At 75.3% G+C, this 107,276-nt stretch carries 98 protein-coding genes, 7 tRNA genes and 1 pseudogene; 48 read left to right on the top strand and 58 right to left on the bottom strand.

The window, feature by feature from the left end:
- From BXA05_RS18875 to BXA05_RS18850, 6 genes are all read right to left on the bottom strand, one after another.
- The coding region (locus BXA05_RS18875; protein WP_280174316.1) for a ClpX C4-type zinc finger protein at positions 1-423 on the bottom strand (423 nt) is incomplete at its 3' end.
- 202 nt (positions 424-625) lie between these two features.
- Positions 626-1,342: an ATP-dependent Clp protease proteolytic subunit gene (locus BXA05_RS18870; protein ID WP_021482022.1), complete on the bottom strand. Its 717-nt coding sequence runs from the start codon at positions 1,340-1,342 to the stop codon at positions 626-628.
- A gap of 37 nt (positions 1,343-1,379) precedes the next feature.
- Positions 1,380-2,027, bottom strand: coding sequence for an ATP-dependent Clp protease proteolytic subunit (locus tag BXA05_RS18865; protein WP_044144211.1), 648 nt, complete (start codon positions 2,025-2,027; stop codon positions 1,380-1,382).
- A 242-nt stretch (positions 2,028-2,269) separates the two neighbouring features.
- Positions 2,270-3,679, bottom strand: a complete 1,410-nt coding sequence (gene tig / locus BXA05_RS18860) for a trigger factor (RefSeq protein WP_061269281.1) — start codon at positions 3,677-3,679, stop codon at positions 2,270-2,272.
- A 166-nt stretch (positions 3,680-3,845) separates the two neighbouring features.
- Entirely contained in the window at positions 3,846-4,802 is a 957-nt protein-coding gene (locus BXA05_RS18855; RefSeq protein WP_083712041.1) for a DMT family transporter, read from the bottom strand.
- 84 nt (positions 4,803-4,886) lie between these two features.
- Positions 4,887-4,960 (bottom strand) — tRNA-Pro (locus tag BXA05_RS18850).
- A gap of 188 nt (positions 4,961-5,148) precedes the next feature.
- Here BXA05_RS18850 and BXA05_RS18845 point away from each other — a divergent pair.
- The 4 genes from BXA05_RS18845 to BXA05_RS18830 all read left to right on the top strand — a co-directional run bounded on the left by BXA05_RS18845 (position 5,149) and on the right by BXA05_RS18830 (position 8,470).
- Positions 5,149-5,219 (top strand) — tRNA-Gly (locus BXA05_RS18845).
- 453 nt (positions 5,220-5,672) lie between these two features.
- Positions 5,673-6,608, top strand: a complete 936-nt coding sequence (cysK, locus tag BXA05_RS18840; RefSeq protein WP_021482934.1) for a cysteine synthase A — start codon at positions 5,673-5,675, stop codon at positions 6,606-6,608.
- 1 nt (position 6,609) lies between these two features.
- The gene (gene epsC, locus BXA05_RS18835) at positions 6,610-7,239 is read left to right on the top strand and encodes a serine O-acetyltransferase EpsC (RefSeq protein WP_076406715.1); all 630 of its coding nucleotides are present in this window, start codon (positions 6,610-6,612) and stop codon (positions 7,237-7,239) included.
- Between the two features lie 181 nt (positions 7,240-7,420).
- Positions 7,421-8,470, top strand: coding sequence for an LLM class F420-dependent oxidoreductase (locus BXA05_RS18830; RefSeq protein WP_061269278.1), 1,050 nt, complete (start codon positions 7,421-7,423; stop codon positions 8,468-8,470).
- Between the two features lie 19 nt (positions 8,471-8,489).
- On the opposite strand, the gene BXA05_RS18825 is transcribed toward BXA05_RS18830, so the two are convergent.
- Positions 8,490-8,879 carry an MGMT family protein gene (locus BXA05_RS18825; protein WP_083712040.1) on the bottom strand — a complete coding sequence of 130 codons (390 nt, stop codon included), beginning with the start codon at positions 8,877-8,879 and terminating at the stop codon, positions 8,490-8,492.
- A 67-nt stretch (positions 8,880-8,946) separates the two neighbouring features.
- Between BXA05_RS18825 and BXA05_RS18820 the strand changes: the two genes are divergently transcribed.
- Positions 8,947-10,287: a GNAT family N-acetyltransferase gene (locus tag BXA05_RS18820; RefSeq protein ID WP_076406714.1), complete on the top strand. Its 1,341-nt coding sequence runs from the start codon at positions 8,947-8,949 to the stop codon at positions 10,285-10,287.
- Positions 10,288-10,323: 36 nt separating this feature from the next.
- Here the strand turns inward: BXA05_RS18820 and BXA05_RS18815 are convergent, their stop codons facing one another.
- Both BXA05_RS18815 and BXA05_RS18810 read right to left on the bottom strand, forming a co-directional pair.
- Positions 10,324-11,331, bottom strand: a complete 1,008-nt coding sequence (locus tag BXA05_RS18815) for an Fpg/Nei family DNA glycosylase (protein ID WP_076406712.1) — start codon at positions 11,329-11,331, stop codon at positions 10,324-10,326.
- 1 nt (position 11,332) lies between these two features.
- Positions 11,333-11,794 carry a ribose-5-phosphate isomerase gene (locus BXA05_RS18810; RefSeq protein ID WP_021482425.1) on the bottom strand — a complete coding sequence of 154 codons (462 nt, stop codon included), beginning with the start codon at positions 11,792-11,794 and terminating at the stop codon, positions 11,333-11,335.
- A 60-nt stretch (positions 11,795-11,854) separates the two neighbouring features.
- Here BXA05_RS18810 and BXA05_RS18805 point away from each other — a divergent pair, with 60 nt between their 5' ends.
- Complete coding sequence (locus tag BXA05_RS18805; RefSeq protein ID WP_076406710.1) at positions 11,855-13,909, top strand: M13 family metallopeptidase; 2,055 nt, start codon at positions 11,855-11,857, stop codon at positions 13,907-13,909.
- Between the two features lie 69 nt (positions 13,910-13,978).
- Here the strand turns inward: BXA05_RS18805 and BXA05_RS19870 are convergent, their stop codons facing one another.
- Positions 13,979-14,923 (bottom strand): hypothetical protein, encoded by a 945-nt coding sequence (locus BXA05_RS19870; RefSeq protein WP_076406709.1) that lies wholly within the window; start codon positions 14,921-14,923, stop codon positions 13,979-13,981.
- Here BXA05_RS19870 and BXA05_RS18795 point away from each other — a divergent pair.
- Positions 14,910-15,254 (top strand): hypothetical protein, encoded by a 345-nt coding sequence (locus BXA05_RS18795; protein WP_076406707.1) that lies wholly within the window; start codon positions 14,910-14,912, stop codon positions 15,252-15,254. The two genes, BXA05_RS19870 and BXA05_RS18795, sit on opposite strands and share 14 nt — an antisense overlap.
- Before the next feature lie 108 nt (positions 15,255-15,362).
- On the opposite strand, the gene BXA05_RS18790 is transcribed toward BXA05_RS18795, so the two are convergent.
- A complete protein-coding gene (locus tag BXA05_RS18790) occupies positions 15,363-16,007 on the bottom strand; it encodes a mycothiol-dependent nitroreductase Rv2466c family protein (protein ID WP_372490699.1) in 645 nt (214 codons plus the stop codon).
- 208 nt (positions 16,008-16,215) lie between these two features.
- On the opposite strand from BXA05_RS18790, the gene pepN reads away from it, so the two are divergent.
- Positions 16,216-18,801 carry an aminopeptidase N gene (pepN, locus tag BXA05_RS18785; RefSeq protein ID WP_076406706.1) on the top strand — a complete coding sequence of 862 codons (2,586 nt, stop codon included), beginning with the start codon at positions 16,216-16,218 and terminating at the stop codon, positions 18,799-18,801.
- 167 nt (positions 18,802-18,968) lie between these two features.
- Here the strand turns inward: pepN and malQ are convergent, their stop codons facing one another.
- Positions 18,969-21,146 (bottom strand): 4-alpha-glucanotransferase, encoded by a 2,178-nt coding sequence (gene malQ, locus BXA05_RS18780; RefSeq protein ID WP_076406704.1) that lies wholly within the window; start codon positions 21,144-21,146, stop codon positions 18,969-18,971.
- A 90-nt stretch (positions 21,147-21,236) separates the two neighbouring features.
- On the opposite strand from malQ, the gene BXA05_RS18775 reads away from it, so the two are divergent.
- Positions 21,237-22,379 (top strand): mechanosensitive ion channel family protein, encoded by a 1,143-nt coding sequence (locus tag BXA05_RS18775; protein ID WP_083712045.1) that lies wholly within the window; start codon positions 21,237-21,239, stop codon positions 22,377-22,379.
- Positions 22,380-22,448: 69 nt separating this feature from the next.
- On the opposite strand, the gene BXA05_RS18770 is transcribed toward BXA05_RS18775, so the two are convergent.
- Positions 22,449-22,730, bottom strand: coding sequence for a PTS sugar transporter subunit IIB (locus tag BXA05_RS18770; RefSeq protein ID WP_255181276.1), 282 nt, complete (start codon positions 22,728-22,730; stop codon positions 22,449-22,451).
- A 207-nt stretch (positions 22,731-22,937) separates the two neighbouring features.
- Here BXA05_RS18770 and ptsP point away from each other — a divergent pair, with 207 nt between their 5' ends.
- The 5 genes from ptsP to BXA05_RS18745 all read left to right on the top strand — a co-directional run bounded on the left by ptsP (position 22,938) and on the right by BXA05_RS18745 (position 28,781).
- Entirely contained in the window at positions 22,938-24,641 is a 1,704-nt protein-coding gene (gene ptsP / locus BXA05_RS18765; RefSeq protein WP_076406701.1) for a phosphoenolpyruvate--protein phosphotransferase, read from the top strand.
- 117 nt (positions 24,642-24,758) lie between these two features.
- Positions 24,759-25,190: a globin gene (locus BXA05_RS18760; protein ID WP_044144497.1), complete on the top strand. Its 432-nt coding sequence runs from the start codon at positions 24,759-24,761 to the stop codon at positions 25,188-25,190.
- A gap of 142 nt (positions 25,191-25,332) precedes the next feature.
- Entirely contained in the window at positions 25,333-26,181 is an 849-nt protein-coding gene (locus BXA05_RS18755) for an acyl-CoA thioesterase (RefSeq protein WP_244550524.1), read from the top strand.
- A gap of 33 nt (positions 26,182-26,214) precedes the next feature.
- Positions 26,215-27,204 carry a DNA topoisomerase IB gene (locus BXA05_RS18750; RefSeq protein ID WP_061268575.1) on the top strand — a complete coding sequence of 330 codons (990 nt, stop codon included), beginning with the start codon at positions 26,215-26,217 and terminating at the stop codon, positions 27,202-27,204.
- Positions 27,201-28,781, top strand: a complete 1,581-nt coding sequence (locus BXA05_RS18745; protein ID WP_076406699.1) for an SDR family oxidoreductase — start codon at positions 27,201-27,203, stop codon at positions 28,779-28,781. Before BXA05_RS18750 ends, BXA05_RS18745 begins: the two co-directional genes overlap by 4 nt.
- A gap of 34 nt (positions 28,782-28,815) precedes the next feature.
- On the opposite strand, the gene BXA05_RS18740 is transcribed toward BXA05_RS18745, so the two are convergent.
- The 8 genes from BXA05_RS18740 to BXA05_RS18705 all read right to left on the bottom strand — a co-directional run bounded on the left by BXA05_RS18740 (position 28,816) and on the right by BXA05_RS18705 (position 40,454).
- A complete protein-coding gene (locus BXA05_RS18740; RefSeq protein ID WP_043658693.1) occupies positions 28,816-29,313 on the bottom strand; it encodes an acyl-CoA thioesterase in 498 nt (165 codons plus the stop codon).
- Positions 29,314-29,500: 187 nt separating this feature from the next.
- The gene (locus BXA05_RS18735; RefSeq protein ID WP_076406698.1) at positions 29,501-31,255 is read right to left on the bottom strand and encodes a GTPase; all 1,755 of its coding nucleotides are present in this window, start codon (positions 31,253-31,255) and stop codon (positions 29,501-29,503) included.
- Positions 31,252-33,348 carry a dynamin family protein gene (locus BXA05_RS18730; protein ID WP_083712036.1) on the bottom strand — a complete coding sequence of 699 codons (2,097 nt, stop codon included), beginning with the start codon at positions 33,346-33,348 and terminating at the stop codon, positions 31,252-31,254. Before BXA05_RS18730 ends, BXA05_RS18735 begins: the two co-directional genes overlap by 4 nt.
- Before the next feature lie 144 nt (positions 33,349-33,492).
- Positions 33,493-34,446: a phosphotransferase family protein gene (locus tag BXA05_RS18725; protein ID WP_076406696.1), complete on the bottom strand. Its 954-nt coding sequence runs from the start codon at positions 34,444-34,446 to the stop codon at positions 33,493-33,495.
- Positions 34,447-34,645: 199 nt separating this feature from the next.
- Positions 34,646-36,328, bottom strand: a complete 1,683-nt coding sequence (gene ettA, locus BXA05_RS18720; RefSeq protein WP_076406694.1) for an energy-dependent translational throttle protein EttA — start codon at positions 36,326-36,328, stop codon at positions 34,646-34,648.
- Between the two features lie 135 nt (positions 36,329-36,463).
- Positions 36,464-37,144 carry a single-stranded DNA-binding protein gene (locus BXA05_RS18715; protein ID WP_076406692.1) on the bottom strand — a complete coding sequence of 227 codons (681 nt, stop codon included), beginning with the start codon at positions 37,142-37,144 and terminating at the stop codon, positions 36,464-36,466.
- A gap of 44 nt (positions 37,145-37,188) precedes the next feature.
- The gene (locus BXA05_RS18710; RefSeq protein ID WP_076406691.1) at positions 37,189-38,775 is read right to left on the bottom strand and encodes a P-loop NTPase family protein; all 1,587 of its coding nucleotides are present in this window, start codon (positions 38,773-38,775) and stop codon (positions 37,189-37,191) included.
- A complete protein-coding gene (locus BXA05_RS18705; RefSeq protein ID WP_076406689.1) occupies positions 38,772-40,454 on the bottom strand; it encodes a GTPase in 1,683 nt (560 codons plus the stop codon). The genes BXA05_RS18710 and BXA05_RS18705 overlap by 4 nt, the downstream gene beginning before the upstream one ends.
- A gap of 132 nt (positions 40,455-40,586) precedes the next feature.
- Between BXA05_RS18705 and BXA05_RS18700 the strand changes: the two genes are divergently transcribed.
- From BXA05_RS18700 to BXA05_RS19865, 12 genes are all read left to right on the top strand, one after another.
- Positions 40,587-40,662: transfer RNA gene (locus BXA05_RS18700), tRNA-Arg, on the top strand.
- A 145-nt stretch (positions 40,663-40,807) separates the two neighbouring features.
- Positions 40,808-41,533, top strand: coding sequence for a hypothetical protein (locus BXA05_RS18695; RefSeq protein ID WP_076406687.1), 726 nt, complete (start codon positions 40,808-40,810; stop codon positions 41,531-41,533).
- Positions 41,534-41,861: 328 nt separating this feature from the next.
- The gene (locus BXA05_RS18690) at positions 41,862-43,079 is read left to right on the top strand and encodes a toxic anion resistance protein (RefSeq protein WP_021482025.1); all 1,218 of its coding nucleotides are present in this window, start codon (positions 41,862-41,864) and stop codon (positions 43,077-43,079) included.
- A gap of 53 nt (positions 43,080-43,132) precedes the next feature.
- Entirely contained in the window at positions 43,133-43,699 is a 567-nt protein-coding gene (locus BXA05_RS18685) for a hypothetical protein (protein ID WP_076406685.1), read from the top strand.
- Positions 43,696-45,375, top strand: a complete 1,680-nt coding sequence (locus BXA05_RS18680; RefSeq protein WP_076406683.1) for an AAA family ATPase — start codon at positions 43,696-43,698, stop codon at positions 45,373-45,375. Before BXA05_RS18685 ends, BXA05_RS18680 begins: the two co-directional genes overlap by 4 nt.
- The gene (locus tag BXA05_RS18675; protein ID WP_076406682.1) at positions 45,372-46,730 is read left to right on the top strand and encodes a GlnX family signal transduction membrane protein; all 1,359 of its coding nucleotides are present in this window, start codon (positions 45,372-45,374) and stop codon (positions 46,728-46,730) included. The genes BXA05_RS18680 and BXA05_RS18675 overlap by 4 nt, the downstream gene beginning before the upstream one ends.
- Positions 46,727-47,767 (top strand): glutamate ABC transporter substrate-binding protein, encoded by a 1,041-nt coding sequence (locus BXA05_RS18670; RefSeq protein ID WP_244550520.1) that lies wholly within the window; start codon positions 46,727-46,729, stop codon positions 47,765-47,767. Before BXA05_RS18675 ends, BXA05_RS18670 begins: the two co-directional genes overlap by 4 nt.
- Positions 47,764-48,870 carry a hypothetical protein gene (locus tag BXA05_RS18665; RefSeq protein WP_076406680.1) on the top strand — a complete coding sequence of 369 codons (1,107 nt, stop codon included), beginning with the start codon at positions 47,764-47,766 and terminating at the stop codon, positions 48,868-48,870. Before BXA05_RS18670 ends, BXA05_RS18665 begins: the two co-directional genes overlap by 4 nt.
- The gene (locus BXA05_RS18660) at positions 48,867-51,218 is read left to right on the top strand and encodes a serine/threonine-protein kinase (protein ID WP_076406678.1); all 2,352 of its coding nucleotides are present in this window, start codon (positions 48,867-48,869) and stop codon (positions 51,216-51,218) included. Before BXA05_RS18665 ends, BXA05_RS18660 begins: the two co-directional genes overlap by 4 nt.
- Positions 51,215-52,507 (top strand): PP2C family protein-serine/threonine phosphatase, encoded by a 1,293-nt coding sequence (locus BXA05_RS18655; protein WP_076406676.1) that lies wholly within the window; start codon positions 51,215-51,217, stop codon positions 52,505-52,507. The genes BXA05_RS18660 and BXA05_RS18655 overlap by 4 nt, the downstream gene beginning before the upstream one ends.
- Before the next feature lie 70 nt (positions 52,508-52,577).
- Positions 52,578-53,861, top strand: coding sequence for a vWA domain-containing protein (locus BXA05_RS18650; RefSeq protein ID WP_021483252.1), 1,284 nt, complete (start codon positions 52,578-52,580; stop codon positions 53,859-53,861).
- Positions 53,858-54,829, top strand: coding sequence for a double zinc ribbon and FHA domain-containing protein (locus BXA05_RS19865; RefSeq protein WP_076406674.1), 972 nt, complete (start codon positions 53,858-53,860; stop codon positions 54,827-54,829). Before BXA05_RS18650 ends, BXA05_RS19865 begins: the two co-directional genes overlap by 4 nt.
- 7 nt (positions 54,830-54,836) lie before the next feature.
- Here the strand turns inward: BXA05_RS19865 and BXA05_RS18640 are convergent, their stop codons facing one another.
- Positions 54,837-55,322 carry an Hsp20/alpha crystallin family protein gene (locus BXA05_RS18640; protein WP_369824872.1) on the bottom strand — a complete coding sequence of 162 codons (486 nt, stop codon included), beginning with the start codon at positions 55,320-55,322 and terminating at the stop codon, positions 54,837-54,839.
- A gap of 338 nt (positions 55,323-55,660) precedes the next feature.
- Here BXA05_RS18640 and BXA05_RS18630 point away from each other — a divergent pair, with 338 nt between their 5' ends.
- The 5 genes from BXA05_RS18630 to BXA05_RS18610 all read left to right on the top strand — a co-directional run bounded on the left by BXA05_RS18630 (position 55,661) and on the right by BXA05_RS18610 (position 60,372).
- Positions 55,661-56,365, top strand: coding sequence for a biotin transporter BioY (locus tag BXA05_RS18630; RefSeq protein WP_083712035.1), 705 nt, complete (start codon positions 55,661-55,663; stop codon positions 56,363-56,365).
- Positions 56,366-56,385: 20 nt separating this feature from the next.
- The gene (locus BXA05_RS18625) at positions 56,386-57,783 is read left to right on the top strand and encodes a class I adenylate-forming enzyme family protein (RefSeq protein ID WP_076406671.1); all 1,398 of its coding nucleotides are present in this window, start codon (positions 56,386-56,388) and stop codon (positions 57,781-57,783) included.
- Positions 57,780-58,991: a thiolase family protein gene (locus tag BXA05_RS18620; protein ID WP_244550519.1), complete on the top strand. Its 1,212-nt coding sequence runs from the start codon at positions 57,780-57,782 to the stop codon at positions 58,989-58,991. Before BXA05_RS18625 ends, BXA05_RS18620 begins: the two co-directional genes overlap by 4 nt.
- A 104-nt stretch (positions 58,992-59,095) precedes the next feature.
- Positions 59,096-59,776 (top strand): energy-coupling factor ABC transporter ATP-binding protein, encoded by a 681-nt coding sequence (locus tag BXA05_RS18615; protein WP_076406725.1) that lies wholly within the window; start codon positions 59,096-59,098, stop codon positions 59,774-59,776.
- Entirely contained in the window at positions 59,773-60,372 is a 600-nt protein-coding gene (locus tag BXA05_RS18610; RefSeq protein ID WP_076406669.1) for an energy-coupling factor transporter transmembrane component T family protein, read from the top strand. Before BXA05_RS18615 ends, BXA05_RS18610 begins: the two co-directional genes overlap by 4 nt.
- Positions 60,373-60,483: 111 nt before the next feature.
- On the opposite strand, the gene BXA05_RS18605 is transcribed toward BXA05_RS18610, so the two are convergent.
- From BXA05_RS18605 to BXA05_RS18595, 3 genes are read right to left on the bottom strand one after another with little or no spacing between them, the layout of a single operon-like run.
- A complete protein-coding gene (locus BXA05_RS18605; protein ID WP_076406667.1) occupies positions 60,484-61,806 on the bottom strand; it encodes an MFS transporter in 1,323 nt (440 codons plus the stop codon).
- A complete protein-coding gene (locus BXA05_RS18600) occupies positions 61,803-62,426 on the bottom strand; it encodes an ArsR/SmtB family transcription factor (RefSeq protein ID WP_061268549.1) in 624 nt (207 codons plus the stop codon). The genes BXA05_RS18605 and BXA05_RS18600 overlap by 4 nt, the downstream gene beginning before the upstream one ends.
- 47 nt (positions 62,427-62,473) lie before the next feature.
- Positions 62,474-63,211, bottom strand: a complete 738-nt coding sequence (locus BXA05_RS18595; protein ID WP_076406666.1) for a phosphatase PAP2 family protein — start codon at positions 63,209-63,211, stop codon at positions 62,474-62,476.
- 234 nt (positions 63,212-63,445) lie between these two features.
- On the opposite strand from BXA05_RS18595, the gene BXA05_RS20155 reads away from it, so the two are divergent.
- The 3 genes from BXA05_RS20155 to BXA05_RS18585 all read left to right on the top strand — a co-directional run bounded on the left by BXA05_RS20155 (position 63,446) and on the right by BXA05_RS18585 (position 64,590).
- Positions 63,446-63,586 carry a hypothetical protein gene (locus tag BXA05_RS20155; RefSeq protein ID WP_157446647.1) on the top strand — a complete coding sequence of 47 codons (141 nt, stop codon included), beginning with the start codon at positions 63,446-63,448 and terminating at the stop codon, positions 63,584-63,586.
- Positions 63,587-63,720: 134 nt separating this feature from the next.
- Complete coding sequence (orn, locus tag BXA05_RS18590; protein WP_083712042.1) at positions 63,721-64,422, top strand: oligoribonuclease; 702 nt, start codon at positions 63,721-63,723, stop codon at positions 64,420-64,422.
- 92 nt (positions 64,423-64,514) lie between these two features.
- Positions 64,515-64,590: transfer RNA gene (locus BXA05_RS18585), tRNA-His, on the top strand.
- Positions 64,591-64,676: 86 nt separating this feature from the next.
- On the opposite strand, the gene BXA05_RS18580 is transcribed toward BXA05_RS18585, so the two are convergent.
- Positions 64,677-65,318, bottom strand: a complete 642-nt coding sequence (locus BXA05_RS18580; protein WP_076406664.1) for a LysE family translocator — start codon at positions 65,316-65,318, stop codon at positions 64,677-64,679.
- A 228-nt stretch (positions 65,319-65,546) separates the two neighbouring features.
- Here BXA05_RS18580 and BXA05_RS18575 point away from each other — a divergent pair, with 228 nt between their 5' ends.
- The 4 genes from BXA05_RS18575 to BXA05_RS18560 all read left to right on the top strand — a co-directional run bounded on the left by BXA05_RS18575 (position 65,547) and on the right by BXA05_RS18560 (position 68,748).
- Positions 65,547-66,380, top strand: coding sequence for an ABC transporter ATP-binding protein (locus BXA05_RS18575; RefSeq protein WP_076406662.1), 834 nt, complete (start codon positions 65,547-65,549; stop codon positions 66,378-66,380).
- On the top strand, positions 66,377-67,018 hold the full coding sequence (locus BXA05_RS18570; RefSeq protein ID WP_043654098.1) for an ABC transporter permease: 642 nt from the start codon (positions 66,377-66,379) through the stop codon (positions 67,016-67,018). The genes BXA05_RS18575 and BXA05_RS18570 overlap by 4 nt, the downstream gene beginning before the upstream one ends.
- A complete protein-coding gene (locus BXA05_RS18565; RefSeq protein WP_076406660.1) occupies positions 67,015-67,746 on the top strand; it encodes an ABC transporter permease in 732 nt (243 codons plus the stop codon). The genes BXA05_RS18570 and BXA05_RS18565 overlap by 4 nt, the downstream gene beginning before the upstream one ends.
- A 78-nt stretch (positions 67,747-67,824) precedes the next feature.
- On the top strand, positions 67,825-68,748 hold the full coding sequence (locus BXA05_RS18560) for an ABC transporter substrate-binding protein (protein ID WP_061268544.1): 924 nt from the start codon (positions 67,825-67,827) through the stop codon (positions 68,746-68,748).
- Between the two features lie 70 nt (positions 68,749-68,818).
- On the opposite strand, the gene BXA05_RS18555 is transcribed toward BXA05_RS18560, so the two are convergent.
- From BXA05_RS18555 to BXA05_RS18490, 15 genes are all read right to left on the bottom strand, one after another.
- Complete coding sequence (locus tag BXA05_RS18555) at positions 68,819-69,745, bottom strand: ATP-grasp domain-containing protein (protein ID WP_076406659.1); 927 nt, start codon at positions 69,743-69,745, stop codon at positions 68,819-68,821.
- Between the two features lie 59 nt (positions 69,746-69,804).
- The gene (locus BXA05_RS18550; protein WP_083712032.1) at positions 69,805-70,467 is read right to left on the bottom strand and encodes a response regulator transcription factor; all 663 of its coding nucleotides are present in this window, start codon (positions 70,465-70,467) and stop codon (positions 69,805-69,807) included.
- Positions 70,464-71,654, bottom strand: a complete 1,191-nt coding sequence (locus tag BXA05_RS18545) for a sensor histidine kinase (protein ID WP_076406657.1) — start codon at positions 71,652-71,654, stop codon at positions 70,464-70,466. The genes BXA05_RS18550 and BXA05_RS18545 overlap by 4 nt, the downstream gene beginning before the upstream one ends.
- Before the next feature lie 37 nt (positions 71,655-71,691).
- On the bottom strand, positions 71,692-72,312 hold the full coding sequence (locus BXA05_RS18540; protein ID WP_143311212.1) for a sortase family protein: 621 nt from the start codon (positions 72,310-72,312) through the stop codon (positions 71,692-71,694).
- A gap of 8 nt (positions 72,313-72,320) precedes the next feature.
- Complete coding sequence (locus BXA05_RS18535) at positions 72,321-73,334, bottom strand: hypothetical protein (protein ID WP_076406654.1); 1,014 nt, start codon at positions 73,332-73,334, stop codon at positions 72,321-72,323.
- Entirely contained in the window at positions 73,331-73,948 is a 618-nt protein-coding gene (locus BXA05_RS18530; RefSeq protein ID WP_076406653.1) for a signal peptidase I, read from the bottom strand. The genes BXA05_RS18535 and BXA05_RS18530 overlap by 4 nt, the downstream gene beginning before the upstream one ends.
- Entirely contained in the window at positions 73,945-74,946 is a 1,002-nt protein-coding gene (locus BXA05_RS18525) for a hypothetical protein (protein ID WP_143311211.1), read from the bottom strand. The genes BXA05_RS18530 and BXA05_RS18525 overlap by 4 nt, the downstream gene beginning before the upstream one ends.
- Positions 74,947-75,037: 91 nt before the next feature.
- Positions 75,038-75,745, bottom strand: a complete 708-nt coding sequence (locus BXA05_RS18520; RefSeq protein ID WP_076406649.1) for a SipW-dependent-type signal peptide-containing protein — start codon at positions 75,743-75,745, stop codon at positions 75,038-75,040.
- 225 nt (positions 75,746-75,970) lie between these two features.
- Positions 75,971-77,530, bottom strand: a complete 1,560-nt coding sequence (locus BXA05_RS18515) for a dihydrolipoyl dehydrogenase family protein (RefSeq protein WP_076406648.1) — start codon at positions 77,528-77,530, stop codon at positions 75,971-75,973.
- Between the two features lie 52 nt (positions 77,531-77,582).
- The gene (locus BXA05_RS20335) at positions 77,583-77,783 is read right to left on the bottom strand and encodes a hypothetical protein (RefSeq protein ID WP_211435880.1); all 201 of its coding nucleotides are present in this window, start codon (positions 77,781-77,783) and stop codon (positions 77,583-77,585) included.
- Positions 77,777-78,142 carry an AAA family ATPase gene (locus BXA05_RS20330; RefSeq protein WP_211435879.1) on the bottom strand — a complete coding sequence of 122 codons (366 nt, stop codon included), beginning with the start codon at positions 78,140-78,142 and terminating at the stop codon, positions 77,777-77,779. The genes BXA05_RS20335 and BXA05_RS20330 overlap by 7 nt, the downstream gene beginning before the upstream one ends.
- Positions 78,143-78,252: 110 nt before the next feature.
- Positions 78,253-79,899, bottom strand: coding sequence for a monocarboxylic acid transporter (locus BXA05_RS18505; RefSeq protein WP_076406647.1), 1,647 nt, complete (start codon positions 79,897-79,899; stop codon positions 78,253-78,255).
- Positions 79,896-80,246 carry a DUF485 domain-containing protein gene (locus BXA05_RS18500; protein WP_021482757.1) on the bottom strand — a complete coding sequence of 117 codons (351 nt, stop codon included), beginning with the start codon at positions 80,244-80,246 and terminating at the stop codon, positions 79,896-79,898. Before BXA05_RS18500 ends, BXA05_RS18505 begins: the two co-directional genes overlap by 4 nt.
- Before the next feature lie 195 nt (positions 80,247-80,441).
- The gene (gene trmB / locus BXA05_RS18495) at positions 80,442-81,257 is read right to left on the bottom strand and encodes a tRNA (guanosine(46)-N7)-methyltransferase TrmB (protein ID WP_076406646.1); all 816 of its coding nucleotides are present in this window, start codon (positions 81,255-81,257) and stop codon (positions 80,442-80,444) included.
- A 55-nt stretch (positions 81,258-81,312) separates the two neighbouring features.
- Positions 81,313-82,632 carry a TrpB-like pyridoxal phosphate-dependent enzyme gene (locus BXA05_RS18490; RefSeq protein ID WP_043654086.1) on the bottom strand — a complete coding sequence of 440 codons (1,320 nt, stop codon included), beginning with the start codon at positions 82,630-82,632 and terminating at the stop codon, positions 81,313-81,315.
- 294 nt (positions 82,633-82,926) lie between these two features.
- Here BXA05_RS18490 and BXA05_RS18485 point away from each other — a divergent pair, with 294 nt between their 5' ends.
- Entirely contained in the window at positions 82,927-83,688 is a 762-nt protein-coding gene (locus tag BXA05_RS18485; RefSeq protein ID WP_076406644.1) for an SDR family NAD(P)-dependent oxidoreductase, read from the top strand.
- Positions 83,689-83,806: 118 nt separating this feature from the next.
- Here the strand turns inward: BXA05_RS18485 and BXA05_RS18480 are convergent, their stop codons facing one another.
- The 4 genes from BXA05_RS18480 to BXA05_RS18465 all read right to left on the bottom strand — a co-directional run bounded on the left by BXA05_RS18480 (position 83,807) and on the right by BXA05_RS18465 (position 88,658).
- Complete coding sequence (locus BXA05_RS18480; RefSeq protein WP_076406643.1) at positions 83,807-87,661, bottom strand: metallophosphoesterase family protein; 3,855 nt, start codon at positions 87,659-87,661, stop codon at positions 83,807-83,809.
- 238 nt (positions 87,662-87,899) lie between these two features.
- Positions 87,900-87,972: transfer RNA gene (locus BXA05_RS18475), tRNA-Lys, on the bottom strand.
- Positions 87,973-88,096: 124 nt separating this feature from the next.
- A tRNA-Lys gene (locus BXA05_RS18470) sits at positions 88,097-88,172 on the bottom strand.
- A 105-nt stretch (positions 88,173-88,277) separates the two neighbouring features.
- Positions 88,278-88,658, bottom strand: coding sequence for a GroES family chaperonin (locus BXA05_RS18465; protein ID WP_043652550.1), 381 nt, complete (start codon positions 88,656-88,658; stop codon positions 88,278-88,280).
- A gap of 73 nt (positions 88,659-88,731) precedes the next feature.
- On the opposite strand from BXA05_RS18465, the gene bcp reads away from it, so the two are divergent.
- Both bcp and BXA05_RS18455 read left to right on the top strand, forming a co-directional pair.
- Positions 88,732-89,208, top strand: a complete 477-nt coding sequence (gene bcp, locus BXA05_RS18460; protein ID WP_021482400.1) for a thioredoxin-dependent thiol peroxidase — start codon at positions 88,732-88,734, stop codon at positions 89,206-89,208.
- A gap of 92 nt (positions 89,209-89,300) precedes the next feature.
- Positions 89,301-89,385, top strand: a tRNA-Leu gene (locus tag BXA05_RS18455).
- Between the two features lie 222 nt (positions 89,386-89,607).
- On the opposite strand, the gene BXA05_RS18450 is transcribed toward BXA05_RS18455, so the two are convergent.
- The 3 genes from BXA05_RS18450 to trxA all read right to left on the bottom strand — a co-directional run bounded on the left by BXA05_RS18450 (position 89,608) and on the right by trxA (position 91,509).
- Entirely contained in the window at positions 89,608-90,000 is a 393-nt protein-coding gene (locus BXA05_RS18450; protein ID WP_143311209.1) for a hypothetical protein, read from the bottom strand.
- A gap of 155 nt (positions 90,001-90,155) precedes the next feature.
- Positions 90,156-90,680: an Rv1352/Rv1906c domain-containing protein gene (locus tag BXA05_RS18445; RefSeq protein ID WP_076406640.1), complete on the bottom strand. Its 525-nt coding sequence runs from the start codon at positions 90,678-90,680 to the stop codon at positions 90,156-90,158.
- 445 nt (positions 90,681-91,125) lie between these two features.
- Positions 91,126-91,509, bottom strand: a complete 384-nt coding sequence (trxA, locus tag BXA05_RS18440; protein WP_021482401.1) for a thioredoxin — start codon at positions 91,507-91,509, stop codon at positions 91,126-91,128.
- A 113-nt stretch (positions 91,510-91,622) separates the two neighbouring features.
- Here trxA and BXA05_RS18435 point away from each other — a divergent pair, with 113 nt between their 5' ends.
- From BXA05_RS18435 to BXA05_RS18415, 5 genes are all read left to right on the top strand, one after another.
- Entirely contained in the window at positions 91,623-93,107 is a 1,485-nt protein-coding gene (locus tag BXA05_RS18435; RefSeq protein ID WP_076406638.1) for an MFS transporter, read from the top strand.
- A complete protein-coding gene (locus tag BXA05_RS18430) occupies positions 93,100-94,701 on the top strand; it encodes a pyridoxal phosphate-dependent decarboxylase family protein (protein WP_338077569.1) in 1,602 nt (533 codons plus the stop codon). The genes BXA05_RS18435 and BXA05_RS18430 overlap by 8 nt, the downstream gene beginning before the upstream one ends.
- Before the next feature lie 71 nt (positions 94,702-94,772).
- Positions 94,773-95,342, top strand: a complete 570-nt coding sequence (locus BXA05_RS18425) for an NUDIX hydrolase family protein (protein WP_009863909.1) — start codon at positions 94,773-94,775, stop codon at positions 95,340-95,342.
- Entirely contained in the window at positions 95,339-96,001 is a 663-nt protein-coding gene (locus BXA05_RS18420; protein WP_083712031.1) for a Pr6Pr family membrane protein, read from the top strand. The genes BXA05_RS18425 and BXA05_RS18420 overlap by 4 nt, the downstream gene beginning before the upstream one ends.
- Before the next feature lie 145 nt (positions 96,002-96,146).
- Positions 96,147-96,689, top strand: a complete 543-nt coding sequence (locus BXA05_RS18415) for a flavodoxin domain-containing protein (protein ID WP_034655787.1) — start codon at positions 96,147-96,149, stop codon at positions 96,687-96,689.
- A 66-nt stretch (positions 96,690-96,755) separates the two neighbouring features.
- On the opposite strand, the gene BXA05_RS18410 is transcribed toward BXA05_RS18415, so the two are convergent.
- Positions 96,756-98,387: an ABC-F family ATP-binding cassette domain-containing protein gene (locus BXA05_RS18410; protein WP_076406718.1), complete on the bottom strand. Its 1,632-nt coding sequence runs from the start codon at positions 98,385-98,387 to the stop codon at positions 96,756-96,758.
- A 111-nt stretch (positions 98,388-98,498) separates the two neighbouring features.
- Between BXA05_RS18410 and BXA05_RS18405 the strand changes: the two genes are divergently transcribed.
- Complete coding sequence (locus BXA05_RS18405; RefSeq protein ID WP_076406637.1) at positions 98,499-98,948, top strand: DUF3054 domain-containing protein; 450 nt, start codon at positions 98,499-98,501, stop codon at positions 98,946-98,948.
- Here BXA05_RS18405 and rdgB read toward each other — a convergent pair.
- The 6 genes from rdgB to clpS form a co-directional block, all read right to left on the bottom strand.
- Positions 98,937-99,623: an RdgB/HAM1 family non-canonical purine NTP pyrophosphatase gene (gene rdgB / locus BXA05_RS18400; protein WP_061268533.1), complete on the bottom strand. Its 687-nt coding sequence runs from the start codon at positions 99,621-99,623 to the stop codon at positions 98,937-98,939. The genes BXA05_RS18405 and rdgB overlap by 12 nt on opposite strands.
- Positions 99,620-100,390 carry a ribonuclease PH gene (rph, locus tag BXA05_RS18395; protein WP_076406635.1) on the bottom strand — a complete coding sequence of 257 codons (771 nt, stop codon included), beginning with the start codon at positions 100,388-100,390 and terminating at the stop codon, positions 99,620-99,622. The genes rdgB and rph overlap by 4 nt, the downstream gene beginning before the upstream one ends.
- A gap of 94 nt (positions 100,391-100,484) precedes the next feature.
- Positions 100,485-101,315: an MBL fold metallo-hydrolase gene (locus tag BXA05_RS18390; RefSeq protein ID WP_076406634.1), complete on the bottom strand. Its 831-nt coding sequence runs from the start codon at positions 101,313-101,315 to the stop codon at positions 100,485-100,487.
- Positions 101,315-102,118 (bottom strand): glutamate racemase, encoded by an 804-nt coding sequence (gene murI / locus BXA05_RS18385; RefSeq protein WP_031316087.1) that lies wholly within the window; start codon positions 102,116-102,118, stop codon positions 101,315-101,317. The genes BXA05_RS18390 and murI overlap by 1 nt, the downstream gene beginning before the upstream one ends.
- Positions 102,119-102,206: 88 nt before the next feature.
- Positions 102,207-102,890, bottom strand: coding sequence for a DUF2017 family protein (locus BXA05_RS18380; RefSeq protein ID WP_076406632.1), 684 nt, complete (start codon positions 102,888-102,890; stop codon positions 102,207-102,209).
- A complete protein-coding gene (clpS, locus tag BXA05_RS18375; RefSeq protein ID WP_206154435.1) occupies positions 102,887-103,174 on the bottom strand; it encodes an ATP-dependent Clp protease adapter ClpS in 288 nt (95 codons plus the stop codon). Before clpS ends, BXA05_RS18380 begins: the two co-directional genes overlap by 4 nt.
- A 113-nt stretch (positions 103,175-103,287) precedes the next feature.
- On the opposite strand from clpS, the gene BXA05_RS18370 reads away from it, so the two are divergent.
- Positions 103,288-104,718, top strand: coding sequence for a nicotinate phosphoribosyltransferase (locus BXA05_RS18370; RefSeq protein ID WP_076406629.1), 1,431 nt, complete (start codon positions 103,288-103,290; stop codon positions 104,716-104,718).
- A gap of 66 nt (positions 104,719-104,784) precedes the next feature.
- Here the strand turns inward: BXA05_RS18370 and BXA05_RS18365 are convergent, their stop codons facing one another.
- From BXA05_RS18365 to BXA05_RS20605, 3 genes and pseudogenes are all read right to left on the bottom strand, one after another.
- Positions 104,785-106,638: a DEAD/DEAH box helicase gene (locus BXA05_RS18365; RefSeq protein WP_043652576.1), complete on the bottom strand. Its 1,854-nt coding sequence runs from the start codon at positions 106,636-106,638 to the stop codon at positions 104,785-104,787.
- The gene (locus tag BXA05_RS18360; RefSeq protein WP_021482851.1) at positions 106,635-106,970 is read right to left on the bottom strand and encodes a DUF3039 domain-containing protein; all 336 of its coding nucleotides are present in this window, start codon (positions 106,968-106,970) and stop codon (positions 106,635-106,637) included. The genes BXA05_RS18365 and BXA05_RS18360 overlap by 4 nt, the downstream gene beginning before the upstream one ends.
- Before the next feature lie 209 nt (positions 106,971-107,179).
- Positions 107,180-107,276: pseudogene (locus BXA05_RS20605) on the bottom strand (glucosamine-6-phosphate deaminase); the annotation flags it as partial.

Raw genomic sequence — 107,276 nt, 5'->3', positions numbered from 1 at the left:
CAACATCCGCGCCAACGTCTGCGCCAGATACGTCTTGCCCGTCCCCGTCGGACCGATCAACAAGATGTTCGACTTCGCCAGCTCCACGTAGTCCGCGTCGTCCGGGTTCGAGGGCTTGGCCTGCTCGCCCGCCTGCACGCGCTTGTAGTGGTTGTAGACGGCGACGGCCAGGGCCCGCTTCGCGGCGTCCTGGCCGATGACGTACTGCTCGAGGAACTCGAAGATCTCCTTGGGCTTGGGCAGCTCCGTGAGGCCGAGCTCCGTCGCCTCGGCGAGCTCCTCCTCGATGATCTCGTTGCAGAGGTCGATGCACTCGTCGCAGATGTACACGCCGGGGCCCGCGATGAGCTTCTTGACCTGCTTCTGCGACTTGCCGCAGAACGAGCACTTCAGCAGGTCGGCACCGTCTGAGATACGAGCCACTACGCGTCTCCTTGTCCCGGTGACCGGTCCTCCGCCCGTCGGGTTCGACGGCGCGGGGCCCGGGCACGGCCGAGCGGGTCCTGCTCCCCATTCCACACCACGGGGCCCCCGTTGTCAGGTGGGCTCTCCGCACGGGGCGCAACGTGTCGCGCCGCCGACCCCGGCGGGGACGGCGGCGCGGCGCGTGGTCAGGCGGACCGGGTCACGGCTTGTTGACCGCGACGGCCTTGCGGCTCTCGAGGACCTGGTCCACAAGGCCGTACTCCTTCGCCTGCTCGGCGGTGAGGATCTTGTCGCGCTCGATGTCCTGGCGGACCTGCTCGACCGACTTGCCCGAGTGCAGCGCGAGGGTGTCCTCGAGCCACTCGCGCATGCGGATGAGCTCGTTCGCGTGGATCTCGATGTCGGACGCCTGCGCGTAGCCGCCACCCTCCATCGCGGGCTGGTGGATGAGCACGCGCGCGTTGGGGAGCGCGAGACGCTTGCCCGGCTGGCCCGCGGCGAGCAGCACGGCCGCGGCGGAGGCCGCCTGGCCGAGGCAGACCGTCTGGATCTGGGGCTTGATGTACTGCATCGTGTCGTAGAGCGCGGTCATCGCGGTGAACGACCCGCCCGGCGAGTTGATGTAGAGGATGACGTCGCGGTCCGGGTCCTGGCTCTCGAGCACGAGGAGCTGGGCCATGACGTCGTCCGCGGACGCGTCGTCGACCTGGACGCCCAGGAAGATGATGCGGTCCTCGAACAGCTTGGTGTAGGGGTCCTGTCGCTTGAAGCCGTAGGCGGTGCGCTCCTCGAACTGCGGGAGCACGTAGCGGGCGGACGGCGCACCGCCCGGCAGGGCGATGCCGCCGGGGCGGGCCGCGGGGCCGGCGAGGCGCTGGGCGGTGGACAGGTACTGGGACTCGGCGCTGAAGCTCACGGGTTCTCCTCGGTGAAGTCTGGTGTCCGGTGCGGGGTCAGGAACCCGTGGTGCCGCCGCCGCCGGTCACGGACGACGCGTTGGTGACGACGTGGTCGATGAAGCCGTACTCCAGCGCCTCCTGCGCGGTGAACCAGCTGTCCCGGTCGTTGTCCTTGAGGATCTGCTCGAGCGGCTTGCCGGTCTGCTCGGCCGTGAGCTCGGAGAGCACCTGCTTCATGTGCATGATCAGCTGCGCGTTGATGCGCACGTCGGTCGCCGTGCCGCCGATGCCGCCGGACGGCTGGTGCATCATGACGCGCGCGTGCGGCGTCGCGTACCGCTTGCCCTTCGTGCCGGACGAGAGCAGGAACTGCCCCATCGACGCCGCCATGCCCATGGCGATCGTCGCGACGTCGGGCTGGATGTACTGCATCGTGTCGTAGATCGCCATGCCGGCCGTGATCGAGCCGCCGGGCGAGTTGATGTAGAGCCAGATGTCCTTGTCCGGGTCCTCCGCGGCGAGCAGCATCATCTGGGCGCAGATGGCGTTCGCGTTCTCGTCGCGCACCTCCGAGCCGAGCCAGATGATGCGCTCCTTGAGGAGCCGGTTGTAGATGGAGTCGTTGAGTCCGAGGCCCGGACCCTCGGCGCGGTTCACCGGGGCCGTCGCGTCGGACGGCAGGTACAGCTCGTTCACATCCATCTCCTTCGTCGCTCCCGCGGGTCGCCCCCGCCTGCGCTGCCCTGGCCGGCCGGGACGGCGTCCCGGTCCAGCCGTGCTGCAGTGACCCTAACGCGGTCCGTGCCCGCCGTTCGTCCCGGCGGGCCGCGTTTTCGCTGACGGCGCACCAGCCACCACGCCCCTCGCCGACGACGACGGCCCGCACCCTCGCGTGGAGGCTGCGGGCCGTCGTGGGGACCGTCCGGCCGGGGGCCGGCGACGCGTCAGGCCTTCGTCGCGTCCTTCTCGTCGTCCTCGACCGGGGCGTCGGCGGCGGGGGCGGCCGAGTCGTCCACGAGCGCCTCCTCGACCGGCTCGCCCGCGACGTCCTCGACGGACTCGTCCGCGGCGGCGTCCTCGTCGTCCGAGCCGATGAACTCGGTCAGGTCGACGACGTTGCCGGCGGTGTCCTTGACCTCGATCTGGCGCAGCGCGACGGCGAGCGACTTGGAGCGCGCGACCTCGCCGACCATCGCGGGGATCTGCCCGCCCTGGTCGAGCGACTGGATGAACTGGTTCGGGTCCATCCCGTACTGGCGCGAGGCGCTCACGAGGTACTCGAGGAGCTCGTTCTGCGCGACCTTGATCTCGAGCTGCTCGGCGAGGGTGTCGAGCAGGATCTGGTTGCGCAGGGCGTCGGTCGCCTCGACCGTTACCTCGGCGCGGTGCGTGTCGTCCTCCAGGCGGCCCTCGGACTCGAGGTGGCGGTGCACCTCGGCCTCGACGGCGCCCGCGGGGACGGGGATCTCGACGGCGTCGTTGAGCGCCTTGAGCAGCTCGTCGCGCGCGGCGACGGCCTGGTTCGACGTCTTGATGCTCGCGACCTGCTCGCGCAGGTCCGCCGTGAGCTCCTCGAGCGTGTCGAACTCGGAGGCGAGCTGCGCGAAGTCGTCGTCGGCCTCGGGGAGGTCGCGCTGCTTCACGGACGTGGCGGTGACGGTGACCGCGGCCTCCTTGCCCTCGTGCTCGCCGCCGGCCAGCGGCGCGTTGAACGTGGTCGTCTCCTCGGCCGAGAGACCGGTGAGCGCCTCGTCGAGGCCCTCGAGCATGTTGCCCGAGCCGATCTGGTAGCTCACGCCGGAGACGGAGTCGACCTCCTCGCCGTCGATCTCGGCCTTCAGGTCGAGCACGACGAAGTCGCCCTCGGCCGCGGGGCGGTCGACGCCGACGAGGGTGCCGAAGCGCTCGCGCAGCGCGTCGAGGCGCTCGGTGACGTCCTCGTCCGTGACCTCGGCGGGCTCGACGGTGATGGCGAGCGAGTCGAGCGCGGGCAGCGTGATTTCGGGGCGGACCTCGACCTCGGCGGTGAAGACCAGCTGGCCCTCGCCGGCCTTCGCCGGGATCTCGGTGACCTCGACCTCGGGCTGGCCGAGGGGGCGCAGATTCTCCTCGCTCGCGGCCTGGCGGTAGAAGCCGGAGAGCGCGTCGTTGACGGCGTGCTCGATCACGGCGCCCCAGCCGACGCGCTGGTCGATGACGCGGGGCGGGACCTTGCCCTTGCGGAAGCCGGGGATGTTCACCTGCTCCGCGATGTGCTTGTAGGCGTGGTCGATGCTCGGCTTGAGCTCGTCGTACTCCACCTCGACGGTCAGCTTGACCTTGGTGGGGTCCAGGGTCTCGACGGCGCTCTTCACTTCGATGATCTCCAACTGATCGGGGCGGGCCGCGGGCGGCCGGGGACGGCACCGCACGCGGGCGTACGGGCAACCGTCCCATCGTACGCGAGCGGTCAAGCGCGCCCGACGCGCGGGTCTGTCCGCGATCCTGACCCGATCCTGACTTCGATCCCGACCCCGATCCTCACCTCGACCCGGGCCGTGGTCCCGGCCGGGGCACGACGAGCAGCACCGCGAGCGCGACGACCGCGGTCGCGACGACGGTCGGCCAGCGCAGCCCCACCACGCCGAGCACGTCGAGCAGGACCGCCATGACCATCTGGCCCCCGACGACGGTCAGCGTGAGGACGAACGTGCCGAGGTGGCGCACGGCGAACGCGGCCGCGACGGTGACGACCGTCCCGAGCGGCCCGCCCAGGTAGAGCCACCACTGCGGGGGCAGCACGACGCCGTCGAGCACGCCGAACGGGACGCCGAGCGCGCACACGAGCGTGATCCCGGCGAGCCCGCCCGTGACCGACGTGAGGGTCGCCACGACCGGGTCGCCCGTGAGCTGCGTGACGCGGCCGTTGCCCGCCTGCTGCCCGCACAGCACCGCGCCGCCCACGAAGAGCGCCGCACCGGCCGCGACGACCGCCCACCCGGGACCGCCCGCGCTGCTCCCGAGCACCGCGATGCCCAGACCGGCGAGCGCTGCGAGGCCGGCGCCCGCACGACGCGGCGTGAGCCGCAGCGGCGCGGGCAGGCCGACGCCCCGCGCGTCGAGCGCGAGCCCGGCGACGGTCTGGCCGGCCACGGAGCAGACGGACGCGACCGCGACCCCGACGAGGGGGATCCCGGCGGCCATCGCGACGACGATCGGCACGCTGCACAGCCCGACGGCGAACCACCACCACGAGGCGGACGAGCGCACGACGGCGAGCGTGGACCGGACGCGGCGGCGGGCGACCACCACGAGCACGGTCGCGAGGAGGGTGCCCACGTAGGAGAGCCATGCGGCGAGGACGGGCCCCGTGCCCGCGGCCCCGAGGTCGCCGTTGAGGCGTCCCTGGAGCGAGAGGACCGCACCGCTGCCCGCGGCGACGAGCGCGGCGAGGGTCACGCGGGCTGCCGGACCGGCGGTCGCGGAGGACGGGGTCAACGGGCACCTCCCGGGGACGGGACCGCCTCGACGGTCCGGACGTCGACGACGTCCCGCGGCGCCCCGCAGGGCGCCGCGCGAAGGTCGGGGTGACAGGATTTGAACCTGCGACCTTCCGCTCCCAAAGCGGACGCGCTACCAACCTGCGCCACACCCCGTCGTCCGCCACGGCGGGCGGACCAGGGGCAAGTGTACTGGCGGGACGGGGCGCGACCGACGGGCCGCCGCGTGGGGAACGCCGCGGCACGGGCGGCCCGCCGACGTTTGCTAGGGTGGCGGCCGCAGGTCGGTGGCACGCCGTCCCGGGCGGCCGCACAGGCCGACCACCGGGCGAGCCGAGGCCCGCGCGGGCGTAGCTCAATGGTAGAGCCCCAGTCTTCCAAACTGGCTACGCGGGTTCGATTCCCGTCGCCCGCTCCGTTCGTCCCACGACCCCACGGGCGCCCCGCCTCCCCGGCGAGGCGCCCGTCGTCGTTCCTGGGCCCCGCGGACGGCGTTGCAGGGCCGCGCCACGGACCGATAGCCTCGGGGCACGCGCGCCGTCGGCCCGCCCGGAGCTCCGGGCGACTCCCCCGGCGCGACCGACCAGGAGGAGCGAGGAATGACCGCGACGACCGCGCGTCCTGCATCGCTGCACCGCGCCGCGCCGCGCACCTCCTGTTGTCGCTGTCTCGGCTGCCGCTGACGACGGCCGTCCCCGCGTGCCCCGGCACGCCCGCGCACGCCCCTCGTCCCGCCCGAGCCCGTCCCGTCGCCCGCGCGCGCCCGCGCCGCCCCCGCGAGACGCTGGACCCCGGCCACCGGGCGCGCCCCGCTCCCCATCGGTACCCCCACCCGGCTCACCCCGAGCCGTCGACAGAAGAGGAAGACATGGCACGCATCTACGACGACGTCACGCAGCTCGTCGGCAACACCCCGCTGGTCCGGCTCAACAAGCTCACCGAGGGGCTCGGCGCCACCGTGGTGGGCAAGCTCGAGTTCTACAACCCCGCCAACTCGGTCAAGGACCGCATCGGCGTCGCGATCATCGACGCCGCCGAGGCGTCCGGCGAGCTGAAGCCGGGCGGGACGATCGTCGAGGCGACGTCCGGCAACACCGGCATCGCGCTCGCGATGGTGGGTGCGGCGCGCGGGTACGACGTCGTGCTCACGATGCCGGAGACGATGTCGAAGGAGCGCCGCGCGCTGCTGCGCGCGTTCGGTGCCGAGCTCATCCTCACGCCGGGCTCCGAGGGCATGAAGGGCGCGGTCAGCCGCGCGGACGAGATCGTCGCCGAGCGCGAGGGCGCGATCCTCGCCCGCCAGTTCGCGAACGAGGCGAACCCGGAGATCCACCGCCGCACGACGGCCGAGGAGATCTGGGCCGACACCGACGGCGCGGTCGACATCGTCGTCGCGGGCATCGGCACGGGCGGCACCATCACGGGCGTCGGCCAGGTGCTCAAGGAGCGCAAGCCCGGCGTGCAGATCGTCGCGGTCGAGCCCGAGGAGTCGGCCATCCTCAACGGCGGCCAGCCCGGCCCGCACAAGATCCAGGGCATCGGCGCGAACTTCGTGCCCGAGATCCTCGACACCTCGGTCTACGACGAGGTGATCGACGTCAACGCCGAGACCGCCGTCGAGTACGCGCGCCGCGCCGCCAAGGAGGAGGGCCTGCTCGTCGGGATCTCCTCGGGCGCCGCGATCGCCGCCGCGCTGCAGCTCGCCGCGCGTCCCGAGAACGCGGGCAAGCTCATCGTGACGATCATCCCGTCGTTCGGCGAGCGCTACCTGTCCTCCGTCCTCTACGCCGACCTGCTGGACTGACGTGACCGACCCCCACCCCCGCGCACGGACGGCCGGCCACCGGCTGCGCCGGTTCGTGCGCGTGCTCGGCGAGGACCTCGAGGCGGCCCGACGGCGGGACCCCGCCGCGCGCAGCCGCCTCGAGGTCGCTCTCGCGTACCCCGGCGTGCACGCCGTGTGGGCCTACCGGCTCGCGCACCGCATGTGGCGCGAGCCCCTGCTGCGCCTGCCGGCGCGGCTCGTGTCGCAGGCGGCGCGCGCGCTCACCGGCGTGGAGATCCACCCCGGCGCGCGCATCGGCCGACGGCTGTTCATCGACCACGGGATGGGCGTCGTCGTGGGCGAGACGGCCGTGGTCGGCGACGACGTCGTGCTGTTCCACACGTCGACGCTCGGCGGGCGCTCGATGAAGCGGGGCAAGCGGCACCCCACGCTCGGCGACCGGGTCGTCGTCGGCGCCGGGGCGAAGATCCTCGGGCCGGTGTGGGTCGGCGACGACGTCCAGGTCGGCGCCAACGCCGTCGTCGTCAAGGACGTGCCCCCGGGCGCGGTCGCCGTCGGCGTGCCGGCCACCGTCCGGATGCCGGCGGGCACGCCCGCCGCGCGGGAGGCCGTCGAGGACCCGTCGCTCCTCATCGAGTACGTCATCTGAGGAGGACGCCGGGGGCGGCCCCGGATCGGCTAGTGTGGTCGTGGGCGGTACCTGAGACCGCGCGTACCGGATACCCCCCTGCCCGGTGCGCCCTCGGGTACCGCCCGCTCACCGCCGGCCGCAGCCGCCCGTCCGTGGCCGCCGGTCCCGGCACCACGACCCTCGACGAGGAGGAGCGCGCATGCGCCTCGGCATCCACACCGGCTACTGGTCCGCCGGTCCCCCCGACGGCATCCAGGACGCGGTCGTCGCGGCCGACCGCCTCGGCGTCGACTCTGTCTGGACCGCGGAGGCCTACGGCTCCGACGCGTTCACGCCGCTGGCGTGGTGGGGCTCGCGCACGACCCGCATCCGCCTCGGGACCGCCGTCGCGCAGGTCTCCGCGCGCACCCCGACCGCGACGGCGATGGCCGCGCTGACGATGGACCACCTCTCGGGCGGCCGGTTCGTCCTCGGCCTCGGCGTCTCCGGGCCGCAGGTGGTCGAGGGCTGGTACGGCCAGCCGTACGCGAAGCCGCTCGCACGGACCCGCGAATACGTGCAGGTCGTGCGCGACGTCCTGCGCCGGGAGGCGCCCGTGACGTCGTCCGGCCCGCACTACCCCCTCCCCCTGCCCGACGGCGTCGGGACCGGGCTGGGCAAGCCCCTGCGCTCGACCGTCCACCCGCTGCGCGCCGACCTCCCGATCCACCTGGCGGCCGAGGGGCCGAAGAACATCGCGCTCGCCGCCGAGATCGCGGACGGCTGGCTCCCGCTGTTCTACTCGCCGCGCATGGACGCGACGTTCCGCGAGCTCCTCGCGGACGGCTTCGCGCGCCGCGCGCCCGAGCGCTCGCCCGAGTCCGCGTTCGAGGTGAGCGCGACCGTCCCCGTCGTCGTGCGCGAGCACGTCGAGCAGGCCGCGGACCAGGTGCGCCCGTTCCTCGCGCTGTACGTCGGCGGGATGGGCGCCAAGGGGGCGAACTTCCACCGCGACGCGCTCGACCGCCTCGGGTACGCCGAGGCGTGCGACGAGATCCAGGCGCACTACCTCGCGGGACGCAAGGACCTCGCGGCCGCCGCCGTCCCGACGGCGATGGTCGAGGACGTCGCGCTCGTCGGCCCCCCCGAGAAGATCGCGAGCGACCTCGCGGCGTGGCGCGAGACGGCGGTGACGACGCTCCTCGTCCAGGGCGACGCGACGGCCGTGCAGACGCTCGCCCCGCTCCTCGCGGCCCCGACCCCGGGCTGACCGGCCCGGCGCCGCGCGGTCAGCCGTCGGCGCCGGGGAACCACACCGCCCGGCGCAGGTCCACGCGACGCCCGTCGCGCGACAGCGGGCAGCCCTCGGCGCGGAGCTCCGCGAGCGCCGCGTCGAGGTGGTGCGCGGGCGGCGACCCCGCCGCGTTGACGATCCGCCACCACGGCACGGGGGTGCCGTCGTCGTCCACCCCGGACGACCCGGCGAGCACCTGCCCGACCTGGCGCGGGCCGCCCCGCCCCAGCGACTCCGCGACGATCTCCGCGACGAGCCCGTAGGTCATGGCCCGCGCGGGCGGGACGCGCCGCACGAGGTCGAGCACCGCGGTCGCGTACTCCTGGGCGAGGGCGCGAGGGTCGGCGCGGTCGTCGCCGCCGCGTCCGGGGGTGCGTCGTGCCATGGCGCCCGACCCTAGCCGTCGCGAATGTCCTGGCGCGAGCACGGCCCGGGACAGGAGGATCGGGGGCATGAGCGACCACCGACCCGCACGCCTCCCCGACGGCTACGAGCTCGTCCCCCTCACGTCCGCCGACCTGCGCGACGTGCTCGACCTCGACACCACGACGTTCCCCTCGCCGGTGGAGGTCGACGAGCTCGTCGACCTCCCGTTCCCGCTCACGTGGGAGCGCGCGCTCGGCGTGACGGTCGAGCGCGAGGACGCGGACGCGCCGCCCGTCGACGGCGCGCGTCCCGTGCGGCGCGAGCTCGTGGGGATGCACGCGTCGTACCCGTTCGCGCGCTTCCCGGTCCCCGGCGCGACCGCTCCGGTCGCGGGCCTCACCTGGGTGGGCGTCCACCCCGCGCACCGGCGGCGCGGCATCCTCAGCGCGATGATCGACACGCACCTCGCCCGGTGCCGCGAGCGGGGCGAGCCGGTCTCGGCGCTCTTCGCGGCGGAGGCCGCGATCTACGGCCGGTTCGGGTACGGCAAGGCGGCCGACGACGTGCGCCTCACCGTCCCGCGCGGCGTCGCGCTGCGCGACGTCCCGGGCGCGGAGCGGCACACCGTCCGCATCGAGCGCGCGGACCGCGCGCGGCACGGCGAGCTCGTCGCGACGATCCACGAGCGCGCGGGCGCCGACCCGACGGGCCAGGGCGCGGGCATCAACCGTCCGGGGTGGGCGACACGCGAGACCCCCGAGCTCCAGGCGACGTTCTGGGACGACGCCAAGGTCTGGCGCAAGGACCGCGAGCCCACGCGCATCGCGATCGTCGAGCTCGACGGCGAGCCGCGCGGGTACGCGCGCTTCCACCGCAAGCTCTCCTGGGAGGTGACGGGCCCGCGCGGCCCGGTGAGCACGGGCGAGGTCGTCGCGCTCGACGCCGCGGCCGCCCGCGCGCTGTGGGGCGTGCTCACCGACCTCGACCTCACGCACGAGGTGACGCCCTTCATGCTGCCGGTGGACGACGTCGTCACGAGCCTGCTCGTGGACCCGCGCTCCGCGTCGCCGCGCCTCGCGGACAACCTCTGGGTGCGGGTCGTGGACGTGCCCGGCGCGCTCGCCGCGCGCCGGTACGCCGCGGACGTCGACGTCGTGCTGCACGTGACCGACGAGCGACTGCCCGACAACGCGGGGCGCTGGCGGCTGCGGGCGGAGGCCTTCGGCCCGGCGACGGCCGAGCGGACCGACGACGCGGCGGACGTCTCCCTCGACGTGCGCGAGCTCGGCGCGACCTACCTGGGCGGGACGTCGCTCGCGGCCCTCGGCGCGGCAGGTCTCGTCACCGAGCACTCCCCCGGCGCGCTCGCGCGCACGAGCGCGGCCCTCGGCTGGCCCGTCGCCCCGGTGTGCAGCTGGGTGTTCTGACCGGGCGGGCGCACCCGGTCCCGGGTGCGCCCGCCGTCACGTCTGGCAGACGCCGCACCAGAAGAGGTTGCGCCCCGCGAGCTCCTTGAGGAGCACCGGCGTGCCGCACACCCGGCACGGCAGCCCGTCGCGGTGGTACACGTAGAACGCCTCGTCCGCGGGCACGGCGCCGGGAGCGACGTCCGTGTTCTGCCGCACGCGCCGTCGTCCCGCCCCCGCCTCGTCGGGGGCCTCGCCCGCGCCGTCGTCGCGGTGCTCGGGGCGCGTCGTGACGATCGCGCCCGTGCGCGCGCCGTCGCGCATGAGCACGACGAGGTCGTCCCACAGGCTCCGCAGGTCCTCCGCGGGCACGTCGCGGCCGGGGCGCATCGGGTCGAGCCCCGCCCGGAACAGCGCCTCCGCGCGGTAGATGTTCCCCACGCCCGCGACGACGTCCTGGTTCATGAGGAGCAGCCCGACGGGGCTGCGCGAGCGCCGCACCGCGGCGACGAACGCGTCGCGCGGGTCGGGCTCGCCGGGGCCCGGGTCGCGGATCGGGTCCGGACCGAGCCGGTCCTCGACCGCACGCTTCTCGTCGTCCGTGACGACCTCGCACGCCGTCGGGCCCGTGAGGTCCGCGACCGCGTGCGCGCCGACGAGCCGGACGCGCACGGCGCCGCGCGGCGGCGGGGGCGACCAGGCGTCGTCGGGCGCGCCGGGCACCTCCGCCGGGCCCGCCGGGACGGTCTCGCGCTCGCCGATCCGGCGCCGGGGCGCGCCGATCGCGTGCACGACGGCGGTGCTGCCGTCGCCCGCGAACGTCCACGCGCCGTAGAGGCCGAGGTGCACGCGGAGCCAGCGGACGTCGTCGGACGCGCCGCCCGGCCCGGCGAAGCCGAGGAACATCTGCTTGCCCCACGCCTCGCTCGCGACGAGCACGCGGCCGTCGAGCAGGGCGGCTCCCGCGGCGAACCGGCCCTGCGGGCTGCTCACCGCGAGCGGCTCGCCCGTGAACAGCTCACCGAAGGCGCGCGCGAGGCGGTGGACGGTGTGGCCCTCGGGCACGTCAGGCCGAGGTGCCGCGCGCCGCCTCGTACGCCGCGAGCTGGTCGATGCGGCGCTGGTGGCGCGGGTCGCCGCTGAACGGCTCCGCGAGGAACGCGTCGACGAGCGCGACCGCCTCGTCCACCGAGTGCTGGCGCGCGCCCACCGCGACCACGTTCGCGTCGTTGTGCTGGCGCCCGAGGCGCGCGGTCTCCAGGTTCCAGGCGAGCGCCGCGCGCACGCCGACGACCTTGTTCGCCGCGATCTGCTCGCCGTTGCCCGAGCCGCCGATGACGACGCCCAGCGAGCCGGGCTCCGCCGCCACCGCCTCGCCCGCCGCGAAGCAGAACGACGGGTAGTCGTCCTGCGCGTCGTAGGTGTGGGCACCGTGGTCGACGACGTCGTGACCCGCCGCCCCCAGGTGCTCGACGAGATGGGTCTTGAGCTCGTAGCCGGCGTGGTCCGCGGCGATGTGAACGCGCATGGGCTCATCATGCCCCAGCGGGCCCCCTCGCCGCCGGGGTGAGGCCGTAGCCTGAGACGCATGACACAGACCTCCCCGACGTCCACGCCTCCGTCCTCGTCCGGCCCGGCCGACGCGGCGCGCTCCGGCATCGACCTCGACGCGCTGGACCCCGCGGTCCGCCCGCAGGACGACCTGTACCGCCACGTCAACGGCCGCTGGCTCGCGACGCACGAGATCCCTGCCGACCGCGCGATGGACGGCGCGTTCCGGGCGCTCCACGACCAGGCCGAGGTGCACGTCCGCGAGATCATCACGGACCTCGGGGAGCAGGTCGCGGCAGGCGGCGCGGACGTCGGGCCGGACGCGGCGAAGGTCGGGGCCCTCTACGCGAGCTTCATGGACACCGAGCGGATCGAGGCGCTCGGCACCACGCCGCTGCAGCCCGACCTCGCGCTCATCGCGTCCGCCACGACGCAGGCCGAGCTCACCGGGGCGCTCGGCGCCCTCCAGCGTACGGGCGGCGCGGGCGCCGTCGGCTTCTGGGTCGACAACGACGCGAAGGACCCCGAGCGCTACGTCGCCTACCTCTACCAGTCCGGGCTCGGCCTGCCGGACGAGGCGTACTACCGCGAGGACCAGTACGCCCCGGTGCGCGAGAAGTACGTACCGCACGTCGCGCGCATGCTCGCGCTCGCGGGCGTCACGTCCGAGACGTGGGGCGCGTCGCCCGAGGACGCCGCCGAGCGGATCGTGGCGCTCGAGACGAGGCTCGCCGCGAAGCACTGGGACGTCGTGCGCGACCGCGACGCCGACCTCACGTACAACCCGCGGACGCTCGCCGCGCTCGTCGAGGAGGCCCCCGGGTTCGACTGGCGCGCGTGGGTCCTCGCGCTCGGCGCGCCGCAGGGCTCGCTCGACGACGTCGTGGTCCGCGAGCCGGACTTCGCGGCCGGGTTCGCCGAGCTCTGGGCGAGCGAGCCGCTCGAGGACTGGAAGCTGTGGATGGTGTACCACCTCGTCACCGCCCGGGCGCCCTACCTCTCCGACGACCTCGTCGAGGCGAACTTCGACTTCTACGGGCGCACGCTGTCGGGCGCGCAGGAGGTGCGCGAGCGCTGGAAGCGCGCCGTCTCCGTCGTCGAGGGCGCGCTCGGCGAGGCCGTCGGCGCGCAGTACGTCGCGCGGCACTTCCCGCCCGCGCACAAGGCGCGCATGGAGGAGCTCGTCGCCACCCTCGTGGCCGCCTACCGCGAGTCGATCACCACGCTCGACTGGATGACGGACCAGACGAAGGAGAGGGCGCTCGCCAAGCTCGAGGCCTTCACGCCGAAGATCGGCTACCCCGTGCGGTGGCGCGACTACTCGGCGCTCGTCGTCGACGCGCACGACCTCGTGGGCAACGTGCGCCGCGCCCACGCGTTCGAGCAGGACCGCGAGCTCGGCAAGATCGGGCGCCCGCTCGACCGCGACGAGTGGTTCATGACGCCGCAGACGGTCAACGCCTACTACAACCCGGGCATGAACGAGATCGTCTTCCCCGCCGCGATCCTGCAGCCCCCGTTCTTCGACCCCGAGGCCGACGACGCCGTGAACTACGGCGGCATCGGCGCCGTGATCGGCCACGAGATCGGTCACGGCTTCGACGACCAGGGATCCAAGTACGACGGCGCGGGCCGCCTCGAGGACTGGTGGACGGCGCGCGACCGCGAGGAGTTCGAGAAGCGCACGACGGCGCTCGTCGCCCAGTACGACGCGTACCGCCCCGCGCAGCTCGGCGAGGACGGCCCGCACGTCAACGGCGCGCTGACCATCGGCGAGAACATCGGCGACCTCGGCGGCCTGTCGATCGCGCTCAAGGCGTACCGCATCGCGCTCGGCCGTCCGCTGGACGAGGCGCCCGTCGTCGACGGGCTCACGGGCATCGAGCGCGTGTTCCTCGGCTGGGCCCAGGTGTGGCAGTCGAAGGGACGGGACGAGGAGGTCGTGCGCCGCATCGCGACGGACCCGCACTCGCCCAACGAGTTCCGCTGCAACGGGGTCGTGCGCAACGTGGACGAGTTCTACGACGCCTACGACGTGCAGCCGGGCGACGCGCTCTACCTCGCCCCCGAGGAGCGCGTGCGCATCTGGTGACCCCGGACGCGCGAAGGGCCCGCGGCGGGTCGTCCCGCCGCGGGCCCTCCTGCGTGGTGGTCGGGCCGGTCAGAGCGTCCGGATGCCCGCGCGCGCGATGGTGAAGCCCTTGCCCGTGGCGTCGTCGCGGCACGTCATGCCGGTCTCGGCGCTGTCGCACGTGAAGGGGCCGACCGTCGTGGACGTGCCGTAGTCGAGGATCGCGGTGTCCCCCGGCGCGGGCTGCGGCTGCTCCGCCGCGGGCACGCACGGCTGGTCGACGCTGCCGTCGGCGTCCAGGACGACCTTGTAGCCGACCGTGCCGTCGCACCCGTCGACCGGGGCGGGCTGCGTGCCGAGCTGGGCGATCATGCACGTCGCGCTGACGTCGGTCACCTCGCACGTGATGTTCCGCGACTCCGACGCGAACGTCTCGGACACCGTGGGCTCGGCCGGTGCCGTCTCCTCGGCGCCGTCCGTGGCGGTCGCCGCCGGGGACGTCGACGCCCCGCCGAGCGGTTCCTCGTCGCCGCCGCCGAGCAGCGAGATCGCGAAGACGATCGCCCCGAGGACGAGCAGCGCGTCGACGACGATGAACGCGATCCACCCCGCGCCGAGCCGGTTCGAGCCGCGACCGCCGCCTCCTCCGCTGCGCCCGTCGCGCCGACCGGTCGACGGTCCGGACGGGGCGCCCGCCCCTCCCGACGTGGTGCGCGGGGCGGCGGCGGCCGGGGCTGCCGAGGCCGGCGGGTGGTAGGCGGGCTGCTGCGCGGGCGGCGTGGCGGCCGCGTAGGCGGGCTGGGCGGTCGGCTCGTACGCCGCGGTCGCGCCCGCGTACGGACCGGCCGCAGCGTGACCGGCCGCCGTGTCGCCCGGCGCGTAGCCGGGACGGCCCGCGGCCGTCCCGACCGGGGCCGCGACGCCGAACCCGTTCTGCTCGGTCGCGTAGCGCACGCGCTGCGGCGGCACCGGCGACGGCGAGGGCGCCGGGACCGCGGGCTGTGCCGCCGTCGGGAGCTGGGTGATCGGCGTCACGTGCTGGACCGTCGTCGCCTGGAAGGACGCCGCCGACGCGACGACGGTCGGCTGGCCGTCCGCGGGCGTCGCGCGCGGCGCCTGGGCCGTCGGGCCGCTCGTCGGGGCGAACGAGGGCGGCCCCGAGGTCGCGTGCGCGGGCACGGGGGCGAACGCCGTGGTCGGCTGGGCGTCGTCACGACCGACCGCGGCCCCCGGGACGCCGCCGGGGGGCGGCGGCGGCGGTGGCACGGGTGCGTTCGGGGACATGCTCGGCTCCTCGCGGGCTTCCTCGGCGGTCTCGCCCGGCGCGACCGGGCGGCGGGCGCTCCTGGAACCGCCCGCGAACTGACGAAGCATGGCACGAGCCACCCGCACCGGTCGAACCCCGGGATCCCCACCACGCCCACGCCCCCGCGGTCTGCACGACGTCCGCACGACGGCGGCGCCGCGCCCGACCTCAGTCGAAGACCGGACCCTGGGTGCGCGTGCGCTTGAGCTCGAAGAAGCCCGGCGTGCTCGCGACCAGGACGCACCCGTCCCACAGCCGCCCGGCGGCCTCGCCCTTCGGCGCGGGCGTCACCACGGGACCGAAGAACGCCGTCCCGCCGAACGCGACGACGGGCGTCCCGACGTCCTCACCGACGCGGCCGATGCCCTCGGCGTGCGACGCGCGCAGCTGCTCGTCGTAGGCGTCGGAGCCCGCCGCCTCGGCGAGCGACGCGGGCAGGCCCACCTCCGCGAGCGCCTCGAGCAGCACGGCGTCGTAGTCCGTCCGCCCGCCCGGGTGCAGGCGCGTCCCGATCGCGTCGTAGAGGGGCTTGACGACGTCCTCGCCGTGCTCGACGCGCGCGGCGGTGACCACGCGCACCGGGCCCCACGCCTTCGCCATGAGCTCGCGGTACTCCTCCGGCAGGTCCCGGCCCTCGTTGAGCACCGCGAGGCTCATCACGTGCCAGCGGACGGTGACGTCGCGCACCTGCTCGACCTCGCCCATCCAGCGGCTCGTCATCCACGCCCACGGGCACACGGGGTCGAACCAGAAGTCGGCGACGCGCACGTCGTCCTCGGTCGCGGTGGGGTCGGTCGTCGCGGTGAGCGTCACGGGGCGGTCTCCTTCGTCGTCGGGCGCGCCCGGGGTCCGGGTCGCCGGGGGCGCGGCGGCCGGGCCGACGGCGTCCCCACCCCGTTCCGACACCGCGCGAGGGCAGCGTATTCCCGGGAGCGGGCGCGGGCACGCGTGGGATGATCGTCCGTGGCCCACAGGCCGCCGTCGAGGCCGACCGGCCCGACCACGAGACCGAGGAGATGCAGTGCCCGGAGAGAACCTCACCCGCGCCGAGGCGAGCGAGCGCGCGGCGATCGTCGACGTCCAGTCCTACGAGGTCGACCTCGACCTCACGACGGGGGCGACGACGTTCGCGTCGACGACCGTGGTGCGGTTCACCGCGACCGAGGGCGCGAGCACGTTCGTCGACCTCGTCGCACCGACCGTGCGCGAGGTCGTGCTCAACGGCCGTGCGCTCGACCCGGCGCAGGTGTTCGCCGACTCGCGCGTCGCGCTCGACGGCCTCGCGGCCGACAACGAGCTGCGCGTCGTCGCCGACTGCGCGTACACCAACACGGGCGAGGGCCTGCACCGGTTCGTCGACCCGGTCGACGGCGAGGTCTACCTCTACACGCAGTTCGAGGTCCCGGACTCGCGGCGCGTGTTCGCCGTCTTCGAGCAGCCCGACCTCAAGGCGACGTTCGCGTTCACGGTCACCGCGCCCGCGGCGTGGGAGGTCGTGAGCAACCAGCCGACGCCCGCGCCCGAGGCGCTCGGCACGAAGGCCGACCCGACCGGCACCGGCACCGGCGCCGGCGACGTCGAGGTCGCGCGCTGGGCGTTCGAGCCGACGCCGCGCATCTCGTCGTACATCACCGCGCTCGTCGCGGGGCCGTACGTCGTGGAGCGCAGCGAGCTCACGTCGTCCGACGGCCGCACGATCCCGCTCGGGGTCTTCTGCCGCGCGTCGCTCGCCGACCACATGGACGCCGACTACGTGTTCGACAAGACGCGCGAGGGCTTCGCGTTCTTCGAGTCCGCGTTCGAGCACCCGTACCCGTTCGACAAGTACGACCAGCTCTTCGTGCCCGAGTACAACATGGGCGCGATGGAGAACGCCGGGTGCGTGACGTTCACCGAGACGTACGTCTTCCGGTCCAAGGTCACCGACGCGGTCAAGGAGCGTCGCGTCGTGACGATCCTCCACGAGCTCGCGCACATGTGGTTCGGCGACCTCGTGACCATGAAGTGGTGGAACGACCTGTGGCTCAACGAGTCGTTCGCGGAGTACGCGTCGACGCTCGCGACCGCCGAGGCGACCGAGTGGCGCGAGGCGTGGACGACGTTCGCCGCGATGGAGAAGTCCTGGGCCTACCGCCAGGACCAGCTGCCCTCCACGCACCCCATCGTCGCGACGATCAACGACCTCGAGGACGTGTTCGTCAACTTCGACGGCATCACCTACGCCAAGGGCGCGTCGGTGCTCAAGCAGCTCGTCGCGTGGGTCGGCAAGGAGCAGTTCCTCGCCGGCGTCGCGGCGTACTTCCGCAAGCACGCGTGGGGCAACACCGAGCTGCGCGACCTGCTCGTCGAGCTCGAGGCCACGAGCGGCCGCGACCTCACTGCGTGGTCCGCGCTGTGGCTCGAGACCGCGGGCGTGAACACCCTGCGGCCCGAGTTCGAGCTCGACGCCCACGGCCGCTTCACCACGTTCTCCGTGGTGCAGACGGCGGCGGCCGACCACCCGACGCTGCGCCCGCACCGGCTCGGGATCGGCTTCTACGACCTCGTCGACGGCGTGCTGACCCGCGTGCACCGCACGGAGGTCGACGTCGCCGGCCCGCGGACCGAGATCCCCGAGCTGCTCGGCCTCGACCGCCCGCAGCTCGTCCTGCTCAACGACGACGACCTCGCGTACGCGAAGATCCGCCTCGACCCCGCGTCGCTCCAGGTCGCGACCGAGCACCTCGCGGACCTCGCCGACCCGCTGGCCCGCTCGCTCGTCTGGGGCTCCGCGTGGGACGCGACGCGCGACGGCGAGACCCCGGCGAGCGACTACGTGCGCCTCGTGCTGGGCAACATCGCCCGCGAGACCGAGTCGACGACGATCCGTACGACGCTCAACCAGCTCGCGCTCGCCGCGAAGACGTACGTGGCCCCGGAGCGCCGCGAGGAGACGCTCGCGCACGTCGGCGACGTGCTCTGGTCGCTCGCGCAGGACGCGGCCCCCGGCTCCGACCTGCAGTTCCAGCTCGTGAAGTTCTTCGCGCACCTCGCGTCGACGCCCGCGCACGGCGAGGCTCTGCGGTCGCTGCTCGACGGCTCCGCTGCCCTCGACGGGCTCGAGATCGACACCGACCTGCGCTGGGAGATCCTCGAGGGGCTCGTCCTGCTCGACCTCGCGGACGACGCCGAGATCGAGGCGACGCTCGACGCCGACTCGACCGCCACGGGTCAGCAGTCCGCCGCACGGGCCCGCGCGACGGTGCCCACCGCCGCGGCGAAGCGCGCCGCGTTCGACCGCCTCGTCGGCTCGGACGACGCCCCCAACGCGATCGTCCGCGCCACCACGCTCGGGTTCCAGCACGTCAACGACCCCGAGTCGCTCGCCCCGCTCGTCGGCGCGTACTTCGACGCGCTGCTCCCCCTGTGGGACCAGCGGTCGTACCACATCGCCGAGGCGCTCGTCACGGGCCTCTACCCGGCCCCGCTCGCGAGCACGGTGCTGCGCGACGCGACGCAGGAGTGGCTCGACGCCAACGCCGACGCCGCCCCGGCGCTGCGCCGGCTCGTGGTGGAGAACCTCGCCGGCGTCGAGCGCGCCCTCGCGGCCCAGGCCGCCGACGCCTGACCCCTCGGGTCAGCACCCCTCACGACCGCGCCGGGTCGCTCCGCACGACGGGGCGGCCCGGCGCTCGTCGTCCCGCGCGGGTCCGCGACCAGGCGGTACCGGCGCGGCGAGCAGGCGATCCCGGCGCGTGCGGCGAGCAGGACGGACCAGGACGGCCGGCTCGGCGGTCAGAGGGAGTCGTTCATCGCCTTCGCGAGCGAGCGCAGGCGTGCGGAGTCGAACAGGTCCTCGAGCAGGACGAGGTTGCCCGACGAGTCGCCGAGCGGCACCTTCCAGTTCGGGTACTCCTGGTCCGTGCCCGGCTGGTTCTGCGAGCGGCGCTCCCCCACCGCGTCGGCCAGCGAGACGCCGAGCAGCACCGCCGGGGTGCTGCGGACGAGGCGGTGCAGGGCCTCGACGAGCTCGCGCTCGGACGGGTCCTCGCCCACGAGCGAGCGCTCGCGCAGGAACGCGATCATCGCGTCCCGCTCGGCGCGCGCGGCCCGCCGCACGTCGGCGACGTCCTCCGTGAGCACGCCCAGACGGTCCCGCAGCTCGACGTGCTCGCCCGCGAGGTACCCGGCCGTGGGCGGCAGGTCGTGCGTCGTGACGGTCGCGAGCGCGAGGCGCCGGTAGTCCTCCGGGGGCAGCGGACGGCCGTCGTCGGTCTTCTCGAACCACAGGACGGACGTGCCGAGGACGCCGCGGTCCGCGAGGTAGTCACGCACCCAGGGCTCGAACACGCCGAGGTCCTCGCCGATGACCATCGCGCCCGCGCGGTGCGCCTCGAGGCACAGGATGCCGACGAGGGCCTCGTGGTCGTAGCGGACGTACGCGCCCGCGTCGGCGCGCGCGCCGCCCGGGATCCACCACAGCCGGAACAGGCCGATGACGTGGTCGATCCGGATCGCGCCCGCGTGCCGCAGGACGGTGCGCAGCATGTCGCGGTACGGAGCGTACCCGGCCCGCGCGAGCGCGCGCGGGTGCCACGGGGGCTGGGACCAGTTCTGCCCCTGCTGGTTGTACATGTCCGGCGGCGCGCCGACGGACACCCCGGTGGCGAGCACGCCACGGTGCGACCAGACGTCGGCGCCCTCGGGGTGCACCCCGACCGCGAGGTCGTGCATGATCCCCACCGACATCCCCGCCTCGCGCGCGGTGCGCTGCGCGACGCGGAGCTGCTCGTCGGCGACCCACTGGAGCCAGCAGTAGAACTCGACGCGGTCGGCGAGCTGCTCGCGCAGCGCCGCGACGGTCGGGCCGTTCGGGTCGGACGCGCCGGGCGGCCAGTCCCGGTCGCCGTAGTGGTCGGCGAGCGCGCACCACGTGGCGAAGTCCTCGAGCCCCTTGCCCTGCTCGGCGCGGAACGCGTCGAGCGACGCCTGGCGGGCGGTGGACCGGGGCGCGGTGAACACGACCTCCAGCGCTGCCTTCTTGGCCTCCCACGCGGCGTCGCGGTCGATGGGACCGGGGTCGGTGTCGAGGTCGCGCACCGGGTCGAACGCCCACTCGACGAGCGAGCGGTCGGCCGCGGACAGGTACCCCGTCTCGCGGATGTCCTCGACCCTGATGTACAGCGGGTTGACGAAGCGGCGGCTCGTCGGGAGGTAGGGCGAGGGCGTCATCGGCGTGCGCGGCTCGGCGGCGTGCAGCGGGTTGACGAGGACGAAGTCCGCGCCGGCCTCGTGCGCGGCGAGCCAGGCGAGGTCGGCGAGGTCGGCCAGGTCGCCGACGCCCCACGACGCGCGCGAGCGCACCGAGTACAGCTGGGCCATGAAGCCCCACGCGCGCCGTTCCGCGACGGCGACGGGCAGCTCGAGCCGCTGCGGCGTCACGACGAGCGTCGCGCGCGCGTGGGCGCCGTCGCTCTCGGCGTGCAGGTCGTGCCACCCGAGGGGCAGGTCGGCCGGGATCTCGAACGTCGCGCGGCCGACGCGCCGGCCGTCGACGGTGCGCGGCTCGACGAACACGTCGAGCTGGCCGAGGTCGCGGCGCTCCCGGGGGGCGCGCGCGGCGTGGTGCCCGGCGACGCCGGAGCGGCCCTGCTCCGCCTCGAGCTCGACCCACACGTCGACGGCAGCGCCGTCCTGCACGTGCACGGGGACCGGCACGGCGTCACCCTGCCGCACGACGACGGTCGGGGGCAGCATCTGCCGCCACGCGTCGTCGCGCGAGTGCTCGAGGCTGACGGCGACCTTCTCCGGGGACGACGCGGGGACGCCGAGGGCCTCCAGCACGGCGACGAGGGTCGAGGCCCGGACCTGGCGGCGCGTCCCGTCGAAGTCCCAGAAGTCGGACGCGACGCCGTGGGCGTCGGCCAGCTGCACCAACGGCTCGGGCAGGTCCGTCTGCGGGGGTTCGCTCACGCCTGCATCCTGCCAGACCAGGGCCTTGCGAGCAGGACGATCGCCCGGCGTGCCCGGGGCGCTCTCATGTGCCCCGGGTACCCTGCCCGCATGTCCCTCCCCCTTCTCGCTCCTGCCGTGCGCGTGCCCGCGGAGGTCCCGGAAGAGCTGAGCAACGGCTTCGACCCGAGCAACCCCGACGACTGGTTCGAGTGGTTCGTCGGCCTCCCGCTGCGCGTGCTGCTCATCGTCGTGATCGGGGCGCTCGTCCTCGCGGTCGTGCGCCGGCTCATCCGTCGCGTCTCCGAGCACATCGCCGAGGGCACGCCCACGCTCCGCGGCAAGCGGCTCAAGGGCCTCGGCGGCTCCGAGGTGGGCAGCGTGCTGCTGCGCGCGAACCCGCTCGCGAGCGCTCGCCGGGCCCAGCGGGCGCGGACCGTGGGCTCGGTGCTGCGCTCGACCGCGAACATCGTCATCGGCGCGACGATCGTGCTCATGGTGCTCACCGAGCTCGGCGTGAACATCGCGCCGTTCCTCGCGTCGGCCGGCATCGCGGGCGTCGCGCTGGGCTTCGGCGCACAGAGCCTCGTGAAGGACTTCCTCTCGGGCACGTTCATGCTCCTCGAGGACCAGTACGGCGTCGGGGACACGGTCGACTTCGGCGAGGTCACGGGCACCGTCGAGGAGGTCGCGCTGCGCGTGACGAAGGTCCGCGACGGCAACGGCACGCTGTGGTTCGTCCGCAACGGCGAGATCCTGCGGACGGGCAACAAGACCCAGGAGTGGGGTCGCGCGGTGGTGGACGTGCGCGTCGCGTACTGGGCCGACGTCGAGGTCGTGCGCGCGGCGCTGCTCGCGGCCGCGGAGGAGGTCGGGAGCGACCCGGTGCTCGGCACGTACTTCCTCGAGCCGCCCGAGGTCACGGGCATCGAGGCCATGACGGCCGAGGCGCTGCAGCTCAGGGTGCAGGTCAAGACGCAGGCCGCGATGCAGTGGGAGGTGGCGCGCGCGCTGCGCTCGCGCGTCCGGCAGGCGCTGTCCGACGCCCGCGTCCCGCTGGCCGGGGCGCAGCAGGTGGTCGTCCTCGACCACTCGCCGTCGCTGCCCGACGACCGGGCCGACAACCGAACCGACGCGCGGGCCGACGACCGGCCCGACGACACGGGCGACCGGTCCGCGCAGGCGGCCCGCGAGCGGCGCGGCGCCGCCGCGGCGACCGTGGTGCAGGACGCGGCGGGCGGCCCGGCGTCCTGAGCCGCGCGGCGCCGTCGGGCACGACCACGACGGCGCCGGTCCCTCCGCGCGGAGGGACCCGGTGGGGACTCAGCGCAGGCCGTCGAGCTCCGCGGCGAGGTTGTCGGCCTCCGGGCCGACGATGACCTGGACGACGCGGCCCGAGCGCACGACGCCGAACGCGCCCGTCGCCTTGAGGCGCGCCTCGTCGACGAGCTGCGGGTCCGTGACCTCGACGCGCAGGCGCGTGATGCACGGCTCGAGGTCGACCACGTTGCCCTGACCCCCGAGGGCGTCGAGGATGTTCTGTGCCTTCTGGTCCGAGGGGGTGCTCATCGAAAGTGTCTCCTGAGGCGAGTCGCGGGTGGGGATCCGCGCGGGGGATCCGGGGTGTCGGGGTGCCGAGCACCTGGGAACAGCCTAGTCTCCTGGCGAGGTTGTCACCGGATCGACGCGGCCCCGCAACGCCCCCGCAACAGGGACGTGCGCGGCGCCTGGCGGTCGGACCGTGACGGGCACGCGTGCGCACCGGCCCGGGCACCCGGGTCGCACGCCCGAGGCGGACGAGGAGCGAGGGTCGTGACGGGCGGAACCGAGGACGAGGCACGGCAGGTCATCACGGGCATCGGCGTGTGCCCCGGCACGGTCGTCGGGCCGGTGGTGCTCATGCCGGAGGCCATCGACGAGCCGGCGCCCGGGCTGCGCATGGGTCCGCGCGAGGACCACGAGGCGCAGGCGCGGCGCGTCGACGCCGCGGCGGAGCAGGTCGCGGGCGATCTCCAGCGCGCCGCCGACGCCGCCGACGGGGACGCGCGCGACGTCCTCGAGGCGACGGCGGCGATGGCGGCCGACCCCACGCTCGCGGCTGACGCGCGGCGGCGCGTGCTCGACGAGCACCTCGTGCCCGAGCGCGCGGTGTGGGAGGCCGCGGAGGAGGTCGTGCGGCAGTTCACCGAGCTCGGCGGGTACTTCGCCGAGCGCGCCCGCGACGTCGCGGACGTCCGCGACCGGCTCGTCGCGGCCCTCACCGACCGCCCCGCGCCCGGCGTGCCCGAGCACACCGAGCCGTTCGTCCTCGTCGCGTACGACCTCGCGCCGTCGGCCACGGCCGCGCTCGACCCCGCGCGCGTGCTGGCGATCGTCACCGACGGCGCCGGGCCGACGTCGCACACCGCGATCGTCGCGAACGCCAAGGGCATCCCCGCGGTCGTCGCGGCCACGGGAGCGAGCGCGGCGCTCGCTCCCGAGGACGTCGTGCTGGTCGACGGCGCGGCCGGGACGGTCGTCGTGCACCCGTCGCCCGAGCAGGTGGCTGCGGCGCGGGCCCGCTCGCAGCAGGTGCGCACGTTCGACGGCACGGGCCGCACGCGCGACGGGCACCGCGTGCAGCTCCTCGCGAACGTCGGCGACCCGGCGGGCGCCGCGGCGGCAGCCGCGTCCGGCGCGGAGGGCGTCGGGCTGTTCCGCTCCGAGTTCTGCTTCCTCGACCGCGAGCAGCCGCCGACCGTCGCGGAGCAGGTCGCCGCCTACCGCACCGTCTTCCGCGAGTTCGGCGGGCGCAAGGTCGTGATCCGCACCCTCGACTCCGGCGCGGACAAGCCGCTGCACTTCCTCACCGTCGACGACGAGGAGAACCCGGCGCTCGGCGTGCGCGGGCTGCGCACCGCCGCGCGCTGGCCGGAGCTGCTCGAGCAGCAGCTCGACGCGATCGCGCAGGCCGCCGCGGCCGAGGAGGCCGAGGTGTGGGTCATGGCGCCCATGGTCTCGACCGTCGAGGAGACCGAGTGGTTCGTCGAGCGCTGCCGCGCGCACGGCCTCGACGTGGCGGGCGTCATGGTCGAGGTCCCGAGCGCCGCCCTGCTCTCCGGGCCGATCCTCGCTCGCGCGGCGTTCGCGTCGATCGGCACCAACGACCTCACGCAGTACACGATGGCCGCGGACCGGCTCCTCGGGTCGCTCGCGGAGCTGAGCGACCCGTGGCAGCCCGCCGTGCTCCGGCTCGTCGAGGCGACGTGCGCGGGCGGGGCCCAGCAGGGCCGGCCCGTGGGCGTGTGCGGCGAGGCGGCGTCCCAGCCGGTGCTCGCCGTCGTGCTCGTCGGGCTCGGGGTGTCGTCGCTGTCCATGACGGCGCGCGCGATCCCCGACGTCGCGGCGCTCCTGCGCGAGGTCGACGTCGACGAGTGCCGACGGCTCGCGCGCCTCGCGGTCGAGGCGGAAAGCGCGGCCGAGGCGCGCGCCGTCGTGCGCGAGAACCTGCCGGTGCTCGCCGAGCTCGGGCTGTGACGTGCGCCCGGACCGCCGCCGGCGGCGGCTCCGGGCTCTGGAGCGCGCCGCCGCCGGTGCGATGATGGGCCGGTGACGACCGAGCCCACCCCCCGCCCGACGCTGCCCGTCGCCGGACTGTCGAACGGCGCGCCGGCCGGCCCCGCGGGCGCGACCGCGCCGGTCCGCCCGAGCCGCACGTTCTACGACGAGGTCGGCGGGCACGAGACGTTCGTGCGTCTCGTCGACGCGTTCTACGAGGGCGTCGCGGACGACCCGGTCATGCGGCCCATGTACCCCGAGGAGGACCTCGGCCCGGCGCGCTGGCGGCTCACCGCGTTCCTCGAGCAGTACTGGGGCGGCCCGACGACGTACAGCGAGCAGCGCGGCCACCCGCGCCTGCGCATGCGGCACGCGCCCTTCAAGGTCAACCCCGACGCGCGCGACCGCTGGCTCGCGCACATGCGCGCCGCCGTCGACACCCTGGACCTGCCGCCGATCCAGGAGGCGACGCTGTGGGACTATCTGGAGCGCGCGGCGCACTCCCTCCTCAACACCTTCGAGGACTGACCGACCCGCCGCCCGAGCGAAGGAGCCCCCACCCGTGACCCCCGAGCCCACCCCGCCGTCGACCTTCTCGGCCTCCCCCGGCCCGACGTCGGACGCCGCCCCGCGCGAGCAGGTCCCGAACCCGCTGCACCACCTCCTCGACGTGCTGCGCCTCGAGCGGGTCGGCGACGGCGACGGGTCGGCCGCCGACCCGGAGCACTTCCGCGGGGTCTCCGTGCACCAGCCGACGGGCCGCGTCTACGGCGGGCAGGTGCTCGCGCAGGCGGTCCTCGCCGCGGGCCGCACGATCCCCGAGGGCCGGCTCCCCCACTCCCTGCACGGGTACTTCCTGCGACCCGGCGGCCTCGACGTGCCCATCGACTTCGCGGTCGAGCGGCTGCGCGACGGGCGCTCGTTCAGCGCCCGCCGGACGCACGCGATCCAGCACGGCAAGCCGATCCTGTCGATGATCTCCTCGTTCCAGGAGGAGCAGGGCGGCATCGAGCACGCGTCCGAGATGCCCGCCGCCCCGCCCCCCGAGGAGGTGCCGTCCGCGCTCGACGTGCTCGGCGGCATCGACCACCCCATCGCGCGGTTCTGGTCGCACCACTCGGCGTTCGAGCTGCGGCACGTGGGCGGGTCGCTCTACCTGCACCCGGACCACGAGCCCAAGGACCACCAGATGGTGTGGATGCGGGCGCGCGGCGATGTCGGCGAAGACCAGCTGCTGCACCGTGCGCTCATGGCGTACGCGTGCGACCAGGTCATGCTCGAGCCGATCCTGCGCCAGGCGGGCACGAGCTGGGTCACGCCCGACATGTCGATCGCGAGCCTCGACCACGCGATGTGGTGGCACCGCGACGTGCGCGTGGACGAGTGGCTGCTCTACGTGCAGTCCGCCCCGAGCGCCCAGGGCGGACGTGGGCTCGGCGCCGCGCGGGTGTTCGCGCAGGACGGCACCCTCGTCGCGTCGATCGCCCAGGAGGGCATGGTCCGCCTCCCCGCGCTCTGACGGGCGACGGACGCGCGTCGGCCCGACACTGTCCTGGTGCGACTGCGCCGCGTGACCGTGACCTCGCCGGGGTACACCCGCCGCCCGAAGGGCGACGCGTGGGTGTTCCTCGACGTCGAGGGCCTGCCCCTGGCCGACGAGGAGGAGGTCGCGCGGTGCGAGCGCCTCGCCGTCCCGCCCGCGTGGTCCGACGTCTGGATCTGCCGGTACCCCAACGGGCACATCCAGGCGTTCGGCCGGGACGTCGCCGGGCGCGGCCAGTACCTCTACCACGAGCAGTGGCAGGTGCGGCGGGCCCGCCGCAAGCACGACCACGTGCTCGACGTCGGCCGTCGCCTGCCCGCCGCCCGGCGCCGGGTCGCGCGCGAGCTCGAGCTCCCCGGCATGCCGCGCGACAAGGTGCTGGCGCTCGCGTTCCGGCTGCTCGACCTCGCGTACTTCCGGGCGGGCGGCGAGATCTACGCGAAGCAGAACAACAGCTACGGCCTCGCCACGATCCGCAAGGAGCACGCGCGCGTCCGCCGCGACGGGAGCGTGCACTTCCACTACCCGGCGAAGTCCGGCCAGGTGCGTGACGTGATCGTCGACGACCCGGTGGTCGCCGAGCTCGTGACGACGCTCAAGCGGCGCCGGGGCGGCGTCGAGCTGCTCGCGTGGCGCGACGTGGACGCGACCGGCAGCGCGGTGTGGCACGACGTCACGAGCGCCGACGTCCAGGCCGGCATCAAGGAGCGCCTGGGCGACGACGCGACGCCCAAGGACTTCCGCACGTGGCACGCGACGGTGCTCGCGGCGCGCGCCCTGGCCGACGCCGGCACGGCGCCCGCGTCCGAGCGCGCCCGGCGCCGGGTCGTCACGGGGATCGTCAAGGACGTCGCGGAGGAGCTCGGGAACACGCCCGCCGTGGCGCGCTCGTCGTACATCGACCCGCGGCTGTTCGACCTGTGGGAGCGGGGCGAGACCATCGGGTCGACGCGCTCGCAGGCACGCGCCGAGCGCGAGGTCCTGGAGCTCCTCGGATGAGGGCCGCGGTCACCGGGGTCACCGGGTACGTCGGCGGGCGGCTCGTGCCCGAGCTGCTCCGTGCCGGCTTCGAGGTCCGTGCGCTCGCCCGGCACCCCGAGCGGCTCGCGGGCCGCGAGTGGGCGGACGACGTCGAGCTCGTCGAGGCGGACGCGAGCGACCTGGACCAGATCCGGGCGGCGCTCCAGGGCGCCGACGTGGCGTACTACCTCGTGCACTCGCTCGGCACCGGGCGCACGTTCGAGGTCCGCGACCGGCGCACCGCGCTGACGTTCGCGCGCGCGGCGCGCGAGGCCGGCGTGGGGCGCATCGTCTACCTCGGCGGACTGTTCCCCGACGTGCCGGAGGGCGAGCTGTCGCCGCACCTCGCGTCGCGCAAGGAGGTCGGGGAGATCCTGCTCGCGTCGGGCGTCCCGACGACCGTCCTGCGCGCCGCGGTCATCCTCGGCTCGGGCTCCGCGTCGTTCGAGATGATGCGCTACCTCACCGAGCGGCTCCCGGCCATGACGACCCCGAAGTGGGTCGACAACCGCATCCAGCCGATCGCGGTCCGCGACGTGCTGCGCTACCTCGTCGGCTCGGCCTCGATGCCCGACGACGTGTCGCGCGGCTTCGACATCGGCGGCCCCGACGTGCTCACCTACCGCGACATGATGCAGCGGTACGCGCGCGTGGCGAACCTCCCCCGACGGCGCATCGTCAGCGTGCCGGTGCTCACGCCCCGGCTGTCGTCGCACTGGGTCGGGCTCGTCACGCCCGTGCCGAGCGGCATCGCCCGACCCCTCGTCGAGTCGCTCCAGCACGAGGTCGTGTGCCACGAGCACGACATCGCGCAGTACGTGCCCGACCCGCCCGAGGGGCTCATCGGGTTCGACCGGGCCGTCGAGCTCGCGCTCGAGCGCATCCACGACGGCGAGGTCACGACGCGCTGGTCGTCCGCGTCGGTGCCCGGGGCGCCGTCGGACCCGCTGCCGAGCGACCCCGACTGGGCGGGCGGCTCGCTCTACGTGGACGAGCGCCGCACCGTCGTGGACGCACCGCGCGAGGTGCTCTGGCGCGTGATCGAGGAGATCGGCGGGCAGGGCGGCTGGTACTCGTGGTCGCTCGCGTGGCGCGTGCGGGGCCTCATGGACCGGGTCGTCGGCGGGCCGGGACTGCGCCGCGGCCGGCGCGACGAGCGCTACCTCCGCGTCGACGACGAGCTCGACTGGTGGCGCGTCGAGGCGATCGAGCCCGGCCGCCGGCTGCTGCTGCGTGCCGAGATGCGGCTCCCGGGCCTCGCGTGGCTCGAGCTGCGCGTCGACGAGGCGGCGGCCGAGCTCCCCGACGCGACGGACCCCGACGCCCCGGGGCCCTCGCCGGAGGACGCCAGCGGGCCGGGCCGGACCTACTTCGCGCAGCGCGCGCTGTTCCACCCGCACGGGCTCGCGGGCCAGCTCTACTGGTGGGCCGTCAAGCCGTTCCACGGCGTGGTGTTCGGCGGCATGCAGCGCAACGTCGCCGAGGCCGCCGAGCGCGCCGCCCGCAGCGGTCGTCCCTCCGCGGACCGGCCGCGCGACGACCGAGAGCCGGGCTGACCGGAGCGGCGACGCACGCCGCCGCTCCGAGGGCTCAGCGGCGCCGGCGGAACGTCAGGGGCTCCTCGACGAACGGCTCCCACGCCGCGCGCTCGGCCTCGCTGATGCGCCGGGGCGAGCCCGTCGCGGCGTCGACCACGACGATCGTCGTCGCGGCCTTCGCGTACGGGGCGCCGCCCGAGGTGGGGCCGGTGCGCTCGAAGCGCGCGGCGCCGTCGTGCACCTCGTAGCAGACCTCGAGGCTGGCCCCGCCGAGGTGCCCGATCCACAGCTCGACGCGGACGGGCGTGCGCGTGAAGCCGAGCGGGCGCAGGTACTCGATCTCCTGGCGCGCGACGAGCGTGTGGCTCGTCGCGTGCGGGCCGGTCTCCAGGACGGCCGTCGGCCAGGCGTCCTCGCCCGCGTCCGGGTGGGTCCAGAACGCGGTGATGCGGGCGTCCTCCAGCAGGCGGAACATCTCGACGTTGTTGACGTGCGCGTACGCGTCGAGGTCCGACCACCGCAGGGAGACGGGGACGTGCAGACGGGTCATGGAGGGTCCTCTCGCTCGACGGTGCGGCCCGGCGCGACCGGCGGGACAGGTGCCCCGGTCACCGGACCGGGTCCATTCTCCACCGGCCCGCCGACCACGAGGCTCCTCCGCGCCGAGCACGAGGTTGCCGTCGTCCTGGCGCCCAGAACGACAGCAACCTCGTGCTCGGCGACTGGAGGTCGGACGGTCAGGACGCGGCGACGAGGGCCGCGGCGCGGCAGCTCGCGAGCGCGGAGAGCTCCTCGCCCACGGGGAGCCGCACGAGCCGGTCGGCCACCTGGCCGACGGCGTCGCGCAGCCGCCGTCGGGCGCGCGCCGCCCGCCGTCGTCCGCCCACCGCGGCCGCGGCGCGGGACACGAGCGCGACGAGCACACCCACAACGATCCCGCCGAGCGCGAGCAGCGTCGGCCACGGCAGCTCCGGGGCGCCCGGGCCGCCGAGCGTGAGGACCGGCGTCGGCGGCTCGGGCAGGCGCAGGTACGTGAACCCCCACAGCGCGGCGAGCCACAGCAGGCCCACGACGAGCGCCGCGAGCACGAGCCACTGGAACGCGCCGACGACGCGCCACCACACCGGACGGCGGGCCGCCTCGAGCTCGGTCCCCGCGACGGCCTGGTCGAGCGCGTCGGCGAGGTCCGCCGCACCCTCGGACGCCCGACGGCGCACGACGAGCGCCCAGTCGTCCGGCACGCCCGCGGTGGCCTCGGTCGCGTAGTCGCGCACCGCCGTCTGGGCGCCGGCCCGCAGCGCGGCGCCGACCGCCGGGAGCGAGGTCCGTGCGAGCTCGGGCCGGCTCGCGGTCTCGGCCGTGCCCAGCTCCTTCGCCGCCCGCGCGCGCGCCGAGCCCGGCGCAGGGCCGGTGCGCAGCCCGATGCGGCGCAGCGGGTCGGGCCGGAACCGGCCGACCCAGCGCGTCACGGGCCAGCCCGTCGCGGCGCGCGCGTCCCGCACGGCCGAGCCGCGCACGGCGGCGACGACCGTCGGGACGCCCGCCGCGGCCTCCAGGGCGTCGACGAGGCCGTCGCGCGCGCGGCGCGCCGCCCGCTCCGGGACGGGCTCGCCGCACGCCGCCGCGACGCGGCGCGCGACCGCGCGCACGTCGGCCGCGAGCCGGTCGTTCGACGCGCGCCGCCGGGCCGCGGCGTCCGCGAGCAGCCCCCGCAGCTCGTCCAGGCCCTGGCCGGTGCGGGCCGAGACGCCGAGCACGCGCGCGTCGGCGAGCCCGTCCTCCGCCGCGAGCCGGCGCAGGTCGGCGAGGCACGCGTCGGCGTCGGCGGGCGTGAGCCGGTCCACCTGGTTGAGCACGAGGACGACGACCGACCCGTGCCCCGCGAGCGGGCGCAGGTAGCGCTCGTGCAGCGCGGCGTCCGCGTACTTCTGCGGGTCGACGACCCACACGAGCAGGTCGGCCCGCTCGACGAGGCGTTCCGCACGCACGCGGTGCTCGACGACGACCGAGTCGTGGTCGGGCAGGTCGAGCAGCACGAGGCCGCTCGTCAGCTCGCCCGCGCGGCGACCGCGCAGGAGCGCGCGCAGGCCCCCGCCCGCGCGCGCGTCGCCCGGGTCGCCGGACGTGAGCGGGGTGCCCATCTCGTGCCGTCGCCGCACCTCGAGCCAGTCGAGGAGGGCGGCCGGTCCCGCCGGGCCGGCGGCCGGTCCCGACGCGCCCCACACCGCGGCGAGCGGGTGGGACGTCGTGGGCCGCTGCACCCCGACCGTCGCGAGCTCGGTGCCCGCGAGCGCGTTGAACACCGACGACTTGCCGGAGCCGGTCGCGCCCGCGAGCGCGACGACGGTGTGGTCGGCCGAGAGCCCGGCCCGCTCTCGCGCGCGGGCGACGACGGTCCGCGCGTCGGCGAGCAGGTCGGCGTCGACGCGCCCCTCCCCCGCGCGCACGGCGGTCTCCAGCGCGGTCGTGCGCGCCGCGAGGTCGATCGTCATGCCTGCTCACCCCCCAGCAGGCGGCGCCAGAACCCCGGCCGCCGGGCCGGCTCTGCCGCCTCGTCCCCCGGCGCGGCCACGGGCTCGTCCGGAGGCGGCGGGGTCCACCCCGCGCCGCGCAGGAGGCGCGCGGCGTGCCGGCCCACGGCGGTCCGGCCGTCTACACCGGCCGCGACGGCGGGGCGTGCGGACCGCTCGACCCGGGCCGCGGCCTCGACCGCGCGCGCCGCCTCGAGGACCGAGCGGGCGGTCTCGTCGGCGTCGGCCGTCCCGAGCGCGTCGAGCTGCGCGGTGTAGCGCAGCGCCTCGTCGTCGAGCACCACGCGCACCCGCTCCGCGAGCCGCTCGCGCGCGGTCCGCGTCAGACGCCGTACGGCGTCGTCGCCGAACACGGCCTCCAGGAGCTTCTGCGCGAGGATCGCCGTCCCGCCCGCGATCCCGACCTCGGCGCCCGTCAGACCGCCGGTCGAGGCGAACACCACGACCATGAGGCTCAGCCCCAGCCCGTTGATGCCGAAGGACAACGCCCGCGCGGCGCCGCGCTTGCCCGCTCCCTGCTCGCGCACGAGGTCGAGGACGTCGGACTGCCAGCCCCGGATCTCCTCCGCGACGCGCACCCGCACGCCCGCGGACGACCGCGCCAGGTCGAGCCCGTCGAGCAGGGCCGACCCCGCGGGGTCCGCGCGCCACCCGCCGTAGGCGCGCTCGGCCGCGACGTCCGTCGCGTCCAGGACCACCGCCTCCAGGCCGTGCGCGATCGCCTGCTCGACCTGTGGCGCCTGCGCCGGCCGCCCGCGGAAGAACGCCGCGAGCGCGTCGCGGACCCGACCGACGCCCTGCTCGACGGAGCGGAACAGCTCGCTCGTGCCCACGAAGTCCTGCCAGCGCGCGAGCACCTCGCCGCGCAGCAGCGCCCCGTCGCTCGTCGCGGCGTCCACGGTCGTCGCCGCCTCGTCGTACGCGCGCTCGACGACGGCGCGCAGGCGCGCGTCCGACGCCGCCTGCGCGTCGGCCGCACCCGCCACGAGGACCGCCCGGCGCACGAGGTCGTCCACGACCCCGTCGCGCGTCGCGGTCGCGACCCGGTCCCGCTCGTCGCCGTCCGCCCCGAGCGCGGACAGCCACGACGCCACCGCGGCGACCGCCCGCTCGGGGAGGAAGCCGTCGACGAGCTCGGACTCTCCCACGACGAAGAGCGTCGCGGCGTCGAGGCCGTTCTCGTCCATCATCCGGCGCAGGTCGTCCGCCACGGCCTCGGTGCCCGGGTCGACCCGGTCGAGGACCATCGCGACCTGCGCACGGCGCTCGGCGGCTCGGTGCAGGAGGTCCCACGGGACGGCGTCGGCGTAGCGGGCGGCCGTCGTGACGAACAGCCACAGGTCGGCCGCGGCGAGGAGCTGCGCGGCGAGCTCGCGGTTCGCCGTCTCCACGGAGTCGACGTCGGGCGCGTCCACGAGCGCGAGGCCCTGCGGCAGCGCGTCGCTCGCCACGAGGCGCAGCGTGCGCGTCGGGTCGGGCGGCGTGGCGGGCTCGCCGGGCCTGGCCCCGGTACCGGGACCGGTCGCGGTGCCGGTCGGGGTGCCGGGGGCGGCGGACCGGGTGCCGTGCTCGCTCACGCGCGCGAGCCCGGGCAGCACGCGGTCGGTCGAGAACCAGCGCTCGTCGAGCGGGTGGTGCACGAGGACGGGCGCACGCGTCGTCGGGCGCAGCACGCCGGGCGCCGAGACGTGCTCGCCGAGGAGCGAGTTCACGAGCGTCGACTTCCCCGCTCCGGTCGACCCGCCGACGACGACGAGCAGCGGCGCCGCGTGCGAGCGCAGCCGGGGCAGCAGGTAGTCGTCGAGCTGGTGGACCGCGAGGCCGAGGTCCTCGCGCGCGAGCGCCGCGCCGGGCAGGTCGAGCGGGAGCCGCGTGGCGGCGAGCCGCCCCCGCAGGATCTCCAGCGCCTCGACGAGCCCCGTGGTCGCCGAGGCGCTCGCCGCGACCCCGCCGGCGCGCGGCGCGTCGGGGCGCGGGCCGTCGGGACGAGGGCCGTCGGGGGTCGGCGCGTCCGGACGGACCGCGTCGTCTCCGGAGTCACCGCTGGCCGTCATCCCGTCAGTCTGCCGGACTGCCGCTGGCCAGGCTCGATGGGACACGGCACGGCCGTCCCCCGCACCCGGCGAGATCGACGCGCACGGGTCGAGACCGCCCCTGCGAGGGTCGACCGCGACCGCACGAGCCGGTCTCGCGGAGGGTCACTCCCCCAGGCGGTGCCGGAGCCACGCGACCCCGACCTCGGCCTGCGCCCGCTGGAACGCGCGCAGGTGCGGGATGCCCGGCGGCGCCGGGTCGAGCGAGGACTTGAGGAAGTAGCCGGTCAGCGCGGCGAGGTAGGAGGTCACGGCGTCGGGCTCGACGTCGCGCGGCAGAGGGTGACGCCGCAGCACCTCCTCGGGCGGCGGACCGCCCTCGACCTGCACGGCCGGGAGCATGCCGACCGCGTCGCAGAACGCGGCACCCCGCGCGGCGCACGGCCAGTCGACCGCGACGGCCGCACGGTCGACGAGCACCGTGTTGTCGCCCCGGAGGTCGCCGTGGACGAGGTGGTCCCCCGCCGTGGCCTCGGGCCACGCCGACGCCAGCACGGCGAGCGGGTCGAGGCGGTCCGCGACCCACGGGTCGTACGTACCCAGGCCCGCCGGACGACGGTCCGCGAGGTCCTCCCACTCGCGCCACTCCACCGTGTCCGCGAAGCGCGGGAGCGGGGAGTCGGCGGGCACCTCGACCTCGCCGATGCCGCGGGCGAGGTCCGCGACGGCCGCGAGCTCGTCGTCACGCCACGGCGTGGCGACGGCCCGGCCGGGCACGGCGTCGAACGCCAGGGCGACCCAGGTGCCCACGCCGTCGAGGTCGTCGTCGAGCACCCAGCGGAGCGCAGGCGCCGGTGTCCCGGCGGGCAGGGCCCGCGCGGTCCGCGCCTCGAGCCGGTACAGGTCGGCGGTGAAGGGGTGCTCGGGCCCGACCGCCTTGACGAACACGTCGCCCGCGTCGGTCCGGAGCGTCGACGCGAGCCCCTGCGAGTAGCCGCCGTCGTGGCTCGTCCAGCCCGAGACGCCGGCACCCAGCCGGGTCTCGACGGCAGCGCGGACCGCCGCCGGGAGGTCGGGCCAGGAGGGGCGCACGCGCGAGGGGGCGAGGTCGAGGGTCATGCCGAGGGATCCTCGCGACCTCCGACAGGCGGCGTCAACGCCTTTCCGCGCCGCCGAGCCGCCACGGACGGCGGGGACGGTCCGTCCCGCTGGACCGCCGAGGTCCTGACGGCGGGGCGCCTGGAGGTCTGGACGGGCCGACGCCGGGCGGGAACGGGTCCCGCCCGGCGTCGTGGCCGAGCCGTGCGACGACGGTCGCTCAGTCGCGCGTGAGCTTGCGGTACGTCACGCGGTGCGGGCGGGCCGCCTCCGCGCCGAGACGCTCCACCTTGTTCTCCTCGTAGGAGGCGAAGTTGCCCTCGAACCAGTACCAGCTCGCCGGGTTCTCCTCCGTACCCTCGTACGCGAGGATGTGGGTCGCCACGCGGTCGAGGAACCACCGGTCGTGGGACACCACGACGGCGCAGCCGGGGAACTCGAGCAGCGCGTTCTCGAGCGAGCCCAGGGTCTCGACGTCGAGGTCGTTCGTCGGCTCGTCGAGCAGCAGGAGGTTGCCGCCCTGCTTGAGCGTCAGCGCGAGGTTGAGGCGGTTGCGCTCACCACCGGACAGGACGCCCGCAGGCTTCTGCTGGTCCGGGCCCTTGAACCCGAACGACGCGACGTACGCGCGCGACGGGATCTCGACGTTGCCGACCTTGATGAAGTCGAGGCCGTCGGACACAACCTCCCACAGCGTCTTCTTCGGGTCGATGCCGCCGCGCGACTGGTCGACGTAGGAGATCGACACGGTCTCACCGACCTTGAGCTCGCCGCCGTCCAGCGGCTCGAGCCCGACGATCGTCTTGAACAGCGTCGTCTTGCCGACGCCGTTCGGGCCGATGACGCCGACGATGCCGTTGCGCGGCAGGGTGAAGCTCAGACCGTCGATGAGCTGGCGGCCGTCGAAGCCCTTCTGGAGGTTCGTCGCCTCGAGGACCAGGTTGCCCAGGCGCGGGCCCGGCGGGATCTGGATCTCCTCGAAGTCGAGCTTCCGCGTGCGCTCGGCCTCGGCAGCCATCTCCTCGTAGCGGGCGAGACGCGCCTTCGACTTGGTCTGGCGGCCCTTCGCGTTCGAGCGGACCCACTCGAGCTCGTCCTTCAGGCGCTTGGCGAGCTTCGCGTCCTTCTTGCCCTGGACCTGGAGACGCTCCTGCTTCTTCTCCAGGTACGTCGAGTAGTTGCCCTCGTACGGGTAGAGGCGCCCACGGTCGACCTCGCAGATCCACTCCGCGACGTGGTCGAGGAAGTAGCGGTCGTGCGTGACGGCGAGGATCGCGCCCGGGTACGTCGCGAGGTGCTGCTCGAGCCAGAGCACGGACTCGGCGTCCAGGTGGTTCGTGGGCTCGTCGAGCAGCAGCAGGTCCGGCTTCTCGAGCAGGAGCTTGCACAGCGCGACGCGGCGTCGCTCACCACCGGAGAGCACCGACACGTCGGCGTCCGGCGGCGGGCAGCGCAGCGCGTCCATCGCCTGCTCGAGCTGCGAGTCGAGGTCCCACGCGTCGGCGGCGTCGATCGCCTCCTGGAGCGTGCCCATCTCGGCGAGGAGCGCGTCGAAGTCCGCGTCGGGCTCCGCCATGAGCGCGGAGATCTCGTCGAAGCGCTGCTTCTTGGCGAGGATGTCGGCAACGGCCTCCTGGACGTTGCCGAGCACCGTCTTCTCCTCGTTGAGCGGCGGCTCCTGCAGCAGGATGCCGACGCTGTACCCCGGGGAGAGGCGCGCCTCACCGTTCGAGGGCGTGTCCAGGCCGGCCATGATCTTGAGGATCGTGGACTTCCCGGCGCCGTTGGGGCCCACGACGCCGATCTTGGCGCCGGGCAGGAAGTTCAGGGAGACGTCGTCGAGGATGACCTTGTCTCCGTGCGCCTTGCGCGCCTTGTACATGGAGTAGATGAACTCAGCCACAGCCTGTCGTTCCACCGTTTCGGTCGGGAGAGGTACGGGATTCGTCGACCACTCAGCCTACGCGGTCGGGCCGCCGGGATGCGCCCGACGGCGCCGCGACCGGTCGAAGGTCACGACGCCGCCCCGTCCCACGGCTCAGGCGGCCGCCGTCGCGCTCCCCTTCCGGGCGGTGCGGGCACGCGGCGCGCGGGCACCCGACGCGTCGGGCTCCCCGCCCAGCGCTGCGGCGACGTCCGCCGCCGCCCACGGGTCGTCGTCGGCAGGCTCGTCGAGCGCGGGCTCGCCGGGGACGGGCTCACGGCCGCCGACGCCCGGCCCCGCGCCCGACTCGACACCGCCCGAGGTGTCGGGCACCCCGGTCGGGTCGAGCGTGCCGGCCGCAGCGGGCGGGACGCCGTCGACCGCGTCGGCGGGGCCGCCCTCGGTGCGGCGCGTGGCGTCGTCGTCGCGGCGGTGCACCGTGCGCGTGAACCGCGCCTCGCCGAGCGTGAGGTCCGGGCCGAGCGCCGTCGCCTCGACGACGAGGCTCGTGCGCGGGCCGTCCGGGCCGTCCCACTCGTCGAGCGAGAGCCGGCCCGTGACGACGACCGGGTCGCCCTTGTGGAGCGAGAGCGCGACGTTGCGCGCGGTGTTCTTCCACGCCTTGACCGTGAACCACAGCGTGCGGCCGTCGACCCACTCGCCGCGCTCGCGGTCGAGGTAGCGCCGGGTCTGGGCGATCCGGAAGCTCGTGAAGTCGTTGCCCGACTGCGAGCGGAACAGCGTGGGCGTGGTCGCGACGAAGCCGGACAGCGTGACCGTGACGTCACCGGGCATGGTTCCTCCTGAGGTCGACGGCCGGGCTGGTCCCGGCCACCGCCTCAGGGTGCGGTGGGAGCGGCGGGGGCGTCCGGCGTCGGGCCCTCGCCTGTGGACGAGCCTGCGCCGTCCATGCCTGGGGGTAGCCGTAGGGCCCCGGTGAGCGGTGCGGCGGGGGTCTTGTCCCGCGCGGACTGCGCCAGCTCGCGCACCTGCCGGTGCAGGTCGAGGAGCTCCTGGGTGGGCCGGCCCATCGCGTCCTGCACGACGCGCTCGATCGCGCCCCGCCCGGAGGCGAGGACCTGCTGCTCCCGGCGTCGGGCGAGCGTGCGCCGCACCTGGAGCGCGACGAGGAACGCGACCACGGCGCCCAGGACGGCGACCGCCGCCACGACCGCGCACACCGTGACGAGCGTGCGCCCGAGGTCGAGCACGCGCAGCGACCCGAGCACCGCCAGGACGCCCGCCACGACCCCGACCGCGAGCGCCGACCAGGCCGCGCGCCGCGTGGGGCGCGAGGACGACGGCCCGCGCGTGTCGAGGGGGATCTTCGCGAGCGCAGACCGCGTCGCCTCGGCGACGCGCGGAGACGGCGCGACGGCCTCGTCGAGGGCCTTCTGCCAGCCGGACCGCAGCGAGCGCCCCGCGCGCGCGAGCCAGCGCGAGCGCGACAGGGCGACGGCGTCGGGCTGCGGCGGCGAGAACTCGGGCCGCCCGTACCCGTTGCGCACGGCCGCGCCGACCTGGCCCGCGACCGCGGCGAGGCCCGTCGCGTCGGCGAGCGCGTCGACCTCCTCCTCGACGGCCGTGCTCATCGTCCACGGGACGTCGCCCGGGAGCTGCTCCAGGAGGAGCGCCCCGGCGCGGTCGAGCTCGCCCGCGACGCGGCTCGCGGCGACGCTGCGTCGCGCGACCGCCTGCTCGAGCAGCGACCGCAGCTCGTCCAGGCCCTCGCCGGTGCGCGCGGAGACGGTGGTGACGTAGACGCCGTCGAGCCCGTCCTCCTGCAGGAGGCGGCCCATGTCCTCGACGAGCGACGCGCGGCGCGCCTCGGGGACGGTGTCGATCTGGTTGAGCGCGACGACCATGGAGCCCTCGAGCCCCGTCGACTTCTGCAGGTAGCCCGAGTGCAGCGCGTCGTCGGCGTACTTCTGCGGGTCGACGACCCACACGAGCAGGTCGACGAGCGGCAGCACCCGGTCCACGACGGCGCGGTGGGCGGGCTCGATCGAGTCGTGGTCGGGGAGGTCGAGCAGGACGAGGCCGCCGAGCGCCGACTCGTCCTCGGCGTCGAGCTCGCCGTCGCGCGTGATACGACGCTCGGGGTCGACGTCGAGCCAGTCGAGCAGCGCCGTCGCGGCGTCGCTCCACGAGCACGCCGTGACCCGGGCCGTCGTGGGCCGCTTGACGCCGACGTCGGCAAAATCGAGGCGCGACACCCGGTTGAAGAGGCTCGACTTGCCCGACCCGGTGCCGCCCGCGAGCGCGACGACGGTGTGGTCGACGCCGAGCGCGAGCCGTTCGCGCACGCCGCCGATCGCGTCGCGCACCTGGGCCGCGACGGCGGGGTCGAGGCGGTCGCCCGCGAGGTCCACCGCGCGCGCGAGGTCGTCGACCCGGGCGCGCAGCTGGGCGTCGTGGGACGTCACATGAGCCTCCTCAGCTCGGCGAGTCGTAGGCGCAGGCCGACGGCGGCGTCCGCGGCGAGCGCGGGGTCGGCGAGCGTCGTGAGGACCGGCTCGGCCTCCCGCTCGACCATGGTCGCGGCCCGGTCGGCGAGGTCGTCGCGCAGCGCGGCGACCGCCTCGTCGCCCTCGTCCGCGAGCACGGTGCGCACGAGCCGGGCGGCGTCGTCGTTCCCTGCCGCGCCGGCGAGGAGCAGCGCCGCGACGCCCGTCTCCCCGAAGGCCTTCACCGCGGCACGGCCCGCCTCCGACGCCGACGGCGCCCCGAGCGCGGCCACCACGTGCTCGGCGCGCGTCGCCCACTGCTGCACCTGGGTCGTCGCGGACGCCTCCCGGCGCGCGGCGGCGGCGTCCTCGGCGGGCAGGACGTCGGCCCCGCCGGGCAGCGGGCGGTCGCCGTCGAGCGCCGCCCGCAGCGCCTCGTACGCGAGGACGCCGTCAGCGGCGAGCGTGCGCCGCGCCGCGTCGCGCGTCTCGTCGAGCAGCGGTGCGAGCACCAGGTCGCGCGCGCGGCCCCGGCGGCGGGACGACCGCACGACGCCGCCCCGCACCTTGACGCGGTCGACGCGCCCGGCACCCGTCACCTGGGCCCAGCGCGCCTCGAGCGACCCGTGCGCGACGGCGCCGTCCAGCGCGGTGCGGCGCACGGTCTCCTGCACCGGCGGCAGCGCCCGCTCGACGGCGGAGCGCAGGTCCGCCGCGGCCTCGACCTGCTCCTCCACCGCGTCCGAGACGCCGGTGACCCAGTCGGGCAGGGCCGCGAGCGACCCCTTGAGCGTGCGCACGATCACCGCGCGGGAGCGGTCCGGGCCCGCGAGCATCGTCAGCCAGCGCGCGACCGGCGCGACGACCGAGCGGTCGAGCAGGCCCTCGTGCGGGCCGACGTCGGGCACGACGAACAGCGGCACGCCGTCCATGCCGTGGTCGCGCAGCCGCTGGAGCAGGTCGCCGCGGATCGTCGTGAGCGTCTCGCGCGGGACGCGGTTGAGGACCATCGCGACGCTCGCGCCGCGCTCCTTCGCGCGCGACAGCGCCTGCCACGGCAGCGCGTCGCCGTAGCGCGACGCCGTCGTGACGAACAGCCACAGGTCCGCCGCCTCGAGGAGCAGGCTGGCCGTGTCGCGGTTTTCCGACAGCAGCGAGTCGAGGTCCGGGGCGTCGAGCAGGCCCGTGCCGCGCGGCACGCCGTCGTGGTCGATCACGCGCGCCACGCGCGTCACCGGGCCCTCGACGATGACGTCCGCGTCGAGCGGGTTGAACGCGAGCACCGGCTCGCGCGTCGTGGGCCGCAGCACGCCCGCCTGCGACACCTCCTCGCCGAGCAGCGAGTTGTACAGCGTCGACTTGCCCGCCCCCGTCGACCCCGCGATGACCACGATCGCGGGCGAGGACAGCTCCCGCAGCCGCGGCAGCAGGTGCTCGTCGAGCTGGGTGAGCAGACGACGGCGCGAGGCGTCGGCCTCGGTCGCACCGTCGATCGCGAGCGGGAGGCGCACGTCCGCCACGTCGCGGCGCAGGTCGCGCGCGACGTCGAAGACCGTGACACCGAGCTCCTCGGTCGCCTGAGCGGGGCGCCACGAGCCCGGCGACCGGCCGGCCGAGGTGGCGCTCGCGTCGCTCGTGGCGGCGTCTGGGGTTCTCACTGGTTCATAGTGACCGCTGTCGAGGGCCCCGCCAAACGCACGCGCCGGACGACGCACGACCACCCGACCTGCGGCTCCACCACCGCGGCCCCACCTCCCGAGCACGCCCGGCTCCCACTACGATGGGCGCGCGCCTCGATAGCTCAATGGATAGAGCAACGGCCTTCTAATCCGTAGGTTGCAGGTTCGAGTCCTGCTCGGGGCACCACGCGCGACCCCCGCGCGACGCACATCACGCCCGGGCGAGCCTGGAAGGGCCTGCGGCGCGACGGTCCCCACACGCTCGTGCCGGCAGAGGCAGCGCTCTTCCTCACCCGGGTATCAGGAACGGCGCGCGTCCCTCCCTCCGGTACGTGAGTCGCTGGGGGCACGCTCGCCGTCGCGCGCTCTGCGCTGCCCTCCTCCTGGCCGTCCCGGCCACGCTCGTCGGCTCGACCGCGAGCGCCGACCTGCCCGCGACCGCCCCGTCCCCACGTTTCGCCGCCTACTCCCCCGTGACGCCCGGGACGTCGTGCGTGCCCGACGACGTCGCGGGCGTCGTCAACGCGATCGCGTGGGAGGAGATCGAGCGGCTCGGGGCGCGCGGGCTTCCGGTGTGCGACGTGCGGTGGCGGTTCGTCCCGGGCGGCGTCGGGTGGTGGGGCTTCGCCGACGCGGTCGTGCGGCCCGGGGAGGCGCCGCGGGTCTGGATCGTCGAGGACGTCGCCGCCTACGGTGACGACGGCGACGCGGTCGACGGAGAGCTGCTCGAGCAGCACGTCCGCACCACGGTGCGGCACGAGCTCGGGCACGTGCTCGACGCGCTGCTGGGTCTCTCCGAGGACGACCTCCGGGACCTCGTCGTCGTCGAGCTCGACCGCGAGCGGCCGACCCTCCGTCCCGCGCGGGAGGCGTTCGCGGAAGCGGTGACCGTCGCGCTCACCCCCGACGGCGAGGAGCGCACCTGGTTCTACGACGAGCACGTGCCCGAGGAGAACGTGCGAGCGGCGGAGCTCGTGATGGAGGCCTTCACGTCCGGTCGGCAGGAGCGGGAGCCTCGTGCCGTCGACGGAGCGCAAGGACCAGATCGCCGACCCTGAGCGACCGACGGTCGCAGGTGGGCCGCGACCAGGGCTCGTCAGCCGTCCGGGTCCCGCTCACGTCCGGCACAGCCGGGCGTCCCCGGAACGTGCCCGCGCGAGCCGACAGCGGAACTCGCCGACCGCCCGAACGTTGGTCTGACATGGGGAGTTCTCACCCTCCCGATCCCCGGAAAGGGTAAAGATCCGGCCACCGGTCGTAGATATACTCGCCCGACCGGCGCAGGCCGGTTCCACCCGGTTCGCCCGGGTCGAGGGGGGAGCCCGCGAGGGCGTCCTCCACCCGCCACCGACGGCGTCCGACGGCACGCACGAGCGAAGGACCGACATGACCGAGGCAGCACCGCTCCAGCCCCCCGCCCCGACGGAGACGCTCACGCTCAGCGCCCCGGAGCCCGTCAAGCCGGTCGCGGCCACCCAGGCCCCGGCGCTCGCGCCGCGCATCGACGAGGCGGCCATCCCGGGTCTCGAGTCGAAGGTGTCGTCCTACCTCGACCAGCTCCTGACCACGGACACCCGCTCCCCCGAGTTCGGCGCGAAGGCGGACGACGTCCGCAAGATGGGCGACAAGGACATCCGCGCCGCGGCCGACGTCTCCAACCGCATGCTGGAGATGCCGGTCAAGGAGCTGCGCGAGGGCGGCGTGTCCGACAGCTCGAAGGTGAGCAAGTCGCTGCTCGAGCTGCGCCGCACCGTGGAGGACCTCGACCCGAGCGAGGCGAGCGTCGGCAAGAAGTTCCTGGGCCTCATCCCGTTCGGCGGGAAGCTCCAGGACTACTTCCGCCGCTACGAGAGCTCGCAGAAGCAGCTCAACGCGATCGTCCAGTCGCTGTACAACGGCCAGGACGAGCTCCGCAAGGACAACGCGGCGCTCAACCTGGAGAAGCAGAACCTCTGGGACACGATGGCGCGGCTCAACCAGTACATCTTCATCGCCGAGCGCCTCGACACCGAGCTGTCCACGAAGATCGCGGAGATCGAGGCGAGCGACCCGGAGCGGGCCCAGGCGCTGCGCGAGGACGTGCTGTTCTACGTGCGCCAGAAGCACCAGGACCTGCTCACGCAGCTCGCGGTGTCCATCCAGGGCTACCTCGCGATGGACATCATCATGAAGAACAACCTCGAGCTCATCAAGGGCGTCGACCGCGCGACGACCACGACGATCTCGGCGCTGCGCACCGCCGTCATCGTGGCGCAGGCGCTCGCGAACCAGAAGCTCGTGCTCGACCAGATCACGGCGCTCAACACGACGACGTCGAACATGATCGCGTCGACCTCGAAGATGCTGGCGGACCAGTCGGCGAGCATCCAGCAGCAGGCGGCGAGCGCGACCGTCGGGCTCCCGCAGCTCCAGCAGGCGTTCGCGAACATCTACGCGACGCTCGACTCGATCTCGACGTTCAAGACGCAGGCGCTCGACTCCATGGCGCAGACCATCGGCGTCCTGGAGACGGAGACGACGAAGGCGAACGAGTACCTGGACCGCGCGCGCCGCTCCGACCAGTCGCAGGCGGGCAGCGGCTCGCTCGACATCGGCCGGCTGTGACGCGCTGTCCCTCGACCACCCCTCCCCGCACCACAGATCGGACCCCGAGCTAGATGGGCTGGTTCTCCGACGTGATCGGCCGCCTCGGCGGCCGGTCCTCCGCGCCCGAGCCCGAGTACGAGCTGCCGGCCCCGCCCACGTCGACCGACATCCTCGCGTCGGTCGAGCGGGTCGAGCAGCAGATCGAGGGGCGCGTGCCGCCCGCCGTGACGGCGCGCGTGCACCGCATCACCGGCACGGTCGAGGAGATGGTCCCGCGCCTCGACCGTCTCGGCGGCGGGTCGCAGCAGGCGCACACGGTCGTCGCGACGGCGACGAGCTACCTGCCCGAGGCCGTCGGCGCCTACCTGCGCCTGCCGCGCGACTTCGCCGACCGACGGGTCGTCGCGCAGGGCAAGACGTCGCTCATGCTGCTGTGCGACCAGCTCGACCTGCTCGGCGTGACGCTCGACAAGATCTCCGACGCCGTGTCGCGGGCCGACGCTGCGGCCCTCGTCGCGCACGGCGCGTTCCTGGCGGAGAAGTTCCGCGACTCGTCGATCGCGCTCGACCCCGGCGCGGGCCGGGGCACGCCGCAGCCGGGTCCGCCGTCGGAGCCCGGACGACTGGAGGCACCGTGACCACCCCGGACACCCCGACCCTCGCGGCGGCGCTCGACGCGCTGGACGCCGCCGCGCGTACCGCGGGCGTCGACGAGGAGGCCGCCCGCGACGAGGGCGCGCGCCTCGCCGCGGCCGTCGCCGAGTCCTCCCCCGGCGCCCCGGCGGCGTGGCTCGCCGCGCTGGGCCACGACCCGGCGGCGACGGGCGCGTTCTTCACCGCGGCGTCGAGCGCCCGGCGCTGGCGCACGTCCCCGACCGACGTCCTCGCCGCCCTCGGGGCAGCGCGCTCGAAGCACGCGACCGCGTACGGGCAGGCGCTCGCCGACGTCGCCCGCGCGGCTGCGCGCCTCGGCTCCCCCGGCCCGCACGTCGCCGGGGCCGCCGCCTCGACCGCCGCGGTCCAGCAGGCCGGAGCCGGCCCGGTGGCCGCCCCTGCTGCGACCCACGCGCCAGCAGGCCCGACGTCCGCCGCGGGCGGCCCGCTCGCCGCACCCCGCACGACGGGCAGCGCGGACCCGTTCGACCTCGGCGACCTTCTCGCCGCGCAGGGCTCGCTCGACGCGCTGCGCCGCCCGGCCCCCGAGGTCCCGTCCGTCGCGTCGATCCTCGACGCGCTCGGTGCTCGCGGGACCGGGGGCGGGACCGCGCCGTCCGGCACGACGCCCGCCCCGCCGTCGGGCACGACGGCGGACGCGACCGCCGGGAGCGCGGAGACGGCCATGGAGACCGCCGCGGAGGCGACGGTCGAGGAGGAGCACGCGCGCTCGATCGAGGAGCTGCTCGCCGAGCTCGACGCGCTCACGGGCCTCACGCGCGTCAAGGACGAGATCCACCGCCAGACCGAGCTGCTGCGCGTCGAGAAGCTGCGCACCGAGGCGGGCCTGACCCGCCCCACGCTCACGCGTCACCTCGTGTTCCTCGGCAACCCGGGCACGGGCAAGACGACGGTCGCGCGGCTCGTCGCGGGCATCTACCGCGCGCTCGGGCTGCTCGAGAAGGGCCACCTCGTCGAGGTCGACCGCTCGGAGCTCGTCGCGGGCTACCTCGGGCAGACGGCCGTGAAGACGTCGGAGGTGGTCGCGACCGCGCTCGGCGGCGTCCTGTTCGTCGACGAGGCGTACGGGCTCGCGGAGGACCAGTACGGCGCCGAGGCGATCAACACGCTCGTCAAGGACATGGAGGACCACCGCGACGAGCTCGTCGTCATCGTGGCGGGCTACCCCGGCCCGATGGCCGACTTCCTCGCGACGAACCCCGGCCTCGAGTCGCGGTTCTCCACGACCATCACGTTCGAGGACTACGCCGACGCCGAGCTGCGCGACATCTTCGCGAGCATGGCCTCCCGGGCGGACTTCGAGCCGACCCCCGAGGCGCTCGACGTCTTCGCCCGGCTCGCCGCGGCGCAGCCGCGCACCGAGGGGTTCGGCAACGCGCGCTGGGCCCGCAACGTGCTCGACGCCGCGATCGCGCGCCACGCGTGGCGGCTCAAGGACGTCGACGCCCCGACGATCGACGAGCTGCGCCTGCTCCTGCCCGTCGACCTCGTGGACGGCGAGGGCGCTCCCGCGCTCCTCGCGACGCTCGACCCGCCGGCACCCGAGGACGCGCCGGCCGAGTCCCCTGCCCCCGAGACCGCCGACGGCACCGACGACGCACCCGACACCGCACCCTCCAGCGCCGAGGAGAACGCATGACGACCACCCCGGTCCGCCCGGCGGGCCAGCAGATCGTCCCGGCCGGCGGACCCGCGCCGGGCGGTGCCCTGACCGCCCCGGGCGGGGGCGCCGTCGTCCCGCAGGGGTCGCATGGCGCCGCCGTGTCCCGCGCGCGCGGCGCGCTGCGACGGACGCCCGGCAAGCTGCGCCTCGTCATGGCGCTGTGCGTGCTCGCCGCGCTCGCGCTCGGCGTCCTCGGGTTCCAGGCCGGCAGCCTCCAGTCGCGCGCCCTCGCCGCGGCGAGCGAGGACGCGGCCCAGCTCGTCGGGGTCCAGGAGGTCCGCAACGCGCTCGTCGCCGCGGACGCGACCGCGACCGGGGCGTTCCTCGTCGGGGGCCTCGAGCCCGCCGACCAGCGCGCGCGGTACGACGAGCTCGTCGACCAGGCCGCGAACCGCCTCGCCACGCTCTCGGGCAGCAACGAGGCGGACGCCGCGCTGCTGGGTCAGGTGGCCGCCGACCTCACGGTCTACACGGGCCTCGTCGAGCAGGCGCGCGCCACCAACCGGCAGGGCTTCCCCGTCGGGTCCGCGTACCTCGACCAGGCCTCGACGATCCTGCGCGAGCAGATGCTCCCCGCGCTCGACGAGGTCGTGCTCGACGACGCCGACCGCGTCGCCGCGGACTTCTCGGGCGTGCGCAACGCGCTGTGGGTGCTCGCGGCCGGCCTGCTGGCCCTCGCCGTGCTCCTCGCGAGCCAGGTCTGGCTCGCGCGGCGCACGCACCGCGTGCTCAACGTGGGGCTCGCCGTCGCCACGGCCGTGCTGCTCGTCGTGGGCGTCGTCTCGACGGTCCTGCTCTCCCAGGCGAGCGCCCGCGCGCACGACGTGCGGACCGGCCCCTACGCCGCGACGCTCGCCGCGTCGCAGGCCTACTCGCTCGCGAACGACGCGAAGTCCATGGAGGCGTTCACGCTCATCAAGCGCGGCTCGGGCCAGACGTACGAGGAGTCGTTCGTCGCCGCGACGGACGACGCGGCGGCACGCCTCGACACCGCGGCGGCCGAGGGCAACCTCGACGGGACGACGGCGCAGGCGCTCGACGCCTGGGTCGCGCGGCACGCCGAGATCCGCGCGCTCGACGACGGGGGCCAGTGGGACGACGCGGTCGCCCTCGCGACCGCGACCGACCCCGAGAGCCCCAACGCCGCGTTCGACGCGTTCTCGGCCGCGGCGCGCGACGACATCGAGACCCACGCCGCCGCGACGAGCGACCGCCTCGACGGCGCGGCGACCACGGCCACCGTCGCGGGCTGGCTGCTGCTCGCGGCAGGGCTCGTCGCGGCGCTGCTCGCGTGGCGCGGCGTGACGGCACGACTGGAGGAGTACCGGTGACCACGACGCCTGCCCCCCACGCCCGGCCCGCCGGGACCCGCCGCACCGGCACGCGCGCGCGCCACGCCGGTGTCGTCACGACCGGGCTGGCTTCGGCGCTCGTCGCGCTGCTGACGCTCGGCGCTTGCTCCGGGCCGTCCGGCGCGGAGGACCTGCGCCTGACGACCACCCCGCAGGACGAGTCGGCCACGGAGTCCCCCGCGGCGCCCGCCGCACCCGCCGAGTGCGCCGACCCGCTCGCCTCGTACGCGCCCGAGGGCGCTCTGCCCGGCCCGGACGCCCTGCCCGGCGGCAGCACCATGGCCGCGATCCGCGACCGCGGCACGCTCGTCGTCGGCGTCTCGGCGGACACGCTGCTCATGGGCGCGCGCAACCCGCTGTCCGGCCAGATCGAGGGCTTCGACATCGACGTGCTGCACGAGGTGTCGCGCGCGATCTTCGGCGACCCCGACCGGCTGCAGTTCCGCGTCATCACGTCGGGGCAGCGGCTCGAGGTGCTCGAGAACGGCGAGGTCGACCTCGTCGCGCGCGCGTTCACCATCAACTGCGAGCGCTGGGAGTCCATCGCGTTCTCCGCGGAGTATTACCACGCGGGGCAGAAGGTGCTCGTCACGCGCGACTCGACCGCGAACGGGATCGCGGACCTCGAGGGCCAGCGCGTGTGCGCGCCCGAGGGCACGACGACGCTCACGCGCCTCGAGCAGTTCTCCGGCATCGAGCCCGTCCCGGCGACCACGCACACGCAGTGCCTCGTGCTGTTCCAGCAGGGCAAGGTCGACGCGATCACCGGCGACGACACGATCCTCGCGGGCTTCGCGGCCCAGGACCCGTACGCGAAGGTCGTCGGCGAGGCGATCAGCGACGAGCCCTACGGCATCGGCGTCCCGGCGCAGAACGTCGACATGGTGCGGTTCGTCAACGGCGTCCTGGAGCAGATGAAGGCCGACGGGCGCTGGGCCGCGATCTACGGCGAGTGGCTCGGCGGCCTGGGCCCCGCCCCGACCCCGCCGGCCGCGGTGTACGGCCGCACGCCGTGACGCGCTCCCCCGCACCCGAGGCGCCGGGACGGCTCGGCGAGGCGATCCCCGCCGCCGACCTCCTGGCGTACCTCGGCGCGCTCGAGACCTGGCTCGACGAGCGCCGCACCGAGCTCGACCGGCTCGACGCCGCCGCGCAGGCCGCCGCGACGCCCGACGCCTACACCGCCGACCTCGTGCTCGCGCTGTCGCTGTGGCAGGCGATCCGCTCGCGCGCCGACGAGATCCGGCCCGTGTGGGACTCGGGCCGGGCCGACGCCGTCGCGCGCGAGAAGATCTCCCAGCTCCTGTGGGGCCGGCTCGACTCGGGCTCGGGCGCCGCGCTCGTCTCGCTCGTCGAGGCGGTCAAGCTGTGCGACGCGCTCGTCGTGCAGCTGCGCACGCGCCTGTCCTTCGACCCGCACACGGCCGACCAGGTGGCGCGGCTGCGCGGCGTGCGCGCCGAGCTCGTGCGCTGCGAGGACCTTGCGGGCTCGGACGCCGACGCGCGCGGGCGCGTCGAGACGCTCCGCGGGCGCCTCGACCACCTCGTCGCGCAGGCCGCGCGCGGCGCCGACGTGTCGGGCCCGCTCGCGGAGCTCGAGACCGAGGTCGCGCGCGCCGAGCGCGACCTCATCGTCGCGTCCGCGCAGCGTCGCGAGCTGCGCCGCGACCGCGCCCGCACCGAGGAGCAGCGCGCCGCGCTCGAGGCGCGCGAGCCCGCGCTGCGCGAGCTCGTCGCGCGCTGCCGCCGTGAGATCGCGCACCCGCCGCGGCTCGCCGTCCCGGACGTCTCGCGCCTCGGCCCCGTGCCCGACTCGCGGTTCGAGCTCGACGCCTACGCGGCCCGGCTCGCGACCGTGGCCCGCGCCGTCGAGACCGTCGAGGACGCCTACACCCGTCCCCTGCGCGCCCGCGCCGAGCTGCGGTACAGCCTGGAGCGGCTCGCCGCGCGGGCCGACGCGAACGGCCGCTCGGCGTCCCCCACGGTGCGCTCGGGCCTCGCCGAGGCGCGCGAGGCCGTCGAGACGACGCCGTGCGACGTGACGCTCGCGCGGTTCCTCGTCGAGCAGTACCAGTTCCTCACCCGCGACCTGCCCACCCCGGAAGGAGCGTCGTCGTGACGACCACCGCGACCGTCCCGTGCTCGGAGCCCGGCTGCCCGGGCACCATCGAGGACGGCTACTGCAACGTCTGCGGCGCGCCCGCGGGCGGCTCCGGCACCACGCCGACGCCCGCCGCGAGCGGCACCACCGGCGTGCCCGCGCCCGGGAGCGCGGCCGCCGCCTCGCCGTCCGCCATGCTCGGCACCGGGTTCGTGCAGGGCCGCCCGGGCACCGCCGGGGCGGGCGACCCCGACGCCGAGCGCTCGACGCGCACCGGCCGCACGAGCTCGAGCCGCCTCGCGTCGACCGCGCTCGGCTCCGCGCGCACCGCCGCGACCGGCTCCAAGGCGACCCGTCGCGTCGGGACCTCCTCGACGCGCCTGCGCGGGCGTGGCCTCGGCGCGGGCCTCACGACGGTCCCGTCGGTGCCCGTCCGCGACCCGCTGCAGTCCGTCATGGCCGTGCCCGAGGTCGCCGAGCGCAAGCGCTTCTGCCCCGCGTGCGGCGAGAAGGTCGGCCGCGGGCGCGACGGCCAGCCCGGCCGCACCTCCGGGTTCTGCCCCCACTGCGGCAACCGCTTCGACTTCACCCCGCAGCTGAAGCCGGGCGACCTCGTGGGCGGCCAGTACGAGGTCGTGGGCTGCCTCGCGCACGGCGGCCTCGGCTGGATCTACCTCGCGCGCGACCAGAACGTGTCCGGCCGGTGGGTCGTGCTCAAGGGCCTGCTCAACTCCGGCGACCCCGACGCGTACGCGGCGGCGATCTCGGAGCGCCAGTTCCTCGCGGAGGTCGAGCACCCGCTCATCGTCGAGATCTACAACTTCGCGATGCACGACGGCGCCGGCTACACCGTCATGGAGTACGTCGGCGGCGAGTCGCTCAAGGAGATCCTCCAGCAGCGCCGCGAGGACAACAACGGGGTCATCGACCCGATGCCCGTGGACCAGGCCCTCGCCTACGTGCTGGCGATCCTGCCCGCGTTCGCGTACCTGCACGACCACAACCTGCTGTTCTGCGACTTCAAGCCGGAGAACGTCATCCAGCAGGGCGACGGCGTGAAGCTCATCGACCTCGGCGGCGTGCGCCGCACCGACGACCTCACGTCCGCGATCTTCGGCACGGTCGGCTACCAGGCGCCCGAGGTCGCGGAGGTCGGGCCGTCGGTCGCGTCCGACATCTACACGATCGGCCGCACCCTCGCGACGCTCGTCCTCGACTTCCGCGGGAACACGACGACGTACGTCGCGTCCCTCCCGCCCGTCGCGGACACCCCGGTGTTCCAGCAGTACGACTCGTTCTACCGCCTGCTCGCCAAGGCGTGCGCGCTCGACCCGGCCGACCGGTTCGCGACCGCCGACGAGATGCGCACCCAGCTGCTCGGCGTCCTGCGGGAGGTCGTGGCGGCGGACGCCGGCCCGGGCAACCCGGCGCTGCACTCGGCGGCCTCGGTCCTGTTCGAGGCGCCGGTCGCGGACGTCGCGTCCCGCCCGCTCGCCTGGGACGAGCTGCCGACGCTGCGGCGCGACGACCACGACCCCATGGCGAGCTGGCTCGCCGGGGTCAACGTCGTGGACCCGGACGCGCGCCTCGCCGCGCTCGCCGACGCGCCCGAGGACACGGTCGAGGTGCGCCTCGCCCGTGCGCGCGCCGCGATCGAGGCGGAGCGGTTCGACGTGCTGCGCGACACGATCGCGACCATCCTCGCGGACGACCCGTGGGAGTGGCGCGCCGCGTGGATCGGCGGCCTCGGCGAGCTCGCGCAGGGCGACCCGGTCGCGGCGCGCGCGTCGTTCAACGCCGTGTACGGGCAGGTGCCGGGCGAGCTCGCGCCCAAGCTCGCGCTCGCCGCGGCCTGCGAGCTGAGCGGCGAGCCCGACATCGCCGAGTCGCTCTACGTGATCTGCGCGCGCACCGACGCGAACTACACCGCGCCGGCCGCGTTCGGGCTCATGCGCGTGCGCGAGGCGCGCGGCGACCTCGACGGCGCGCTGCACGCGCTCGACCTCGTCGGCCCGACGCGCGGGTCGTACGTCGAGTCCCGCACCCTCCGTGCGCACCTGCTCGCCGCCTCGGGCCGCGGGCTGCCCGCGCTCGCCGACGCCATGGCGAGCGTCTCGACCGTCGCGATCGCACCGCGCGAGCGGGCCGAGCTCGCGGTGGGCGTCCTGCGCTCCGCGCTCGACACCGTGACGACCTCCGGCCCGGAGCCGACCACACGCATCGCGGGCGTGCCCGCCGACGAGCCCGCGCTGCGCGACGCGCTCGAGGGCGCATACCGCGAGCTCGCGTCGCTCACCGACTCGCGGGACGAGCGCATCACGCTCGTGGACCGCGCGAACGAGGTGCGCCGGTGGACGATCCGATGAGCGACTCCCCCGCACCCGCACCCGCGCCCGGCGGCACGGTCGCGGAGCCGAGCGGCGTGCTCGCGTGCCCGGCGTGCGGGGAGCCGTCGCCCGAGGGGGCCCGGTTCTGCGAGGCGTGCGGCACCCCGCTCGCCCCGCTCCCGACGGCGACGGACCCGGACGCCGGGACCGGCGCCGCGGCCGACACCGCACCCGATGCCGCGACGGACCCCGCAGCAGCCGGGACCGGCGACGGCGGGCCCAGGTCCGACAGCGTGACCGCCGCCGGGACCGCCGCGCCGTCGGGCGAGGCCTCCACCGAGACCGGCGGCGACGCGGCCGAGAGCGGTGTGCGCCCCTGCGTGCGCTGCGGCGGCCGGGTCGCCGAGGACGGGTACTGCACCGAGTGCGGCGAGCCCGCGGCGTCGGAGCGCGACCACTGGGCCGAGCGGCCCGCGAGCTGGGTCGCCGGCGTGTGCGACCGAGGTGTGCGGCACTCGCGCAACGAGGACGCGATGGCCCTGGCGGCGAGCCCGTCCGCGACCGCCGAGCGGGCGTTCGCGGCGCTCGTCGTGTGCGACGGCGTGTCCTCCGCCCCCGACTCCGACGTCGCGAGCCTCTCCGCGGCGCGCGCCGCGCGCGACGTGCTCGCGGCGCGCGGCCCCGACGGGCCCGACCCCGTGACCGGCGAGGCCTCGGCGCGCATGGGCGCGTGGTCTGCGCTCCTCGGCGACGCGTCGCGCGCTGCGCAGGACGCGATCCTCGCGACCGTCGGCACGATGGCCGACCGCGAGAACCCGCCGTCGTGCACGTTCGTCGCGGCCGTCCTGGACGGGCCGCTCGTCGTGGCGGGCTGGGTGGGCGACTCGCGCGCCTACTGGATCCCGGACGACGGCGACGCGCACCAGCTCAGCGTGGACGACTCGTGGGCGCAGGAGATGATCGCGCAGGGCGTGCCGCGCGCCCAGGCGGAGACGTCGCCGCAGGCGCACGCCATCACGCGCTGGCTCGGCCCCGACGCCCCCGACCCGGTGGCCCGCACGGCCGCGACCCTGCCCGACCGCGACGGCTGGCTGCTCGTGTGCTCGGACGGCCTGTGGAACTACTGCTCCCCCGCGGCCGACCTGGCGGCCCTCGTGCGCAGCACGCAGGACCGCGTCGGCGACGACCCGCAGGTGCTCGCGGGCGCGCTCGTCGACTGGGCGAACGCCCAGGGCGGCCGGGACAACATCACGGCGACGCTCGCCCGGTTCTCCCGGGCGTCGTCCGCGACCCCGCCGCCGCCCCCGACGGACCCCGCCACCGCCTGACGCGCACCGCGCGTCGGGCCCCGACGACCCGATAGCCTGCACGAACACCCGCACCACCGAAGGAGCCCCCATGGCCGAGTTCGCCGCCGAGGTCTACCAGAACGAGTTCCTGTCCGAGGGCGCGACGGACGTCCACGCGATCGTCACCGTGACGTGCCGCGGCGCCGGGAGCGCGGGGAGCGCCGGCGGCGCGGGCGGGGTGGCCGAGATCATCATGGTCGACACGTCGGGGTCGATGTCGGGGCGCAACATCGAGGCCGCGAAGCACGCCGCCCAGGTCGCGGTCGACCAGATCCTCGACGGCACGTGGTTCGCGATCGTCGGCGGCAGCCACGTCGCGAACCGTGCGTTCCCCTACCCGAACGCCCGCATGGCCATGGTGCAGATGGAGCCGGGCGCGCGGGCCGAGGCGAAGCGCGCGATCTCGATGCTCACGCCCGGCGGCGGCACGGCGATGAGCACGTGGCTGCGCCTCGCGGACCAGCTCTTCGCCACGGTGCCGCAGGCGACGCAGCGGCACGCGATCCTGCTCACCGACGGCAAGAACGAGTCCGAGCCCCGCGCCAACCTCTCGGCCGCGGTCCGGGACGTCACGGGCCACTTCCAGTGCGACGCGCGCGGCGTCGGCTCGCGCTGGCAGGTCGACGAGCTGCGCGAGATCTCCACCGCGCTGCTCGGCACGGTGGATCTCATCGCGGACCCGAACGAGATCGCCGCCGACTTCGAGAAGCTCATGCAGGCGTCGATGGCGCGTGGCGTCGCCTCGGCCGACCTACGCGTGTGGGCCCCGCAGGGCTCGCAGGTGCTGTTCGTGCGCCAGGTCGCCCCGACCGTCGAGGACCTCACGCACCGCCGGGCCGAGGTCAACCCGCTCACGGGCGCGTACCCCACCGGATCGTGGGGCGACGAGTCGCGCGACTACCACGTCGCGGTGCGCGTGGCCTCGAAGCCCGTCGGCTCCGAGCAGCTCGCGGCGCGCGTCCAGCTCGCCGTGAACGGCGAGGTCGTGTCCTCGGGCCTGGTCAAGGCGAAGTGGTCCGACGACGAGTCGCTCACCACGCGCATCAACCCCGAGGTCGCGCACTACACCGGCCAGACCGAGCTCGCCGCGGCGATCCAGGAGGGCCTCGCGGCCAAGGCGTCGGGCGACGAGGCGACGGCGACCGTCAAGCTCGGCCGCGCCGTCCAGCTCGCGCAGCAGACGGGGAACGAGGAGGCGACGTCGCGCCTGCGCAAGGTCGTCGAGATCGACGACGAGGAGCACGGCACCGTGCGGCTCAAGCGCAACACCTCGACGCTCGACGAGATGGCGCTCGACACCGCCTCGACGAAGACGACGCGGGTGCGTCGGTGAGCGCCGTCGTCTGCCCCAACGGGCACCCCTCGGAGTCGACCGACTACTGCGACGTGTGCGGCGAGCCCATCGCCGCGGCGTCGGCACCCGCGGCGCCCGCGGCGGGCGCGGCGTCTCCTGCTCCGGGCGGGGCCTCCGCACCGGCGCAGGCCCTCGAGTGCCCGAACTGCGGCTCGCCCGCTCCTGCCGGCGCGCTGTTCTGCGAGAACTGCGGCTACGACTTCACCACCGGCGCCCTGCCCGACCCGGTGGAGCCTGCGTCGGCGCTCTCGCTCGACCCGCCGTCACGCCCCACGCCGGCCACGCCGGCCGCACCCGCCGCTGCCCCGGCCGCACCGGAAGCGGGCCTCGCGTCGGGCGTGACGCCGCCCCCGCTCCCGGCTCCGGCCGCGTCCCCGGCGTCCGCGGCCACCCCGCCGCCGGGCGCCTCCGCACCGCTCGAGGCTCCGGCGTCGATGCCGGCCGCCGGGACGGGCACGGGCGAGCAGCCCGCCGGTGCGTCTGCGGACCCGGCCGGCCCCGCGCCGTCGGGCGCGCACCTGCCGACGCCGCCCGTGCCCGGGCCGGACCAGTGGGTCGTCGAGATCTGGATCGACCCGGACTGGTACGCGGCCCAGCAGCCCGAGGACCTCATGCCGTCGGCGGGCCTGCCGGGGCTGGTCGTGCTGCGCGAGCGCAGCGTGCTCGTGGGGCGCCCGTCGGTCTCGCGCGGCATCCACCCGCAGGTCGACTGCGGCGCGGACACCGGGGTCTCGCGACGGCACTGCCAGCTCAGCACGGACGGGCAGCGCTGGTGGGTCGAGGACCTGCAGTCCTCGAACGGCACCTACGTGAGCCCCGCGGGCGAACCGCTCCCGACGGACCCGATCCCCGCCGGCCAGCGACGCGAGCTGGCCGACGGGGACCGCGTGTACCTCGGGGCGTGGACGCGCCTCGTCGTCCGCAAGGCCCTCCCCGGCGAGGCGTGAGCCCGGCTCAGCCCTCCGACGTCTGAGGCTCGGCCTCGGCCGTGATCTGGGTCGCCGCGCCGCCCGCGCGGTGCGCGACCTCGATCCGGCGGGGCCGGGCCTCCTCGGCCACCGGGATCGTCAGCGTCAGCACGCCGTCCTCGTACGACGCCGTGATCTTGTCGAGCGCCAGGCCGCGCCCCACCGTGAGCTGGCGCGCGTACGTGCCGGACGGCCGCTCGCGGGCGAGCCACTGGACGTCCGGGTCGGTCCGCGGGCTGCGCTCGGCGCGGATGGTCAGCGTGCGGTCCTCGACGGACACGTCGATCGTGCCCGGGTCGACGCCCGGGAGGTCCATCGTCAGCACGTAGTGGTCCCCGGCGCGGAACAGGTCGAGCGGCATGCCGCCCGAGGCCGCCGAGGCGGCGGTCGCGCGGGCGCCGGACGCGAGCTGGCCGACCAGACGGTCCATCGCGTCGAAGGTGCTCGTGAAGGGGTCGGTCATCGCAGCCACACCTCTCACCTCCTCGTCGCACGGTCCCGGACGGTCCGGGACCGGTCGGTGCTCCCGCGAGGCAGGCACCCCGCGGGCGGCTACAGCTCCTGTTTTAGCACTCTCACCCCGAGAGTGCCAAGAGGTGCGACGAGCCGTGTCGCCCGGCCGGGCAGGCCGCGTTGTGCGGCTCCCACACCGACCCCGCGCCCGCGCCCCGGCGCGGTTGGAGGATCCCTCCAACGCCTTGTGCGATCCGTGCACGGCGGGCCGCGGAGGTGGTCGCGAGCGCCGTCGCCCGAGGGCCGCCGTCCCGGCCAGAGTGGACACGCCCGACCACCGACAGCAGGGAGCCCGCGATGACCGACGCCCGCACGGAGACGCCCGCCGCCACCCCGTCCGCGACGGCGCCCACCACCCCGGACGCGCCGCGCGGCGCACCGCGGGACCTGCCCGACCGTCGCCGCGGCCGGTTCGCGCTCGACGCCGGCGACGCCGCGCGGGTCGCGACGTTCGCCGCGCTCCTGGCCGCGCTCGGCCTGCCCGGCTCGATCGCGCTGTTCGGCAACGCGGTGCCCGTGACGCTCCAGACGCTCGGCGTCATGCTCGCGGGGGCGATCCTCGGCGCGTGGCGCGGCTCGCTCGCCGTCGCGACGTTCCTCGCGCTCGCCGCGGCCGGGCTCCCCGTCCTCGCGGGCGGGCGCGGCGGGCTCGGGGCGTTCGTCGGGCCGTCCGCGGGCTACCTCGTCGGGTTCCTCGCCGGCGCGGCCGTCGTCGGCCTGCTCGTCGACCGGCTCCGGCGCGTCACGTTCGCGCCCGTGCTCCTCGCGTGCGTCGTCGGCGGGATCGCGGTCGTCTACGCCGTCGGCATCCCGGTGCAGGCGCTCGTCACGGGCGTGCCGCTGCCCACGACCGCGCAGCTCTCGCTCGCGTTCCTGCCCGGCGACCTGCTCAAGGCGCTCGCCGCAGCCGCGATCACGGTGGGCGTCGTGCGGGCCTACCCCGCGGCCCGTCCGGTCGGGCGCACCAGCCGCGCCGCGGCCGACGGCCGCCCCGCCTCCTGAACACCTGCGAGAGTGTCCGCGTGCCCGTCGCCCACCAGGTCCTGACGCACGCCGCCGACCCGGCCGCGCGCGACCGTCCCGCCCTGCGCACGCCCGAGCGGTCGCGCACCTACGCCGCGCTCGCCGCGGACGTGCGCGCGGGCGCGACGCACCTGCGCGCGTCGGGCACGCGACCGGGCGACCTCGTCGCCGTGTCGCTGCCGGACCCGCTCGACCTGCTCACGGCGATGCTGGCCGTCGACCACCTGGGCGCGACGCCGCTCGTGTGCGACGCCGCGTGGCCGCGCGCCCACCGCGCCGAGGTGCTGCGCACGCTCGCGCCGCGCACGTTCGTCGAGGTGCCGCTGCCGCGCGGGACCGGCACCGCCGACGGCGCGGAGCCCGCGCCGTCGCACGTCCCCGGTCCCGACGACCTCGCGTGGGCCGGGTTCTCGTCCGGGAGCACCGGCCGCCCGCGCGCGGTCGTGCGCACGCGCGCGTCGTGGGCGGGGTCGTTCGACGCGGTCACCCGTCTCCTCGGGCTGCGACCCACCGACGCGGTCCTCGTCCCCGGCCCGCTCGCGTCGTCGCTGTACTGCTTCGCCGCCGTGCACACGCTCGCCGTCGGGGCGTGCGTCGTCCTCACGCGCACCCCGGCCGCGACGACGGCGGCGCTCGCGACGAGCGACGTCGTGCACCTCGTGCCGCAGGTCCTCGACGACGTGCTCGACGCCGTCGTTGCGGGCGCGCCCTCGCGGCTGCGGCACGCGGTCGTCGGCGGGGCGTCGCTCGCGCCCGGGGCGCGGGAGCGGGCGCGGGGCCTCGGCGTCGACGTGCTCGCGTACTACGGCGCCGTCGAGCTGTCGTTCGTCGCCTACGACCCCGACGGGTCGGGGCTGCGCGCGTTCCCCGGCGTGGACCTGGCGGTCCGCCCCCTGCCGTCGGCGAGCGTCGGCGAGGTGTGGGTGCGCTCGCCGTGGGTGTCGCGCGGCTACCTCGCGCGCGCCACGGGACCGCTGCGGCGCGACGGCGCGTGGCACACCGTCGGGGACCTCGCCGACCCGGGGCCGGAGCCGCTCGTGCTGCGCGGCCGGGGCGACGGCGCGATCCTCTCGGGCGGGTCGACGGTCGTGCCCGAGGACGTCGAGGTCGTGCTGCGGGCCGTGCCCGGGGTGCGCGACGTCGTCGTGCTCGGCACGGCGCACCGCCGCCTCGGGGCGGTCGTGACGGCCGTCGTGGAGTGCGACGACCGGTCGGGGCTGCGCGCGCACCTCGAGCGGGTCGCCCGCGCGGCGCTCGCGCCGGCCCAGCGACCGCGGCGCTGGTACGGCACGCGCGCGCTGCCGAGGACGCCGTCGGGCAAGCCCGCGCGCGGCGCGGTGAGCGAGGCCCTCGGCGGGACGGACCTCGCGCGGTCGGGCCTGGAGCCGCTGCGGTGACCCGGCACCCGAGCACGTCGACGCGCGGCACGACGGACGCGACGCCCGTGGTGGTCGCCGCGCGCCGCACGTGGATCGGCACCGCGGGCCACGGGCACCGGGCGCTCACCGAGGTGGACCTCGCGGCCGCGGCGCTGCGCGCGACCCTCGACGACGCGCGGGCGCACGGCGTCGACGGTGACGTCGCGGACGTCGTGCTCGGGTGCTGCACGGGCCCCGGCGGGGACGTCGCGCGCGTCGCGGCGCTCGCCGCGGGAGCGGGCGTCGGCGTGCCCGGCCTCACGGTCGACCGGCAGTGCGCGTCCGGCCTCGCGGCCGTGCTCGTCGCGGCGCAGCAGGTCCGCGCCGACGAGGCGACGCTCGTCCTCGCGGGCGGCACCGAGAGCGCGACGCGCTCCCCCGCGCGGGCCCACCGCACGCCGTGGGGGGACGTCCCGTACGCGCGCGCGGCGTTCACGCCCGTGCCGTGGGCCGACCCGGGGATGGGCGCGGCGGCCGACGAGCTCGCCCGACGACGCGGCGTGACCCGCGAGCGCCAGGAGGCGTACGCGGTGCGCAGCCACGCGCGCGCCCGCGCGGCGCACGACGCCGGGCGGTTCGCCGCGGAGACCGTGCGCGTCGGCCCGCCGGGCCGTGCCCTGGAGCGCGACGAGCGCGCTCGCCGCCTCGACCCGGCCGTCGTCGCGCGGCTCTCCCCCGCGTTCACCCCCGACGGGACCGTCACGGCGGCGACGTCGAGCCCGGTGAGCGACGGCGCCGCGGTCGTCGCGGTGGTTCCCGAGGCGGTGCGCCGCGACCTGGGCCTCGCGGGCCTGCGGGTCGTCGCGTCGGCCACCGTGGGCTGCGACCCGGCGCTGCCCGGGTGGGGCCCGGTGCCCGCGGTGCGCGCGGTGCTCGACCGCGCCGGCGCGCGGCTCGACGACGCGGCCGCGGTCGAGGTCGTCGAGGCGTTCGCGGCCCAGGTGCTCGCGGTCACCGACGCGCTCGGCCTCGACCCGCTGGGCGACCCGGCGGACGACGCCCGCGTGTGCGCCGACGGCGGCGCGCTCGCGCTGGGCCACCCGTGGGGCGCGAGCGGCGCGGTGTCCGTGGTCCGGCTGTTCTCCCGGCTCGTGCGCGGGGGCGCGCGGGCCGGGACGCTCGGGCTCGCGACGGCGGCGGTCGGCGGCGGCCAGGGCGTCGCGGTGCTCGTGGAGGTGGCGCGGTGATCGCGCGGGCGGCGCGCGCCCTGCGGGGGCGACGCCGGGACCGCCCGGCCGAGGTCGCGGCACCCGCGCCCGAGCTCCCGCCGCAGGACGGCGCAGCGGGCTGCGTGGTGCGGCTCGAGGACGTGCACGTGCGGCTCGGCGAGCGCGACGTCCTGCGCGGCGTGAGCCTCGAGCTGCGCGAGCGCCGGGTCGGCGTGGTCGGGGCGAACGGCTCGGGCAAGAGCACCCTGGCCCGCCTGCTCAACGGGCTCGTCGTGCCCACCGCGGGACGCGTGCTCGTCGACGGTCTCGACACGCGCCGCCAGGGCGCGGCGGTGCGACGGCGCGTGGGGTTCGTGTTCACCGACCCGGACGCGCAGATCGTCATGCCGACCGTGGCGGAGGACGTCGCGTACTCGCTGCGCGGCGTCCCCGCGGACGAGCGCGCCGCGGTCGTGCGGCGCGCGCTCGCCGCGCGCGGCCTCGCCGAGCACGCGGACCATCCCGCGCACCTCCTCTCGGGCGGCCAGAAGCAGCTCCTCGCGCTCACCTCCGTGCTCGCGGCGGGACCGCGCCTCGTCGTGGCCGACGAGCCGACCACGCTCCTCGACCTGCGCAACACGCGCCGCGTCGCCGCCGAGCTCGCGTCCCTCCCCCAGCAGGTCGTGCTCGTCTCGCACGACCTCGCGCTCATGGACGCGATGGACCGCGTGCTCGTGGTCGACGGCGGGCAGGTCGTGGCGGACGACGCGCCGGGCCCGGCCGTCGCGCACTACCGGCGCCTGGTCGACGCGGGGCCGGGATGACGCCGGGCGGCTACCGGCCGGGCACCTCGGTGCTGCACCGCCTCCCGGCCGGGGCGAAGCTCGTCGGCCTCGCGACGGCGTCGGGCGCGGTGCTGCTCGTGTCGTCACCGTTCGCGGTGGGGGTCGTGGTCGTCGTGGTCGCGACGCTCTACGCGCTCGCGGGGGTGGGGGCCCGCGCGGCGTGGGAGCAGGTCCGACCGCTGCGGCTCGTCGTGCCGGTGCTCCTCGCGGTGCAGTGGTTCGCGCTCGGTCCCGCCGCCGCGGTGGTCCTCACGACCCGCCTCGTGGCGCTCGTCGCGCTCGCGGGCCTCGTGCTGCTCACGACCCGCACGGCCGCGGTGCTCGCGGCGATCGAGCGCGGGCTGCGCCCGCTCGGCCGCGCGGGGGTCGACGTCGGCCGGGTCGCGCTCGTCCTCTCGCTCGCCGTGCGCTCCGTCCCGGTGGTCGCGGCGCTCGCGCAGCGCGTGCGGGACGCGTCCCGCGCGCGCGGCCGGGAGCACGACGTCCGGGCCTTCGCCGTCCCGTTCGTCGTGGGCGCCCTGCGCCAGGCGGACGCGCTCGGCGACGCGCTGCGCGCCCGCGGCCTCGACGACTGAGGCCGCCCCGGCGTCGTCTCGCCGGTGGTCCCGGTGCTGCGCCCCGCCGTCGTGCCCCCCGCTGTCGTGCCCGCTGTCCCGGCCCCGCCGCTGTGCCGCCGGTCGGTCCCGCTAGCGCGCGCCGGCGACGGCGCGGCGGCCACGCAGGGCGAGCGCCGCGGCGACGGCGATGCCCGCCACGGTCACGACGAGCAGCACCCGGTAGTCCACGACCCCGACGAGCGCGGCCCCCACCACGGTGAGCAGGAGCTGGGGCACGTTGAGCAGCATGGTGCTCGCCGCGGCCACCCGGCCCTGGAGCGCGGGCGGCGTGCGGAGCTGGCGCTCGGTGACGAACCCGACGATCGCCCACGTGACGCCGAGGCCGACGCCGCCCAGCCCGACGACGACCGCCACCACGCTCGTGCCGGTCGCCGGGACGATGCCGAGCGCGAGCACGACCAGCCCCAGCGCGACGAGGCGCTGCGCGCCCCACCGGGCCGCGAGCCGGGCGGCGGTGAGGCCGGCCACGATCGCGGTCACGGCCTGGACGGACGAGACCGGGCCGAGCAGCGCGGCGGGCAGGCCGAGGCCGTCCTCGACGATCGCGAGGCTCACGGCGTTGAGCAGGCCGACCGCCCCGAACGCGACGACGAGGGCGACGGTGAGCACGCCGAGCGGGGCCGTCCGCGCGAGGTGCCGGAAGCCCGCCGTCACCTCGGCGAGGTACGGCTCGCGCTCGTCGGCCGGCGGTGTCTCGCGCACCCGCACGCGCGCCACCACCGCGGCCGCGACGACGAACGCGCCCGACGCGGCCAGGACGAGCGGCCACACGCCCGCCAACGCGTAGGCGCCCGCGCCGACGACGGGCATGAGCAGGCGGAACACCTGGTCGATCGTCGTGAGACGGCCGTTCGCGGCGACGAGCGCGTCGTCGGGCAGCATGTCGCGCACGAGCCCGGACTGCGCCGCGGACGTCGCGAACCCGACCCCCGAGTACACGACCGTCACGAGGAGCACGAGCCACACCTGTCCCGGGCCGCGGACGAGGAGGAGCGCGAGCAGCACGGCCGCGCCGACGAGGTACGTCGCGACGAGCATCCGGCGGCGGGACACCCGGTCGGCGAGCTGGCCGAGGAACGGCGACGCGAGCGCGGGCAGGCCCAGCGCGGCGAACACGAGCCCGGCCGCACCGTTCGATCCCGTGAGGTCCTTGACCCACACGGCGAGGATGATCGCGAGCACCGAGTCGGCGAAGTTGGTGAAGCCCCACGCGACGGAGAGCAGCCGGAAGGGGCGCCCGCGGAGCGCCGCCCGTGCGTCCGGTCCCGGCGTCGTGCTCTCGCGCTGCGGCGCGGACGCCCCGGTCGCCCTCTCCCCGGTCGCCGTCGGCGCGGCGGTCGACGTCGGCGCCGCGGCCTGGTCCGTGGCCGCCGGCTCGGACGGCGCGGTCACCGGGGGTCCGCGGGCGGGTCGGCGTTGACGACGGCGAACAGCCGCGCCGGTCGCGCGCCCTCGGGGCGCAGCGCCGGGTCCTCCCAGCGCCCGGCGAACCGGTCGGTGAGCGCCTCGACCTCGCGGGCGAGCGCGTCGAGCTCCTCGCGCGTCGCGTAGAACGACGACGAGCTGAGCGTGGAGGCGAGCAGCCACCGCGGGTCCTCCGCCGCGGCGCCGGCGAGCCACGCCCGCACGCGCGCCGCCTCCTGGCCGAGCACGAGGTCCGCCACGGCGCTCGCCGCGGGCAGCGACTCGGGCACGTCGGGGTCGAAGCGGGTCTGGCGGCCGCGCCCGACCGTCCGCCACGGGCGCTCCTTGCCGCGCCGCTCGGCGGCCTCGACGTAGCCGTACTTCGCGAGCATGCGCAGGTGGAACGAGCAGCTCGCGACCGACTCGCCCGTGACCTCGGCGCAGCGCGTGGCCGTGACCTCGCCCTCGTCGTCGAGCAGCGCGAGGATCCGCAGGCGCAGGGGGTGCGCGAGGGCGCGGATGCTCGCCGGGTCGGTCGCGACGACCGGCTCCGGCGGGGTCGTGCTCGCGGGGGTGCCCGGCGCGGGGCGGTCGGCAGCGGTCGTCATGGCGACGACGCTACGTCACGAAAGATATCTTGCGCAAGAGTTCTTTCTCAAGATTCCTCGGGCGGTGCCTCGACGGGCCGCGGGGATGCCTCCGGTCGAGCCAGCAGGTCGTGCACCCGGCTGACCGCGACCACGACGCCGAGCACCGCCACGGCCAGACAGAGCCCGGCGAGGACGTCCGTGAGGAAGTGGTACCCGAGGTAGAGCCGGCTCAGCGCCACGGTCCCGACGACGAGCACCGACGCCACGACCCAGACCGTGAGCACGCGCGCGTCGCGGTGGCGGTGCCACACGAGGTAGCCCCCGACGAGCACGAGCGTCGCCGCGCCGATCGTGTGGCCCGACGGGAACGAGAACGACCGCTCCACCCCGGCCACGACCATCGAGACGTCCGGGGGGCGCGGTCGCGCGATCACGGCCTTGAGCACGCTCGAGACGAGGGTCGCGAGCACCATCGCCCCGGCGAGCAGGCCCGGCTCCCACCACGTCCCCGAGCGGCGGGCCCACACGACGCACCCCACCGCCACGAGGACGGGCAGCACGAACGGGCCGAACACGTTCGTCACGACCGTCAGCACCCCCGTGGCGACGGGAGTCCGGTGCGCGACCATCCAGGCCAGCAGCGGCTCGTCGAACCGCCAGAGGTCGTCCCGCTCCCGGACGGAGTCCAGCAGGCCGGCGAAGCCCAGGACGCCGACCAGGACCAGGAGCACCCCCGGCCAGACGCTCACGAGCACCGCCCGCGGCGACGTGCCCTCCTTCGACCCGCTCGTCGTCGCACCCATCCCCGGAGGCTACGGAACGCGGGCCGACGACGCAGCGCGGCACGGTCCCGGGCCGACCCTCCGACGGACCGGACGGGCCCCCGGGCGGTCCTGGCGAAAATCCCGTGCGCCCCCGGCGCCCGGCGTGGTCGTATGAGCACACACCGCGGTGGCGTCCGTCCGGTCCGTACCGGGCGGTGGAGGGTCCGGCCAGACCCACGAACCCAGCGTCACGAGAGCAGCACCATGCATCCCTTGATCACGTACGACGTGGCGGCCCTCAGCCGTCGCGAGCAGCTGCAGGAGCAGACCCTGCGCCGGTCGCAGCTGCGCCGCACCACGACCCGCGTCCCGGCGCACACCCGGCAGGCCCGCCTGTCGCGCCGCACCGCATGACGCGCACCGAGCGCTCGTCGCACCGGGGGCACACCCCGCCGGGCGAGAGCGCGACCCGTCGAAGGCCTCGGCCGTCCGGACCCTCCGTGGACCGGACCGCCGGGGCCTTCCTCGTGCGCGACTAGGCTGTGGGCGTGAGCCCTGTGAACGCGAACGAACGCATCGTCTGGATCGACTGCGAGATGACCGGGCTCGACCTGGGCGCCGACGCCCTCGTCGAGGTCGCCGCGGTCGTCACCGACTCCGAGCTCAACGTGCTCGGCGACGGGGTCGACGTCCTGGTCCGCCCCCCGGCCGAGGCGCTCGAGCAGATGGGCGACTTCGTGCGCCAGATGCACACGACGTCCGGCCTACTGGACGAGCTCGACGAGGGCCTGACGCTGGCCGAGGCCGAGCAGCGCGTCCTGGACTACGTCCGCACCTGGGTGCCGGAGCCCGGGAAGGCGCCCCTCGCGGGGAACTCCGTCGGGACCGACAAGGCGTTCCTCGACCGCGACATGCCGGCCCTCATGAGCCACCTGCACTACCGGATCATCGACGTCTCCTCCGTCAAGGAGCTGTCCCGCCGCTGGTACCCGCGCGCCTACTTCTCCTCTCCCGAGAAGCACGGCGGGCACCGCGCGCTCGCCGACATCCTCGAGAGCATCGACGAGCTGCGCTACTACCGCGCCGCCGTCTTCGTGCCCGCGCCGGGCCCGGACTCGGCGACCGCCCGCAAGATCGCGGAGCAGGTCGTCACGACGAGCGTGACCCGGGGACGCACGCGTCCCGCCGAGGGCGCCGACGCCACCGACGACCCGGCCGTGGCGACCGTCACAGGAGCCGGCGAGGCCTGACGCGAGAAAGGCGTCCAGGAGCACCTCCCGGACCGGGTACACTTTTCGACGGCCGGTGCTCCAGGCGCCGGTCCGTGAGCACGGCTCACATGGTGGGTATAGCTCAGCTGGTAGAGCACCTGGTTGTGGTCCAGGGGGTCGCGGGTTCAAGTCCCGTTACTCACCCCAGACGGCGAGGGCCGGTCTCCGTACGGAGGCCGGCCCTCGTCGCGTCCCGGGCCCGACGAGCCCTGCGTCGACGCGCTCGGGGCCGCTCAGGGCGCGCGGTGCGACGCGACGGCGAGGACGCCGCCGAGGCCGATCATCATCCCGCCGCCCGCGGCCCGCACCGCGCCGAGCCGTCGGGGCGAGGACGCGAACCACGAGCGGGCCGCGCCCGCCGCCAGCGCCCAGACGCTGTCGCACACGAACGCGATGACGGTGAAGACGAGCCCGAGCACCATCATCTGCCCGGGCACGCGGCCCGCGTGGAAGTCGGTGAACTGCGGCAGCACCGCGACGAAGAACACGATCGTCTTGGGGTTGGTCACCCCGACGACGTAGCCCTGCCGCACCACGCGCCACCAGGGCTCACGTACGGGGGCGGCGTCGACGGCGACGGTCCCGTCGCGCCGGTGACGGATCGCCTGGACGCCGAGCCACACGAGGTAGGCGGCCCCGACGAGCTTGACGACCGTGAAGATCGCGACCGACGTCGCGACGACCGTCCCGACCCCGAGCGCCACCGCGACCACGAGCGTGAGCGCGCCCAGCTCGTTGCCGAGCACGCTGAGCACGCCGCCGCGGTGGCCCAGCGTGAGCGAGCGGCCGACGACGAAGAGCACGCTCGGGCCCGGGATCGCGACGAGCACGAGGGACGCGAGCGCGAAGGCGAGGAGGGCGTCGAGGTGGGGCACAGCGCCACGATAGGCCGCAGCGTGACGCACGTCACGGGCGAATCCGCGCGGCAGGCCGGACGCACGGCGGCGACCGCCGCCCTTGCGGAGGCCGCCCGCGCGGTCCGGGTGCGGCGTGTCGGTGGTTCGTCGTACGGTCTGGGGGACGCGCGGCATTGCGCTTGACGAGCCGAACCGCGGTCGTGGTTGGGTGGAGGCCGTTCACCGACTGTCGGGAGGCAGCGCCCCATGATCGAGTTCCGATCGGTCACGAAGACGTACCCCGACGGCACGGCTGCGGTCGCCGACTTCGACCTCGTCATCCCACCCCACCGCACCACGGTGCTCGTCGGCTCCTCCGGGAGCGGCAAGACGACGCTCCTGCGCATGATCAACCGGATGGTCGAGCCCACGTCCGGCACGATCGAGATCGACGGCAGCTCCGTCCTCGACCGCGACCCGGTGAAGCTGCGGCGCAGCATCGGGTACGTCCTGCAGAACGGCGGGCTGCTCCCCCACTACAAGGTCGTCGACAACGTGACGACGGTCCTGCGGCTCGAGGGCACGCCCCGGAGGCGGGCGCGCGAGCGCGCCCTCGAGCTCCTCGACACGGTCGGCCTCGACCGGGCGCTCGCCGACCGCTACCCGAGCCAGCTCTCGGGGGGCCAGCAGCAGCGCGTGGGCGTCGCCCGCGCGCTCGCTGCGGACCCGAACATCCTGCTCATGGACGAGCCGTTCGGCGCGGTCGACCCGATCGTGCGGGCCGAGCTCCAGACCGAGACCATCCGGCTGCAGCGGGAGCTGGAGAAGACGGTCGTCTTCGTCACGCACGACGTCGACGAGGCCTTCCTGCTCGGCGACCAGGTCGTGATCCTCGAGAAGGGGGCGCAGATCGCGCAGATCGGGTCCCCGAGCGAGATCCTCGAGAACCCCGCGAGCGAGTTCGTCGCGAGCTTCATCGGTGCCGAGCGCGGCCGTCGTGCGCTGCGCACGAAGCGGACGGACCACGGCACGGTCCTCGTCGACGGCGCGGGTCGGACCCAGGGCGTGCTCGTCGGCGACGCCCCCGAGGACGGCGCATGACCTGGGTCCTGGACAACGTCGACCTCATCGGCCGTCTGACCGTCGAGCACCTGCGCCAGTGCGTCGTGCCGATCGTGCTGGGGTTCGTCGTCTCGATCCCGCTCGGCTGGCTCGCGTTCCGGTTCCGCCTCACGCGGGGTCTCGTGCTCACGCTCGTCGGGCTGCTCTACACGATCCCGTCGCTCGCGCTCTTCGCGCTGCTCCCGCCGCTCCTCGGCATCAGCTTCCTGTCCGAGGTCAACCTGGTGGTGGCACTGACGATCTACGCGGTGGCGATCATGACGCGGTTCGTCGCCGACGCCCTGGCGTCGGTCGACCCGACGGTCCGGCAGGCGGCCCTCGCCGTCGGGTACGGGCCGTGGCGACGCTTCTGGCAGGTCGACCTCCCGCTCGCCGGCCCCGTGGTGCTCGCCGGGCTGCGCGTCACGGCCGTCTCGACCATCTCGCTCGCGACGGTCGGCATCCTCATCGGGATCGACAACCTCGGATACCTGTTCACCAACGGCTACCAGCGGCAGATCGTCCCCGAGATCCTCGCCGGCGTCGTCGCGGTCGTCGTCATCGCCCTGCTCGTCGACCTGCTGCTCGTGCTCGCCGGGCGAGCGGTCATGCCCTGGTCCCGGAAGGTGCGCGCATGAACGTCTTCTCCGACGCGGTCGCCTGGATCTTCTCCCCCGACCGGCTCACCGGCGCGCTCCCGCTGCCCGAGGCGATCTGGACCCACCTCGCGTTCACGTTCGTGGCGGTGCTGATCGCCGCGGCGATCGCTATCCCCGCAGGCTGGGCGATCGGCCACACCGGGCGCGGGCGGGAGGTCGCGGTCGCCCTCTCGGGCGCGGCGCGCGCCGTGCCCTCGTTCGGGCTCGTCCTGCTGCTCGTGCTCGTGCTCGGGGTGACCCACAAGGTCGCCGCGTCGATCACGGCGTTCGTGCTCCTCGCGATCCCGCCCATCCTCGCGGGGGCGTACGCCGGTATCGAGGCCGTCGAGCGGCGCGTGGTCGACGGCGCCCGGTCCGTCGGCATGACCGGGTGGCAGGTCCTCCTCAAGGCCGAGGTTCCTCTCGGGCTGCCGCTGCTCATCGGCGGGCTGCGGTCCGCGACGCTCCAGGTCGTCGCCACCGTGACGCTCGCCGGCTACGTCGGCAACTGGGGTCTCGGCTTCTACATCGTGCAGGGCATCCAGATCCGCGACTTCTCCCAGATCCTCGGCGCGGCCCTCGTCATCGTCGTGCTGGCCGTCGTGCTCGACGCGCTGTTCGCGATCCTCCAACGGCTCGTCGTGCCGCGCGGCGTCACGGCGGGACGGTCCGCGGAGGACTCCCCGTCCCGGCGGCGCCGCCGCGCCCCCGAACCCACCACCGCCTGACGCGGACGGCGCTCCCCCGCCGCACGCGCCGAACCGACCCCTCCCGGTCCCCGGGACGGCCCTCAGAAAGGCAGACACATGCGCACCACCCGACGCACCGCCGCCCTCGTCGCCACCGCGGCGACCGCCGTCCTCGCCCTCACCGCCTGCGGCGGCGGGTCCGACCCGCTCGCCGAGGACACCACGAGCTCCGACGGCGGCGGCAGCGCCTCGTCCGACACGATCGTCGTCGGCTCGCAGGCCTACTACTCGAACGAGATCATCGCGGAGATCTACGCGCAGGCGCTCGAAGCGGAGGGCTTCACGGTCGAGCGCAACTTCTCGATCGGCCAGCGCGACGCGTACATGCCGGCGCTCGAGAGCGGCGAGGTGCAGCTCTTCCCGGAGTACACGGGCAACCTGCTGCAGTTCTTCGACCCGGAGACCACGGCGACGTCGCCCGACGACGTGTACGCGGCGCTCCAGGAGGCCCTGCCCGACGGCCTCACGGTCCTCGACCAGTCGACCGCCACGGACCAGGACTCCTACAACGTCACCGAGGCGTTCGCCACGGAGAACGACCTCACGAGCCTGTCCGACCTCGCCGGCCTCGACGTGCCGCTCACGCTCGGCGGCCCTGCGGAGCTCGAGCAGCGCCCCTACGGCCCGCAGGGGCTCAAGGACGTCTACGGGGTCGACGTGTCGTTCGTCGCGACGGGCGACACGACCGTCCAGGACCTCGTCGCCGGGACCGTGAACATCGCGAACGTGTTCAGCGCGGACCCGCGCATCCAGACGGAGAAGCTCGTCACGCTCGAGGACCCGGAGGGCCTGTTCCTCGCCTCGAACGTCGTGCCGCTGGTCAACGCGGACATCGCCGACGAGATCGCGGACGTGATCAACCCGGTGAGCGAGGCGCTCACCCCCGAGGGCCTCGTCGCCCTCAACGTGGAGTCCACGGTCGACCAGCGCTCGCCCGAGGACATCGCCGCGGACTGGCTGTCGGAGAACGGCCTCGCCTGACCGCACGACGACGGCGGCCCGTCCCGGGATCGGGACGGGCCGCCGTCGTGCGTGGACGGGCCTGTGCGGGTCAGCGCGCGACGCGCGCCGCGATCGCGTCGGCGAACCGGTCGAGAGACCCCGGGGAGAGCGCGAGGAACAGCGACGGCTCGGTGAGCTCGAGCTCGATGACCACGACGCCGCCGTCGTCGTTGCCCGTGACGACGTCCACGCGCGCGTAGAGGAAGGTCGCCGGGTCGCCGCCGCCGACGGCGTCGGCCGCCACGGCCAGGGCCCGCCGCGCGACGTCGAGCTGCTCGTCGGACGCGGTGAACGGGCTCATCTCCTCCTGCTGGTACAGGCCGCGCGTCGGGCGGTGCGGGCCGGTGAGCAGCGCGTTCTTGCGCACGGCGTGCGAGAACTCGCCGTCGACGAAGACGAGGCCCGTCTCCCCCGCGGTGTCGACGCTCGTCACGTAGGGCTGCACCATGACCTCGCGCCCGGAGACGAGCAGGTTCTTGGCGTGCTGGATCGCGAGCCCGCGCGAGTGCGCCTCGCCCGCCTGGTACCGGCCCGTGTCCTTCGCGCCTGCGCTGACCACGGGCTTGATGACGAAGTCGCCCTGGGCGGGCAGGCGCGTGTGGATCGCGCGCGAGGAGAGGTTGCGCGCCGGGTCGAGCCACAGCGTCGGGATGACGGGGATGCCCGCGCCCTCGAGCTCGCGCAGGTACCCCTTGTCGGTGTTCCAGCGCAGCACCCGCTCCGCGTTGAGGATGCGCGGGACCCGGGCCGCCCACGCGACGAACTCGTCGCGCCGGGCGGAGTAGTCCCACGTGGAGCGCACGACGACGGCGTCGAACGCGGACCAGTCGACGTCGGGGTCGTCCCAGACGGCCGGCTGTGCCGCGACGCCCCGGGCGTCGAGCGCCCGCACGAGCGGCGCGTCGTCGGGGTCGAGCTGCGGGAGGACGGAGCACGTCGCGAGGGCGACGCGCGGGGCGGAGTTCTCGGTCGTCACGCTCCGAGCCTAGGGCCTGGCACGGGCCGCCGGCCCCCGGAGGCGGGCGCGCGCGGCGCTCAGGGCTCCGGGCGCACGGACTGGCGGAGGAACTCGAGCACCGCGGCCACGCGGTGGTTGGCTCCGGCCGGCAGGTCGAGCAGCCGGTAGATCGCGGTGAGCTGCGCCTCGACGGCCTTGGACGTGATCCCCAGCTCTGCCGCGACGGCGCCGTTCGCGCGGCCCTCGGCGACGAGCTGGAGCACGCGGAACTGCGCGACGGACAACCCCGCGAGCGGCGTGTCGGTTCGCGGCACCGAGCGCCGCACGAGCGCGGGGTCGATGACGACCCGGCCCTTCGCGACGTCACCGAGCGCGCGGACGAGCTGGCCGGGCTGTGCCGAGGAGCGCTTGGACAGGTAGCTCCACGGCGTCGGTGCGCTCGCGCTGATCGAGCGCACGAGGGCGAGCAGGTTGTGGCTCGACACGAGCAGGATCCGCAGGCGCGGGTCGCGCTCCTGGAGCGCCCGGCCCAGGGCGATCCCGTTCCCGTCCTCGAGCTCGATGTCGAGGGCCGCGACGTCGACCTCGCCCGGTGCGATGGCGGCGAGCGCCGCGGTCTGGCCGGCGGCGTCGGCCACGACCTCCATGCCGGGCTGCGCCCGCAGGAGCGCCAGGACGAGCCCCCGCACCATCGCCTCGTCCTCGACGACGGCCACGCGCAGGCGGCGTGCGCTGCTCACGCCCGATCCTCGGCCTCGGCGACGGGGCTGACGACGGGGATCCGCGCCGCGAGCCGGGCCCCGCCCATCGGCGAGGGGCCCAGCACGAGGTCACCGCCCCGTCCGTGGACGCGGGCCTGGAGATGGGCGACGCCCGAGAGGTGCGGCTCCCCCGCGAGTCCGGTGCCGTCGTCGTCCACCACGACGTGCGCGAGGCTCCGGCGCTCCGTGAGGGGCTCGCCGCGCAGGACGACGCTGACCACGTCGGCCCGGCCGTGCAGCATCGCGTTGTTGACGCCCTCCTCGACGATCGCGAAGAGCAGGACCCGGTCGGCGGGCGGCAAGGAGTACCCGGCCAGCACGGCGTCGGCCACGCCCTCGTACCGGACGTCCATGCGCACGGAGGGCGGGAGCCGGTCCGCGAGCAGGAGCAGCGCCGTCGACAGCGAGAAGTCGCCCGCGAGCGGGTAGAGGGAGTGCGCCACCGCGCGGACCTCCGACTCGCGGAGGCGGTCGAGCCGCTCGGACACCGCCTCGAGCGAGTGGGCAGCCTGCTCCTGGCCCCCGTGCTCGAGGTCGTCGCGGATCGCGTCGACCTCGCGGATCGCGAGGACGAGGCGCTGCTGGAGCCCGCCGTGGAGCTGGCGCGACACGTCGCGCCGGACGCGCAGCTCCTCCTCCTCGGCCTCCAGCCGCGCGCGCTCCGCGCGCTGCGTCTCCACGAGGCGTCGCCGCTCCTCCGCGCGGATGCGACGCCGCGAGCCGACGTAGAAGAGCGCGACGGAGATGGCGAAGCAGGCTTCGAGGGTGCCGAGGGTGACCTGCGCGGCGACGAACGGTCCCGGCGCGCCGCGCGGGAGCGTGAGGTACAGCGCACCCGCGCGCACGGCACCGATGCCGAGGCTCAGCCCGAGCACGAGGGCGACCTGCCGCCGCAGCGGCCACGCGAGGACGTGCAGCCGCACGAGGACGGCGGCCGCGACCGCGCTCGCCGCGGCGACCGCGAGGACGAGCACGAGGGCGACGGAGGCGACGCGCTGCAGCTCGGCCCCGGCGAGCATCGGCTCGCCGCCGGGCGACACGGGACCGAAGTCCTCGATGGCCCACAGCACGAGCTCGATCGCCGGGACGGCAGCGATGAGCACCACGCCGGCCATCGCGATCAGCGCGACGGCGCGGCGCTCGGCACGATCCGCGTCCCGCACCACGTCCTCATGCTGACAGAGGCCCGCGCACGACACCCGTTCAGCGGCGCACCGCGTGGACCACGACGTTCTCCCGGGCGGCCCCGGTCACCCCCGCCCGCTGCAGGCACGTGAGCACCACGAGGCGCTGCCCGCCGTCGGGGAGGCGGCTCCAGATCTCCGGGGAGGCGGCCGCCGCGTCCTTGGTGAGGACCTCCGTGCGCTCGACGACGTACGCGACCCCGTCCACGCGCAGCGGGTCGCCGGGGGCGACCGTCACGGCCGGGTCGGGCGCGCCCGGCTCGAAGAACGCGTTCCCGGGCGCGCGGCCGTCGCGCACGGCGTGCATCGCGACGACGAGCGGCCGCACCCCGGAGGCGGACGTGCGGTCCGGGTCGGCGAGCACGAACGCCTCGGTGAACGTCGGCGGGTCGAGCACGGCTCGCGTGCCGGGCATCGCGGTGAGCGGCACGTCGAGGCCCTGGGCGGGCGCCTCGAACCGGCCCCCGGTGGGTCGCAGGTCGGCGGCGGCGGCCGACGGCGGCGCGTCGAGCACCACGCAGCGCCCGTCGAGGTCGCGGAGCGCCGCGTCGCACCGGTCGCCGCCGCCGAGGACCGTCGCCGTGAGCACCGCGGCCCCGGCGAGCGCGAGCACGACGACGGCCCCGAGCAGCGCCCGCACCGCCCGGCTCATCCCCCGGCCCGGCGGGTCGGGGCCGGACGGCGCAGCGCCCGCGCGGCGGACCCGGCGACGACGACGAGCGCCGCACCGGCGAGGAGCAGCCACGGGCGCCGGTCCGGGGCGAGGACGCCGCCGGTCCGGGTCAGCGGACCCCCGACCCGGTCGACCGTCGCGGTCGTGCCCGTGCCGCCGCGGCCGGTCGTCCCGGCGACGGCGGGCGGGGTCGGCTCGGCCGGGGTCGGGTCGGCCGGGTCGGGCGTCGTGCCGGTGCCGTCCGGCGTGTCCCCCGCGATGACGAGCAGGAGGTCGAAGGAGAACCGGCGCTCCCCGACGGTGGCCGTGTTGCCGGTCGTCGCCTCGACGGGGAGGTCGTAGGTCAGCGGCACGTCGACCGTGGCGCCCCGCGCGAGCGGGACCTCCTGGATCCGGGTGCGGCGCCCCTCGAGCTGCGACGCCGGGACGCCGTTGACGGTGAGGTCGTCGTAGAACGCGTCGTCCGTCCAGGTGTCGTCGTCGGTCCTCCGCAGCGCCTCGGCGTCGACGATGCTCACCGTGAGGGTGCCCGCGGTCGGTCCGTCGTTGCGCACGCGCAGCAGGGCGCTGCCCGCGTCGCCGGGGACGACCCGGACCTCGCCGAGGCCCGCGCCGTCGACCCGCAGGGCCTGCGTCGCGGTCGACGTGGGCGTCACGGCGACCAGAGGGGTGCCGTCGGCGTCGCTCCCGGGGACGACCGGCGTCCCCGCCTCGGTCGGCGGCGCGACGGTCGCCCGCGCGACGGTCGCCCGCGCGACGGTCGCCCGCGCCGCGACGGTCGTCGCCGAGGCGGTCGTCGCGGAGTCGCTCGTCGCGGAGGCGCTCGCCGCGGCGCTCGTCACCGTGGCGGTCGGCGCGGCGCTCGTCGCGGTGGCGGCTGCCGCGGCCGGTGCGCCCGTGGTGGGCACGACGAGCGCGACGGCGACGACGGCGGTGGCGGCCGCGAGGCCAAGACGGCGTGCCGGGGCGACGGTTCGGTGGGTGGTCATGTCGGGACCTCCTGCTCGCGCGACGGGTCGGTGGGACGGCCGCGGTCGGGGCGCACGAGCGCCACCGCGGCGTAGACGAGGAGGGCGACCGCGAGGACGGTCACCGCGGTGGGGCCCCACGACACGTTCGTCGCGTGGCCCACGAGGGGCACGGAGTAGGCGACGCGGCCCATGACCTGGTCGGGCACGAGCGGAGCGTCGGCCGCGCCGTTCGCGTCGCCGCGCGTGACGAGACCGGTGACGTCCGCACCGTCACGGTCGACCTGCACGACACGGTGGGTCACGAGCGTCGGGTCGCCCGAGACGGGCTGCACGGTGACGACGTCGCCCGTCCGCAGCTCGTCCGGGTCGACGGGCCGCACCACGACGACGTCCCCCGGCGAGAGCGCGGGCTCCATCGAGCCGCTGAGCACCGTGAGCGGGGTCGCGCCGAGCACGCGCGGGACGACGACGACCGCCCCGGCGAGCACGACCAGCGCCACCATGACGACGCCGAGCACGACGGACGCGACCCTCTCCAGCGGGCCACGCCCGAGCCGACGACCTGCGCGCGCCGTCGCAGCCGCTGGCGACGCGGTGCCTGCCGCTGCCGTGGCCTGCGTCCCGGCGGTCATGGCCTCTGCTCCCGGAGCCAGGCGACCACGTCGGCCGTCGGCACGGAACGGTCCGCGGCCCACTGCTCGACCTCGACGGGCAGCCGGCCGAGGTCGAGGACTGCCGGGTCGAGCGTCGCGGGGTCGATGCCCAGGTCCTCGAGCAGCGTGCGGAGCTCGGTGGCCCAGGGCGGGTCGTCCGCCGCCAGGGCGGGCTCGTCGGGGGCGGCGCCGGGCGCGCCGGGCGCGACGGGCGTCGGCCCGCCGCTGGTCGTTGCGTCGCCCGTGGGCGCGTCGCCCGCCGGGGCCCCCGTCGTCGGCGGGACCTCGGGCGTGGTGGTGACGGCGTCGGGAGCGGGCACCGCGGTGTCGGGCGCAGGGACCGTCTCGGTCGCCGCAGCCGTCTGCGGGCCCGTCACGATCGACGGCGCGGGGGCGCCCTGCGTGTCGCGCCACAGCCGAGCGTCGTCGAACGCGTCGTCGTCCGTCCGGACCTGCCAGAGGTCGGCGACGAGGTCGCCGTCAGGCAGCGCGGTCTGCCAGTGCCCGCTCACGTCCCAGTCCATCTGGACGGCGAGCGTCACGTCGAGCGTGGTCGTCCCCGTCGCGAGATCGACGGGCACGTCCGGCGAACCTCCGAACAGGACCTGGCCCTGGGCGTCGAGGGTGCCGGTGGCCACCTCCGCACCCTCGCGCCGCAGCTCGAGGGTGACGTCCACGTAGTCGAGCAGCGGGACGTCGCGCCACGTGGGGAGCCCGAGGCGCAGGCGCGCGTCGAGATTGTCCCCACCCAGCGTCGCGGCGAGCCGGTAGTCCACCGTGACCCGCCCGTCGGGCACGAGCAGGACGGGGGCCGTCTCGCCCTGCGGCTCCAGCTCCACGTCGAGCGAGCCCGAGCGGACGACCGCTGCTGTGGTGAGCGCCTCGTCGCGCCACAGGGCGTGCGTCGTCCCGGACGCTCCTGCGAGGAGCAACGCAGCGACCGCGGCGGTGGTGCCCAGACCGGTTGCGCACCTCATGGCGCGCTCCTTTCCGTGTCGAAGCGTGCGCCGCGACCCGTCCCGGACCGGCCGGTGCCGGTCCGGGACAGCCACGACGCGCGGCGTGCGGTCAGCGGACCTGGTCGAGCGTCACGTGGAGACCGTCCAGGTACGCCTGGGTGGTCATGAGGTCCTGGGCCTGGATCTCGTGCGGGAAGGCCGCGATCACGAACACCTGCAGCTCCTGGCCCCCCGACCCCTCGAACGCCAGGTCGAAGGGCTCGCCCACGTCGCGCGCCTCCCCCAGCACGGTGCCGTCGACGTCCGCGACGACGTACTTGAGGCCGAGACCCTGCGCGAGCTCGCCGCTCTGCACGCCGGCACCGTGCACGGCGAGGTGCGCGCGCATGTTGTCGCCCTCGGTCTTGGCGGTCACGCGCGTCTGGCCCAGCAGGTAGTCGCCGGGCACGGCCTGCCACGTCCCGAGGTCGTCGATGACGTGACCGACGACGCCGTCCGTGCCGGTCCCTGCCCCGTCCGTGTCGAGCCGCTGGAACTCGGTCGGGACGCCGCTCCACACGGTCCGCTCCTCGCCGAGCCAGTTGACGTCCCACCGCAGTCCCGGACCGACCTCGCCCCCGAGGTCGGCCGCGTCGGGCCGGTCGGGCGAGACGTCGAACCACCGGGCCTCCTGGGCCTCGACGTCGAGGAGACCGCTGCGGATCTCCCCGCCCGGGACGCCCGCGTCGTCGTGCCACAGCGCGAACGTGCCGCCCGCGCCGAGGAGCAGCGCGCCCCCGGCGACGCCGGCGACGATTCCCTTGGTCTTCGTGTTCATGGTGAGCGTTCCCCTTCTGCGTCGCGTTGCGCGTCCCGCGAGGGTGCTCGCCACCGGAGGTTGCTCCGTCTCGACGACTCGCCGCCGCAACGGTCCCCAGTCTTCGGCGGCCCGGCAGACCGCCACGGCCAGGGGTAGGGGAAACCCCAACGGCCCGGCTTCGCGGGTCGCTACGGGGCGCTCCCGGGTGCTCCTGCCCGGGGGCGACCAGGGTGCGACGGGGGGCTACAGCCCGTACTCCTCGAGCAGCCGCAGCCAGACCTCGCTCACGGTCGGGTACGACGGCACGGCGTGCCACAGCCGGCGCAGCGGCACCTCGCCCACGACGGCGATCGTCGCGGCGTGCAGCATCTCGGCCGCGTCCGGGCCCACGAACGTGGCGCCGACGACGACCTCGCGCGCGGCGTCGACGACGAGCTGCGCGCTGCCCGCGTAGTCGGCGGAGCGCACCGAGGAGCCGGCGACGTTCGCGAGGTCGTAGCGCACGACGCGCACGTCGAGGCCCGCGTCGCGCGCGGACGCCTCGGTGTGCCCGACGGCCGCCACCTCGGGACGGGTGAACACGACCTGGGGCGAGGCCACGGCGTCGGCCGTCGCGGCGAACCGCGACCACGGCTCGGGCCGGGAGCCGACGGCGGGCGGCCGCTCGCCCGCGGTGGGTGCGCCGTCGGCGTCGGGGTCGCCGAAGCGCGCGGCGACGACGTCGCCCGCGACGCGGCCCTGGTACTTGCCCTGGTGGGTCGTCGCGACGCGACCGGTGACGTCGCCGGCCGCGTACAGCCACCCGGTGCCGGCGTCCGACCCGAGCCCCTGGACGAGCATCGTGTCGTCGACCTCCAGCGCGCGGCCGGGCGCGAGCCCGACGGAGTCGACGCCGAGGTCCTGCGTGCGCGGCACGCGGCCCGTCGCGACGAGCACGCGCTCGGCGGTGACGGGCGACAGGTCCGGTGCGTCCCCGCCGTCCGCGGGACCGGCGGCCGCGAGGACGAGCCGCACGCCGCCGTCGGGCAGGGGCTCGACGGCCTCCGTCGCCACGCCGAGCCGCACGTCGACCCCCAGCTCCCGCAGCGACGCGGCGACCGCCTCGCCCGCCCACGGCTCGGTGCGCCCGAGCAGGCTGCCGCGCGAGAGCACGGTCACGCGCGCCCCGAGGTCGGCGAACGCGACCGCCATCTCGGTGGCGACCACTCCCCCGCCGACGATCGCGAGCGACTCGGGCACGTCCTCGACCGCGGTCGCCTCGCGGCTCGTCCACGGGTTCGCGTCCGCCAGCCCGGGGACGTCGGGCAGGACGGGCACGCTGCCGGTCGCCACGATCACCGCATGGCGGGCCGCGAGCCGCCGGGTGCGCGGCAGGTCGTCCGGGTCGGCGTCGGGCTCCTCGGCGACGACCTCCACGAGCCGCGGGCCGACGATCCGCCCGAGCCCGCGCACGAGCGTGAGGCCCGCGCCCTGGACCCAGGAGACCTGGCCGGAGTCGTCCCAGTCGGAGACCATCTGGTCGCGGCGCGCGAGGACGGCGGCGACGTCGAGGTCGTCCCCCACGGTGACGCCCGGGACGCCCCGCGCCTCGGCCCGCACGGCCCCCGGGCGCAGGAGCGTCTTGGACGGCATGCACGCCCAGTACGAACACTCGCCGCCCACGAGCTCGGCCTCGACGAGCGCCACGCTCAGGCCGGTGCGCGACGCGCGGTCGGCGGCGTTCTCGCCGACGGGCCCGCCGCCGATCACGATCACGTCGTACGTCTCGTCAGGGGTGGCCTCGGGCTGCGCGTCGGACGTCATGGGCCCATCCTCGCGCGACGGCCCGGTCGCCGCCCGGCAGTGTGGCCGCGGGTCAGGCGACGCGGGCCTCGTCGAGGCGGTCGAGCACGTGCCGGACGGTCTGCGCGACGGTCCACCCGGTCGTGTCGACGTGCAGCCCACCGGGCGTCGCGCGGGCCGCGGCGGCGAACTCCTCCGGGGTCCAGGCGCCGTACGCCTGCTTGTGGCGACCGGCGTCGCGCGCGGCGAGCGTGGCGGCGTCCGGCGTCAGCACGACGGCGTAGCACGGCCGGGTGCGCACGCGCGCCGTGACCGCGCGAGGTCGGGACCGAGCAGGATGTCCTGGACCACGGCCGTGACGCCTGCGGCCGCGTAGGTGTCGGCCGCCTGCGCCGCGAGCGCCTGCCGCAGGTCGAGCTGGGCCCGGGCCGCGGCGGACAGGGGCGGCGCCGTCGACGCCTGGCCGCTGACCACGAACCGCCGGAACTGGTCCCCGCGCACGTGCGCGGCGAGCGGGAACGTGCGGGCGAGCGCGTCGGCGACCGTGGACTTCCCCGAGGCCATCGCCCCGGTGACGACGAGGACCGGCGTCTCCCCGCCCGGGGCGGCGGGGGCCGGGGTAGCGGAGGTCACGGCGCGACCGTACGGCGTCGTCGGCGTGCCGCGCGACGGAATTGCCTCGCGCGGACGCCCCCGGTCGAGGCCGGGGGCGTCCTGCACGCTCCGCGGGGGCCGCCGTCGGGCTAGTGCACCGTCGCCTTCTCGGCGCCTGCCCCGGTGAGCGAGCGCACCTCCATCTCGGCGAACTTCTCGGGGTGCGGCTTCTCCCTGCTGAGGAGCGTCCCGACGATCCCGAGGAGGAACGCGAGCGGGATCGACACGATCCCGGGGTTGCTCAGAGGGAAGATCGCGAAGTCGATGTCCGTGTTCTTGATCATCGACAGGCTCGCGCCCGTCACCGGGTCGACCTTCCCGGACACGACGGGAGAGAACGCGATGAGCACGACGCACGAGATCAGGCCGCCGTACATGCTCCACAGCGCGCCCGCGGTGTTGAACCGCTTCCAGAACAGCGAGTAGAGGATCGTCGGGAGGTTCGCGCTCGCCGCGACGGCGAACGCGAGCGCCACGAGGAACGCGACGTTCTGGCCCTGCGCGAAGATGCCGCCGAGGATCGCGAGGATCCCGATGACGACGACGGTGATGCGCGCGACCTTGACCTCGCCGTCGGGCTTGACCTCGCCGCGCTTGATGACGTTGGCGTAGATGTCGTGCGCGAAGCTCGCCGCCGCGGTGATGGTGAGCCCGGCGACGACGGCGAGGATGGTCGCGAACGCGACGGCGGAGATGAAGCCGAGGAGGATCTCGCCGCCGAGCGCGAACGCGAGCAGGGGTGCCGCGGAGTTCACGCCCCCTGGAGCGGAGCTGATCGTCTCCGGCCCCACGAGCGCGCCCGCCCCGTACCCGAGCACGAGCGTGAACAGGTAGAAGATGCCGATGAGCCAGATCGCCCACACGACCGACCGGCGGGCCTCCTTGGCGGAGGGCACGGTGTAGAAGCGCATGAGGACGTGCGGCAGGCCGGCGGTGCCGAGCACGAGCGCGAGGGCGAGCGACAGGAAGTCGAGCTTGGTGGTGCCGGTGGCGCCGTACTGCTTGCCGGGCTCGATGAGCGCCTCGCCGCCCGGGCCCGCCTTGTCGATCGCGCCCTGGAGCAGGTCGGACAGGTTGAAGCCGAACTTCGCGAGGACCCACACGGTCATGACGGCGGCACCCGCGATGAGCAGGACGGCCTTGATGATCTGGACCCAGGTGGTGCCCTTCATCCCGCCGACCAGCACGTAGAGGATCATCAGCGCGCCGACGACCGCGACGACGACGCTCTGGCCCGCCGTGGAGTCGACGCCGAGCAGCAGCGCCACCAGGCCGCCGGCCCCCGCCATCTGGGCGAGCAGGTAGAAGAACACGACGGCGAGGGTCGCGAGTGCGGCCGCCATGCGCACGGGCCGCTGCTTGAGCCGGAAGGACAGCACGTCGGCCATCGTGAACTTGCCGGTGTTGCGCAGGAGCTCGGCGACGAGCAGCAGCGCGACGAGCCACGCGACGAGGAAGCCGATCGAGTAGAGGAACCCGTCGTAGCCGTTGATCGCGATGGCGCCGCAGATCCCGAGGAAGCTCGCGGCGGACAGGTAGTCGCCCGCGATGGCGGTCCCGTTCTGCGGCCCGGTGAACGACCGTCCGCCCGCGTAGTAGTCCGCGGCGGACTTGTTCTGCCGGGACGCGCGCAGCACGATGACGAGGGTCACGGCGACGAACACGGCGAAGATCGCGACGTTGACGACAGGGTTCCCGACGTCCGTGGCCTCGGCGGCCAGGAGGAGCGCGCTCACAGCTCGTCCTCCTCGATCTCCCGGCGGAGCTCGTCCGCCTGGGCGTCGAAGCGCTTGTTGGCCCAGCGCGCGTAGATCATGGTGATCGCGAACGTGGACACGAACTGGCCGAGCCCGAGGAGCAGCCCGACGGTGACGTTCCCCCACACCCGGACGCTCATGAGGTCGTGCGCGTAGTTCGCCAGCAGCACGTAGACGAAGTACCACACGAGGAACAGCGCGGTCATCGGGAACACGAAGTTCCGGAAGCGTCGGCGCAGGTCCTGGAACTCGGGCGAGCGTTGCACCCGCTGGTAGTCGGTCTCTTCGGCGGGCCCCGGTCCGGGGGCGGCCGTCACGTCGGTCATGACGCCTCCGTTGGCTCATTCCGTGGACAGACAGAGAGCCCGCACCCCGCGGACGGTCGCCTGTCGACGCGACCGCACGCGACGCTGCGTGCCCGGGGCGACCTTCCACCCCCGGCACAATGTGCCGTAGATCACTGTTGTCCGCAAGGACCGCGCGCGGCCGGTCGCGAGGCCGGTCGCGAGCCGTGCCGCGGGTCAGACGCGCACGTACTCCAGGTCCGTGATGACGCGCCCCGCGGCCTCGCCCTTGCGCTCGAACCCCGTGAGCACCCGGCCCTCGAAGCGCGGCGCGGCGTTCCCCGGGCCGTGCACGTTGCGCAGCCCCGGCGCAGCGTCCAGCACCTCGAGCATCTGCTCCGCGTACTCGGCCCAGTCGGTCGCGAGCCGCAGCGTCCCGCCGGGGCGGCCGTCGTCGCCCTCCCCCGGCGCGCGCAGGACGCGCTCGGCGAGCGCCGCGAACGACGGCGTCACGAGGCGGCGCTTGTGGTGGCGGGACTTGTGCCACGGGTCGGGGAAGAAGACCCACAGCTCGTCGACGCTCCCCGCGGGCAGCGTGGTGGCGAGGACCTCGGCCGCGTTCGCCTGGACGAGCCGCACGTTCGTCAGGTCGCGCTGCGACGCGCGCAGCACCGTCTGGGCCAGCCCGGGCGCGTAGACCTCGACGGCGAGGAAGTCCGTGCCCGGCTCGCGCTCGGCGGCCGCGACGACCGCCTCGCCCTGGCCCGAGCCGATCTCCACGACCAGGCGCGCGTCGCGCCCGAAGGTCGCCGCGACGTCGAGCACGTGGTCCGGGTCCACCGAGGTCCGCGCGACGTCGCGTGGCACGTCGACGAGGTAGCGGTCGCGGTACGCGTCCCACGCGCGCTGCTGGCGCGGCGCGAGGCGTCCGCTGCGCCGCACGAACGACACGGGCTGGGTGCGGTAGCGCGGTCGGGCGTCGCCGGTCCCCGGGGTCGCGGAGGGGGCGCCGGTCACGGGCTCGTCGAGGGTCTCGGGGGTCGGTTCGGGCACCGCACCAGGGTACGGGCGCCTCGCGGGGGTCGTGCCGCGCGAGGCGCCCGGCCCGTCAGACGTACGCCGCGTACGCGGGCAGGTCGAGCACCCCGTTGCCCGACAGCCCGAGGACGATCACCTCCGGCTCCGTCGCCGCGCGCGCGTGCGCGACCGCCGCCGCCACGGCGTGCGTCGACTCCGGCGCGGGGATGATGCCCTCGCTGCGCGCGAACAGCGTCCCGGCCGTGAACGCCTCGTCCTGGTCGACGGCGACGGCGTCCATCAGCCCGAGGTGCACCGCGTGCGACACCATCGGCGACATGCCGTGGTACCGCAGACCGCCCGCGTGGATCGCGGGCGGGACGAAGTCCTTGCCGAGCGTGTGCATCTTGAGCAGCGGCGTGAGGCCCGCGACGTCCCCGAAGTCGTAGCGGTACTCGCCCTGCGTGAGCGAGGGGCACGCAGCCGGCTCGCACGCGACGAGCCGCGTCGTCGTGCCCTCGCGCAGGTTGCGGCCGAGGAACGGGAACGTCAGGCCCGCGAGGTTCGACCCGCCGCCCGCGCAGCCGAACACGACGTCCGGCGCGCCCTCGCCCGCCTCGTCGAGCTGGACGAGCGCCTCCTGGCCGATGACGCTCTGGTGCAGCATGACGTGGTTGAGCACGCTGCCCAGCGCGTAGTGCGCCGCGGGGTCCTTCGCGGCCGTCTCGACCGCCTCGCTGATCGCCATGCCCAGCGAGCCGGTCGTCTCGGGGTCCGCGGCGAGCATCGCGCGCCCTGCCTCCGTGAGGTCCGACGGCGACGGGTGGCAGATCCCGCCGTAGACCTCCATCTGCGCGCGCCGGTACGGCTTGGAGTCGTACGACGCGCGCACCTGCCACACCTCGACGTCGAGCCCGAGCAGCGCGCCCGCGAACGACAGCGACGCGCCCCACTGGCCCGCGCCCGTCTCGGTCGTCAGCCTCGTGGTGCCCTCGAGCGCGTTGTAGTAAGCCTGCGCGACGGCGGTGTTCGGCTTGTGCGAGCCGACCGGGCTCACGCCCTCGTACTTGTAGTAGATGCGGGCCGGCGTGCCCAGGGCCCGCTCGAGGCGCCGCGCGCGCACGAGCGGCGACGGCCGCCACAGCGCGTAGATCTCGCGGATCGTCTGCGGGATCTCGACGTAGCGCTCCGTCGTGACCTCCTGCTGCACGAGCGCGAGCGGGAACAGCGGCGCGAGGTCGTCGGGCGTGAGGGGCTCGCGCGTGCCCGGGTGCAGGTGCGGGGGCACCGGCTCGGGGAGGTCGGCCGCGAGGTTGTACCAGTGCGTCGGGACGGTCGAGGGCACCTCGGCGCCCGTCGGCTCGAGGGACCGGACGGGCAGGGCCGTCGGTGGGGTCTGCGGTGTCGTCATGCTCGGCTCCAGCTCAGGGGGACGGCCGCTGGGCCGACGACGCGCGCACCGGGTTCACCGAGCCCGCCCACGTCGTCGGGGCACGGCCGGATGAGGTCACCGGCCGTCAGGCGGCCGGCCACCAGGGGGTCACGGACGGGTGCGTCACGACGCCGACCCTACCCCCGCCCGCACGCTCGGGACCACCGGCGCCCAGGTGAGGACGATCGGCTCTCGCGCGCGCGGGCGCGCGGGCGCTGGGATGGGAGCAGACGCCGGTCGACGGCAGTGCCGGCGCGGACGGAAGGAGCCGTCATGGTCAGCAACCACGTCCCGGGCAGGTTCGAGGGACGCACGGCGATCGTCACCGGCGCGGGCGCCGGCATCGGCCGCGCGACGGTCGAGCGGCTGCTCGCGGAGGGCGCGCGCGTCGTCGCCACCGACGTGCGGGAGGACCGCCTCGACAAGCTCGTCGCCGACGTCGGCACGGACGCTCTCGTCACCGTGGCGGGCGACGTGAGCGCGCAGACCACGGTCGACGCGGTGGTCGCTGCCGCGGGCGGCCGGGTGGACGCCCTCGCCAACGTCGCCGGGATCATGGACGGCTTCCTGCCGACCGCCGAGCTCGACGACGCGACGTGGGACCTCGTCATGACCGTCAACGTCACCGCGGTCATGCGCCTCACGCGTGCGGTCCTGCCCCTCATGCTCGAGGCGGGGAAGGGATCGATCGTCAACGTCGGCTCGGAGGCGGGCTCGCGCGCGTCGGCGTCGGGCACCGCGTACGCGACCTCGAAGCACGCGATCGTCGGCTTCACGAAGAGCACGGCGTTCTTCTACACGCCCCGGGGCGTGCGGGCGAACGTCGTCGCCCCCGGGGCCGTCGCGACGAGCATCGAGGCGCCCTTCCGCTCGCCGTACGCGGGCGAGCGGCTCGGACCGGTCATGGCGACGACCGTCCCGCCGGCCGCGAGCGCCGACGAGCTGGCCGCGGCGATCACGTGGCTCCTGTCGGACGACTCGGCCAACGTCTCGGGCGCCGTCCTGCACAGCGACGGCGGGTGGGCCGCCGTCTGACCGTCCCGCTCCCCGACCGGGCGGGCGACGCAGCGGCCCCCGGACCGTCCGGTCCGGGGGCCGCCGTCGTGCCGTCGGCGCCGCGTCAGCGGCGCGACGCCGGCGGATCAGCGCGGTGTCAGCCGCACGCGAGCGCGTCGTACGGGACGTCCGCGGCGGACGACCGGCCGTCCCCGCTCGCGGCGACGTGCGCGGTGCCCGCCGCGACGTCGGACGCCCGGACGGAGAACGCCTGGTAGGCCGACGCGCCGGGTCGCACGCCCGTGACGGTGCGCTCGCCGAACGGCGTGCTGAGCGTGACGTCCATCGGGACGGTGTCCGCGTTGCGGGCCCGGACGGCGACGTAGGCCGTGCCGCCGAGGCACTGCGTTCGCGCCGTCGTCTCGACGACGAGGCCGTCCTCGGCGGGCGCGGTGGTGAACGTGCTCACCGGCGAGACGGCGGTGCCGCCGCCCGCGCTGGTGGCCGTGACGGTCCACGCGTGCGCGGCGCCGGGCTCGAGCCCGTCCCACGTGACGGTCGCGACCTCGCCCGAGGGCACGGTCACCCTGCCGACCTCCTCGCCCGGGGCGTAGAGCGACACGGCGTCGGTCGCCAGGCTCGTGACGCGCGAGGTGAGGTCGACGGGGACGGTGAAGTCGTCCTCGCGGCCGTCGTAGCGCTGCTCGTCGTCGTACTCGGTGGCGCCGAAGTTCTCGAGCCACGGCGAGTAGGTGTCGACGATCATCTCGGAGCGGTCGACGTCGAACTGGAGCAGGCGCAGGAAGCTCGCGCCGAGCCGCAGGCCCTCGTCGGGCGCGTAGCCGCCGATCTCGGTGAGGCCCGCCTCCTCGGCCGTGACCTCGTAGAACTGGTAGTCGGCCAGCAGCTCGACGACGCCGCTGCCCGGCGTGCCGACGTCCTGGCGCACGTTGATGCCCACGCCGTGCCGGTGCCCCGCGAGGACGAGGAAGACGTTCGGGTTGGGCTCGACGACCTTGGCGTGCACGAGGCGGCCGTCGGGCGTCGAGATCTCGGAGTCCCGACCGTCGGGGTTCGTGCTCGGCACGAGGTAGTCGTGCGTGAGCACGATCGCGTTGCGGTCGGGGAACTGCTCGAGGACGCCGTCCGCCCACGCGGCCTCCTCGTCCGTCACCCCGTACGACAGGTACACGGCGACGAAGTCGAGCCCGCCCGCGCTGAACAGGTCGTAGTGGTTCTGGTTGTCGCCCTCGCGCCAGGGCCCGCCGTAGGACGCGTTCTCCCACCCCGCGGACAGGGCCTCGTAGCGCTCGGGGCCGTAGAACTCGTTGAACAGCGCCCCGGGCCCGTTGTCCTGGCCCGTGAGGTTGTCGTGGTTGCCGGCGAGGACCCCGTTGGGGATGTTCGCGTCGTCGAGGATCTGCTGCGCGGACGAGGAGAACGCGTACTCGCCCCGGACCTGGGCGGCCATCGCGTCGTCGGCCGGCAGGCGCGTGTAGTTCTCGTTCACGTCGCCCGTGTGACCCACGTACGCGATCCCGCGCGCCTCGGCGTTGTCCACGACCCACTGCGTGAGGTCCGTGTAGGCCTGCGCCCACACGGCGCGCTCCTCGGCCGTCTCCTGCTCGACCGCTCCCTCGGTGAGGTACTGCGTGTCGGTGAGGTGGACCAGCGAGAAGTCGTAGTCCTCGCGGGGCGCGAAGTCGGTCTCGTCGCGCGACCCGCCCGCGGCGATGTCGTCGGCGAAGGGGTCGGTGCCCGTGACGAGGACGTGCGCGGTCCCGTCGGTCGCGGCGCCGTCGCGGAGCACGGTGCTCAGCGACGTCGTGCCCTCGACCGCGCCGCGCGTGGACGCGAGGGGCTCCCACCGCTCGCCGTCCCACACGTGCAGCGTCGCGAGCCGCTGCGGGTCCACGACGCCCTCCCAGCGCACGACCTGGCCGGAGGTCGAGCCCTCGGCGGGCAGCTCGAAGCGCTGGTAGGTGACGTCGCGGCTCCGGGGCGAGTCGAGCGTCAGGTCGTCGCCCGGGGCGAGCGCGTCCGCCGCGGCGGGCTGCTCGCCCTCGACCGGGAGCGTCGTCGGGACCTCGGCCGACTCGCCCTGCGCGACGAGCGCGGGGGCGGTGACGTCGGCGCGGGAGAACGTGGCAGTGACGTCGCCGCCGCCGGGCGCCGCGACGCGCGCGGACAGGTCGACGCTCCCCGCGACGTCGCGCGTGCCGTGCGCGGGCGCGAGGTCGGTCGGGACGTCGGGCACGCCGAGGCTCGTGAACGCGATCTCGTGCGTGCTCGCGTTCCCGAGCACGTCCGTCGCGGTGACGACGAGCGTGTGCGCACCCGGGGCGAGCCCTGGGCCGACGGGCGCGCCGAGCTCGAGCGGCTCGCCGTCGAGCGTGACGTCGGGGCCGGACAGGACGCCGGACGCGTCCGCGAGCTCGACCGCGAGGCTCGTCGCGCTCGCGAGCTCCGCGCCCGCCGCCGGCGTGCTGGACACGATCGCGGGACCGGTGTTGTCGGTGGTCACCGTCCGGCGCGCGGCCGCACCCGCGGCGGTCGCCGACGTGATCGCGTGCTCGCCGTCGGCGAGCGTCGTCGTGTCGACGTCGGCCCGCAGGCCGGTCGCGGGCGCGTCGGCGTCGCGCGTCACGTCGAACGCGAGGTCGACCTCGCGCGGCTTCGTCGTGCTCGTGCCGCAGTCTCCGTCGCCCATCGAGTACGACGGCGCGATGCCCACGCCGGTCGCCGTGCCGTCCGTCACGTCGAGCGCGATCCCGGAGATCGCGAAGTCGTCGCGGTTGTCGCCGCACGCCGTCGGGTACGTGCCCGTGACGAAGCGCACGACGTTGCGGCCCGGGGACAGGAAGGCGTTTGGGACGTCGATCCGCACCGTCTCGCTCACGTAGTCGCGGTCCACGAGGTCGATGCGCTGCCCGTTGACGAGCAGGTGGTTGGTGTAGCGGGCCTCGATCGAGTTCGAGCCCACGGTGAAGACGAACCGCGACGAGCCGGTGCCGAGCGTCGCGACGGTGGTCAGCGGGGTGCCGTCCAGCTCGATGCCGACGGGCGGCTCGCCCCCGGCGGGCGGTGTGGCGAGCACGGTCTGCGGACCGTGCAGCAGCGCGCCGTCCGCAGGGAGGATCACGGGCGCCCCCGGGGCGCCGTTGTTCACGGTGACCGCGCTCGTCGCGGTCGCGCCCGACGCGGTCGTCGCGGTGAGCGTGTGGGCGCCGTTCTCGAGCGTCGTGGTGTCGAGCTCCGCGGCGAGGCCGGTCGTGGCGGCCGGGTCCTGGTCGAGGTCGAACGTGAGGTCCGCCGAGAGGACGCGCGCCGTGTTCGTGCCGCACGAGCCGTCGCCGAACGCGTAGGAGAAGCTGTTGGCGGAGCCGTCGGCGGTCTCGCCCAGGAGCTCGAGGGACACGTCCGTGAGGTCGTAGTCGTCGTAGTTCGTGCCGCACGACGTCGTGACCGCACCGACGACGAACCGCACCCGGTTCTCGCCCGGCACGAGCCACCGCGCGGGCACGTCGAGCGCGACGCGCTCGGACACCATGTCCCGGTCGAGCTCGAGGCGCTCGCCGTTGACGAGCACGTGGCTGCCGTACCGCTTCTCGATCGAGTTGCTGCCGACGTCGAACAGCAGGCGCGCCGTCGCGGGCGTCGCGGCGGCGTCGAGGGCGGTGCCGTCGACCGCGAGCGCCGTGACGGCGTCGCCGGCGCGGACGGGGTCGGCCGCGACACGCACCGTGCCGTCGAGGAACGTGCCGGTCGTCGGGCTCAGCACCGGCCGCGTCTCCGGGCCGGCCCCGGTGGACCGGGCGGCCGTCCGGTCGAGGGTCGGGGAGGCTCCCGGGGCGATCGCGGCGGCGGCGCCGGGCGCGAGCAGGCCGGCGACCAGCACCGCCCCGAGCGCCCCGGCGACCGCGGCGCGGCGCCGCGCCCCGCCGTCGGTCCGTCTGTCGGTGCGTCTCTCGGCGCGTCGCGAAGTCCTGTGCGTGGGCACGGACGTGTCCATCGTGGTTCCCTTCCGTGGCGAACGGGTCGACGGGCGGCGCTGCCGAGCGGCGACGACGCCCGCACCGGACCCTTCCCGGCGGGGGTGAACGGGAGGACGGCGGCGGGCGAACTCCGGCGAAACGGACGGCGACGGTTGCGGCGGGCGACCGGCACGGGTGGAGCCGGAGGGCGGATCGCCCGGGCGGCGGACGACGAAGGCCGCCCACCACGAGGGTGGACGGCCTGGTCAGGAAGGGTGCGCCATCAGGGACTCGAACCCCGAACCCGCTGATTAAGAGTCAGCTGCTCTGCCAATTGAGCTAATGGCGCGCGAGAGGGAACACTACCAGCGGCCAGGACCGTCGATCTCCGCGAGGAGACCGGGCCCGCCGCCGCGCCGGCTCTCGACCGGCACGGCTCGGGCCGCCCGCCATGCGGACGGCCCGATCGGTGGTGGTGCGCCATCAGGGACTCGAACCCCGAACCCGCTGATTAAGAGTCAGCTGCTCTGCCAATTGAGCTAATGGCGCGCGAGAGAAAACACTAGCAGCCGCGGGCGCGCCGCGAAAATCCGTTCCGCCCGCCCTCGTGTGACGTCGGCGACACGGCCCGGCGACCCCGCGCAGCGGCCCCGGCTAGAGGTACAGCCCCGTCGGGCCGTCCTCCTCGACCTCCTGCGACACGGCGTGCACGTCACGCTCGCGCAGCAGCACGAGGTCCTTGCCGCCGAGCTCGACCTCGGCGCGCTCGTCCGGGTCGAACAGCACGCGGTCCCCCACCGCGACCTGTCGCACGTGCTCACCGGCCGCGACGACGACGGCCCACGCGAGCCGCTTCGGGCCCACGGCCGTCGCGGGGATGACGAGCCCCGCCGAGCTCTGCCGCTCGCTCGCGTCGACCTCCGGGTCCACGAGCAGCCGGTCGTGCAGCATCCGGATCGGGAGGTCGCGGGCGGCCGGCCGGGACGGCGACGGGCGGGACGAGGCGGTGGCGGGGGCGGACGTCGTCTTGCTCACAGCGACAACGCTACCGGTGCCGCCCACCCTCACCTACGCTCGAACCACACCTTGGCCGGACCGAAGGAGATCCATGTCCACGCGCCTCACCGTCGGCGACACCGCTCCCGACTTCTCCCTGCCCGCCGCCGACGGCAGCACCGTCACGCTCTCCGACCTGCGCGGCAAGCACGTCGTCGTCTACTTCTACCCCGCGGCCGGCACGCCCGGCTGCACGACGGAGGCCTGCGACTTCCGCGACAACCTCGCCTCGCTCCAGGGCGCGGGGTACTCGGTCGTCGGCGTCTCCCCCGACCCGGTCGACAAGATCGCCGCGTTCGTCGAGGCCGAGCACCTGACCTTCCCGCTCGTGTCGGACGAGGACAGGTCCGTCCTCGAGGCGTACGGCGCGTGGGGCGAGAAGAAGCTCTACGGCAAGACGGTCGTGGGCGTCATCCGCTCGACGGTCGTCGTCGACCCGGAGGGCAAGGTCGAGCTCGCGCAGTACAACGTCAAGGCTACGGGCCACGTCGCGAAGCTCCGCCGCGACCTCGGCATCGACCCCAAGTAGCGCACCCGGGCGGTGCGGTCCGGGCCCGGTGCGCGTCGAGCGACGCGCACCGGCCGCCGGGGCCGCACCGCCCGCCGTAGACTGATCACCGCGCGCGAGTGGCGTAACTGGCAGCCGCGCCAGGTTTAGGTCCTGGTGTCCTCGGACGTGCGGGTTCGAGTCCCGCCTCGCGCACCATAGCCGCCGGGCTGACGCCGACGGAACTCCGTCGGCCCGCGCGACGACGATCTCCCGGACTGAGCCCGGTGCGCACCTACTGGACACCGCCGTCGCCTCCGTCACCATCCCCCCGCCCGTCGGCCGTCTCGCGGTTCTGCGGCACCGGAGAGAGCGCCTACGGACGAGGCACTGAGAGCACCCCTGGGGGCAAGCCGAAAACGGCTCGCCCCCAGGGATCGGCTACTCGACCGTGAAGACAGAGTCCATCCCACGATCCGGGTGGTACGACCACGACACCGTGACGTTCTCCCACGACTCCGTCTGTCGGCCATCCATCGATGTCGTCTGCTCCATGTGCGACACCACCGAGCTGGGGGTATCCAGGGCTTCGACGATGCAGAACAGGTCCTCTGACGACGCTCCCTCGAGATCGTCGTCTCCCTGGTGGTCCACGGTCAGGGTGCGCCCCGCGTCGCCGACGCGGATCCCGGGCTCGCCGTCGTCGATCCCGCACGCGGCCATCGCGTCCTTCAGCACAGCCTGCTCCGCTGCCTCGGCGGCTGCCGCTGCATCTGCTTCGGCTCGCTCCTCGGCAGCATCTTGTGCTGACGTCACCCCGAGCGTGGCGATCACGCCTGTCACCAGCCCCACGACGCCCGTGACTGCCGGAAGCACCCAGCCCGGGCGGCGCTGGGATGACGCGGGAGGTGCCGTGACCTCCGACCTGCTCGTAGTCTCCGTCGTGGCGACTGGGGTCTCAGCCCTGGGCTGGTCCGACCCGGGCACAGTCACTGCTTCACCCACGATCCGCAGTCGGACGACTCGAAGTCCTGCCCATTCGACAGCGTCACGGTGTGGTTACCCTGCGTGCCGAAGTCGTTGGACACGATGTCGTCCCCGTTCGAGCCCGTCACCGAGATCTTCCAGTAGCAGCGCGTGCCGACGACAGGCTCGGAGACACGGTACGAACCGGGCTCGATGTCCACGCCCACGGTCCAGCGCCCGGGCTTGATCGTTGTCGCGGCAACCTGCTGCTCGGTCGCGGACACCGCGGCCTCGCGTGTCCCGACCTCGTTCTCCCGCTTCGCGACGGCGGCTTCCGCCGCGGCCAGATCAGCCTCCCGCGACTTACGGTCCTCGTTCTCCGAGGAGACCTCCGCAAGCCTGTCCTGGGCGATGGACAGCTTGCCCTCGAGCTCATCCCGCGTCTCACGCAGGTCAAGCACCTTCTGCGCCTCGTTCACCGTGACCTGATGCTGTGCAACCCATGCGACCGCAGCACCCAGCAGCAAGATGGCGAGCGCGGCGATCACGATCAGGAGAGTCCGGTTCGCGCTGACGTACGCGCGGGCGCTACCGCCCTTCGATCGAGCTGGTGTCGCCGGCGGGGGCGGCGGCGGAACGGGTAGTTCGGGCGTGCTCATACTTCCTCACATCGGGTCGAGGGCCCGTTCGACACGGGCCAGCACCCTGAGAGAAGGCCGAACGTCCGAAGTGTGACGCCTGTACAAGTAACGATCCGGACACGACCGTCCCGCTCTCGCAGCATGTGCCAGATTCACCCGCACCCGATCTGGACGACCGTCCAGTTCGGTGTCTACCGTGGTGGCAGAGCCGGTGCCCGCACCACTTGCCCCCTGCCGGTACGGGCACCGGCTCCCACACCTGCCACGCAGCGCCTGCGCGCGAGACGGCCCACGACACGACGACGGCCCGGCACCCTCCGAGGGTGCCGGGCCGTCGTGGTGTCGTGCAGGCTCAGGCGTCCTGCGCCGGGGAGCCGTCGCTCGCCGCGGCGATCTGACGACGCACGTCCTCCATGTCGAGGCCCTTCACGGCGTCGACGACCTGCTTGAGCGCCGGGGCCGGGAGCGCGCCGGGCTGGGAGAACACGAGGATGCCCTCGCGGAACGCCATGAGCGTCGGGATCGACGTGATGTTGGCGGCGGCGGCCAGGCCGCGCTCGGCCTCCGTGTCGATCTTGCCGTGCACGACGTCCGGGTTCTCCTCCGACGACGCCTCGAAGACGGGCGCGAACATCTTGCACGGACCGCACCAGTCGGCCCAGAAGTCGACCAGGACGATGTCGTTCTCCTTGATCGTCTGCTCGAACGTGGACTCGGTGAGCGTCTGCGTGGCCATGGATGTTCCTCCTGGGGGCTTGGGGGTCTGCTACGTAGAGCACACACCTTGCCCGGAGTATTCCCCGCGCACGACCGCGCAGGCCCGGCCCGCGCACCCTCTACGCTGCCCCTGTGACGCACGACACCACCGCGCACCGGCTCTCGCGCACCACGATCGCGGGCTACGCCGCCGGGTCCGTCGGCACCGGCGGGTTCGGCACCCTCCCCGCCCTGGTCCTGCTCGTGTACCTCACCGACGCGCTCGCGGTGCCGGCGGCGGTCGCCGGGCTCATCGTCACGGGCGCCAAGGTGTGGGACGTCGTGGTCGACCCGTTCATCGGCTACGGGTCGGACCGCGACCTGGCCCGCACCGGGTCGCGCCGTCGCTTCATGACCCTGGGCGCCCTCACGCTGCCCGTCCTCTTCGCGCTGACGTTCGCCGTCCCGGCGGCCGCCGGGCCGACCGCCGCCGCGATCTGGGTGCTCGTCGCGTTCCTGCTCGCCGCGACCGCGTTCTCGCTGTTCCAGGTGCCGTACATCGCGCTCCCCGCGGAGCTCGACCCCACGTACGACGGCCGCACCCGCCTGCTCGCGTGGCGCGTCGCGACGCTCGCGTTCGCGATCCTCCTGTTCGGGGCGGGCGGACCGGCGCTGCGCGGAGGCGGGGACTCGACGACGGGGTACCTCGTCATGGGCGTCGTGTCGGGTGTCGTCATCGGTGCCGGGATGCTCGTCGCCGCGCGGGTCGCGCCGCGGGCACCCCGCGGCGCCGGCACGCCCGCTCCCCCGGCCGGCACGACCACGGCCTCGGCCGGAGCGACCACCGCCTCACCCGGGACCGCCACGGGCTCGACGGCGCCGGCCTCGGCGTCGCGCGCCTGGACCCTCGCCGTGCGTGAGGCGGTCGACGCCCTGCGCCGCTCGCGCCCGTTCCGCACGCTGCTCGCCGCGTTCGTGCTCCAGGCCGTCGCGACGGGACTCATGCTCGCGGGGGCGGCGTACGTCGCGCGGTACGTGCTGCGCGACGAGGCGGCCGTCAGCTACCTCTTCGCGGCGCTCGTCGCGCCCGCGCTGCTCTGCATGCCGCTGTGGACCCGGCTCGCGCGCCGCGACGGCAAGGAGCGCGGGTTCGTCGTCGCGACCGTGATGTTCGCGGTCGCTGCGCTCGGGATGGTCCCGCTCGTGTGGGCACCCGGTGCGTGGGTCTACGTCCCCACCGCGCTCGCCGGCGTCGCGTACGCGGGCATGCAGGCGCTGCCGCTCGCGATGCTCCCCGACGCCATCGCGCACGACGCGCGGACGCACGGCGAGGGCCGCGGCGGCGCCTTCGGCGGCGTGTGGACGGCGGGCGAGACGACGGGCATGGCGCTCGGCGCCGCGGTGCTCTCGCTCGTCCTCGGGATCACCGGGTACGTGTCCACGCGGGCGGGCGAGACGGTCGCGCAGCCGGCCGCCGCGGTGGACGGGATCGCGCTCTCCTTCTCGGTCGTGCCCGCCGCGCTCGTCCTGCTGAGCCTCGTCCCGCTCGTGCGATACGGTCTGCGCAGGGGGGACATCGACGACACAGCACCGGAGCTGCCGCGTGACCACGCCCCGACCGACCGAGCCCGTGACTGACACGGGATCGACCGCCCCCGGCGCCCTGCCGCGGCCCGCCGACGCGGTGCCGCTGCGCACCGACGGGATCCTCGACCGGCTCGCCGCGCTCCGCGCGGCCGACGCCCCGACGCACGGCGGACGCGTCCTGTCCTACGTCTACGACCCCGGTCTCGCCGAGCTCGACGAGCTCGCCGCCGCCGCCGCGCGCGCCGTCCAGCCGGTCAACGGGCTCGACCCCACGACGTTCACGTCGGTCGCCGTCATGGAGGGCGAGCTCCTCGGGTTCGCACGCACGATGCTGCACGGGCCGGCCGACGGGCCCGACGCCGTCGTGGGCTCGGTGACGTCCGGCGGGACGGAGAGCTGCCTGCTCGCGGTGAAGATCGCGCGCGAGGCGTTCCGCGCCGCGCACCCGGACGTGCGCCCCCGCGTCGTGGCCCCCGTGAGCGTGCACGCCGCGTTCCGCAAGGCCGCGCAGCACCTCGACGTGGACCTCACGCTCGTCCCCGTCGACCCGGCGACGGGGACGCCCGCCGCCGCCGACCTCGTCGCGGCGCTCGACGCCGACGACGCCGCGCTCGTCGTCGTGTCCGCGCCGTCGTACCCGCACGGCGTCGTCGACCCGGTCGCCGAGGTCGCCGAGGCCGCCGCCGCGCGCGGCGTGCCCGTGCACGTGGACGCGTGCGTCGGCGGCTGGGTGCTGCCGTTCTGGGCCGCGGCCGGGGGCGAGGAGGTGCCGCCGTTCGACTTCTCCGTGCCGGGCGTGACGAGCATCTCCGCGGACGTGCACAAGTACGGCTACGCGCCCAAGGGCGCGTCCGTCCTGCTCGTGCGCGGGCGCGACCGCCAGCGCCGGCAGTTCTTCGCGACGACGGGCTGGCCGGGGTACCCGGTCGTCAACCCGACGCTGTCCGGGTCGCGATCCGCCGCGCCGCTCGCCGCGGCGTGGGCCGTGAGCCAGGCCCTCGGCACCGCGGGGTACACGGCCCTCACCGCGCGGTGCGTGCGCGCGACCTACGCCCTGCGCGCGGCGGTGGACGCGATCGACGGGCTCCGCGTCGTCGGCCGCCCCACCGGCCCGCTCGTCGCCGTGGCGACCGACGAGTCCGTGCCGCCCGAGCGGCGCGTCGACCCGCACCTGTGGGCCGACGCCGTCCGGTCCCTCGGGTGGGTGCTCCAGCCGCAGCCGGGGCTCGTGCAGGACGACGGCACGCGCCTGCCGCACACGACCCACCTCACCATCACGCCCGTCACCGAGGCCGGTCTCGACGGCCTCGTCGCCGCGCTCGGCGCGGGCGCCGACGCCGTCCGCGGCGCCGGGCGCCCCGACGTGAGCGGGGTGCTCGCCGCGCTCGCCGGTGAGTTCGCACCGAGGGCCGACGCCCCCACCGCCGACGAGATGTGGGGCGCGCTCGTCGGGGTGCTCGCCGCGGACGACGGCGGGCCCGAGGGCGACGACGACCGGGGGCCGCGCGCGTCGGTCCTGCCCGACCGCCTCGCCCCGCTCATGGCCCTCATGGAGGTGCTGCCCGCACCGGTCGCGGAGCAGGCGCTCGTCGAGATCGTGGCGCGCGTCTCCGAGCCGCACGCCGAGGCGCCCGGCACCGCGTGAAGGCCGCACGACCGGGCAGTGGCGCCCGGGGCGGACTCGCCCCGCCGCACCGCTCGGGGTAGAACAGTCGCGTGACCGACACCGCCGACTTCCCGCCCGACGACTTCTCCCACGACAACCCGCGCCCCGCGGGCTGGCTCAGCGCCGAGGAGATCGCGGTCGCGCGCGCCCAGCTCCCGCTCGTCTACGTCGACGCCGTCCCCGTCCGGGTCGACGACTCGGGCGACGTGGTCGCGGTCGGGCTCCTGCTGCGCGTGACGCCCGAGGGCATGATGACGCGGGCCCTCGTCTCCGGGCGGGTCATGTTCCACGAGCGCATCCGCGACGCGCTGCTGCGCCACATCGAGAAGGACCTCGGCCCGGTCGCGCTGCCGCAGGTGCCCGCGTCCCCGCAGCCCTTCACGGTCGCCGAGTACTTCCCGACGCCGGGCATCACGTCCTACCACGACCCCCGCCAGCACGCGGTCTCGCTCGCGTACGTCGTGCCGGTGACGGGCGACTGCCGGCCGCAGCAGAACGCCCTCGAGCTCGCGTGGCTCACGCCCGAGCAGGCGTGCAGCGACGAGGTCCAGCTCGAGATGCGCGGCGGCCAGGGGGTGCTGCTGCGCCAGGCGATGGCGTACGTCGGCCGCCTGCCGTGACCGACGCGCCAGGCGTCCGGGTCGACGCGGGCCGGCACGTCGTGGCCCGCACCCTGCACGCGCTCGTCGCCGTCGCGGCGCTCACGGGCGTCGTCCTGGAGGTCGCGATCGCGCTCGTCGACGGTCCCGGCACGGCCCCGAGCCAGGCCGAGCGCCTCGTGCGCCTGGTCTCCTACTTCACGATCCAGTCGAACCTGCTCGTCGGGGTCGTCTCCGTCCTGCTCGCGGCGCGACCCGCGCGCGACGGGACCGTCTTCCGCGTCGCGCGCCTCGACGCGCTGCTGTGCATCGCGGTGACCGGGATCGTCTACAACACCGTGCTGCGCGGTCTGCAGGACCTGACGAGCGCCGGCCAGGTCTCGAACCTCCTGCTGCACCTCGTCGCGCCGCTGCTCGCGGTGGCCGCGTGGGGACTCGTGGGCCCGCGCCCGCGGGTCGACGCCGCGACGGTCTGGTGGTCCGTCGCGTACCCGCTCGCGTGGATCGCGTACACGTTCGTCCGGGGCGCCGTCGTCGGCTGGTACCCCTACCCGTTCCTCGACGTGGGCGAGCTCGGCCTCGGCCGGGCGCTCGTCAACACCACCGTCGTGGCGGTCGTCTTCCTCGCCCTCGCGTGGGTGGTGCGTCTCGTCGACTCCCGCCTGCGCCCCGCGCCCTGACCCTCTCGCGCCCCGGCAGTGCGCCCGGGACCAAGGGCCCGCACGCTCGTTCCCGTCGGCCCTGGGCCTCGCGCCCTCGGAGCCGGACGCTGGAGGGAGGGGACCCGTCCGGTCCGGACGGGCGGTCGACGAAGGGGTGAGCGCGATGGACGCCGCAGTGGTCTACGAGTCGATGTACGGCAACAGCGAACGCGTCGCGCAGGCCATCGCGGAGGGGCTGTGCGAGACGGTGCGCGTCGAGGTCGTCGACGTGACCGACCCGGCCGCCCACCCGGACGCCCTGCGCCACGTGCAGCTGGTGGTCGCCGGCGGCCCGACGCACGCCCTGGGCATGACGCGCCCCGCGACCCGCGCCGAGGCGGTGCAGCGCGCGACGGGCCCGGTCTCCGACCGGGCCACCGGGCTGCGCGAGTGGGTGGAGTCCCTCCCGCCACAGGAGGAGGGGCGGCTCGCCGCGACGTTCGACACGCGCGCGACGAAGGTCCGCTCGCTCCCGGGCTCGGCAGCCCGCGGCGCCGCCAGGGCGATGCGCCGCGCGGGGTTCCGGCTCGTCGTCCCGTCCGCGTCGTTCTACGTCGGCGACGTCGAGGGACCCCTGGACGACGGCGAGCTCGACCGGGCGCGCGCGTGGGGTCGCGCGCTGGGCAAGGTGCTCGTCCCGGCGGAGAGCCCGGCCGAGGGCCGCTGACCAGCCGGGCCCGCCCGCCCCCTGGCCACGACGCTCCGGCCGGTCCGGCGCTGAGGGCGCCGCGGGTCAGCCGAGCTCGAGCCGGGGCCAGTCGTCGAGGTCCTCGCGCATGCGGCGGTCGTGCGTCGCCACGACGACCGCCGCGGGCGTGACGCGCAGCGCCTGGGTGAGCTCGTCGACGAGGTCGATCGACAGGTGGTTGGTCGGCTCGTCGAGGACCAGCACGTGCGGCGCCGCGAGGAGCGCGCGGGCGAGGTCGAACCGCCGGCGCTGCCCCGCGGACAGCTCGCGCAGCGGCCGCTCCAGGTCCTCCTCCGTGAGCAGGCCCAGGAACGCGACGGGGACGAGGTGCTCGGGGTCGAGGCGGCCCGCGTCGAGCAGGTCGAGCGCCTCGCGCGCGTACTCGTCGAACCCGGTGCGGTCCTCCGCCTCCGGGGGCAGCGCCGGGCCCTCCTGCGCGACGACGCCCAGCCGCGCGCCGTCGACGACGGACCGGGTGCCGCGGTCGAGCGGCACCAGGCCCGCGAGCGCGGCGAGGAACGTCGACTTGCCGCTGCCGTTCGGCCCGGTCACGAGCAGACGCCCCGAGGGAGGGAGCGCGACCCGGGTCCCGGGCAGGTCGAGGCGCGCTCCGCCGTCGGGCCCGACGCGCGGGCTGCGCAGCTCGAGCACCGGGTCGCCCGGCTCCCAGCCCGGCGACATCGCGGGGAGCTCGGGGAAGACGAGCTGGAGGGGCGGCACGGGCACCTCGACGGCCTCGGCCTCGAGCTGCTGGAGGCGCCGGTCCGCGGCCTTGACGTGGATCCGGGCGCGCGTCGCGCGGCGGTGCTTCTGGCTGCCCTTGGGCGGGCGCCACTCGTCGGACAGCCCCTCGTACGACGCGTCGAGGACCGCCGCGAGCTTCTCCGCGCGCTTCTGCTCCGCCCGGAACCGCTGCCGCCAGCGGTGCAGCGCCTGGTTCTTCGCGAACCGGTAGGAGAGGTAGCCCGGCTGCCCGTACAGCACCGGCTTCCCGTCCATCGCCGGGTCGAGGTCGAGGATCTCGGTCGCGACGTCGTCGAGCAGCTGGCGGTCGTGCGTGACCATCACCACGCCGCCGCGCCACGCGACGAGCTCGCCGGTGAGGAAGTCGATCCCGCCGGTGTCGAGGTGGTTGGTCGGCTCGTCGAGGAGGAGCAGGTCGGCGCGCTCGGCCAGCCGGCACGCGAGCCGCACGCGGTAGCGCTCGCCGACGGACAGGGTCGCGAGCTCGCGGTCCCGGTCGCGGCACGCGCCGAGGCGCGAGAGCGCGACGTCGACCCGGCGGTCCGCGTCCCACACGGCGAGGTGCTCGGCGCGGGCGAGGATCTCCGTGAGCTCGGCGAGGTCGCCCGCCTCGTGGTCGAAGTCCCGGGCCGCCGCCTCGAGCTCGGCGGCGACCGCCCGCAGCCCGCTCAGCGTCGCGGCGACGAGCGTGCCGACCGTCTGGCCCGGCGCGATCGCGAGCTCCTGCTCGACGAGCGCGAGCGAGCCCGCGCGGCGCACCTCCCCGCGGCCGGGCGCGAGGTCGCCGGAGAGCACGTGCAGGAGCGTCGACTTGCCCGTGCCGTTCTCCCCCACGACCCCGAGCCGCGTCCCCGCGGCGACGCGCAGCCCGACCCCGTCGAGGACGGGGCGTCCGGGGTAGGCGAAGGCGAGGTCGTCGGCGGCGAGGTGCACGGGGACCACCCTATGTTCCTGGGGATCGACCCTCCGCGTCCCGGGATCGACCCGCCAGGGCCGGTCCGGGCCGTGCGGGGACGGTCCCGCGGGCGGGGTACCGTCGGGAGCATGACCGACCTCGCGCCCACCGGACCGCGCACTCGTCGCCCCGGGCTCGTCGTGCTCGCCGCGCTCGCCGACGTCGCGTGCGTCCTCGCGCTGGCGACCGGCGGCCTCGCGACGCACTCCGCCGACGAGGGTCTGACGCGGCTGCTCGTCGTGGCGTGGCCGTTCGCCGCGGGCGCCGCGCTGGGCTGGCTCGTCACGCGCGCGTGGCGTCGGCCGTGGGCCCTGTGGCCGACGGGCGTGGTCGTCTGGGGCTGCACGTGGGCGCTGGGCGTCCTGCTGCGCGTGCTCACCGACCAGGGCGTGGCCCCGGCCTTCCAGCTCGTGTCGTTCGGGTTCCTCGCCGTGACGATGCTCGGCTGGCGCGGCGTGGTCGCGCTCGTCGGCGTCCTGCGGCCGGGCGACCGCCGACGCCGCGAGCGCGAGCTCGCCGGCCGCCCCCTACCGCGCTGAGAGCGCCGCGACGACGTCCGGCGCGAGAGCGCGGAACGCCTTGCCGCGGTGGCTGATCGCGTTCTTCTCCGCCGGGCTCAGCTCGGCCGCGGAGCGGGCCGTCCCCGCACCGGGCTGCTCGTCCGGCAGGAGGATCGGGTCGTAGCCGAACCCGTTCGCGCCGCGCGGCGCGGTGAGCAGGGTTCCCCGCATCTCCCCCGTCCGCACGACCTCGGTGCCGTCGGGCGTGACGAGCGCCGCCGCGCACACGAAACCGGCCGCGCGGTGCTCCGCACGCACGTCGCCGAGCTGCGCGAGCAGGAGCTCGAGGTTCGCGACGTCGTCGCCGTGCCGCCCCGCCCAGCGCGCCGAGAAGATCCCGGGTGCGCCGCCCAGCACGTCGACGGCGAGACCGGAGTCGTCCGCGACGGCCGGCAGCCCGGTGGCCGCGACGAGGGCGCGCGCCTTGATGAGCGCGTTCTCGGCGAACGTCACGCCGTCCTCGACGGGCTCGGGCGCGCCGACGTCGCCCGCGCCGACGATCGCCTCGGGCGCGAGCTCGAGCCCCGGGTGCGCGTCGAGCTCGGCCGCGAGGATCGCGCGCAGCTCGGCGATCTTGCCCGGGTTGTGCGTCGCGAGGACGAGTCGCGCGCCGTCGGGCACGACGACGCCGGTCGCCTCGGGCGTGCCGCTCACCGCGGGTCCGCCGCGAGCGCCGCGCGCTGGACCGCCGTGAGGTCGGCGGTGCCGGCCACCGCGAGGTCGAGCAGCGCGTCGAGCTCGGCGCGGTCGAACGGGGCGTGCTCCGCGGTGCCCTGCACCTCGACGAACGTCCCGGAGCCCGTGACGACGACGTTCATGTCCGTCTCGGCACGGACGTCCTCGACGTACGGGAGGTCGAGCATGGGCGTGCCGTCGATGATCCCGACGCTCACGGCCGCGACGGAGTCGGTCAGCACGGGCTTGCCGCCCTTGATGTGGCCGTGCCGCTGGCCCCACGCGACGGCGTCGGCGAGCGCGACGTAGGCGCCGGTGATCGCGGCGGTGCGCGTGCCGCCGTCGGCCTGGAGGACGTCGCAGTCGAGCACGATCGTGTTCTCGCCGAGCGCGGAGACGTCGATGATCGCGCGCAGGGACCGGCCGATGAGGCGCGAGATCTCGTGCGTGCGCCCGCCGATCTTGCCCTTGACCGACTCGCGCTGGCTGCGCTCGTTCGTCGCGCGCGGCAGCATCGCGTACTCGGCGGTGACCCAGCCCTCGCCCGACCCCTTGCGCCAGCGCGGCACGCCCTCGGTGAACGACGCCGCGCACAGCACGCGCGTGCGGCCGAACTCGACGAGCACGCTGCCCTCGGCCTGGTCGAGCCAGTGGCGGGTGATGGTCACGGGGCGGAGCTGGTCGGGCGTGCGGCCGTCGGCGCGGAGGGGCGCGGCCGTGCCCGGAGACGAGGAGGGGATGGTCATGCCGCCACCCTACCGACCCCCGGCCCACCGCTGAGTGCGCGCGGAATGGTTGCGCCTTCCGGGCCCGACGGCGGCTCCTCCCCGCGCTCAGCGGTCAGAGGTCGAAGACCGCGCCCGTCGTGGCGACGTCGACCGGGCCGGTGTACGTCTCCCGCGCCTCGGCGCGCGAGCGCTCGGGGTCGTTCCACGCGGGCAGGTGCGTGAGCACGAGCCGGCGCGCGCGGGCCGCGGTCGCGACCTCGCCCGCGCGTCGCCCCGTGAGGTGGATGCCCCGCTCGACGCCGTCGTCGCGGCCCTCGTGGAACGCCGCCTCCGACAGGAGCAGGTCGGCGTCGCGCGCGAGCTCGACCACGCCGTCGCACGCGTCCGTGTCCCCCGTGTACGCGAGGACGGCGCTCTCCCCCGGGCGCAGCGTGGACGGCCCGGTGACGCGCACCCCGTACGCCTCGACCGGGTGGAACACGCGGTACGGCTCGAGGACGAGCGGGCCGACCCGGACCGGCGCGCCCGGCTCCCACGTGCGCACGTCGAGCTCCTCCGTCACGCCGTCGCCCGGCTCCGCGCCGTACGCCGCCTCGATGCGGGCGGCCGTGCCCGCCGGGCCCAGCACGGTGAGCCGGCTCGGCACGCCCGTGCGGGTCGAGCCGCGGACCGGGTGGTAGCGCAGGTACACGTACAGGCCGCACACGTCGACGAAGTGGTCGGGGTGCAGGTGGGACAGTCCCACGGCGTCGACGTCGAGCGGCTCGACGAACCGCTGCAGCGCGCCCAGCGACCCGTTGCCCAGGTCCAGCACGACGTTCCAGTCGCGCGCCTCGAACCCCGCGGCCGCGGCCTCTGCGGCCGGGACCTGGACCAGGTACGACGACGCGGGCGACGCCGGGCCCGCGAACGAACCCGAGCACCCGACCGTGACGAGACGCATCAGGCCGCCTCCACGCTCAGCACCTCGGGGCCGAGGAACCGGCGCGCGAGGTGCTCGAACGGCTCCGCGCTCCCCGTCGCGAGGAACCGGTGCCGCGGCGGCCCGGCGTCGCGCGAGCGCTCGAGGTCGTGCGCGACGAGCGTGCGGTACACGTCCTTCGCGGTCTCCTCCGCGCTCGACACGAGCGTGACCTCGTCGCCCATCACGTACGAGATCGCGCCCGTCAGCAGCGGGTAGTGCGTGCACCCGAGCACGAGCGTGTCCACGCCCGCGGCCTTCACCGGGTCCAGGTAGCGGTGCGCGACCTCCAGGACCTCGGGGCCCGACGTCACGCCCTGCTCGACCAGCGGCACGAACTCGGGGCACGCCTGCGTCGTCAGGGTCAGGCCCGGGGTCACGGCGAACGCGTCCTCGTACGAGCGCGACGTGATCGTGGCCCGCGTCCCGATGACGCCGATGCGGCCCGACCGCGTCGCGGCCACGGCCCGACGTGCCGCCGGGAGGATCACCTCGACGACCGGGAGCCCGTGGCGCTGCGTGTACCGCTCGCGCGCGTCGCGCAGCACCGCGGACGAGGCGGAGTTGCACGCGATGACGAGCATCTTCACGCCGTCGTCGACGAGCTGGTCCATGATCGCCAGCGCCATCGCCCGGACCGCCGCGAGCGGCTTCGGTCCGTACGGGCTGTTTGCGGTGTCCCCGATGTAGAGGAGGGCCTCGTTCGGGAGCTGGTCGAGGATCGAGCGTGCCACGGTCAGGCCACCCACGCCCGAGTCGAAGATCCCGATGGGAGCGTCGTTCACCCGGCCGAGCCTACTGTCGCCGCCCCGCGCCAGGCGCCCCGAACCACGCGCACGCCGCTGTGGCAGCGCCCACAGGTCCCCGCCACGCTCAGCCCCGCGGCCCGGGGCGCGGACCGCCCCGCCCCGCCCGCAGGTCCGCGAGCATGCCGTCGACGAGCGACTCCTGGAGCAGCCCCGTGAGGAGGAACACGCTCACGAGGAAGCGGCGCGGCGCTCCCCCGACCTCGCCCTCGTCCGGGCCGTCGTCGCCCTCCCGGTCCAGCTCGTCGTACAGGCCCTCGACCTGCTCGTCCGTGCGCAGGTCCAGGCGCTCGGCCAGGACGAGGCGCACGTCGGTCAGGGCGCCCGCGACGTCCTGCGCCTCCTCGCGCCCGACGACGAACGGCGCCGCCTCGGCCGGCTCGGAGTCCACGAGCATCCGGCCGAGCAGCACCAGCCGGCCCACCTTGCGCGCCGCCAGGTCGTCCTGCGTGAAGCGTCGGAACTCGTGCGCCACCTCGACGTCGTCCGACGCGTCCGGGAGCAGACGGCGCACGGCCGGGTCCGGCGGCGGCGTCGCGTCCGACCCGCCGCCACCGGGCGTCGGGCCCGTCCAGCCCGGGGGCGACCACGCGTCGTCGGGCGCGGACCGGCCCGGCGCGTCCGACGCCCGCCCGGGGACGCCCTCCTGGAGCATCTGCGCGACGTCGCCCGCGAGCTGCGCCAGCACGATCCGCTCCGACGGCTCGAGCTCGGCGACGTACCCGTGCGCCTCCGCGCGGAACGGCCTCACTGCTCGCCGTCCTTCTGGAGCGTCGCCCACAGCCCGAACGAGTGCATCGCCTGCACGTCGACCTCCATGCGCTCGCGGTCACCCGTAGACACGACGGCCCGGCCCTCCTGGTGCACCTGCATCATCAGCTCGTGGGCACGCGCGGTGGAGTACCCGAAGTACGACTCGAACACGTACGCGACGTAGCTCATGAGGTTGACCGGGTCGTTCCACACGAGGGTGACCCACGGGCTGTCGAGCCGGGTCGCCTCCTCGGTGCGGACCGCCTCCTCGGGCACGGTCAGGGAGGCCCGCGCGGCAGCGGGGCGGGTGAAGATGGGGTGGGGTCTCACGTCACCACTCTATTCGCGGGCCTGTCGGCGCCCACCGCGGCGGTCGCTGCCCTACGGTATTCCGCATGAGCCTCGCCGACCCGGGCAGCGTCGCCCTCCCCGCGACCGACAGCGCTGCCCCCTCCGCCTCGCCGACGCAGCGGCCGTCGTACCAGCCGACGTACCAGCCCGGTGCGTCGACCGCGCTCCTCACCGACCGCTACGAGCTGACGATGCTCCAGGCGGCGCTCGCCGACGGCACCGCGGGCCGGCACTGCCTCTTCGAGGTCTTCACGCGCCGCCTCCCGCCGGGTCGACGGTACGGCGTCCTCGCCGGGACCGGGCGGGTCCTGGAGGCGCTGTCGTCGTTCCGCTTCTCCGCCGCCGAGCTCGACTGGCTGCACGCGCAGTCCGTCGTCGACGACCGCACCCTCGAGTTCCTCGCCGGCTACCGCTTCACCGGGACGATCACCGGGTACCCCGAGGGCGAGGTCTTCTTCCCCCAGTCGCCGGTGATGACGGTCGAGGGCACGTTCGCCGAGGCGGTGCTGCTCGAGACCCTCGTCCTGTCGATCCTCAACTACGACTCGGCCGTCGCGTCCGCCGCGTCCCGCATGACGAGCGCCGCCGTCGAGCGCCCGTGCCTCGAGATGGGGGCGCGGCGCGCGCACGAGCAGGCGGCCGTCGCCGCGGCGCGGGCCGCCGTCGTCGGCGGGTTCGCCGGGACGTCGAACCTCGAGGCGGGCCGCCGGTACGGCCTCGAGACCATCGGCACCGCCGCGCACGCCTTCACGCTCCTGCACGACGACGAGAGGTCCGCCTTCGCGTCGCAGGTCGCGTCCCTCGGCCCCGGCACCACGCTGCTCGTCGACACCTACGACGTGCGCCGCGGCGTCGAGAACGCCGTCGAGGCGGCCGGCGGCCGCCTCGGTGCCGTGCGGCTCGACTCCGGCGACCTCGGCGTCCTCGCCGTCGAGGTGCGCCGCCAGCTCGACGCCCTCGGCGCGCACGACACGAAGATCACCGTGACCTCCGACCTCGACGAGTACGCCATCGCGTCGCTCGCCGCCGCGCCCGTCGACTCCTACGGCGTCGGCACCTCCCTGGTCACCGGCTCCGGCGCCCCCACGTGCGGCATGGTCTACAAACTCGTCGCCCGCGCCGACTCCAGCGGCGTGCTCCAGCCCGTCGCCAAGGCGTCCACCGCCAAGACGAGCACGGGCGGCCGCAAGTGCGCCGCCCGCCGCTACGACGCCGACGGGCGCGCGGTCGAGGAGGTCGTCGTCACGGGTGCCGACCTCGCCGTGCAGGAGTGGGAGCCCGACGACGTCGACCTGCGTCGGCTCCAGGTGCCCCTCGTCGTCGACGGCGCCGTCGACTCGCGCTGGGTCGGGTCGTACGGCGTGGAGAACGCCGCGCACCGCCACCGCGAGGCCCGCGCCGAGCTGCCCCGCGGCGCGCGCCGCCTCTCCGCCGGCGACCCGGCGATCCCGACGGTCGTGCACACGCTGCCCTGACTCCCCGACCGGGCCGCGACCCGGTCGCGGCCGGGCGCACGCGCCCGGCCGCCGAGATCACGGGGGCTACCGCTTCCCGACGAACCAGCCGCGCACCGTCGCGACCCGGGCGTCGAGCTGCTCGACCGTCGCGAGCGGGACCTCGGGCCCGCCGCAGCGGCGCCGGAGCTCGGTGTGCACCGACCCGTGCGGCTGCCCGCTGCGGCGCGACCACGCCGAGACGAGCTGCTGGAGCTCCTTGCGGAGCTCCGCGGCGCGCCGATGGTCCATCTCGGCCCGCTCGCGCTCCGCGGACTGCGTGGTGCGCGAGCGCGCGCTCATCTGGTCGGCCTGCCGCTGACGCAGGAGGGTCGTGACCTGGTCCGCGTCGAGCAGGCCGGGCAGCCCGAGGAAGTCGAGCTCCTCGTCCGAGCCGACGTCCGCGCCCGTGCCGAACTCGCCGCCGTCGAACAGCACGCGGTCGAACGACGCCTGGGCCTCGAGCGCCTCGAACGAGCCCTGGACGAGCTCGCCCGACGCCTTGTCCTCGCGGTTCGCCTCGGCGAGCAGGGCGTCCTCGGGGTTGAACCCCTCCCCCTGCTCCTCCGCGGTGAGTGGCCGGTCGAGCGCGTGGTCGCGCTCGATCTCGAGCCCGTTCGCGAGCTCGAGCAGGTGCGGCACGCTGGGCAGGAACACCGACGCCGTCTCGCCGCGCTTGCGGGCACGCACGAACCGCCCGACGGCCTGCGCGAAGAACAGCGGCGTCGCGGTCGAGGTCGCGTACACGCCCACCGCGAGCCGCGGGACGTCGACGCCCTCCGACACCATCCGGACGGCGACCATCCAGCGCGCGTCGCCGTCGGAGAACTCCTCGATGCGGCTGCTCGCGCCGTCGTCGTCCGAGAGGACGACCGTCGGCGACTTCCCGGTGATGCGCGCGAGGTGGCCCGCGTACGCGCGCGCGTCCGTCTGGTCGGTCGCGATGACGAGGCCGCCCGCGTCGGGGATCGCCCGCCGGACCTCGGTCAGCCGCTTGTCCGCCGCCGCGAGGACCGACGGGATCCACTCGCCGTTCGGGTCCAATGCGGTGCGCCACGCCTGGCCCGTCATGTCCTTGGTGAGCGCCTCGCCGAGACGCGCGCTCACCTCGTCGCCGGCCTTCGTGCGCCAGCGCATGTTGCCCGAGTAGGACAGGAACAGCACCGGCCGCACGACGTGGTCGCGCAGCGCGTCGCCGTACCCGTACGTGTAGTCGGCGCGCGACCGCCGGATGCCGTCGGGACCGCGCTCGTACTCGACGAACGGGATGGCCGCGGTGTCCGAGCGGAAGGGCGTGCCCGTGAGCGCGAGGCGCCGGGTCGCGTCCTCGAAGGCCTCACGCACCGCGTCGCCCCACGACAGCGCGTCGCCGCCGTGGTGCACCTCGTCGAGGATGACGAGCGTGCGGTCGGCCGTCGTGCGCGCCGCGTGCAGCGCCGGCTTCGCGGCGATCTGCGCGTACGTGAGCGCGACGCCGTCGTAGTGCGCGCCGTGCCGGCCCTGGCTGTTGCGGAAGTTCGGGTCGATCCGGATGCCGACGCGCGCCGCGGCGTCGGCCCACTGGTGCTTGAGGTGCTCGGTCGGGGCGACGACGGTCACGCGCCGCACCACGCCCTGCTCCAGGAGCTCGGTCGCGACGCGCAGCGCGAACGTCGTCTTGCCCGCGCCGGGTGTCGCGACGGCGAGGAAGTCGCGCGGCGCGCGCGTGCGGTACAGCTCGAGCGCCTCGGCCTGCCAGGCGCGCAGCTTGGACGCCGAGCCCCACGGGGCGCGCCGCGGGAACGCCGGCGAGAGGTGCGACGCCGCCGCGGAGGACGGGCTCTGGGGTGCCGGCGGCGAGGTCCTGCTACGGGAGTCGGGGGCGGAGTGACCGGTGGACGTCGTGTGGTGCTCCGCGCTCACTTGCCGGAGTCACCCTCGCCGTCCTGCGGGTCTCGCAGTCCCTCGTAGATCTCCTTGCACGTGGGGCACACGGGGAACTTGTTCGGGTCACGGCCGGGCACCCAGACCTTGCCGCACAGCGCGATCACCGGCTTGCCGGAGAGCGCCGACTGCATGATCTTCTCCTTGCGCACGTAGTGCGCGAAGCGTTCGTGGTCGCCGGGCTCGGTCTGCTCGCGCGTCTCCTCGCGCTCGAGCACCCCGGTCGACGTGCCGGTCGTCGGCTCGGTCGCAGGAGTCCGGAACGGGTCCTCGGGACCCCCGGGTGGCGTGCTCGCGCGGAGTTCGATCATGGAGTGAAGTCTACGTCGCGACGCCCACACGTCGGGCGGCCGTCGCCGCGGCCGGTCCGCGCGCCGTGCGACACCCGCCGCGCGGACCACGGGCCGCGGGGACGGGAGACGACGAAGCCCGCCGACGCACGGTCCAGGGGCGTGGACCGCGCGCCGACGGGCGGCTCGGTGTCGCGGGAGCTCCCGCGAGGTGTCGTCGACCCGTCGGGTCAGAGGCCCTGCCAGTCGGGCTTGGACGCGTACGTCTGGCGGTAGTAGTCGCCCAGCTGCAGGCGCGAGGCCGCCGCGTCGTCGACCAGGACCGTG

Origin of the sequence: Cellulosimicrobium funkei, from assembly GCF_900155925.1 — a bacterium.
Lineage (GTDB): Bacteria > Actinomycetota > Actinomycetes > Actinomycetales > Cellulomonadaceae > Cellulosimicrobium > Cellulosimicrobium funkei.
The sequence above is the reverse complement of the archived record's forward strand: the minus strand, read 5'-3'. Positions and strand labels throughout refer to the sequence as shown.

Coding starts and splice junctions, on each gene's coding strand:
- BXA05_RS18650 (WP_021483252.1), top strand. CDS start 52,578: ATGGCCGAGTTCGCCGCCGAGGTCTACCAGAACGAGTTCCTGTCCGAG.
- BXA05_RS18810 (WP_021482425.1), bottom strand. CDS start 11,794: ATGCGCGTTCACATCGCCGCGGACCACGCCGGCTACGAGCTCAAGACC.
- BXA05_RS18480 (WP_076406643.1), bottom strand. CDS start 87,661: ATGGACACGTCCGTGCCCACGCACAGGACTTCGCGACGCGCCGAGAGA.
- BXA05_RS18600 (WP_061268549.1), bottom strand. CDS start 62,426: ATGACGACCGCTGCCGACCGCCCCGCGCCGGGCACCCCCGCGAGCACG.
- BXA05_RS18415 (WP_034655787.1), top strand. CDS start 96,147: ATGGACGCCGCAGTGGTCTACGAGTCGATGTACGGCAACAGCGAACGC.
- BXA05_RS18775 (WP_083712045.1), top strand. CDS start 21,237: ATGTCCCTCCCCCTTCTCGCTCCTGCCGTGCGCGTGCCCGCGGAGGTC.
- BXA05_RS18515 (WP_076406648.1), bottom strand. CDS start 77,530: ATGACGTCCGACGCGCAGCCCGAGGCCACCCCTGACGAGACGTACGAC.
- BXA05_RS18675 (WP_076406682.1), top strand. CDS start 45,372: ATGACGACCACCCCGGTCCGCCCGGCGGGCCAGCAGATCGTCCCGGCC.
- BXA05_RS18805 (WP_076406710.1), top strand. CDS start 11,855: ATGACACAGACCTCCCCGACGTCCACGCCTCCGTCCTCGTCCGGCCCG.
- cysK (WP_021482934.1), top strand. CDS start 5,673: ATGGCACGCATCTACGACGACGTCACGCAGCTCGTCGGCAACACCCCG.
- BXA05_RS18360 (WP_021482851.1), bottom strand. CDS start 106,970: ATGATCGAACTCCGCGCGAGCACGCCACCCGGGGGTCCCGAGGACCCG.
- BXA05_RS18865 (WP_044144211.1), bottom strand. CDS start 2,027: ATGGATGTGAACGAGCTGTACCTGCCGTCCGACGCGACGGCCCCGGTG.
- BXA05_RS18725 (WP_076406696.1), bottom strand. CDS start 34,446: ATGACCCTCGACCTCGCCCCCTCGCGCGTGCGCCCCTCCTGGCCCGAC.
- BXA05_RS18485 (WP_076406644.1), top strand. CDS start 82,927: ATGGTCAGCAACCACGTCCCGGGCAGGTTCGAGGGACGCACGGCGATC.
- BXA05_RS18390 (WP_076406634.1), bottom strand. CDS start 101,315: ATGCGTCTCGTCACGGTCGGGTGCTCGGGTTCGTTCGCGGGCCCGGCG.
- BXA05_RS18690 (WP_021482025.1), top strand. CDS start 41,862: ATGACCGAGGCAGCACCGCTCCAGCCCCCCGCCCCGACGGAGACGCTC.
- BXA05_RS18560 (WP_061268544.1), top strand. CDS start 67,825: ATGCGCACCACCCGACGCACCGCCGCCCTCGTCGCCACCGCGGCGACC.
- BXA05_RS18490 (WP_043654086.1), bottom strand. CDS start 82,632: ATGACGACACCGCAGACCCCACCGACGGCCCTGCCCGTCCGGTCCCTC.
- BXA05_RS18825 (WP_083712040.1), bottom strand. CDS start 8,879: ATGGCACGACGCACCCCCGGACGCGGCGGCGACGACCGCGCCGACCCT.
- BXA05_RS18630 (WP_083712035.1), top strand. CDS start 55,661: ATGACCGACGCCCGCACGGAGACGCCCGCCGCCACCCCGTCCGCGACG.
- BXA05_RS18565 (WP_076406660.1), top strand. CDS start 67,015: ATGAACGTCTTCTCCGACGCGGTCGCCTGGATCTTCTCCCCCGACCGG.
- BXA05_RS18520 (WP_076406649.1), bottom strand. CDS start 75,745: ATGAACACGAAGACCAAGGGAATCGTCGCCGGCGTCGCCGGGGGCGCG.
- bcp (WP_021482400.1), top strand. CDS start 88,732: ATGTCCACGCGCCTCACCGTCGGCGACACCGCTCCCGACTTCTCCCTG.
- BXA05_RS18570 (WP_043654098.1), top strand. CDS start 66,377: ATGACCTGGGTCCTGGACAACGTCGACCTCATCGGCCGTCTGACCGTC.
- BXA05_RS18820 (WP_076406714.1), top strand. CDS start 8,947: ATGAGCGACCACCGACCCGCACGCCTCCCCGACGGCTACGAGCTCGTC.
- BXA05_RS18655 (WP_076406676.1), top strand. CDS start 51,215: ATGAGCGACTCCCCCGCACCCGCACCCGCGCCCGGCGGCACGGTCGCG.
- BXA05_RS18595 (WP_076406666.1), bottom strand. CDS start 63,211: ATGGGTGCGACGACGAGCGGGTCGAAGGAGGGCACGTCGCCGCGGGCG.
- BXA05_RS18405 (WP_076406637.1), top strand. CDS start 98,499: ATGACCGACCTCGCGCCCACCGGACCGCGCACTCGTCGCCCCGGGCTC.
- BXA05_RS18525 (WP_143311211.1), bottom strand. CDS start 74,946: ATGAGGTGCGCAACCGGTCTGGGCACCACCGCCGCGGTCGCTGCGTTG.
- BXA05_RS18685 (WP_076406685.1), top strand. CDS start 43,133: ATGGGCTGGTTCTCCGACGTGATCGGCCGCCTCGGCGGCCGGTCCTCC.
- BXA05_RS18370 (WP_076406629.1), top strand. CDS start 103,288: ATGAGCCTCGCCGACCCGGGCAGCGTCGCCCTCCCCGCGACCGACAGC.
- BXA05_RS18535 (WP_076406654.1), bottom strand. CDS start 73,334: ATGACCACCCACCGAACCGTCGCCCCGGCACGCCGTCTTGGCCTCGCG.
- rph (WP_076406635.1), bottom strand. CDS start 100,390: ATGACCATCCCCTCCTCGTCTCCGGGCACGGCCGCGCCCCTCCGCGCC.
- BXA05_RS18830 (WP_061269278.1), top strand. CDS start 7,421: ATGCGCCTCGGCATCCACACCGGCTACTGGTCCGCCGGTCCCCCCGAC.
- trxA (WP_021482401.1), bottom strand. CDS start 91,509: ATGGCCACGCAGACGCTCACCGAGTCCACGTTCGAGCAGACGATCAAG.
- BXA05_RS18730 (WP_083712036.1), bottom strand. CDS start 33,348: ATGACGGCCAGCGGTGACTCCGGAGACGACGCGGTCCGTCCGGACGCG.
- BXA05_RS18610 (WP_076406669.1), top strand. CDS start 59,773: ATGACGCCGGGCGGCTACCGGCCGGGCACCTCGGTGCTGCACCGCCTC.
- BXA05_RS18715 (WP_076406692.1), bottom strand. CDS start 37,144: ATGCCCGGTGACGTCACGGTCACGCTGTCCGGCTTCGTCGCGACCACG.
- BXA05_RS18530 (WP_076406653.1), bottom strand. CDS start 73,948: ATGACCGCCGGGACGCAGGCCACGGCAGCGGCAGGCACCGCGTCGCCA.
- BXA05_RS18575 (WP_076406662.1), top strand. CDS start 65,547: ATGATCGAGTTCCGATCGGTCACGAAGACGTACCCCGACGGCACGGCT.
- BXA05_RS18500 (WP_021482757.1), bottom strand. CDS start 80,246: ATGACCGACGTGACGGCCGCCCCCGGACCGGGGCCCGCCGAAGAGACC.
- BXA05_RS18740 (WP_043658693.1), bottom strand. CDS start 29,313: ATGACCCGTCTGCACGTCCCCGTCTCCCTGCGGTGGTCGGACCTCGAC.
- BXA05_RS18735 (WP_076406698.1), bottom strand. CDS start 31,255: ATGACGATCGACCTCGCGGCGCGCACGACCGCGCTGGAGACCGCCGTG.
- BXA05_RS18745 (WP_076406699.1), top strand. CDS start 27,201: ATGAGGGCCGCGGTCACCGGGGTCACCGGGTACGTCGGCGGGCGGCTC.